General features: G+C 71.0%; 98 protein-coding genes and 2 pseudogenes (1 of these 100 cut by a window edge). 45 read left to right on the top strand and 55 right to left on the bottom strand.

The window, feature by feature from the left end; all coding sequences use genetic code 11:
- From PSH03_RS14150 to PSH03_RS14100, 11 genes are all read left to right on the top strand, one after another.
- On the top strand, positions 1 to 196 hold the end of the coding sequence (locus tag PSH03_RS14150; RefSeq protein ID WP_238689398.1) for a cytochrome P450. The gene continues 1097 nt to the left of window position 1, outside the view; only the last 196 of its 1293 coding nucleotides appear in the window; its start codon lies beyond the left edge, outside the window; its stop codon occupies positions 194 to 196.
- A gap of 263 nt (positions 197 to 459) precedes the next feature.
- Positions 460 to 942 (top strand): helix-turn-helix transcriptional regulator, encoded by a 483-nt coding sequence (locus tag PSH03_RS14145; RefSeq protein WP_210786122.1) that lies wholly within the window; start codon positions 460 to 462, stop codon positions 940 to 942.
- A 253-nt stretch (positions 943 to 1195) separates the two neighbouring features.
- A complete protein-coding gene (locus tag PSH03_RS14140) occupies positions 1196 to 3595 on the top strand; it encodes a sensor histidine kinase (protein ID WP_238689397.1) in 2400 nt (799 codons plus the stop codon).
- Positions 3596 to 3611: 16 nt separating this feature from the next.
- Positions 3612 to 4016: a roadblock/LC7 domain-containing protein gene (locus PSH03_RS14135; RefSeq protein WP_030490280.1), complete on the top strand. Its 405-nt coding sequence runs from the start codon at positions 3612 to 3614 to the stop codon at positions 4014 to 4016.
- A gap of 52 nt (positions 4017 to 4068) precedes the next feature.
- Entirely contained in the window at positions 4069 to 5262 is a 1194-nt protein-coding gene (locus tag PSH03_RS14130; RefSeq protein ID WP_238689396.1) for an ABC transporter substrate-binding protein, read from the top strand.
- Entirely contained in the window at positions 5259 to 6155 is an 897-nt protein-coding gene (locus tag PSH03_RS14125) for a branched-chain amino acid ABC transporter permease (protein ID WP_210786119.1), read from the top strand. The genes PSH03_RS14130 and PSH03_RS14125 overlap by 4 nt, the downstream gene beginning before the upstream one ends.
- Positions 6152 to 7171, top strand: a complete 1020-nt coding sequence (locus PSH03_RS14120) for a branched-chain amino acid ABC transporter permease (protein ID WP_210786118.1) — start codon at positions 6152 to 6154, stop codon at positions 7169 to 7171. Before PSH03_RS14125 ends, PSH03_RS14120 begins: the two co-directional genes overlap by 4 nt.
- A complete protein-coding gene (locus PSH03_RS14115) occupies positions 7168 to 7911 on the top strand; it encodes an ABC transporter ATP-binding protein (protein ID WP_238689395.1) in 744 nt (247 codons plus the stop codon). The genes PSH03_RS14120 and PSH03_RS14115 overlap by 4 nt, the downstream gene beginning before the upstream one ends.
- Positions 7911 to 8681, top strand: coding sequence for an ABC transporter ATP-binding protein (locus tag PSH03_RS14110; RefSeq protein ID WP_238689394.1), 771 nt, complete (start codon positions 7911 to 7913; stop codon positions 8679 to 8681). The genes PSH03_RS14115 and PSH03_RS14110 overlap by 1 nt, the downstream gene beginning before the upstream one ends.
- Before the next feature lie 51 nt (positions 8682 to 8732).
- Positions 8733 to 9536, top strand: coding sequence for a class I SAM-dependent methyltransferase (locus tag PSH03_RS14105; RefSeq protein ID WP_238689393.1), 804 nt, complete (start codon positions 8733 to 8735; stop codon positions 9534 to 9536).
- 366 nt (positions 9537 to 9902) lie between these two features.
- Positions 9903 to 10367 (top strand): GNAT family N-acetyltransferase, encoded by a 465-nt coding sequence (locus tag PSH03_RS14100; protein ID WP_210781134.1) that lies wholly within the window; start codon positions 9903 to 9905, stop codon positions 10365 to 10367.
- A 94-nt stretch (positions 10368 to 10461) separates the two neighbouring features.
- On the opposite strand, the gene PSH03_RS14095 is transcribed toward PSH03_RS14100, so the two are convergent.
- The 3 genes from PSH03_RS14095 to PSH03_RS14085 all read right to left on the bottom strand — a co-directional run bounded on the left by PSH03_RS14095 (position 10462) and on the right by PSH03_RS14085 (position 13406).
- Entirely contained in the window at positions 10462 to 11403 is a 942-nt protein-coding gene (locus PSH03_RS14095) for a hypothetical protein (RefSeq protein ID WP_238689392.1), read from the bottom strand.
- Positions 11404 to 11938: 535 nt separating this feature from the next.
- The gene (locus tag PSH03_RS14090; RefSeq protein ID WP_210781136.1) at positions 11939 to 12544 is read right to left on the bottom strand and encodes a dihydrofolate reductase family protein; all 606 of its coding nucleotides are present in this window, start codon (positions 12542 to 12544) and stop codon (positions 11939 to 11941) included.
- Positions 12545 to 12629: 85 nt separating this feature from the next.
- Entirely contained in the window at positions 12630 to 13406 is a 777-nt protein-coding gene (locus tag PSH03_RS14085) for a class I SAM-dependent methyltransferase (RefSeq protein WP_238689391.1), read from the bottom strand.
- A 206-nt stretch (positions 13407 to 13612) separates the two neighbouring features.
- Here PSH03_RS14085 and PSH03_RS32860 point away from each other — a divergent pair, with 206 nt between their 5' ends.
- The 3 genes from PSH03_RS32860 to PSH03_RS14070 all read left to right on the top strand — a co-directional run bounded on the left by PSH03_RS32860 (position 13613) and on the right by PSH03_RS14070 (position 16416).
- Positions 13613 to 14494, top strand: coding sequence for a helix-turn-helix domain-containing protein (locus tag PSH03_RS32860; protein WP_196922560.1), 882 nt, complete (start codon positions 13613 to 13615; stop codon positions 14492 to 14494).
- Between the two features lie 117 nt (positions 14495 to 14611).
- Positions 14612 to 15592: an ATP-binding cassette domain-containing protein gene (locus PSH03_RS14075; protein ID WP_238689390.1), complete on the top strand. Its 981-nt coding sequence runs from the start codon at positions 14612 to 14614 to the stop codon at positions 15590 to 15592.
- Entirely contained in the window at positions 15589 to 16416 is an 828-nt protein-coding gene (locus tag PSH03_RS14070; RefSeq protein ID WP_210781140.1) for an ABC transporter permease, read from the top strand. Before PSH03_RS14075 ends, PSH03_RS14070 begins: the two co-directional genes overlap by 4 nt.
- A 1-nt stretch (position 16417) precedes the next feature.
- Here PSH03_RS14070 and PSH03_RS14065 read toward each other — a convergent pair whose 3' ends face one another.
- Positions 16418 to 17815: a hypothetical protein gene (locus PSH03_RS14065; RefSeq protein WP_238689389.1), complete on the bottom strand. Its 1398-nt coding sequence runs from the start codon at positions 17813 to 17815 to the stop codon at positions 16418 to 16420.
- A gap of 18 nt (positions 17816 to 17833) precedes the next feature.
- Positions 17834 to 19597, bottom strand: a complete 1764-nt coding sequence (locus tag PSH03_RS14060; protein WP_238689388.1) for an ATP-binding protein — start codon at positions 19595 to 19597, stop codon at positions 17834 to 17836.
- 113 nt (positions 19598 to 19710) lie between these two features.
- Between PSH03_RS14060 and PSH03_RS14055 the strand changes: the two genes are divergently transcribed.
- From PSH03_RS14055 to PSH03_RS14030, 6 genes are all read left to right on the top strand, one after another.
- Entirely contained in the window at positions 19711 to 20544 is an 834-nt protein-coding gene (locus PSH03_RS14055) for an ABC transporter ATP-binding protein (protein ID WP_238689387.1), read from the top strand.
- Positions 20545 to 20575: 31 nt separating this feature from the next.
- The gene (locus tag PSH03_RS14050; RefSeq protein ID WP_238689386.1) at positions 20576 to 21559 is read left to right on the top strand and encodes an ABC transporter substrate-binding protein; all 984 of its coding nucleotides are present in this window, start codon (positions 20576 to 20578) and stop codon (positions 21557 to 21559) included.
- A gap of 5 nt (positions 21560 to 21564) precedes the next feature.
- The gene (locus PSH03_RS14045; RefSeq protein WP_210781282.1) at positions 21565 to 23664 is read left to right on the top strand and encodes an iron ABC transporter permease; all 2100 of its coding nucleotides are present in this window, start codon (positions 21565 to 21567) and stop codon (positions 23662 to 23664) included.
- A 25-nt stretch (positions 23665 to 23689) separates the two neighbouring features.
- Positions 23690 to 24595: a siderophore-interacting protein gene (locus tag PSH03_RS14040; RefSeq protein WP_238689384.1), complete on the top strand. Its 906-nt coding sequence runs from the start codon at positions 23690 to 23692 to the stop codon at positions 24593 to 24595.
- A 131-nt stretch (positions 24596 to 24726) separates the two neighbouring features.
- Positions 24727 to 26187 (top strand): SDR family NAD(P)-dependent oxidoreductase, encoded by a 1461-nt coding sequence (locus PSH03_RS14035; protein ID WP_091406888.1) that lies wholly within the window; start codon positions 24727 to 24729, stop codon positions 26185 to 26187.
- A gap of 34 nt (positions 26188 to 26221) precedes the next feature.
- The gene (locus tag PSH03_RS14030; protein ID WP_210781145.1) at positions 26222 to 26698 is read left to right on the top strand and encodes a heme-degrading domain-containing protein; all 477 of its coding nucleotides are present in this window, start codon (positions 26222 to 26224) and stop codon (positions 26696 to 26698) included.
- Positions 26699 to 26744: 46 nt separating this feature from the next.
- On the opposite strand, the gene PSH03_RS14025 is transcribed toward PSH03_RS14030, so the two are convergent.
- Positions 26745 to 28121: an FAD-dependent oxidoreductase gene (locus PSH03_RS14025; RefSeq protein ID WP_210781146.1), complete on the bottom strand. Its 1377-nt coding sequence runs from the start codon at positions 28119 to 28121 to the stop codon at positions 26745 to 26747.
- A gap of 253 nt (positions 28122 to 28374) precedes the next feature.
- Here PSH03_RS14025 and PSH03_RS14020 point away from each other — a divergent pair, with 253 nt between their 5' ends.
- The gene (locus PSH03_RS14020) at positions 28375 to 29703 is read left to right on the top strand and encodes an alpha/beta hydrolase (protein ID WP_238689383.1); all 1329 of its coding nucleotides are present in this window, start codon (positions 28375 to 28377) and stop codon (positions 29701 to 29703) included.
- Positions 29704 to 29766: 63 nt separating this feature from the next.
- On the opposite strand, the gene PSH03_RS14015 is transcribed toward PSH03_RS14020, so the two are convergent.
- A complete protein-coding gene (locus tag PSH03_RS14015) occupies positions 29767 to 30978 on the bottom strand; it encodes an MFS transporter (RefSeq protein WP_255750560.1) in 1212 nt (403 codons plus the stop codon).
- Between the two features lie 50 nt (positions 30979 to 31028).
- Between PSH03_RS14015 and PSH03_RS14010 the strand changes: the two genes are divergently transcribed.
- Positions 31029 to 32123, top strand: coding sequence for an ROK family protein (locus tag PSH03_RS14010; protein WP_238689381.1), 1095 nt, complete (start codon positions 31029 to 31031; stop codon positions 32121 to 32123).
- An 88-nt stretch (positions 32124 to 32211) separates the two neighbouring features.
- On the opposite strand, the gene PSH03_RS14005 is transcribed toward PSH03_RS14010, so the two are convergent.
- Positions 32212 to 32595: a MerR family transcriptional regulator gene (locus PSH03_RS14005; protein WP_210781150.1), complete on the bottom strand. Its 384-nt coding sequence runs from the start codon at positions 32593 to 32595 to the stop codon at positions 32212 to 32214.
- A 116-nt stretch (positions 32596 to 32711) separates the two neighbouring features.
- On the bottom strand, positions 32712 to 33962 hold the full coding sequence (locus PSH03_RS14000) for a L,D-transpeptidase (protein WP_238689380.1): 1251 nt from the start codon (positions 33960 to 33962) through the stop codon (positions 32712 to 32714).
- Between the two features lie 214 nt (positions 33963 to 34176).
- Here PSH03_RS14000 and PSH03_RS13995 point away from each other — a divergent pair, with 214 nt between their 5' ends.
- Both PSH03_RS13995 and PSH03_RS13990 read left to right on the top strand, forming a co-directional pair.
- The gene (locus tag PSH03_RS13995) at positions 34177 to 34713 is read left to right on the top strand and encodes a hypothetical protein (RefSeq protein ID WP_210781152.1); all 537 of its coding nucleotides are present in this window, start codon (positions 34177 to 34179) and stop codon (positions 34711 to 34713) included.
- A gap of 231 nt (positions 34714 to 34944) precedes the next feature.
- Positions 34945 to 36072, top strand: a complete 1128-nt coding sequence (locus PSH03_RS13990; RefSeq protein ID WP_238689379.1) for a DUF1996 domain-containing protein — start codon at positions 34945 to 34947, stop codon at positions 36070 to 36072.
- 71 nt (positions 36073 to 36143) lie between these two features.
- Here the strand turns inward: PSH03_RS13990 and PSH03_RS13985 are convergent, their stop codons facing one another.
- From PSH03_RS13985 to PSH03_RS13935, 11 genes and pseudogenes are all read right to left on the bottom strand, one after another.
- Complete coding sequence (locus PSH03_RS13985) at positions 36144 to 37121, bottom strand: hypothetical protein (protein ID WP_238689378.1); 978 nt, start codon at positions 37119 to 37121, stop codon at positions 36144 to 36146.
- Positions 37122 to 37153: 32 nt separating this feature from the next.
- Positions 37154 to 38584, bottom strand: a pseudogene (locus PSH03_RS13980) (OmpL47-type beta-barrel domain-containing protein); the annotation flags it as partial.
- A 107-nt stretch (positions 38585 to 38691) separates the two neighbouring features.
- Positions 38692 to 42630 carry a ThuA domain-containing protein gene (locus PSH03_RS13975; protein WP_238689376.1) on the bottom strand — a complete coding sequence of 1313 codons (3939 nt, stop codon included), beginning with the start codon at positions 42628 to 42630 and terminating at the stop codon, positions 38692 to 38694.
- A 23-nt stretch (positions 42631 to 42653) separates the two neighbouring features.
- The gene (locus PSH03_RS13970) at positions 42654 to 43658 is read right to left on the bottom strand and encodes a multicopper oxidase domain-containing protein (protein ID WP_091406920.1); all 1005 of its coding nucleotides are present in this window, start codon (positions 43656 to 43658) and stop codon (positions 42654 to 42656) included.
- A 354-nt stretch (positions 43659 to 44012) separates the two neighbouring features.
- Complete coding sequence (locus tag PSH03_RS13965; RefSeq protein ID WP_238689375.1) at positions 44013 to 44852, bottom strand: amino acid ABC transporter ATP-binding protein; 840 nt, start codon at positions 44850 to 44852, stop codon at positions 44013 to 44015.
- Between the two features lie 5 nt (positions 44853 to 44857).
- Entirely contained in the window at positions 44858 to 45652 is a 795-nt protein-coding gene (locus PSH03_RS13960) for an amino acid ABC transporter permease (protein WP_030490316.1), read from the bottom strand.
- Between the two features lie 93 nt (positions 45653 to 45745).
- Positions 45746 to 46564, bottom strand: coding sequence for a basic amino acid ABC transporter substrate-binding protein (locus PSH03_RS13955; RefSeq protein WP_210781158.1), 819 nt, complete (start codon positions 46562 to 46564; stop codon positions 45746 to 45748).
- A 176-nt stretch (positions 46565 to 46740) separates the two neighbouring features.
- Positions 46741 to 47418 carry a hypothetical protein gene (locus PSH03_RS13950; RefSeq protein ID WP_238689374.1) on the bottom strand — a complete coding sequence of 226 codons (678 nt, stop codon included), beginning with the start codon at positions 47416 to 47418 and terminating at the stop codon, positions 46741 to 46743.
- Between the two features lie 85 nt (positions 47419 to 47503).
- Positions 47504 to 48415 (bottom strand): sulfotransferase family protein, encoded by a 912-nt coding sequence (locus tag PSH03_RS13945; RefSeq protein WP_238689373.1) that lies wholly within the window; start codon positions 48413 to 48415, stop codon positions 47504 to 47506.
- Positions 48416 to 48418: 3 nt separating this feature from the next.
- On the bottom strand, positions 48419 to 49438 hold the full coding sequence (locus PSH03_RS13940; protein WP_210781161.1) for a sulfotransferase: 1020 nt from the start codon (positions 49436 to 49438) through the stop codon (positions 48419 to 48421).
- Positions 49435 to 50718: a glycosyltransferase gene (locus tag PSH03_RS13935; RefSeq protein ID WP_238689372.1), complete on the bottom strand. Its 1284-nt coding sequence runs from the start codon at positions 50716 to 50718 to the stop codon at positions 49435 to 49437. The genes PSH03_RS13940 and PSH03_RS13935 overlap by 4 nt, the downstream gene beginning before the upstream one ends.
- 258 nt (positions 50719 to 50976) lie before the next feature.
- On the opposite strand from PSH03_RS13935, the gene PSH03_RS13930 reads away from it, so the two are divergent.
- From PSH03_RS13930 to PSH03_RS13920, 3 genes are read left to right on the top strand one after another with little or no spacing between them, the layout of a single operon-like run.
- Entirely contained in the window at positions 50977 to 51939 is a 963-nt protein-coding gene (locus tag PSH03_RS13930; RefSeq protein WP_238689371.1) for a sulfotransferase family protein, read from the top strand.
- Positions 51932 to 52711, top strand: coding sequence for a sulfotransferase family protein (locus tag PSH03_RS13925; protein WP_238689370.1), 780 nt, complete (start codon positions 51932 to 51934; stop codon positions 52709 to 52711). Before PSH03_RS13930 ends, PSH03_RS13925 begins: the two co-directional genes overlap by 8 nt.
- Positions 52708 to 54180, top strand: coding sequence for a hypothetical protein (locus PSH03_RS13920; RefSeq protein ID WP_238689369.1), 1473 nt, complete (start codon positions 52708 to 52710; stop codon positions 54178 to 54180). The genes PSH03_RS13925 and PSH03_RS13920 overlap by 4 nt, the downstream gene beginning before the upstream one ends.
- A gap of 59 nt (positions 54181 to 54239) precedes the next feature.
- Here PSH03_RS13920 and PSH03_RS13915 read toward each other — a convergent pair whose 3' ends face one another.
- Positions 54240 to 55178, bottom strand: coding sequence for a hypothetical protein (locus PSH03_RS13915; RefSeq protein WP_238689368.1), 939 nt, complete (start codon positions 55176 to 55178; stop codon positions 54240 to 54242).
- 162 nt (positions 55179 to 55340) lie between these two features.
- Between PSH03_RS13915 and PSH03_RS13910 the strand changes: the two genes are divergently transcribed.
- Positions 55341 to 56072, top strand: a complete 732-nt coding sequence (locus PSH03_RS13910; RefSeq protein ID WP_238689367.1) for a hypothetical protein — start codon at positions 55341 to 55343, stop codon at positions 56070 to 56072.
- 129 nt (positions 56073 to 56201) lie between these two features.
- Here the strand turns inward: PSH03_RS13910 and PSH03_RS13905 are convergent, their stop codons facing one another.
- The 11 genes from PSH03_RS13905 to PSH03_RS13855 form a co-directional block, all read right to left on the bottom strand.
- The gene (locus PSH03_RS13905; RefSeq protein ID WP_238689366.1) at positions 56202 to 57044 is read right to left on the bottom strand and encodes a sulfotransferase family protein; all 843 of its coding nucleotides are present in this window, start codon (positions 57042 to 57044) and stop codon (positions 56202 to 56204) included.
- On the bottom strand, positions 57041 to 58648 hold the full coding sequence (locus tag PSH03_RS13900; RefSeq protein WP_238689365.1) for an oligosaccharide flippase family protein: 1608 nt from the start codon (positions 58646 to 58648) through the stop codon (positions 57041 to 57043). The genes PSH03_RS13905 and PSH03_RS13900 overlap by 4 nt, the downstream gene beginning before the upstream one ends.
- 22 nt (positions 58649 to 58670) lie before the next feature.
- The gene (locus PSH03_RS13895) at positions 58671 to 59684 is read right to left on the bottom strand and encodes a Wzz/FepE/Etk N-terminal domain-containing protein (protein WP_238689364.1); all 1014 of its coding nucleotides are present in this window, start codon (positions 59682 to 59684) and stop codon (positions 58671 to 58673) included.
- 24 nt (positions 59685 to 59708) lie between these two features.
- Positions 59709 to 61166 (bottom strand): O-antigen ligase family protein, encoded by a 1458-nt coding sequence (locus tag PSH03_RS32855; RefSeq protein WP_238689363.1) that lies wholly within the window; start codon positions 61164 to 61166, stop codon positions 59709 to 59711.
- A gap of 178 nt (positions 61167 to 61344) precedes the next feature.
- Complete coding sequence (locus tag PSH03_RS13885) at positions 61345 to 62637, bottom strand: glycosyltransferase family 4 protein (RefSeq protein WP_238689362.1); 1293 nt, start codon at positions 62635 to 62637, stop codon at positions 61345 to 61347.
- A 176-nt stretch (positions 62638 to 62813) separates the two neighbouring features.
- Positions 62814 to 63692 carry a sulfite exporter TauE/SafE family protein gene (locus tag PSH03_RS13880; protein WP_238689361.1) on the bottom strand — a complete coding sequence of 293 codons (879 nt, stop codon included), beginning with the start codon at positions 63690 to 63692 and terminating at the stop codon, positions 62814 to 62816.
- A complete protein-coding gene (locus tag PSH03_RS13875; protein WP_210781175.1) occupies positions 63689 to 64288 on the bottom strand; it encodes a rhodanese-like domain-containing protein in 600 nt (199 codons plus the stop codon). Before PSH03_RS13875 ends, PSH03_RS13880 begins: the two co-directional genes overlap by 4 nt.
- 93 nt (positions 64289 to 64381) lie before the next feature.
- Positions 64382 to 65782 (bottom strand): MBL fold metallo-hydrolase, encoded by a 1401-nt coding sequence (locus PSH03_RS13870; protein WP_238689360.1) that lies wholly within the window; start codon positions 65780 to 65782, stop codon positions 64382 to 64384.
- 136 nt (positions 65783 to 65918) lie between these two features.
- Positions 65919 to 66188: a metal-sensitive transcriptional regulator gene (locus PSH03_RS13865; protein ID WP_091406954.1), complete on the bottom strand. Its 270-nt coding sequence runs from the start codon at positions 66186 to 66188 to the stop codon at positions 65919 to 65921.
- A 150-nt stretch (positions 66189 to 66338) separates the two neighbouring features.
- Positions 66339 to 68615 (bottom strand): catalase/peroxidase HPI, encoded by a 2277-nt coding sequence (gene katG / locus PSH03_RS13860; RefSeq protein WP_210781178.1) that lies wholly within the window; start codon positions 68613 to 68615, stop codon positions 66339 to 66341.
- A complete protein-coding gene (locus PSH03_RS13855) occupies positions 68612 to 69067 on the bottom strand; it encodes a Fur family transcriptional regulator (RefSeq protein ID WP_308194379.1) in 456 nt (151 codons plus the stop codon). Before PSH03_RS13855 ends, katG begins: the two co-directional genes overlap by 4 nt.
- Positions 69068 to 69265: 198 nt before the next feature.
- Here PSH03_RS13855 and PSH03_RS13850 point away from each other — a divergent pair, with 198 nt between their 5' ends.
- The 3 genes from PSH03_RS13850 (at position 69266) to PSH03_RS13840 (ending at position 72285) form a co-directional block, all read left to right on the top strand.
- On the top strand, positions 69266 to 69673 hold the full coding sequence (locus tag PSH03_RS13850; RefSeq protein ID WP_210781180.1) for a YciI family protein: 408 nt from the start codon (positions 69266 to 69268) through the stop codon (positions 69671 to 69673).
- A gap of 8 nt (positions 69674 to 69681) precedes the next feature.
- Positions 69682 to 70827, top strand: a complete 1146-nt coding sequence (locus tag PSH03_RS13845) for an RNA polymerase sigma factor (RefSeq protein WP_238689411.1) — start codon at positions 69682 to 69684, stop codon at positions 70825 to 70827.
- 432 nt (positions 70828 to 71259) lie between these two features.
- Entirely contained in the window at positions 71260 to 72285 is a 1026-nt protein-coding gene (locus PSH03_RS13840) for a glycoside hydrolase family 11 protein (protein ID WP_210781182.1), read from the top strand.
- A 254-nt stretch (positions 72286 to 72539) separates the two neighbouring features.
- On the opposite strand, the gene PSH03_RS13835 is transcribed toward PSH03_RS13840, so the two are convergent.
- The 11 genes and pseudogenes from PSH03_RS13835 to PSH03_RS13785 form a co-directional block, all read right to left on the bottom strand.
- A complete protein-coding gene (locus tag PSH03_RS13835; RefSeq protein ID WP_255750555.1) occupies positions 72540 to 73979 on the bottom strand; it encodes a serine/threonine-protein kinase in 1440 nt (479 codons plus the stop codon).
- Positions 73980 to 74110: 131 nt separating this feature from the next.
- Complete coding sequence (locus PSH03_RS13830; protein ID WP_210781184.1) at positions 74111 to 75004, bottom strand: SGNH/GDSL hydrolase family protein; 894 nt, start codon at positions 75002 to 75004, stop codon at positions 74111 to 74113.
- Positions 75005 to 75126: 122 nt separating this feature from the next.
- Positions 75127 to 75720, bottom strand: a complete 594-nt coding sequence (locus PSH03_RS13825; RefSeq protein ID WP_238689357.1) for a dihydrofolate reductase family protein — start codon at positions 75718 to 75720, stop codon at positions 75127 to 75129.
- A gap of 164 nt (positions 75721 to 75884) precedes the next feature.
- A complete protein-coding gene (locus PSH03_RS13820; RefSeq protein WP_238689356.1) occupies positions 75885 to 77294 on the bottom strand; it encodes a glycoside hydrolase family 62 protein in 1410 nt (469 codons plus the stop codon).
- Positions 77295 to 77480: 186 nt separating this feature from the next.
- A complete protein-coding gene (locus PSH03_RS13815) occupies positions 77481 to 77876 on the bottom strand; it encodes a hypothetical protein (protein WP_238689412.1) in 396 nt (131 codons plus the stop codon).
- 16 nt (positions 77877 to 77892) lie between these two features.
- Positions 77893 to 78138, bottom strand: a pseudogene (locus tag PSH03_RS13810) (IS701 family transposase); the annotation flags it as partial.
- A gap of 125 nt (positions 78139 to 78263) precedes the next feature.
- Complete coding sequence (locus PSH03_RS13805) at positions 78264 to 79511, bottom strand: epoxide hydrolase family protein (RefSeq protein ID WP_238689355.1); 1248 nt, start codon at positions 79509 to 79511, stop codon at positions 78264 to 78266.
- A gap of 484 nt (positions 79512 to 79995) precedes the next feature.
- A complete protein-coding gene (locus PSH03_RS13800) occupies positions 79996 to 80439 on the bottom strand; it encodes an OsmC family protein (RefSeq protein ID WP_210781189.1) in 444 nt (147 codons plus the stop codon).
- Positions 80440 to 80464: 25 nt separating this feature from the next.
- Positions 80465 to 82204, bottom strand: a complete 1740-nt coding sequence (locus PSH03_RS13795) for a multicopper oxidase family protein (protein ID WP_210781190.1) — start codon at positions 82202 to 82204, stop codon at positions 80465 to 80467.
- Positions 82201 to 82653, bottom strand: a complete 453-nt coding sequence (locus PSH03_RS13790; protein WP_238689354.1) for a DUF6220 domain-containing protein — start codon at positions 82651 to 82653, stop codon at positions 82201 to 82203. Before PSH03_RS13790 ends, PSH03_RS13795 begins: the two co-directional genes overlap by 4 nt.
- Positions 82654 to 82663: 10 nt before the next feature.
- On the bottom strand, positions 82664 to 83659 hold the full coding sequence (locus PSH03_RS13785) for a carboxymuconolactone decarboxylase family protein (RefSeq protein ID WP_238689353.1): 996 nt from the start codon (positions 83657 to 83659) through the stop codon (positions 82664 to 82666).
- A 144-nt stretch (positions 83660 to 83803) separates the two neighbouring features.
- On the opposite strand from PSH03_RS13785, the gene PSH03_RS13780 reads away from it, so the two are divergent.
- The 3 genes from PSH03_RS13780 (at position 83804) to PSH03_RS13770 (ending at position 86440) form a co-directional block, all read left to right on the top strand.
- Positions 83804 to 84931 carry a sensor histidine kinase gene (locus PSH03_RS13780; RefSeq protein ID WP_238689352.1) on the top strand — a complete coding sequence of 376 codons (1128 nt, stop codon included), beginning with the start codon at positions 83804 to 83806 and terminating at the stop codon, positions 84929 to 84931.
- A gap of 25 nt (positions 84932 to 84956) precedes the next feature.
- Positions 84957 to 85619: a response regulator gene (locus PSH03_RS13775; RefSeq protein WP_210781194.1), complete on the top strand. Its 663-nt coding sequence runs from the start codon at positions 84957 to 84959 to the stop codon at positions 85617 to 85619.
- A 107-nt stretch (positions 85620 to 85726) separates the two neighbouring features.
- Positions 85727 to 86440 (top strand): hypothetical protein, encoded by a 714-nt coding sequence (locus PSH03_RS13770; protein WP_238689351.1) that lies wholly within the window; start codon positions 85727 to 85729, stop codon positions 86438 to 86440.
- A 13-nt stretch (positions 86441 to 86453) separates the two neighbouring features.
- On the opposite strand, the gene PSH03_RS13765 is transcribed toward PSH03_RS13770, so the two are convergent.
- The gene (locus tag PSH03_RS13765; RefSeq protein WP_238689350.1) at positions 86454 to 87221 is read right to left on the bottom strand and encodes a class I SAM-dependent methyltransferase; all 768 of its coding nucleotides are present in this window, start codon (positions 87219 to 87221) and stop codon (positions 86454 to 86456) included.
- Between the two features lie 121 nt (positions 87222 to 87342).
- Between PSH03_RS13765 and PSH03_RS13760 the strand changes: the two genes are divergently transcribed.
- The gene (locus tag PSH03_RS13760; RefSeq protein WP_238689349.1) at positions 87343 to 88869 is read left to right on the top strand and encodes a gluconokinase; all 1527 of its coding nucleotides are present in this window, start codon (positions 87343 to 87345) and stop codon (positions 88867 to 88869) included.
- Here the strand turns inward: PSH03_RS13760 and PSH03_RS13755 are convergent.
- The 4 genes from PSH03_RS13755 to PSH03_RS13740 are packed head-to-tail and all read right to left on the bottom strand — an operon-like array spanning position 88847 to position 92956.
- Positions 88847 to 89737, bottom strand: coding sequence for an ABC transporter permease (locus tag PSH03_RS13755; protein ID WP_210781199.1), 891 nt, complete (start codon positions 89735 to 89737; stop codon positions 88847 to 88849). The genes PSH03_RS13760 and PSH03_RS13755 overlap by 23 nt on opposite strands.
- Positions 89737 to 90630: an ABC transporter permease gene (locus tag PSH03_RS13750; protein ID WP_238689348.1), complete on the bottom strand. Its 894-nt coding sequence runs from the start codon at positions 90628 to 90630 to the stop codon at positions 89737 to 89739. The genes PSH03_RS13755 and PSH03_RS13750 overlap by 1 nt, the downstream gene beginning before the upstream one ends.
- Positions 90627 to 91739, bottom strand: coding sequence for an ABC transporter ATP-binding protein (locus PSH03_RS13745; RefSeq protein ID WP_238689347.1), 1113 nt, complete (start codon positions 91737 to 91739; stop codon positions 90627 to 90629). Before PSH03_RS13745 ends, PSH03_RS13750 begins: the two co-directional genes overlap by 4 nt.
- Entirely contained in the window at positions 91736 to 92956 is a 1221-nt protein-coding gene (locus PSH03_RS13740) for an ABC transporter substrate-binding protein (RefSeq protein WP_238689346.1), read from the bottom strand. Before PSH03_RS13740 ends, PSH03_RS13745 begins: the two co-directional genes overlap by 4 nt.
- 185 nt (positions 92957 to 93141) lie before the next feature.
- On the opposite strand from PSH03_RS13740, the gene PSH03_RS13735 reads away from it, so the two are divergent.
- Both PSH03_RS13735 and PSH03_RS13730 read left to right on the top strand, forming a co-directional pair.
- Positions 93142 to 94224: a LacI family DNA-binding transcriptional regulator gene (locus tag PSH03_RS13735; RefSeq protein ID WP_210781202.1), complete on the top strand. Its 1083-nt coding sequence runs from the start codon at positions 93142 to 93144 to the stop codon at positions 94222 to 94224.
- A 148-nt stretch (positions 94225 to 94372) separates the two neighbouring features.
- Complete coding sequence (locus PSH03_RS13730; RefSeq protein WP_238689345.1) at positions 94373 to 97834, top strand: alpha-glucuronidase family glycosyl hydrolase; 3462 nt, start codon at positions 94373 to 94375, stop codon at positions 97832 to 97834.
- A gap of 220 nt (positions 97835 to 98054) precedes the next feature.
- Here the strand turns inward: PSH03_RS13730 and PSH03_RS13725 are convergent, their stop codons facing one another.
- Complete coding sequence (locus PSH03_RS13725) at positions 98055 to 101054, bottom strand: glycoside hydrolase family 95 protein (protein ID WP_210781205.1); 3000 nt, start codon at positions 101052 to 101054, stop codon at positions 98055 to 98057.
- A gap of 429 nt (positions 101055 to 101483) precedes the next feature.
- On the opposite strand from PSH03_RS13725, the gene PSH03_RS13720 reads away from it, so the two are divergent.
- The gene (locus PSH03_RS13720; RefSeq protein WP_238689344.1) at positions 101484 to 102491 is read left to right on the top strand and encodes a hypothetical protein; all 1008 of its coding nucleotides are present in this window, start codon (positions 101484 to 101486) and stop codon (positions 102489 to 102491) included.
- Positions 102492 to 102506: 15 nt separating this feature from the next.
- On the opposite strand, the gene PSH03_RS13715 is transcribed toward PSH03_RS13720, so the two are convergent.
- Positions 102507 to 103310 (bottom strand): helix-turn-helix domain-containing protein, encoded by an 804-nt coding sequence (locus PSH03_RS13715; RefSeq protein ID WP_210781206.1) that lies wholly within the window; start codon positions 103308 to 103310, stop codon positions 102507 to 102509.
- Positions 103311 to 103489: 179 nt separating this feature from the next.
- Here PSH03_RS13715 and PSH03_RS13710 point away from each other — a divergent pair, with 179 nt between their 5' ends.
- The 3 genes from PSH03_RS13710 (at position 103490) to PSH03_RS13700 (ending at position 105373) form a co-directional block, all read left to right on the top strand.
- A complete protein-coding gene (locus PSH03_RS13710) occupies positions 103490 to 103834 on the top strand; it encodes a DUF1330 domain-containing protein (protein ID WP_210781207.1) in 345 nt (114 codons plus the stop codon).
- Between the two features lie 107 nt (positions 103835 to 103941).
- Entirely contained in the window at positions 103942 to 104817 is an 876-nt protein-coding gene (locus tag PSH03_RS13705) for an alpha/beta fold hydrolase (protein ID WP_210781209.1), read from the top strand.
- Between the two features lie 160 nt (positions 104818 to 104977).
- Positions 104978 to 105373 (top strand): hypothetical protein, encoded by a 396-nt coding sequence (locus PSH03_RS13700; protein WP_238689343.1) that lies wholly within the window; start codon positions 104978 to 104980, stop codon positions 105371 to 105373.
- A gap of 15 nt (positions 105374 to 105388) precedes the next feature.
- Here PSH03_RS13700 and PSH03_RS13695 read toward each other — a convergent pair whose 3' ends face one another.
- From PSH03_RS13695 to PSH03_RS13685, 3 genes are all read right to left on the bottom strand, one after another.
- A complete protein-coding gene (locus tag PSH03_RS13695) occupies positions 105389 to 105772 on the bottom strand; it encodes a hypothetical protein (protein WP_238689410.1) in 384 nt (127 codons plus the stop codon).
- 123 nt (positions 105773 to 105895) lie between these two features.
- Positions 105896 to 107065, bottom strand: coding sequence for a hypothetical protein (locus PSH03_RS13690; RefSeq protein WP_238689342.1), 1170 nt, complete (start codon positions 107063 to 107065; stop codon positions 105896 to 105898).
- A complete protein-coding gene (locus PSH03_RS13685; protein ID WP_238689341.1) occupies positions 107062 to 107577 on the bottom strand; it encodes a SigE family RNA polymerase sigma factor in 516 nt (171 codons plus the stop codon). The genes PSH03_RS13690 and PSH03_RS13685 overlap by 4 nt, the downstream gene beginning before the upstream one ends.
- 390 nt (positions 107578 to 107967) lie before the next feature.
- On the opposite strand from PSH03_RS13685, the gene PSH03_RS13680 reads away from it, so the two are divergent.
- Positions 107968 to 109014 (top strand): SMP-30/gluconolactonase/LRE family protein, encoded by a 1047-nt coding sequence (locus tag PSH03_RS13680; RefSeq protein WP_238689340.1) that lies wholly within the window; start codon positions 107968 to 107970, stop codon positions 109012 to 109014.
- Positions 109015 to 109065: 51 nt separating this feature from the next.
- Here PSH03_RS13680 and PSH03_RS13675 read toward each other — a convergent pair whose 3' ends face one another.
- Positions 109066 to 109704, bottom strand: coding sequence for a hypothetical protein (locus PSH03_RS13675; protein WP_238689339.1), 639 nt, complete (start codon positions 109702 to 109704; stop codon positions 109066 to 109068).
- The gene (locus PSH03_RS13670; RefSeq protein WP_238689338.1) at positions 109701 to 109862 is read right to left on the bottom strand and encodes a hypothetical protein; all 162 of its coding nucleotides are present in this window, start codon (positions 109860 to 109862) and stop codon (positions 109701 to 109703) included. The genes PSH03_RS13675 and PSH03_RS13670 overlap by 4 nt, the downstream gene beginning before the upstream one ends.
- Here PSH03_RS13670 and PSH03_RS13665 point away from each other — a divergent pair.
- The 3 genes from PSH03_RS13665 to PSH03_RS13655 all read left to right on the top strand — a co-directional run bounded on the left by PSH03_RS13665 (position 109861) and on the right by PSH03_RS13655 (position 115217).
- Entirely contained in the window at positions 109861 to 114018 is a 4158-nt protein-coding gene (locus tag PSH03_RS13665) for a tetratricopeptide repeat protein (protein WP_238689337.1), read from the top strand. The genes PSH03_RS13670 and PSH03_RS13665 overlap by 2 nt on opposite strands.
- An 81-nt stretch (positions 114019 to 114099) precedes the next feature.
- Positions 114100 to 114360 (top strand): hypothetical protein, encoded by a 261-nt coding sequence (locus PSH03_RS13660; protein ID WP_238689336.1) that lies wholly within the window; start codon positions 114100 to 114102, stop codon positions 114358 to 114360.
- The gene (locus PSH03_RS13655; protein WP_238689335.1) at positions 114357 to 115217 is read left to right on the top strand and encodes an oxygenase MpaB family protein; all 861 of its coding nucleotides are present in this window, start codon (positions 114357 to 114359) and stop codon (positions 115215 to 115217) included. Before PSH03_RS13660 ends, PSH03_RS13655 begins: the two co-directional genes overlap by 4 nt.
- Positions 115218 to 115343 lie beyond the last annotated feature (126 nt).

Below are 115343 nucleotides of genomic sequence, written 5' to 3'. Positions count from 1 at the left end.
TGAAGCCGGAATCGCCCTCAGCCGGCTCGCCGAAGCCATTCCCGGGCTGAGACTGTCACCGGAGCAACATCGCTCGTACAAACCCAATATCGCGTTTCGTGCACACCGCACGCTGCTCGCGATAATCGACGTTCCGGCATCTGCGGGCGTGTCGGCGACACCGGATGGCGCGACGGCCGAAGTGCACGCCGCCTGAGCGGGCGCGGGCGCCAGCGGTGCTGACCTGCGGACGGGTCGACGGTGGGGTGGGGCCGGCGTCGAGCCGTTCCACCCGGCGCACGTCGGCGCCGGCACCGGTCCGGCGCGCACCTTTCCCGCTTTCCCCGACGATCCATACCGGTGAACGTCTTCACACCCATCGCTTCCTGGGTTAAGAATTGCCCTCTGTGAATGTTCAGCTCATCGGTCAATCTCGATCTGGCGTCCGCCGCTGAATGTCCGTTCCACGAAGGTGAGCGCATGGAGCACACGTCCCCGTCGAGCTCGGCGCACTCTGCGGCCAGTCAGCGGTTCCGACGGGAGTTGCGCGACTGCCGCGTCCAACGGGGCCTGACCCAACGAGCCCTGGCAGATCTGGTGCGGTTCAGCCGGGAGACCGTCGCGGCGGTCGAGTCAGGTCGCCGGTTCGGCAGCCACGAGTTCGCACAGCGCTGCGACGACGTGCTCGACACCGGTGGCCGGCTGGCCACGCTCTGGCCGCAGGTCGCGGCCGAGCAGTTGGCGGCCGACGGTCGCCGAGGCCCCCGCGCTCCGGAGCCGGCTCGACTGGATCGGCAGGTGCCGCGTCAACGTGGACGCCGTGACGCGCGCGACCCGGGCGCCGTGGTGGACGCGATCGACGAGCTGCGGGAGCTGATCGGCCAGGTGCTCAACGGTCAACCCGAACCGGATGGACCGGAGCGGCGGCAGCCGTCGGCCGAACCCCTCGACAACCAGCGCTGACCCGACGGATCCAGTCCGACCTCGCGGCGTCACCGGTTGCTGACGTTGGGTACAGATACTGGTACGGGCAGTTTGTACCACGGCCAGGTCTGGTCTACGAGCGCGGCTTCCGGCCGAATGGGACTTGCATTCGGCAACGTGCGGATAGACCGTCATCGACGAGTCGTGGGAGTCAATCTTGGCGTCGAGCACCCGGTCCCACGCGGCCAGACCCTACCCGACCCGCCGACGCGGTTGGAAGATAGCCGGCCGGATGCGCCTCATCGTCGCGGCCCCGCTCGTCGCCGTGATCGGCTTCGCCGGTCTCGCACTGACCGAGAGCGCACGCCAGACGGCCCGCGCCGGCGACCTGCAGATCCTGGCGCAGGTCGGTGCCGAGGCCGGCGACCTGGCCTACCGCCTGCAACGCGAACGCATCGCCGCCGCCGACCTGCTCACCCATGCCCGGCCGGAGCAGCAGGACGCCTTCGGCGTGGAGATGGCCGCCACCGATGACGCCGTCGCCCGCTACCGCGGGCAGCGTGACCGACTGTCCGGCGACAACGGCACCAACTCGGCTCTCCTGCGGCGTATCGACGCTGCCCTGGACGGCCTCGCCCCGCTGCGCACCCAGGTGCGCACCGCCACGCACGCGTCGGTGTCGGCGATGACCTTCAGCTACCGCATCGCCATCGCCGACCTCATCAACTTCCGGGAGAACGTCTCACACGGCGTGGTGGACGCCCCACTCGCCGACGGGATCCGGGCATCGGCGGCGCTGTCGAAGACGGCCGAGGCCATCGGTCAGCAGCAGGTGGCCGTGCTGCGCGCCGTCGCGGGCGGGGAACTGACCCCGGCCACGCAGCAGGACATCACGGCGGCCCGCACCAGCTACACCGAGTCGAGCCTGTCGTTCCTGGCCCTGGCCCCACCCGAGTGGAGCATCTGGTGGGAGCAGGCCGGCACCGGCAAGGAGGCGCTCACCCTGCAACGGATGCAGGACGAGGTGTCCCGGGCCCAGCCGGGGTCGCAACTGAAACTGGAGACCGACGCGTGGGTGTCCACCACCCAGACCCGCGCCGCCCGGCTGGCCGACCTGCGCGCCCGGGTCGACGACGCGGTCCGCGACGACGTTCGCGCCGCGCACGCCGACCAGCGCCGCCGGGCCGTGGCCGAGGCGGCCAGCGTCCTCCTGGCCCTGATCCTGACCGCGTTGGTGACCTGGGCCGTCGCACGGCAGATCACCCGACGGCTGCGCCGGCTACGGGACGCGGCCAACGCGGTCGCCTTCGAACAGCTACCCGCCGTGGTGGCCCAGCTCCAACAGCCCGGCAGCGCCGCCGTCGACCCACAGAAGCTGGCCCACCAGCAGTCCAGTGCCGCCCTCGAACCGTCCAGCGACGACGAGATCGGCGAACTGGGTCAGGCGTTCAGCGCCGTGCACCAGGCCGCCGTGCGGACCGCCGCCGAACAGGCAGTCATGCGCGCCAACACCGCCGACATCTTCATCCACCTGAGCCGCCGCGAACAGCGACTGGTCGACGCCGTCCTGGCCCAGGTCGACCTGGTCGAGCGGGACGAAACCGACCCCGACCGGCTCGACCAGCTGTACACACTGGACAACCTGGCGACCCGGATGGGCCGGATCAACGCCAGCCTGCTGGTGCTCGGCGGTGTCGGCGTGGGTCGCGTGCGCCAGCGCGACGTTCCGCTGCAACAGGTGCTCCAGGCGGCGCTGTCCCAGATCGAGCACTACGCGCGGGTCCGACTCGGCATGATCGACGGGGACGTCGCGGTGGCCGCCAAGACCGTCGACGAGGTCGTGCACCTGCTCGCCGAACTCATGGACAACGCCACGACGTACTCGCCGCCGGGCAGCGAGACCTGGGTGAGCGGCCGGAGCCTGGGAGACCGCGTCATCGTCCAGATCAGCGACGAGGGTGTGGGGCTGTCCACGCAGAGGATGCAGCAGCTCAACGAGCTGCTGGCCCACCCACCGGCCATCGACGTGGCCGCCGTACGGGCGATGGGGCTGGTCGTCGTGGGCCAGCTCGCGGCCCGGCTGGGCGCCACCGTCCAACTGCGACGCGGCCCCCGACGCGGCATCCTCGCCGAGGCGACACTGCCCGCGGCGATCATCCGGTCGCTGCCACCGGAGGAGTACCTGCTCGCACCCGGTCGGCTGTCGCGGCGGGCAGCGCGGACGCCCAGCCCGCCGCCGCCGTACCAGCCGCGCCCCGAACCCACCGCCGGACGCCCGCCGACCGAACGGACCCTGCCGGCCGCGCCGGTTTTCCGACCGGCTCCCCCACCCCCGAACCGGGGTGACGCGCCCACCGAGGAGCTGCTCATCTTCGAACAGGTCAACCACTGGTTCCAGAACGACGTCGTCGACGGTCAGAACGGCCAGAACGGCCAGCAGTGGTCCAGCCCCGCCGACGACGCCTGGCGTACGGCCGCCCAGGCGCACACCCCCGAGGTCGCCACGACCACCAACTCCGGCCTGCCCAAGCGGCAGCCGCAACGGCACCTCGTGCCCGGCGGTGTGACGGTGCCCCAACAGCAGCAACGGTCCGAGTACCGCGACCCCGCTCAGGTGGCCACGGCGATGGCCGCGTACGCGCGCGGCGTGGCGAACCGACGGCGCACCCCGATCAACCTCGGTAACAAATGACGCGACAGGAGAGCACGTGACCGACCAACAGGATCTCGGCTGGCTGCTGGACAACTTCGCGGCGCGCGCGACCGAGGTCAGCCACGCGATCGCCATTTCCAGCGACGGCCTGATGGTGGCCGCCACCCGCGACCTGCCACCGGACCGGGCCGACCAGCTGGCCGCCACGGGTAGCGGGCTGGTCAGCCTGTTGCGGGGGGCGGCGGCCTTCTTCGACGCCGGCGCGGTGATCTCCAACGTCACCCAGCTGGAGGGCGGGTTCATGTTCTCCATGGCCTTCAACGACGGCGCCTCGCTGCTGGTGCTCGCCGCGCCCGAGTGCGACGTGGGCAAGGTCTCCTACGAGATGACCGAGCTGGCCAACCGCATCGGGGACGCGCTGACCCCCGCTGCCCGAGCGGCGCTCGCCCGCAGCCGCTGACCACCCCGGCGCCCCACGCCGGAGACCCCTTCCCCTTCCTCTGGAGTTAGACATGCCTCTCACCACGCCTTGGCGCAGCCGTGCCCTCACCGCCGCGCTGCTCGCCGCCGTGCTGACCACCGGCACGGCCTGCGGCGACGACGCTCCGGGCACGGGCGCCGGCGGCTCGATAAAGATCGGCCTGCTCGCATCGCTGTCCGGGACGTACCAGGCGGTCGGTACGGAGATCCGCGACGGCTTCCAGCTCTACCTGGACACCCACGACGGCAAGTTGGGCGGCCGGCAGGTCGACCTCATCGTCGCGGACGAGGGCAACGGCGCCCAGACCGCCGTCCCGGCGGCGACCAAGCTGCTCAAGCAGGACCGGGTGGCCGCGCTGACCGGCATCGTCGGTGGCGGCTCGGTCGCCGGGGTCACCCCCGTGCTCAACGAGACCAAGGTGCCACTGGTCGGCTCCAACGGCCGACCGGAGCTCAAGGACGTCTCCCGGGTCTGGCACACCTCGTACCTCTCCGACGAGCCCGGGGCGGCGATCGCCCAGCACGTCCGCGACAACGTGAAGGGCTCCGTGTACGCGATCGGCCCGGACTACCAGGGCGGTTGGGACGAGCTGCGCGGCTTCACCGACGCGTTCGGCAAGATCGGCGGGAAGCTCGCGAACGCCGACGGAAAGACGACCTTCACGCCGTTCCCGGCCACCACCAACTTCCTCCCGTACTTCGCCCGCATCAAGGCATCCGGCGCGGCGGCCGTCTACACCTTCTACGCCGGCAGCGCCGCCGTCGACTTCGTGAAGCAGTACGCGCAGTCCGAGATCAAGGACGTCCCGTTGTACGCGGCCGGGTTCCTCACCGAGGGCGGCGTGCTCAACGCGCAGGGCGAGGCCGCCCGGGACATCTACTCGGTGCTCAACTACTCGCCCGACCTCGACAACGCGGAGAACCGCGCCTTCGTGGCCGCGTGGAAGGCGAAGCACGACGGTTCGCCGACGACCTACGCGCTCGCCTCGTACGACGCGGCGGCGGTGCTGGACCGGGCGATCGGCGCCGCCGGAAGCAACCCGACCCCCGAGGCCATCAACACGGCCATCGGTCAACTCGGCCAGATCGCCAGCCCGCGCGGTACCTGGCAGTTCTCCACCACCACGCACTCGCCCGTGCAGAAGTGGTACCTGCGGCAGGTCCGCCAGGACGGCCGGGCGCTGTCCAACACCGTCGTGGGCGACCTCGCGACCGTCGGCCGGTGATCGCGGTGGCGGCCGGCACGAACCGGATCGACCCGTACCTGATCCCGGCGTTGGACGGAGTCGCCTACGGGCTGCTCGTGTTCGTCGCCGCGTCGGGCCTGGTCTTCTGTTTCGGCGTCGCCAACATCCTCAACCTGGCGCACGGCCTGCTCTACGCGATCGGCGGGTACACCGCCGCGGCGCTGCTCGACGGCGGCTGGGTGAGCCTGGCGTTGGCCCTCGCCGTCGGTGTGCTGGCCGCCGCGGCGACGGGGGTGCTGCTGGCCGGCCTGCTCACACCGGTCGCCACCGGCAATCACCTGAGTCAGGCGCTGCTGACGTTCGGGGTGGCGCTGGCCGGCGGCAGCCTGCTCGTCGCCGGCTTCGGGCCCGACAACCCGCAGGTCCAGGTGCCCGCAGCCCTGGAGGGGTCGGTGATGGTCGCCGGTCACCGCTACGCCGCGTACCGGTTGGTGTTCATCGTCGTCGCGGCGGTGCTCGCCGCCGCCCTCTACCTGGTGGTGCGACGCACCAGGGCCGGGATGCTGGTCCGGGCGGCCGTCGACGACCCGGAGATGGTCGCCTGTCTGGGCGTGAGTCCGGCACGGATCCGGGCCGGTGTGCTCGCCGCCGCGGGTGCGCTGGCCGGCGCGGCCGGTGTCCTGGGCGCGCCCATCATCGGCCCCGGCACAGGCACCGCCGACACGGTGCTGCTGCTCTCCCTGGTGGTGGTCGTCCTCGGTGGTCTCGGGTCGATGGCGGGCACCCTGCTGGCCGCGCTCGCGATCGGCGAGATCCAGACGCTGGGGGTGGCGCTGCTGCCGTCCGCCGCGCCGTTTCTGCTGTTCGCCGCCATGGCGGCCGTGCTGGCCGTGCGGGCCCGTGGCCTGGCCGGCAGGTGGAGGGCGGCATGAGGGGTGAGGTGATCCGGCGGGTTCGGGGCGGCATCGCGGCGCTCGTCCTGGTCGGTCTGGTCGTGGCGCCCTGGGTTGTCGACGACTACACCACGGCGATCCTGGCCCGGACGCTGGCGCTGGCCCTGGTCGGGGTGAGCGTGGCGCTGCTCACCGGCGTCGCCGGCATGCCCACCCTCGGCCAGACCGCACCGTACGCGGCCGGCGCCTACGCCTGCGCCGTGGTCGGCAGCCGAGTCTCCGACGTTGGCGTCGTGCAGCTCGTCGTCGCGGCGGCCGCCGGGGCGCTGCTGGCCGCGCTCACCGTGCCGCTCGTCGTGCACGCCCGAGGGGTGATCGTCCTGATGATCACCCTGGCCATCGGTGAACTCGTCGTCATCGTCCTCGGGCGGTGGCGATCGGTGACCGGTGGCACCGACGGGCTGGCCGGCATCCCCGCGGTCCGCCCGTTCTGGGGGCTTCCGGCCCTGGCCAACGATCAGGCCCGTTACCTGTACGCCCTGGTCGTCGTGGCCACGCTGGTCGGCGCGGTGCTGGTGCTGCTGCGTACCCGGGCCGGGCTGGTGCTGCGTGCCGGCCGCGACGACGAGACGCGGTTGCGGGCCAGCGGTCACCGGGTGGCGCTGCACCTGTCCGGCGCGCACATCGCCGCCGGGGCGATCGCCGGTGCCGCCGGCTCGCTCCTGGTCGTCGCCCAGCAGTACATCTCCCCCGCCGACTTCGGCTTCGACACCTCCGCGCTGCTGCTGCTCGGTGTCGTCATCGGTGGCACCGCCTCGGTGGGTGGCGCCCTGGTGGGTGCGGCGTTGGTCATCGCCGTCCGGGACTGGCTGTTCGGGGTGCTGCCCGGCCACGCGCCACTGGTGCTGGGCGCGCTGTTCGTGGCGACTGTCTACCTGCTGCCCACCGGCGTCAACCGGGCCCGGGGACGGCTCCGCCCGCCGGGCGCCCCGGCGCTACAGCCGGAGCAGCCAGCCGCCCATGACCAGGCCACCGTTGCGGAGCTGCACCGATGACCGGCCTGCTGGAAGCCCAGGGGATCAGCGTGCGGTACGGCTCGCTCGCCGCACTCGACGGCGTGGACCTGCGCATCCACGACGGCCAGCGGCACGCGTTGATCGGCCCGAACGGGGCCGGCAAGACGACCCTGCTCAACGTGCTCGGCGGGTCCACCAGGCCGCAACGCGGCACGGTGCGGTTCGACGGACGGGACGTCGGTCGGCTCGGTCCGGCGGCCCGGGCCCGGCGGGGCATCAACCGCATCCACCAACGTCCCGCGGTCTTTCCGACGCTCACCGCGACGGAGAACGTCGTGGTGGCCGCGCTGCCCCGGGTCATCCCGAGCCGCCGGTGGTGGCCGGGCGGCCGCCGACGCGCCGCGCAGCGCCTGACCGGCCCACTGCTGGACCAGATGGGGCTCACCGCCGTCGCGGCGGTGCCCGCCGGGCACCTCGCGCACGGGCAACGACGCCAGTTGGAGATCGCGATGGCGCTGGCCGGTCGCCCCCGCCTGCTGCTCCTCGACGAACCGGCGGCCGGGCTGTCCGCCATCGAGGTCGGCCGGCTGGTCGAGTTGCTTCAGGCGCTGCCCCGGGCGGTCGCCGTGTTGCTTGTCGAACACCGACTGGACCTGGTGTACGCCCTCTCCGACACGGTCACGGTGCTGCGCGACGGTCAGACGTTGGCCGCCGGCACACCTGACGAGATCCGTACCTCGCCGCTGGTGCGGCAGGCCTACGCCGACGGGGTGGCCTGATGCTCACTGTGGATCGCCTCTGCGCCGGCTACGGCGGGGGAATCGTCCTGCACGAGGTCAGCCTGCGGGTACGCCCGGGCAGCATCCAGGCCGTGGTGGGCCGCAACGGGGCGGGCAAGAGCACACTCGTGCACACCATCGCCGGGTTGGTGCGGGCGTCCAGCGGTCGCGTCGAGATCGGCGGCGTGCACGTCGCCGGCCGACAACCTCATCGCATCGCCCAGTCCGGCGTCGGTCTCGTCCCGCAGGGCCGACGGGTCTTCTCCCGCTTGACGGTGGCCGAGCACCTGCACCTGGCGGCCGCGCCGTGGCGGGCCCCCGCCTCCGGCGGCGAGGGCTGGACGGTCGCCCGGACCCTGGAACTGCTGCCGAGGTTGGCGGTGCGGCTGCGACACCGCGGCTGCGAACTCTCCGGTGGTGAGCAGCAGATGCTGGCGATTGCCCGTGCGCTGCTCGGCCAACCCCGGGTGCTGCTGCTCGACGAACCATGTGAGGGGCTCTCGCCCGATCTGGCGGCGCGGGTCCGCGAACTCGTCAACGGTCTCGCCGCCGACGGCCTGACCGTGCTGCTGGTGGAGCAGCAACTCCAGCACGCCATCGAACTCGCGGACCGGGTGGCGGTGCTGGAGTACGGCCGGGTGGTCTACGACCGGCCGACCGCGGAGGCCCGCCGCGACCCGGCCCCACTGGCGTCGATGTTGAGCGTCGCCGCCGTTGCGCCGCCCCCGGCCAACCGACCGACCCCTCGGCTCTGGGCCGACACCCCGTAGTCACCCGGCCCTTCTCGAGTCACCCGACCCTTCACGGAGAGGTAGACACCGATGACAACCGCTACGAGCGATGACACGTACACGTTCGACAACGGCGCACCGGACGCCGTTCCCCAGATGCACGCGCTGGAGTCCTTCCTGGATCCGATCACGACGCGTCGGCTGGCCCGCCCGGTGCTGGAACCGGGCGCGACCTGCTGGGAGGTCGGGGCCGGTGGCGGCTCGATGGCCCGGCGGATGGCCCGCGCGGTCGGCGACGACGGGCACGTGCTGGCCACCGACATCGACCCCACACACCTGGTGGCCGAGGGCAACCTGCACGTACGCCAGCACGACGTGCGCACCGAAGCGCCACCCGGGGACGCGTTCGACCTGATCCACGCCCGGCTGGTGCTGCTGCACCTCCCCGATCGACGACGGGTCCTGCGCACCCTCACCGGCGCGCTGGCACCCGGCGGCTGGCTGGTGGTAGAGGAGTTCGACTGCACCGCGCCGCAGCGGGTGCTGACCGCGCCCAGCGACGACGCCGCGAAGCTCTTCGCGCAGGTCATGGACGCCATGATGGGTGTCCTGCAGGACCACGGCGCCGACCTGGGCTGGGCCCAGGACGTACACACCGAGATGGCTCTCGCCGGTCTGACCGACCTGGACACCATCACCCACTCGCAGAGCTGGGCCGGCGGGTCGACCGGAACGTCGCTCTACGAGACCAACTCCCGCCAGTTGGAACCGGACCTGCTGGCGGCCGGGCTGTCGCCCCAGCAACTGCACGCCTTCCGGCGGCTGCTCCGTGACCCCGGGTTCGCCGTCATGTCGTACCACTTCGTCTCCACGCGGGGCCGCCTACCGAGCTGAGCAGGTGGACCGCCGCGCGGAGCGCGGTCACGCCGTCCGTACCTCTCCCGCCGCAGCACCTCCCCCTCCCCCGCTGCGCTCCGGACAGCTCTACGACGGCGTCGACCGCACCGGCCGGGCTCCCCGCGAGGGAGCCCGGCCGGCCCGCGCCCCGCGCCCCGCGCCCCGCGCCCCGCGCCCCGCCGATCTTGCAGTTTCGGTTGCCTATACGAGTGGAATGGTCCCTATGTCGGGGCAGAAAGTGCAAGATCGCGGCACGCGGGCGGGCTTTTATCGCCCACCACAACTCCATGATCGACGAGGTGACGCGGGGTTGATGGACAACTACTCCACCTGACGCGATGGTGTTGCTGTCAGAATGCCCGGGTGATCGTCAGACTTGCCGAAGAGCGGGACTTCAACGGCTTCCTTGGTCTGGCGGCCGAGGTCGAGTGCTGGTTCGGCCCGATGGTCGAGGATCGTGGCTTCCATGACGCGGTGCGCAAGCACATTCGTCGGACCACAGCGATCGTTGCTTTCTCCTCCGGGTCCGATCTCCTGGGTGGGTTGTTGTTCACGGCGAAGGTTCCGACCCACCACGTCCACTGGCTTGTCGTTGCTGAGCAGTCACGGGGAAAGGGTGTTGGTCGTGCACTGATGACAGCAGCGATGCGCAGGTTTGTACCGGGCTCAGGTTCCGTCGAAGTGGTCACCTTTGGTGCCGATCACCCGGGCGCCTGCGTCAGCGGTGCGCGTGCCTTCTACGAACGCCTTGGTTTCACCCCTGCCGAGGCCGTCGATCCCGGTCCGGAGGGCGGTTCCCGGCAGGTCTTTCGCCTGGCCGTCGCCTGATCCATCCGACGGCGGTCTAGACAACGAAGCTGTTCAGGAGGATCTGACCGGGGCCCGGAGGAGACGATGCGGGCACACCGAGGCGGGCCCTGGCTCAGCGCGGAGTGGTCTCCTGGTCGGCCAGGACAATCAGATCGTCGGGGCGGGCCGACAGCGGCGCCGTCGCCCCGTCGAGCCACACGAGATAGCCCACCGGCGGACCTGACCGACCCCACCGGGCACCGATGATCGTGGCCGACCCCGCGTGGTGCGGCTGCCTGAGCAGGCGTACCCGGGTGCCCGGCGCGTGTCCGTCGTCGGCGACGATGAGCAGCGCGTCAAGGATCTGCCGGGCACCGCCAACGGGCAGCCCCGGAACGTACGGCTCGCCCGCGGACCCGAGACGCGGCGTCATCATCGTGCTCAACAGCGCGGTCTGCCGGATCGCCTCCTGGCGGACCTGCCCGTCCACGCTACGTTCGACAGTGGTCAGCGCCTGCTGGATGCGCGACCAGAGGGCCATCGGCTCCTGGTCGAGCAGCCGGCGGGCCTCGCGGTCGATGTCGGCGCAGGCCGTGTCGAGCGCGGTGTCCTCGCCGAGTTCCGCGATCCAGGCGAGGTCCCCGACCTCGGGCAGCAACCCTGGCGACTCGGCCACGATCACGATGTACAGCATCGCGAGCAGTTCCTCGCGGCCCTCGCCGTGATAGAGCGAGTCCACCCCGCTGCCGGTACGCCCACGGCTGGGCGGGAACCGCCCGACGAGGTGCTGCGCGCGACCATGCGGCAGGACCGCGGCCCGCCTGGTGTCCGCCACCCGCTCCTCGAACGACCGCCGCTCACGGCGTTCGACGAGCAGTTGGCGGTGCGGGTCGAACCCGATCGGATAGATCGTTCGCCCGTACCTGGAGAGGGTTTCGCCGGGCCGAAGGCCGACCGACTCGAGCTGCCGGGCGGCCTCCGAGTAGGCGACGCCAGCCCGGGCTGCATGTTCACGGATGGCGCGCTTGCGGGCGCGTCCCGAAGCTGGGGTCCGTCGGGGGGTGGAATCAGACATGACGCCTCCGGTGCAGCCCCACGCACTCCACCGAACAGGCGGCGTGACCGGCACGCCGGGAGTCGACGGATCGGCGCGGAGTCGGAGACTCTTGGCCCCAGGCATGTGGTCGGGCGTGGGCCACCACATCGGGCGCTGGCAGGCGCTCTGCCGTGGCCAGCATATCGTGACGCCGACCGTTGGAACCCGTGCCCTATACAGCTCGTCAGTCAAGGTACTCTTCGGACCAATTGGTGATCACTCACGCTTTCCATCCGTTGAAAGGTCAGCGCTTGACCGTGCTGTTTTCGCAGCGCAAGCGCACTGGGCTGTTCTTCATGTGCGAGGTCGAGGGGGGTGGCGGGACACCGTGGCTCAGGAGTGGACCGACCGCGGCGTGCCCGCCTCAGCTGGTCGCCTAGCGGTGGATGGCTTGACGGCGGCGCGGTCACTCGTCGACGCCATCGACCCCAGCGGAGCGCGGCCCAGCGGTCGATGCAGCAGCCGGGCCCACGAATAGTCAGCTCTGACGGACTGCGGCACCCCTTGTCGTGTTTCAGGTGGTGGCGTACTGCGGGCGCCCGGCGGGTCGGTAGACCTGGAGCGTTATGCCCTTCGGGAAGACTTGCGAGTCGACCAGGTCCAGTGCGATGTCTGGGCCGGTGTCGGGGAACATGCGCATGCCTTGGCCGACGACCACCGGGACGATGAGCAGGTTCATCTCATCGACGAGGTCGTTTTCGAGCAGCCACCGGGTCAGGATGGCGCTGCCGTGCACCTGCAGCTCACCCGCCGGCTTGGCTTTCAGCTCGCGGATGGCCGCCGCGGGGTCACCGGAGAGGGTGATCGTGTTCGCCCATTGCGGGTCGGTGAGCGTGGTCGATGCGACGTATTTGGGCTTGGTGTTCAAGGCACCGACGATGGGGTTTTCCAGGTCTTCTCTCACGCCCCAGTAGCCGGCGAACAGTTCGTAGGTCCGCCGACCGAACAGGAACGCGTCAGCGCGCTGGTAGGTCTGGTCGACGAACGTCATGGCCTCGTTGTCGAAAAGCGGCCGGGCCCATCCGCCGCGCTCCATTCCAGGGTCGAGGATCGGATGCCGCCCGCCGTTTGCCTGCATCACGCCGTCGACAGACACCTGCGTGGTGGTCGTCAGTTTCATGATCGTGGTTCCCTTCTCGTTGGTTGGTCGTCCTTCGTGGGGTCGTCATTCGGCAGGGCCGGACCGCCCACGCCGAAGCCGCGGGTCATCGCGCCCGCTGCGCGAGATAGCAGCGGAAGACGAGGCCCAGGCGGATGGTCCCGTCGGCTCGTGATCGCGGCGCGAAGAAGGACCCCAGCGCCGCTTCCACGGCCGCGCGGCCGGAGTGGCGGACCGCCGCGCTGACTGGGCCGGCCGGCATCTGGGCGGCGATCGCCTCGTTCTGGTCGTTGAATTCGATGTCGAACGCGATGTCGGTCGACGTGACGGATGCGAACCCGGCGTCGAGCAGGGCGCTGCGAGCCGCGTCCGCGTCGGCGAGGTCGAGGGTGCTGCGGTCGGGCACTTCGTCGTGCGGAGCCAGTGGATTGATCAGTGCTGCGCTTTCGGCCTGTTCGGGACCGACGCCTACGGTTACGACGGCACAGCCTGCGGGGGCGGTCACGCGCGTGATCTCGGCGAGCGCGTGGCGGGGGTCGGCGGCGTAGAGCACCGAGTTGAACGCGGTGACGATATCGAAGCCGCTGTCGCTGAACGGTATGTGCTCCATGTCGTCGACGACGTAGCGGGCCGCCGGGCGTCGGCAGCGTGCGTACTCGACGAGTCCCGGGGCCGCGTCCAGCCCGACGACGTCAGCGCCGCGCTGGGCGGCAAGCTCCGCGAACAGGCCCGAGCCGCAGCCAACGTCGAGGAGCCGCGTGCCGGGGCGAAGGTGAAGGCGTTCGAGCACACGCATGTACAGCGGCCGGATGCGGCCCTCCGCGGTCTGCGCCCAGCCCTGCGGATCGCTGCTCCAGAGCCGGCCTTGGATGGTCGCGTTCACCGTGCGCTCGCACGGGCCGGACCCTGGCGTCGATCTTGGGGTGGTTGAGCGGGGCCCGGTCGGCGGTCGGGTGTCGGCGGCCCCGTCAAACAGAAGGTCATGAAGTCGAACATGGCCAAACCGTACGGCCGGATTCGCTCCGCGCTCTTGAACAAACCGGGCGTCCTTCTCGCGGCCGACCAACCCGCGCGCGACATACTGGTCACGTGACCAGCGACCCGTTCTCCGCCCCCGCCGCGGGCGGGCAGAGCTACGTCGAGCGCTCGCCCGCTCCGGCGTTGCGCGAGCTCGTCTCGTCGGTCTGGGTGCAGCAGGTCGGGCGCGACGCCGCGCCGTACGTCCACCGGCGCATCCCCAGCGGCGCTGTCGAACTCGTATGCAGGGTTGGCGCGGCCCCGCAGGTGATCGGCCCGCTTACCGAGCCGCTGGTCGAGGTACTTCAGCCGGGCACCACGATTCTCGGCGTGCGCTTCGTGCCAGGCGCCTTCCCGATGGTCGCGGGACAGCCCACGTCCGAGGTCGTCGGACTCACACTGGACGCCGAACAGCTGTGGGGCCGCTCTGCCGCCGCACTCGGCGACGTGGTCGGCACGGCGGCCTCGCTCCAGGAAGCGCTCGCCGCCGTGCAGCTCTACGTGCAGGAGCGCGCCAGCGCCGGCCAGCCCGCAGACTCGCTCGTGTCCGAGGCGGTGCGCGGTCTCATGCCGTGGCGCACGGTCGACGTGACGTCGCTGAGGGCGTCTCTGCACATCTCCGAGACGCAGCTGCGGCGCCGCTGCCGGACGGCGATCGGGCTCGCGCCGAAGTCGCTGCACCGGATACTGCGCTTTCAGGGCTTCCTCGCGCTCGTCCAGCAGGCGATCGCCCAGGGCCTCGCGGCGACGGACGACGGGCTCGGGCTGCTCGCCCTCCGCGCCGGCTACGCCGACCAGCCTCACCTCACACGCGAGTGCGTCCGGCTCACCGGCGTCTCGCCGCACGTGTTCATCGCCGAGACACAACAGACCTGCGCCTCCGGGCACGATCACTCGGCGTCGTTCGCGCCCGTGCTGCGCGCCGAGACTGAAACACGACCCACCCGGGCATAGCGCAGCGCCCGTCGGTGTGGATGTGCATGCCTCCTCGGCGGCTCCGATGTCAGCCCGTGTCGGCCCGTGTCGGTGCCGTGTCGGGGCGGTGTCAGCGGGCCCGCACAGACTGGGCGCATGACAGCTGACCTGGTGATCGAGGCTGAGGGCCTCGTGAAGACGTTTGGGAAGACGAGGGCGCTTCAAGGCGTGGACCTCGCCGTGCCCCGCGGGACGGTGCTCGGGGTGCTCGGCCCCAACGGCGCCGGCAAGACCACCGCCGTGCGCATCCTCTCCACACTGCTCACCCCGGACGGCGGGACCGCCCGGATCAGCGGTTTCGACGTGGTACGGGACGCCGAACGCGTTCGGCAGAGTATCGGCCTCACCGGCCAGTACGCCTCGGTCGACGAGGATCTGACCGGGCGGCAGAACCTGGAGCTGTTCGGCACCCTGCTGGAACTGGGGCGCGCCGGCGCCCGGCGACGGGCCGCCGAGCTGCTCGACTGGTTCGACCTGACCGATGCGGCGAACCGTCAGGCCAAGACCTACTCCGGGGGCATGCGGCGACGGCTGGACCTGGCCGCCAGCCTGGTCGGCTCCCCCGACGTGATCTTCCTGGACGAGCCGACGACCGGGCTCGACCCGGCCAAGCGCGAGGACATGTGGGACGTGGTCCGAACGCTTGTCAACAACGGTTCGACGGTGCTGCTGACCACCCAGTACCTGGAGGAGGCCGACGCGCTCGCCGACGCGATCACGGTGATCGACCACGGCCGGGTCATCGCGCACGACACCCCCGAAGGGCTCAAGCGGGTGGTCGGCGGGCAGACCCTGGAGGTCCGGCCGTCCGATCCGGCTCAGCTGCCCCGCACCGCGGACATCCTGACCCAGGTCGGCTCCGGCGCGCAGGCCGACGAGATCCGCAAGGGCGTGCTCGCGGTGCCGGTCACCGACGACGCGGCCCTGACCGAGAGCGTCGCGCGGTTCGCCACGGCCGGCATCGCGGTCACCGAACTCTCCCTGCACCTGCCGAGCCTCGACGAGGTGTTCTTCACCCTCACCGGGCGTACGGCATCAGAAGACGACACCACCCGCCCCACGGAGGTCGCGGCATGAGCACTCTGACCGACACCGCGCCCACGAGAAGCCGGGCGCTCTCGACAACCGCGCCGAATCCTCGGCCGTTCCGGCTGGTGCGGCACTCGTTGGCGCTCGCCAAGCGCAGCCTCATCAAGACCTGGCGTACGCCCGAGGCGCTCATCGACGTCACCCTGCAACCGGTGCTGTTCCTCATCATCTTCGTGTACGTCTTCGGCGGCGCCGTCGCCGGATCGACCCACGACTACCTTCAGTTCCTGCTCCCCGGCATTCTGGCGCAGACGATCGCGACCGGTGCCATCGCGATCGGCGTCAACCTCAACACCGACATCGCCAAGGGCATCTTCGACAGGTTCCGGTCATTGCCGATCCCCCGCTCCGCACCTCTGGTCGGCGCGGTCCTCGGCGATGTCGTCCGGTACGTCATCGTCACCGTGTCGACCCTCGCGATCGGCTACGTGATGGGTTTCCGGATCGACACCGACCTGTTCCGGGCGATCGCCGGGTGTCTGCTCGCTGTGCTGTTCGCGCTCTGCCTGAGCTGGCTGCCGGTGCTGGTGTCGATGAAGGTGCGGACCGCGGGCGCCGTGCAGGGGGTGATGTTCGCGTTGATCATGCCGCTGAGCTTCGCGTCCAACGTGTTCGTCGGCGCCGACACCCTGCCGGGCTGGATGCAGGCGTTCGTGGACGTCAACCCGATGACCCACCTGGTGGCGTCGGTACGCGGGCTGTTCCTCGGCACCCCGCTGGGCAACCACGTGTGGTGGACGCTCGCCTGGTGCGCCGGCTTCGTTGCGGTGTTCATGCCACTGGCGCTGCGGGCGTACCGCAAGAAGATCTGACCTACGCGAGCAGGTCGTCCATCAGCTCGCGGATCCGGCTGACGGCCGCGGCGGGTGGCCGCTCGCGCCACGCGGCCAGCAACGGCTCACGCTGCTCCTCGTTCCCGAGGATGGCGTTGAGCCGTTCGCCGTTTTCAAAGGGGAAGAACATCTCGATCTGGGTGCCGATCCGCTTCGCGAGTACGGCCAGTTCGCGGGCAGCCTCGACGTCACCCCGGTACGCCGCGAACTCCGCGCCGCCCGACGCCCACGCCCCGATCACCGGCAGGTCCCGTGAGGTCAGCGCGTCCTCGCGGGCGAGCGACAGCATCGCGGCCGCCTGGATGGTGGCGTCGGTGCCCGACACCCGCCCAACCTGGGCCACCCGCAGGTAGATGATCGCCGCCGTGGCTCGGAGCATCACGCGCGGCTGTGGCTGCGGCCCGACCCAGCCGGCGAGGACGCGCGTCACCTCGTCGGCGTGGGCGAGCGCCTCGTCGTACCGCTCACGCTGCCAGGCGAGGTGCGCCAGGCCGAGCAGCGCCTGCGCGGCGTCGATCTGCTCGGCCTGGCCCAGGGCGGCCGTCTCGCCCAGTCGCCGCTCCGCCTCCGCGTCGCCGGTCAGGGCCAGTTGCACGTCCAGCCGTACCCGGATCGACCGGGCGTCCTGCGTGGCGCCGACCAACTCCATGTGCCGGACACTGCGGGTCAGCCACTCGGCCGACCGGGCGTCCCCGCCCGGGACCAGGAACTGCCCGACCGCACCCGCCGCCATCGCCATGCCCCAGTGGTCGCCGGCGGCCTCGAAGCGGTGGTAAGCCTGCTCGGCGTCGCTGATCGACGCTTCCGGCAGGCCGCCGTTCTCCCGTACCGCCGCGCGCGCGAAGAGCCCCAGCCCCTGCACGTACGGGTCTGGGTGCGCGACCATCTCGGTCGCGCTCTTCAGGCTCTGCTCCACGTCGGCGGCGTCGAAGCCGGGCAGTGCCGACGCGATAGCGGTCAGCCGGGACGACACCTCGGCGGGACGTTCGGTCAGGAGCGTCCGCAGCGCCCGCCGGGCGAGCACGGCGGGCCGCAGGTCGGCGCTGACGCCGGCGTTCACGCTGATCACCACGCACGTCCAGGCCAGCCGTTCGGCGTTGGGAAGTGGCCGGCCGCTGGCCGCGCCGCGCAGGATCGTCGACCGCAGCCGCCGCTGCGGGTCGTCGATGTGCAGCAGCCCGCGCGCCCAGGCGAGGACCTCCAGGTGCAGGCCCCGCACCGACCAGAGGTGGAACAGGGCGGTGGCGACGTCGACGGCGGCGGGCTCGTCGTCCGCTGCCATTGCCCATCGCAATCCCGCGACCAGGTTGTCCTGCTCGGCGGCGCAACGGTGCAGCGCCTCGACCTGGCCGGGGCCGATGAAGTGGGCGGCCAGCACGACGGCCTGCTTCCGCGCTCACCTGACCAGGCCGGCCATGGCCTGGTCCCGGGCGCCGGCCGCGTCCAGCCGGGCCTCGCCGTACTCACGGACCGTCTCGAGCATGCGGTAGCGCGGCGGGCCGTCCCCCTCGACCAGGGACAACAGGGATTGTTCGACGAGGGTCGCCAGGCCGCGACGCACGTCCGGGGCCTGCGCGACGGCGGCGGCGAGGTCCGCTGTGAACGGCGCGGGAATGACCGCGACCCGCTGGAGCAGGTCCCGGTCGGCCTCGGCGAGCAGTTCCCTGCTCCAGTCGACAAGCGCCCACAGGCTCGCGTGCCGCTCGGGCAGGCCGCGCAGGGCGTCGTCGAGCAGCGCGAACCGGTCGGTCAGCCCGGCGAGTACGTCGTCGATCGGCATGTGCCGCAGTCGCGCGGCGGCCAGTTCGAGCGCCAACGGCAGGTTGTCGAGTCGGTGGCACAGGGCGAGCGCCCGCTCGGTGTCCCAGGTCGGCACGGCGCCACCGGCTTGTGCCCGGGACTCGACCAGCGCGAGCGCGTCGGCGTCCGGCAACGCGGTCAGCCGGTGCACCAGCTCGCCGACCAGGCCCAGTGGGGCGCGGCTCGTCGCGAGCACCGCGACCTCCGGCGAGGCCGCCGCGACCAGGTCCGCGACGACGACGGCCACCGCGTCGAGCACGTGCTCGCAGTTGTCCAGCACCACCAGACCGTCGAGGTCTGGCGCCACGGCCCGCAGCCGCTCCTCGGGGCTGAGGACCCGCCGTTCCAGACCCAGGTTGCCTCCGGTCGCCGTGGTGTCCGCGCCGCCGAGCGCCCCGAGCACAGTGGGCAGCACCTCGTCGGGCGAGCGCAGGCCAGCGAGTTCGATCACGCGTACCGCCCGCCCACCCGCTGCCGTACGCCTGGCCACCTCGGCGGCGAGCCGGGTCTTGCCCGCCCCGCCGGTCGCCACGATCGTCACGACGGGTGTCTCGGCGAGCGCGTCGGTGACGGCCTTGACGTCCCGCTCCCGCCCGACGAGGGCGGCCATGGGGCGGCGCCACGCGGCGGGCAGCGTGATCCGCGCCTGTTGCCGGGGCGGCGCCGCGACGGGCGGTGCGGTGAGTTCACCGCGCAGCAACGCCAGGTGGACGCTCGTGATCACGGGCGACGGGTCGGTGCCGTAGCGCTCGGCCAGCTCGGCGCGCAGCCGCTCGACCACCTCCAGCGCCTCCGCCTCCCGTCCCTGCGCGGCGAGCACCCGGACGAGCAGGGCGGCGGACGGCTCGTCCGGCGGTGTCTTCGCGACGAGTCGGCCCAGGTCGACCTCGTCGAACGGGCCCACGCCGGCGAGTGCCGCCTGCGCGCGCAGCGCGGCGACCTCCGCGAACAGGCGGCTGTCCTCGGCGCTGACCAGCTCCGGCACCTCGGGGAACAGGGCCCGCGCCTGATCGGCCAGGCCGCGGGCGGCATTGACGTCACCGCATCGGAGCGTGGCGCCTGCCTGGTCGACGAGCGCGCGCGCCTCGACCGCGTCGACGGTGATCTCCTCGGCGGGCAGCCGGTATCCGCCCGGCACCGCGACCACGGGCAGCCCGAGACGGCGTACCCGGGACACGAGGGCCTGGACGGCGCCGGTCGCGTCGTCGGGTGGCGCGCCGTCCCAGACGGCGTCCACGAGCAGGCTCACGGAGACCGCCCGGCCCCGCGCGTCGACGAGCGCGCGGAGCACCGCCGCGAGCCGTTCACCCCGAACGGGCTGGCCGTCGACGGCGAGTGGGCCGAGGGTCGCGATCTGCACGGACCCAGCATCCCCCACGCGCGCACGGGCCCGACGACCACCGGTCCGCTAGGCCGGTCGCCGCCCCGCGACCGGCTTGACAGGCCGTCATCTGGTTAGGTTAGCCTAACCTCATGCAGAGCGAGTTGGCGTCGGTCAACGGGGAGCGCAGCCTGTCCGGCGTCGACCTCCGTCTGGGCTATCACGGTGTGCCGGTGGTGCACGGTGCCGAGATCAACCTCCGCGCGGGTGCCGTCACCGCACTGGTGGGGCCCAACGGCAGCGGCAAGTCCACACTGCTGCGGGCCCTGGCCCGGCTGCATCCGATCGAGGCCGGAATCGTGCACCTCGCCGACGGCGTCACGGCCGCCAGCCTCGCGGCCCGGGATTTCGCCCGGCGGGTCACCCTGCTCGCCCAGAGCCGGCCGGTGCCCAGCGGCGTCACCGTCCGCGACGTCGTCGGCTACGGCCGCCACCCCTACCGGGGGCGCTGGCGCACCGAGGACCCGGACGGTCCCGCCGCCATCGCACGCGCCATGGACGTCACCGGCGTCGCCGCGATGGCCGACCGTCCCGTCGACGAACTCTCCGGAGGCGAGTTGCAGCGGGTCTGGTTGGCCACCTGCCTCGCCCAGGACACCCCGGTTCTACTCCTCGACGAACCCACCACATTCCTCGACCTGCGCTACCAGGTGGAGATCCTCGACCTGGTCCGTGACCTCGCGGACGAGCACGGCGTCGCCGTCGGCGTCGTGCTGCACGACCTCAACCAGGCAGCCGCCGTGGCGGACGAGGTGGTCCTGTTGCAGCAGGGCCGGGTCCGCGCCACCGGCACCCCGGCAACGGTGTTCACCGAGAACGCCCTCACCGAGACCTACGGGATCCGCATCGAGGTGACCACCGATCCGGTCAGCGGACTGGTCACCACCCGCCCGGTCGGGCGGCACCAGATCCGCGCCCTGGTCTGAGCACCCCCATCCACAGCAGAGAAAGACCGTCATGACCCGTACCCGTTTCACCGCCCTCATCGCCGTCGTGGCCGCGCTGACGCTCGGCGCCTGCGGCACCACCGAGAACGCCGCAGCCCCCGACACCTCCGCCTCGGCGTCCGGCGGCCCGGTCACCGTCACCGACAGCAGGGGCAAGGAGATCACCCTCAAGGCGCCGGCGACCAAGGTCGTCGGGCTTGAGTGGGGCGAGGTCGAGCTGCTGGTCAGCCTGGGCGTCATGCCCGTCGGTGTCGCCGACCCCAAGGGCTACGGCACCTGGGTCACCTCCGCGAAGCTCGACCCGGGCGTCAAGGACGTCGGGGTCCGCGGGGAGCCCAGCGTCGACGCGATCGTCGCCCTCCAGCCCGACCTCGTCGTGATGGAGGACGACCGGGGCGCCACCATCGTCAGTCAGCTGGAGAAGTTCGTACCAGTGGTGGTCGCCAAGGGCAGTGACGCCACCGACAACCTCGGCCGGATGCGCACCGACCTCAACATGATCGCGAAGGCGGTCGGCAAGACCACCGAGGCGGAGAAGCTGCTCGCCGACTTCGACGCGGCCATCGCCGACGCCAAGAAGAAGATCGCCGACGCGGGTGCCGCCGGCCGACCGTTCGCCATCGCCGACGGCTGGAAGGAGGGCAGCACCGTCAGCATCCGGATGTTCGGCACTGGCGCGCTGGTCTCCCAGATCGGCATCCAACTCGGCCTCACCAACGCCTGGACCGGCAAGACCGACGAGGTGTGGGGCCTGGGCCAGACCGACGTCGAGGGCATGACGGTCCTCAAGGACCCGAACACGCACCTCTTCTACAACGCCTCCGACGGCGACGACGTGTTCGCCGACGGTCTCGCCGGCAACGCCATCTGGAAGTCGCTGCCCTTCGTGCAGAAGGGCAACCTGCACAAGATGCCCAACGGCATCTGGACCTTCGGCGGTCCGCTCTCCGGTAAGCAGTACATCGACGAACTCGTCAAGACGTACACGGTGTGAGCGTGCTGAACGCACCCCCGCGCCCGGAGCCGGCCACCCGGCCGGCTCCGGGCGGAAGCCCGGCCGTGCCCCGCATCGCCGTCGTCTTCGTCGCCGCGATCCTGCTGCTGCTCGTGGTCGGCGCGGTGCACCTCACCCAGGGCACCTCGAACGTCGGCGCCCTCGACCTGCTGCGGCTCGCGACCGGCGCCGACGACGAGGCAGCCCGCGTCCTGATCGCGTCCCGGCTGCCCCGGCTGCTCGCCGGGCTCGCCATCGGCGTGGCGCTCGGGTTCGCCGGGGCGGCGTTGCAGTCGATCGCCCGCAACCCGCTCGCCTCCCCCGACACCCTCGCTGTCAACGCGGGCGCCCACCTGGCGATCGTCGCCGTCGCCGCGTTCGGCGTGTCGCTGCCCGCGCTGCCGGCCGGCGGCCTCGCCTTCTGCGGCGGACTGGCCGCCGCCGGCCTGGTGATGGCGATGTCCTCCGGTGGGCAGGCCGGCACCACCCGGCTGATCCTCGCCGGCTCGGCGACCGCGCTGGCGCTCGGGTCGGTGACCACACTGCTGCTGCTCCTGTTCGAGCAGGCCACCATCGGGCTGTTCGCCTGGGGGAACGGCTCGCTGGTGCAGAGCGACCTGACCGCGCTGACCCAACTCGCTCCGGTGATCGTCGGCGCCGCCATCGTGCTCGTGCTGCTCGGGCACCGCCTCGACATCCTCGCCCTCGGCGACGACACCGCCACGGTGCTCGGCCTCGACGTGCGGCGCACCCGGCTCACCGTCATGGTGCTGGCCGTGCTGCTCTCCGCCGCGGCCGTCACCCTCACCGGCCCGGTCGGCTTCGTCGGCCTGTGCGCACCGGTGATCGTTCGGCTGCTCGCCCCGGTGGTGCCGGGGGTGCACCGGCACCGCGTCCTGCTGCCGTTGTCCGGCATCGCCGGGGTCATCATCGTGCTCGGCTCCGACGTGCTGCTGCGGGCCGTGATGGGCGGGCAGGCCGGTGTCGACATCCCCACCGGAGTGGTCACCACCCTGTTCGGCGCGGCGATCCTCATCTGGCTGGCCCGCCGGCACCGCGACGCCGGCCCCACCCGTCGTCCGCCCGGCGGGCACGCCGCCGTCCGCTCCGCCGCCTTCCACCGCGGCGTCGTCGCCGTCACCGCCGTCCTGACCGTCTGCGCCGTGGCGGTCGGCATGCTCGCCGGTGACACCTGGGTGCTGCTGGGCGACGTCGTCAACTGGGTCAACGGCACCACCGGGCCCGCGTACACCTTTGTGCTGGACCAGCGGTGGCCGCGCGTCGCCGCGGCGGTCCTGGCCGGCGCGGCGCTCGCGGTCGCCGGCACCACAGTGCAGGCGGTCTGCCGCAATCCGCTGGCCGAACCCGGCATCCTCGGCATCACCGCCGGCGCCGGGCTCGGCGCGGTCTCCCTGCTCACCTTCGTGCCGCTGGCCGGGGTGTGGGCCGTCTCCGGCGTCGCCGGGCTCGGCGCGATGCTGGCGTTCGCCCTGGTCTACGGCCTGGCCTGGCGCGGCGGACTGAGCTCCGACCGACTGGTGCTGATCGGTTTCGGCGCCTGGCAGGGCGGCATGGCGGTCATCACCTACCTGGTCGTGGCCTTCGACCCGTGGAACACCGGGAAGGCGTTGACCTGGCTGTCCGGCTCCACCTACGGTCGGATGCCCACCCAGGTGCTGCCGGTGCTGATCGCCCTGCTGGTGCTCACTCCGGCCGTGGTCGCCGCCCGCCGGGAGCTCGACCTGATGGCGCTGGACGACGACACCCCCCGGGTGCTGGGCGTCCGGCTGGAACGCACCCGGTTGATCGCGCTCGGCGCGGCGGCGCTGCTCACCTCCACCGCCGTCTCGGCCGTCGGGGTCATCGGTTTCGTCGGTCTGGTCGCCCCGCACGCCGCGCGGGCGCTCGTCGGCGGCCGGCACTCCCGGGTACTTCCGGTGGCCGCCCTGCTCGGCGCTGCGCTGGTCAGCATCGCCGACACCTTCGGTCGGACGGTCATCGCGCCGGCCCAGATCCCCGCCGGCCTGGTCACCGCCATGATCGGCACCCCGTACTTCGTCTGGCTGCTGTGGCGCTCCCGCGCCGTGGCGAGCACCACCCGGTAGCGCCGCCCGAGTCGAGAGAGGCACCATGACCGAGACCCTGCCCATCGCCCCGTGGCGCGTGTTCGCCGTCACCGTCCGGGCGGTACGCCGCCTGAGCCCTTCCTTCACCCGGGTGACCTTCACCGGGGCGAACCTGGACCGCTTCGCCGACAACGGCTACGACCAGCGGATCAAGCTGGCGCTGCCGCTGCCCGGTCAGGACCGGGCGACCCTGCCGGACGGCGCGGACTGGTACGCGACGTGGCGGGCCCTGCCCGAGCACCTGCGCAACCCGATACGCACCTACACGGTGCGGGCGGTCCGCCCCCACCTGGCCGAGGTGGACGTCGACCTGGTGCTGCACGGCGACAGTGGCCCGGCGACGCGCTGGGCTCGGCGGGCCAGCGTCGGCGACGAGATCGCCCTGGTCGGGCCGGATGCCGGCTTCGACGGCAACCACGGCGGAGTCGAGTTTCGACAGCCCACCGGCGGCACGCTGTTACTGGCCGGGGACGAGACCGCCGTGCCGGCGATCAGCAGCATCTGCGAGCGGCTCCCCCTCGACGCCCGGGGCACTGTCGTGCTGGAGGTGCCCGACGCCGCCGACGTGCTGCCGCTGCTCGCGCCGCCTGGCGTCGAGGTTCGCTGGCTGGCCCGGGGCGCCGACGGGTACGGCAGCCGGCTGGTGCCCGCCGTCGTCGCGGCGGCCGGAGAGCTGCTGGCCCCCGGCGTGTCGACGGCCGCCCAGCCCGTGCCGGACGTCGACGTGGACACCGAGATCCTGTGGGAGGTGCCCGAGCAGGTGGCCTCGGCGCCGCTCTACGCGTGGCTGGCCGGGGAGGCCGGTGTCATCCGTAACCTGCGCCGGCACCTGGTCGCCGAGCGGGGTCTGGACCGGCGGGCGGTGGCCTTCATGGGCTACTGGCGTCTCGGCCACGCCGACGCCGACTGACAGCGCCGCGAGGCGCACCACGCCGGGAGGCCGCGAGGTGCGTCGGAGGCCGTGAGGCGCGTACCGTTTCGGGTCGGACTTGGGGCGGGTCGGCTGGAGCCGGCACGGGATACGGGACGAGACAACGACGCATGACGGTGGACAACATTACCGAAAACGGTCAAGAGGGTATTGACCGAAGCCGGCTGGAGGCCTGCCTCAGCGTCTTCGAGGCGTTGGAGGCGCTGCCCTCCGACCACCCCGACGTGGTGCAGGTGCAGCGGGCCACCGCCCGGCTCTACAAGGTGATCAAGCAGCGGCGGCGGGAGGAGCGGCGGGACGCCATCCTCGCCGCCGACCGCGCGGTGACGGAGGCCACCGCCACCGGCGCTCCGGGGCGGATCGACGACGAGACGCAGGGCATTCCGCTCGCGTCCTCCGTCGCGGGCGAGACGGCGGGCTTCCTGCACAATCCGCGCGGCTGCTACGTCTGCAAGCAGCGCTACCGCGAGGTGGACGCCTTCTACCACCAGCTCTGCCCGTCCTGCGCCGCGCTGAACCGGGAGCGCCGCGACGCCCGCACCGACCTGACCGGCCGGCGTGCGCTGCTCACCGGCGGCCGGGCCAAGATCGGCATGTACATCGCGCTGCGCCTGCTGCGCGACGGCGCGCACACGACGGTGACGACGCGGTTCCCGCACGACGCGGTTCGCCGCTTCGCCGCGATGCCCGACAGCGCGGACTGGCTGCACCGGCTGCGGATCGTCGGGATCGACCTGCGCGATCCCGCCCAGGTGATCGCCCTCGCCGACGACGTCAGCAGCCAGGGCCCCCTCGACATTCTGATCAACAACGCGGCGCAGACCGTCCGCCGGTCCCCCGGGGCGTACGCGCAGCTCATCGCCGCCGAGGCCGCGGCCCTGCCGGACGGCCCGCTGCCGGAGCTGATCACCTTCGCCAAGCCGGACGGCCAGGGCGGCCCGGTGGGCAGCCTGACTGCCGGGCCGCAGTCGACGGCGCTCACCCCGCACGCGCTCACCGCGCTGGCACTGACCAGCGGCTCGGCCTCGCCGGAACGGATCGCGGCGTCCACGGCCATCGACGCCGGCGGTCTCGTGCCCGACCTCGACTCGGTAAACAGCTGGGTCCAGCGGGTGCAGGAGGTGGACCCGGTCGAGCTGCTCGAAGTGCAGCTGTGCAACGTCACCGCGCCGTTCGTGCTGGTCAGCCGACTGCGGCCGGTGATGGCCGCCGCGTCGGCCCGCCGCAAGTACGTGGTGAACGTGTCGGCGATGGAGGGCCAGTTCGGCCGCGGTTACAAGGGGCCGGGGCACCCGCACACCAACATGGCCAAGGCGGCGCTGAACATGCTGACCCGCACCAGCGCCGAGGAGATGTTGACCGACGGCATCCTGATGACCAGCGTCGACACCGGCTGGATCACCGACGAACGCCCCCACCCGACGAAGATGCGGCTGGCCGACGAGGGCTTCCACGCCCCACTGGACCTGGTCGACGGGGCGGCCCGGGTGTACGACCCGATCGTCCGCGGCGAGCAGGGCGAGGACCTGTACGGCTGTTTCCTGAAGGACTACGCGCCCTGCGCCTGGTGATCGCCCCGCACGACGCACCATAGAGGAGAAGAACATGTCAGCTGACCGTGAACAGTGGCCGACGCTGGACGAGCTGCTGCGCGAGGAGAACGAGCTGGAGCTCGCGGGCCTGTCCGAGACCGACGCGTACGAGCTGGGGATGCTCGCCGTCACCGCCGCGACCGAGCAGCGGCTGCCGGTCTCGGTGGGCGTGTGGCGGGCCGGACGGCAGCTGTTCCACTGTGGCCTGCCGGGGTCGACGGCGGACAACGACGCGTGGCTGCGCCGCAAGGGGCGGGTGGTGATGCGCTTCGAGCACTCCTCGCTCTACATGGCCCGGCTGTGCCAGGACAAGCAGGTGACGCTGGCCGAGCGGTTCGGCCTGCCGGCCTCGCGGTACGCGGCGGCCGGGGGCGCGGTGCCGTTGCGCGTGCGCGGCACCGGTGTGGTGGGCTGGGTCGGTGTCTCCGGGCTGCCGCAGCTGGACGACCACCGTTTCGTGGTCGACATCCTCCGCAAGCTCCCCCGCTAGGGCGCGTTCCTGGCGGCCTCGCAGGCGAGGCCGCCAGGTCACTCGCTCAGCGTTCGCGCCGGTTGGCGCGTAGGGCGCCCAGGAGCACGCCGGGCCGGGCCAGCGAGTGCGGATGCTCGCGCATGGAGACCACGTCGTTGAACCGCCGCGCGGTCGCCACGTCCGTGACGGTCGCGGCGATGATCTGCCCACTGGCCCACTTGGAGAGCCGGTAGCCGCGCGGGTAGGGCCCGTCGACGTGCGGCAACGCCAGGTCCGCCGAGGTGGAGAGCGACCAGGCGGCGTCGACCACTACCTTCTGGAGCGCGAGGTAGTGGCGCGCGGGCTCCCGCAGATCCGGGCCGGACCGGAGGTACGTCGACAGGCAGGCCGCGTGCAGGGCCGCCGCCGTCATGCCCTGCCCGTACACCGGGTTGAACGACGCGACGGCGTCACCGATGCTGATCAGCCCGGCCGGGAACCGCTTGAGCGCGTGGAAGTCCCGTCGCCGGCTGTCGGCGTGGTGGTAGGTCTGGACGTCGCCGATCATCTCCTGGTCGGCGACCTCGGCGAACTCCGGTGGGAACTGCTCGCGCAGGCGGCGGACGAAGTCGTCAGCGGTGCGCCCCGGGCGGTCGTTGCCGTAACCGGCCATCATGGCCATCCACCGACCGTCCTCGATGGCGAAGAACGCGGCCCCGGCCACGTCCATCGCCGTCCTCGGCGTGTTCAGGGCCAGGACGACGGTCGAGGCCGGGGTGACCTCCGGGCGGCGGAACAGGGCTGTCGCGTAGTTGAGGTGCACTGTCATCCGCCGGGTGACCGGCCGGTCCCAGTCGGCCTGCTCCAGCCAGTCCGACAGTCGGCTCGACCGCCCCATGGCGTCCACCACGAGGTCAGCGCGTTCGACACCGAGCACCCCACCGACCTCGCAGTGGACCCCGGTGACCGCGGTGCCGTCGAACACGAGGCCGGTGGCGCGGGCGGTGATCGTCTTGACGTTGGGCAGTCGGAGCACCTGCTGGCGGATCAGGCCCTCCAGCAGCGGCCGACTGCCCGCCAGACTGTCGGCGTCGTCGGGGACGACGACCTTCGGACGCCCGTCGAGGTAGTTGCGCCGGGCCGCGGGCGGCGCCTCGACCGCTCCGCGCGCCAGTGCCTCGTCGCGGAATCCGGGAAACAGCCGCTCCAGCTGGAAGAGGCCGCCGGGCAGCAGCGCGTGCAGCTGCGTCCCCTGGGGTACGCCGGGCCGCGCGCCGGTCACCTGCGGGTCGTCCCGGTCGATGATGACGACGGTGTCGGCGTGGTCGGACAGCACCCGGGCGGCCAGTAGACCGGCGACACTGCCGCCGACCACGACGGCCGTGCCCATCGTCGGGGACGGCTGGTCAGGGGGTCGAGCCGCATTCAGCTCTGCGAAGACCCGGGACGGGGAGAGGGACATCGTGCTCTCCAAGGGGGTAACGGGGTGTGTGCCCTCCCCGGTCACTGTCCGCGGCCGTGCGCGGACAGACCGGTGGACGGTCGTTCGACGTTTTGCCCGCCGATCGTCGCACAACCACCTGAAGGGCAACCGGCTGTGTCCGCCAGATGACCGTGTGTGATCCGACGGGCCGGGTGTGGACCATCGTGCCACGCCCTGACACGATACTTGCGCTAGCAGTGCAAATACTTCGTCCGTCCCAGGTGGAGGATCGATGCACACATCTCGCCGGAGCCTGCTCTCCGTGGTGGCCGGGATCGCCCTCGCGGCCAGCCTGTCCGCCGTCGTCGTTCCACGCGCCGCCGAAGCCGCCGCCACGCCGACGTACCGTCCAGTGGTCTTCGTACACGGCAGCGCGGGATCGGCGGCGCAGTTCGAGACCCAGGCCAAACGGCTGGCCAGCAACGGGTACCCGATCGACATCATCGAAGCCCACGAGTACGACTCCCCGAACGTCGCGACGATCCTGCCCCAGGTGTACGCGGGACTCGACGCACGGATCTCCCGCCTGCTGGCGGCCACCGGCGCGGACCGGGTCGACCTCGTCGCGCACTCACTGGGCACCTTCGTCTCGCAGGGCTACCTCACCAGCTCGCCGGAGCGTGCCGTCCGGGTCGCGCACTACGTCAACCTGGACGGGCGCACCGCCACCTCGCCGCCGGGTGGTGTGCCCACGCTCGCCATCTGGGGCGAGGGTGACCCGGCCCGCGCCGTCGTCGGCGCGACAAACGTGCACCTGCCGGACCAGTCGCACACCCAGACCGTGTCGTCGGTGGAATCGTTCACCGAGATCTTCGGCTTCCTCCGGAGCCGCGCGCCCCACACGACGCGGATCGTGCCGCAACTCTTCGGCGCCGCCCGGGTCTCCGGCCGCGCCGTGCTCTTCCCGAGCAACGTCGGTGTCACCGGTGCCACCCTCGAGGTCTACCCGGTCAGCCCGCTGACCGGCGGCCGACTGTCACACCGGCCCACGCATCGGCTGTCGCTCGGCGGCGACGGCTCGTTCGGCCCTCTCCCGGTGCTCGCCACGGCCCGCTACGAGTTCGCCATCGTGCGCCCGGGCGCCGCGACGCACCACTTCTACTTCCAGCCGTTCCTCCGCTCGGATTCGTTGGTGCGCCTGGCGACCAGCGAGCCGGGCGAGGGCCTCAGCGGCCTGGTCGAGACCAGCGACCGGCACACGGCGCTCACCATCCAACGGCAGAAGGAGTGGTGGGGCGACCAGGGCGACGCCGGCGACCACCTCTGGATCAACGGCAGGGATGTCCTGAACGCGGCGAACGCACCCCGCGTCAAGCGGACGATCGGCATCTTCGCCTTCGACGACGGCAGCGACGGCGTCACCGACCTGACGGCCCCGTTGCCGGAGTTCTTCAGCCAGACCTTCATCACCGGCATGGACGTCTTCATCCCGGCGACGCCGGCACACCTCGGCCTGGTCCGGATCACCGTGGGCCAACGCGGCGGCGGCCACGAGGTAATCAACGTACCCAACTGGAGATCGAGCACCGACCGGGTGACGGTCAGCGTCGACGACTTCTGACCGCGCCTCGCGGCCGGCCCGGCCACCTCAGGTCGAGACGGTGGCCGGGACCGCTCGCACTCGTCAGACGGTGGCCGGGACCCGCTCGCGCACCCGTCGCCCGACGGCGAAGCTGACCAGCCCCAGGATCAACCCGACGACCGCCAGAACGACGCCCACCCGGGCCGGCGCGAGGTAGCCGAATCCGGCGGCGATGGCGACGCTGCCCAGCGCGGCGCCCAGGCTGTTCGCGATGTTCATGGCCGACTGGTTGACCGCCGCGCCCATCAGTTGCGCTCCCGGGGCGACGGTGATCAGGCGCGCCTGCAGGACCGGACCGAGATACAGGCTGGTCGCACCGACCAGGAACGCACCCACGAACAGACCGACACGGGTCGACGCCACGAGGCTGAACACGGCGATGCTCACGATCATCGCCACGAAGCCGACGACCATGCTCCGCTGCAGGTCGCGGTCCGCCAGCCAACCGCCCAGGGCGTTGCCGACTGTCATCCCGAGACCCACAGCGACCAACGTCCACGGCACCGTCGCGGCGGAGAGGCCGGTGACGTCGGTGGTGACCGGTGCGATGTAGGTGTTCACCGCGAAGAAGCCGGCGAACCCGACAGCGCCGGTCGCGGCGACCAACCAGACCTGCGAGGTCCGCAGCGCCCGCAACTCGGCGGCCGGCGAGCCGTCGACCGCCGCGGCGACCTCCGGAACGACCGCCAGCACCGCCAGCAGGGTGAGCAGGAAGAAGCCGGCGATCACCAGGTACGCGACCCGCCAGTCGACCGTCTGCCCGAGCCGCGTGATGAGGGGTACGCCGACCAGGTTGCTCACTGTCAGACCGCCGAGCACCGTGGCGAAGCCACGGGCCTCGTTACCGGGGCCCATCAGGGTCGCCGCGAGCAGACCGGCCGCGCCGAAGTACGCGCCGTGCGGCAGCGCCGCCAGGAACCGGGCCACCAGAACCAGGTCGAAGGTGGGGGCGAGCGCGGACGCGACAGTGCCGACAGCGAACAGCACGAGCAGCCCGAGGACGAGCTTCTTGCGGGGCAGGCGCGCGCTCAACGCGGCGATCAGCGGCGCGCCGACGACCACGCCGAGCGCGTACGCGGTGATCATCCAGCCCGCCCGGGCGACGGCGTCCGACGACGACCGCGCGTACTCGTGCGGGAGCAGACCGCGGGCGATGTCGGGCAGCAGCCCCATCGCCACGAACTCGGTCAGGCCGACCGCGACGCCGCCCAGTGCGAGGGCGGCAAGCGCCGCCAGCCGTCGGCCTCTACTCATCTCGATCACCGAAAAAATTTAGCAACAGCGTTGCGTAATAGGGTGGTGAGATGACTCGTGTCACTGCCGACGTCACCTTCCTACGCGGCTACAACGAGGCCATGGTCATGGCGGTGGGACGCACGGCCCGCACGTTCGAGCGCTCGACAGTGGTCGAGGCCACCGGCCTGACACCGCAGGGGGTCTCCAAGGTCATCGCCCGGCTGACCGCCGACGGCCTGATCCGCCCCGCCGGCGTGCGACGTCCCGGCATCGGCAAGCCCGCTGTCGTCTACGAACTCGTCCCGGACAGCCGGTACGCGATCGGCGCCCACGTGGCCCGCCGCACGCTGCGGCTCGTCCTGGTCGACCTGGCCGGCACCGTGCACCCCTCTGCGGTCAGCCCGCTGCCCCGCGACTTCACCCCGGAGCAGCTCCTCGGCGCCCTGAGCGCCGGCATCGACACGCTGGCCGGCATCGGCGACCTGCGGGGCCGGCTCACCGGGCTGGGCATCGGCATGATCGGTCCACTCGACCACGCCAACGGCCTGGTCCGCGACGCCCACGGCCTGCGGCACTGGCACGACGTACCGCTGCGCGAGATCGCCGAGAAACACCTCGGCCTCCCCGTCCACCTGGACAAGGACGTCACCGCGGGGATCACGGCCGAGGCCTGGCGGCACGGCGCGACGTTCGGCGACGCCGCCCTCATCATGGTCGAGTCCGGCATCGGCGGCGGCTTCTGGCTGGGCGGTGCGGCCCACCGGGGGGCGCACACCAACGCGGGCGAGTTCGGCCACACGGTCGTCGACCTGACCGGGCCCCGCTGCGTCTGCGGTCGGCACGGGTGCCTGGAGATCGTGCACCACCGGGCCGCCGAGGCCGGAGACATCGCACACGCCGCCCGCGTTCTGGCCGTCGGCGTCGTCAACCTGCTCCAGACCCTCGACCTCGCCCACGTGGTGCTGGCGGGCGCGGACCTCCTCCGGCACCCGCAGACCTATCTCGCTGCGGTCACCGAGGCCGTCGGGGCGGACGCCCGGCGGGCGGACTGGCTCAGCACCAGGGTGGCCCTGTCCAGCCTCGGCGCGGACGTGATCGCCGCGGGCGCCGCCATGCAGGTCCTCGACCAGCACTACGGCATCCCGGAGCTGGCCCATTCTTGATCGTTGGCAGCTGAGCAGCTCCACACACCGAACGACGCCCTGCTGGGCTGCCACCGATCGCCACGAGGTCGGGGGACTCGCCGCGTCGCTACGCCCTCGCGGCGTCGGTGTCCGAACGGGTGCAACCGTTGGCCGGGCTCTCGCTGAGCGCGATGACCTCGTCGAGCCGCTCGCGCGCCTGCCGGAGTTGGGTGATCTGCCGATCGATGCGGTCGCGTTCGGCGCGGAGCATGGCCCGCGACTGCGGTGTGTTGACCTTCGCGTCGACGCAGGGCAGCAGGTCGAGGATGGTTCGGCTGGACAGGCCGGCGGCGTACAGCATCTGGATCAGATACACCCGGTCGACCGCGTCGTCGAGGTAGTGGCGCTGACCGCCGCTGCTCCGTGTGGCAGCCAGGAGGCCCTGTTCCTCGTAGTAGCGCAGGGCTCGTACCGACACCCCGGTCTTCGTGGCGAGTTCCCCGATCCGCATGGACCCCTCCCCCAGCCGGTGACGCCAGCCACACAGCCTCGCCTCTCACGTCAACGTCAGGTTTTACCGTAGCTCGCATTTGTTGACGTTCACGTGGTGGGCCTCGGGCCGGTGGTTCAGCCTGCGGAGGCGGACGGCCCCGGCGTCGGCACGCCACCGGCGACCGCACGGGCGGGCGGCGGCGACGCCGGGGCCGGTCGCAGATCCGCGGGTACGGGCAGCGCGCTGCCCTTGACGAACTGGCCCCAACTGGCGTTCCAGGCCGTCCAGCCGTTGCCCGACTGGAGCCGGACCTCGGTGCCGGTGAAGGTGACCAGGTCACCGACCCGGGTGACGCCCATCAACCAGTCGGCGTTGGCCGGCGAGATGTTCGTGCAGCCGTGCGAGACGTTGCGGTGTCCCTGATCCGCCACCGACCAGGGTGCCCCGTGGATGAACTCGCCGCCCCAGGTGAGCCGTTGCGCGTCCTCGACCTTCACCACGTAGCCGCCGTTCGGCTCGCCGCGCGTGTCGAACGTGGTGTACTGGTGCTTCTCCATGATCACCATCTTGCCGCTGGACGTGGGGGTGCTGCGCTTGCCCAGACTGACCGGGATCCTGCGGATCAGCTTGCCGTCCCGCAGCACGCGCATCTGCTTGGTGGCGTTGTCGACTTCGAGCGCCACCTGGCGTCCGATCTGGGACGTCGCGGTGCGGTCGGCGTCACCGACGTGGTTCTTGCCGATCGGCAGACCCGCCAGGCCAGCCCGGACACTGATTGTCGTCCCGGGCCGCCAGAAGTCGGGAGCCCGGTAGTAGACCTGACTGCCGTCGTCCACCCAGGACCAGGCACCCGGCTGCGGTGGGTTCGTGGTGACGAACAAACGACGCTGCACGTCGGCGCGGGCGGCCCTGGCGATGGGCGGATCGAAGCCGATGGTCACCGGCATCGCGGTGCCGTACGTCTGCTTGTCGGCGAAGTACAGGGTGCTGCTCACCTGCGGCTTCGTCGACGCCGCCGCGGTGGTGAAGGTGGTGGTGCGGGTGGTGGTCCGCCCGGAGTCGCCGGTGGCGGTCACCGCCAGGGTGTAGGTGTGCTGCGGGCGCAACGGGACGCTCGGCACCCAGGCCGAGCCGTCCTCGCGTGGCTCCGCCCGGACCAGCGTGCCCGCGTCGTCGACGATGCGCACCGCGGTGATCTTTCCGCCCGTGACGAGCGGAACCACCTCGGCGCTGAGCGGCACGTCCCGGGAGAGATCGGCGGGCGTGACGGTCAGTTCGGGCGACGGCACCACCTGCTCGGCGGGACGCACGGCGGCCTTCCGCGCGGTGGTGCACCCACCGAGGACCAGCGGTGTCGCCGCGACGGTCACCGCAACGAGCGCCATACGCCTTCGTAAACCCATCGAACGTCCCCCGGCTTCCGCGTGCTCCGTGGCGGCAATTCTCTCCGCGTCGGCGGCGCCCTGCGCTGTTTCCGGAAATCACGCAACGAAGGTGGGAACGGTCGGCAGGGCAGCCGGTCCGGGCCCCTCGGTTGCGCTTCCCTTTCGTGATCCTCGGGGCATCGAAGTGTGATGCTGCCGTGGAATGCTGGCCGACATGCGCAGAAGACGACGTCCATGGATTCTGCTCCCGCTTCCCCTCCTGCTCCTGACCGCCTGCTCGCCGGTGGATGAGCCGATCGTCGCCCTCGCCGTCCAGGATGGTCAGCCGGTCGGCGTACTGGTCACCTGCGAGGACAGGGACGCGCGCCTCGCCGTGTTCGAGAACGACCATCAGGGTGATCCGGGCAAACGAACCCTGATCAGGTGGAGCATCAACGGCCCGCCCGCGAGTGAGATCGTGGAAGTAACCCTGCTGGGTCAGCCGCCGGAGGGCTGGGAGGTCGCCGACGCTGTCGACACCCCAGCGGCCGAGGCGGACATCGATCCGGACGTCGAGCCGCTCACCGAATTTCGGCCCGGGGTCACCTACACCGTCACCGGGTCGAGCCGCCGTAACGCCATCTCGGTGGACTTCACCCTCGCGGACCTCCCACGGATCGGCCCGGACCAGGTGCTGGCGCCGCGCGGACACGACTCGACGAGGGTCGTGTCCCGGGAGACCTTCCTGCGCAAGGCACGCGACAAGTGCTGAGCAGGACGGCGGCCGGGGAGACCGGTAGAAAAGCAGAGTGCCGCCACAGTCGCCGATTACAGTTTTTGGAGAAAAATCAGGGAATTGAGATCGAGCCGACATCACGGCGACTCCACAAACCTGACCAGGCAATCGCAGAGCGATATTTAAGGGAGAATTAATCGTTTCAGTTGGAAACGAGCAGGGGGCCGACTCGTATTCTTCGTGCTCGGAAGAAAGGTGCGTCCCCCGTTGATAAATCTCCGATCCACCCCTCGACACCGTCGTTCCGTCACCGCCCTGCTGCTGGTGAGCGTGGCGCTCGCCGGCGGATGCAAGGAGGCGCCGGGTACCCCCGCCGGGGCCGGCCCGTCCAGCGACGCCGGCATCGGCTCGCCCGGCCCGGATGCGCCGACGGCCACCGTCCCGGGCGACCCGTCGCCCACGCCGAGCGCCCTGGGCACCCCGTCCGCGCCGGGCAAGCCGGGAACGCCGGCGACCAGCGCCGCCCCGCCCACCGCATCCGGCGGCTGGATCACCATCGACGCCGCCTCGCAGGCCGCCGCGACGAAGGCGTTCTTCGTGCGCAAGCCCAAGCCGGTGACCGGCAACCCCGTCAAGGTGCCCGAATTCAACGTCGGCTGTACGACCAGCCACCACAACAGCGACGACCCGATCGTGCTGCCGAAGCTGGTGGGCGGCTCGCACAACCACACGTTCTGGGGCAACAAGTCGACCGACGCCAACTCGACAGCCGACTCGCTGCGGGCGTCCAAGGCGACCACCTGCAACTCGCCGGACGACCAGTCCGCCTACTGGGTGCCGACGATGTACCAGAACGGCAAGGTCGTGGACCCGAAGGAGGTGACCGTCTACTACGGTTCCCGCCTGAAGGACCCGAGCAAGACCCAGCCCTTCCCGTTCGGCCTTCGAATGATCACCGGTGACGCCAAGAACCAGGTCGACACCCCGGACAAGCAGGGCAACCACTTCTGGTGCGCCGGCATCGGCGGCGAGATCGGCCGCAGCGCCGACAAGACGTTCCCGGTCTGTGCCAAGACCGCGAACATCGTCCGGCAGATCACCTTCCCGGACTGCTGGGACGGCAAGCACCTGGACAGCCCTGATCACAAGGCGCACATGGCGAACGGGGACCACACCGGGGCCTGCCCCAAGAGTCACCCGGTGCCCGTACCGTCGGTGTCCTTCGTGATCTCGTACCCGTTGAGCGCGAACACGGACGGCATCACCCTCGCGTCCGGCACGTCGTTCTCCATGCACGCGGACTTCTTCAACGCCTGGAAGGACGAGGCGCTCGCCGCACGGGTGCGCAACTGCCTCGACCAGGGCGTCAAGTGCAACTCGGCCGGTAACTTCTAGTCGACGCGGCCCGACGGCGGCGGCCGGTCACCCCGAACGCGGGGGTGGCCGGCCGCCGTCGCGTCGATCAGCTAGAGCCGGGCGGCGCCCGCCTCGGTGGCCTCCTGCACCGCCGAGGTACGGCGGACCTCGGCCCGCTGGTCACCGGCGTCCTCCCGGTCCGGGCCGGCCACCCGGGCCGACCGGTTGGTGGTCGTGGCCGCCTGGTCACCGGTCACCCCTCCACGGATCCGGTTGTTCGCGGCCACCTGGGCGGCCGGGTCGTTGGACGTCACCGCCAACTGGCCGTTGATGATGTTGTCATCGACGGTGACGCCGCCGGTGGTGCTGGTGACGCTCACGTCCCCGCCCCAGTAACCGCCGGAGGCGCAGCTGTCGAGGGCGCCGTTCGGGCCGAGCTGCACACCGCCCAGGTTGCCGGCGAAGGTGGCCCGGCCCTGGACCGCACTGCCACACACCACGCTGCCGGTGGCGCTGTTGAGCACCGACAGCGTGCCGTCGACGAACGAGTCGTGCAGGTCGGTGTAGTAGGTGCCGGTGCTGCTGAGGTTGCGCTGCACCTGGGTGCCCCGGTCGAGCCGGACCTCGCCGGCACCGACGTTGACGTGCCCGGTGACCGTCGACGCCTCGGCGAACAGGAAGCTGTCGATGGTGGTGGAGCCCTTCGGCCGTACGGTGACGGTGCCGGTGCGGGCGTCCTTCAGGAAGATGCCGTACCCCCCGGCCGCGAGCACCACCTGGCCGTCGACTGTCGTCTCGGTCGCGTCGAGGTACCCGTCGGCGGCGACGCGTACCTCGCCGCTGACCCGACCACCGGTCACCACCAGGTTGCCGCCGGCCGCGACGGTGACGTTGCCGGTGATAGTGGTGCCGGTCAGCGCGCAGGACTCGCCGGCGGGCACGAGCAGGTCGTTGGGCACGGTCACCGCGCCGCCGGTGCCGATGCAGTGGGTGACCAGGTCGGCGTGTGCGGTGGGCGCCACGGCCAGCACCGAGGCCGCGATGACGGCGCTCACGGTGGCGAGCTTGGCGACGGTACGTCCGGGCATCGTGGTACTCCCTGTCGGTGAGGTTCGAGGACTCATGCGCCGACGTCCGATCGGGCCGCGGCCCGGACGATGGCGCCCTGCTGCCGCCGGTCGAGCGTGCCGCCGGTCACGAGCGCGGCGGTGACCGCTTCGACGTGGCGGACGAATTCGGCGTGCCCGGGGTAGTCGGCGTGTTCGTCGATCAGGTCGTTGATGGTGCAGCCGTCGCCGGTGTCCACGTTGGCCACACCGGTGTCGCCCCCGTCGATGACCACGGTGGCCCGGGTGTCCGAGTCGGGGCAGCGGTCGGTGTCGTCGACCACCACTGTGAACGACGTCGACTGCTCGGTGGAGGAGTTCCCCGCCGTGTCGGTCGCCCGATACCGCACTGTGTGCGCGCCGGGTGCGCGGACGGCGACCGGAGCGGTGTACGCCGTCCAGCCTCCGGTGTCGAGCGCGTACTCGATCTTCGCCACGCCGGACTCGGCGTCGGTGGCCGTGACGGTGACGGTCGCGCCGCCGACGTACCCGCCGTCGTCGTTGCGATCACCGGCCACAGTGGCGGCGACAGTGGGTGGGGTGGTGTCCTCGGCCTGCGGCTCGACGACTGTGAAGTGGGACATCTGCTCCGCCGACGTGTTGCCGGCGACGTCGGTGGCCCGGTAGTGCAGCATGTGCATCCCGGCCGCGCTCACCGCGATCGGGTTCGTGTACCCGGTGAAGGCCGCCCCGTCCAGGGCGTACTCGATGGTGGCGACACCGGATCCGCTGTCGGTGGCGGTCAACGTGGCGGTGGCCGTACCGATGAAGTTGCCGTCGTCGTCGCGGTCGCCGGCCAGCGCGACAGCGACCACCGGCGCCGTGGTGTCGTCCTCCCCCGGCTCGACGATCCGGAACGCCACCGAGCCGACGGCGCTGGTGTTGCCGGCCTGGTCGGTGGCGCGGAACTGCACCGCGTGGTCGCCGATCGCGGTCACCCGCACCGGCTCGGCGTACGGCAGGAAACTGGTGTCGTCGACCTGGTACTCGACGGTCTGCACCCCCGAGTCGGCGTCGGTGGCCGTCACTGTCACAGTGGCCGCGCCGAGGTAGTTGCCGTCCTGGTCCTGGTCGCCGGAGACCGCGGCGGTCACTGTCGGCGCTGTGGTGTCGCCACCGCCACCGCCGTCGGTGACCACCAGCTCACCGACCATCGAGCTGTGGCCGGGGATCGAGCAGAAGTACCGGTACCGGCCCGGGGTCAGCGTCACTGTCGCCTGGTGGCGGCCGTCGTTGGCGTCGAACGGGCTGGCCAGGATGTTGAGTGTGACGTCGTGGTTGTAGCCCTCGGTGCTGGTGTCGAAGGTCAGGGTGTGCGGCATCCCGGTGGTGTTTCCGGTGGCCGCGCTGTTCTCCCAGATGATCGTTGTCGCTCCGGCCACCGCCGTGGTGGGCGCGGACTTGTACTGGGTGATGCTGTCGTCGGCGGTCCAGGTCAACACCTGGTCGGCGGCGACACGCGGGGCGGCGGAGGCGGGCGCCACTGCCAACGGGATCACCGTGAGCAGGAGCGCCGCCAGCGCGGCCGTCAGTCGTCGGGTCATCGTCACTCCTAGAGTTCCCGCGCACGGATGTTGCGGAACTCGGTCAGGTCGTTGTCACCGTGGTTCTGCAGGCCGATGAAGCCGCGCAGGAACTGACGCAGGTCGGTTGGCGGGTCGCCGGCGCGCGAGGACTGCTTGCCGGGCGTGTTGTCGAACTCGTTGATCACCACGCCGTTGCGGATCATCGTGTAGTGCTGCCCGACGGCGCGGATCTCGTAGTCGTTCCACTCGTTCTTCGGCGTCACGCCGGCCTGGGCCAGCGGCACCGGGTCGAAGTTGTAGACCGAGCCGGTCTTCTGCGGCTCGCCGGTGTCACCGTCGTAGATCTGGATCTCGTGTCCGCAGTAGATCGCCATCCAGGCCGCCGAGGTCCGCGCCGACCCGACAGTGCCGCAGCTGTCCGGTGGCCGCTGGTCGAGGGGCGTTCGCAGGTCCGGGAACCGGATGAAGACTCCGGTGTTGGCCCGGCCGGTGCCCGGCGCGATGTCCCGGAACTGCAACTTCAGCGAGAAGTCGCCCAGCTCCTTGGTGTGCCAGAGCATGCCCAGGCCACCGCTGGAGCGCAGCGACCCGTCCGGCTGGATGCCGAACTGTCCCGACGGCGCCTGCTGCCAACCGCGCAGCGACTCGGCGGTGCCGTCGAAGAGCGGCTCGTACCCGGTGTGCCCGTCCCGGCCGATCTCCGACGCGGCGGCCAGGCGGGTGAGGGTGCCCGCTTCGCGGGTGCTGAGCAGGTCGTCGTCCTGCAACGCGCGGGCCACCGCGGTGACGTGCCGGACGAAACCGTTGTGGTCGGCCCAGGTGCTCTCGTCGTCGATCAGGTCGTTGGCCGTGCAGCCCTGCCCGACGGTGCGACTGGGCACCCCGGTGTCCGTGTCGCCGAGCCACACCGTCGACCGGTCGTCGGGCACCGCGCAGCCCACGGTCACAGTGGTCTGCACTGTCGCCGTCTGACCGTCGGCGTACGTGACGGTGAGCTTCGCGGTGTAGGTGCCGACAGTGGCGTACGTGTGCCGGGGGTCCGCCTCGGTCGACGTGGCGCCGTCGCCGAAGTCCCAGCGGTGGCTGACGCCGCCGGAGCGGGAACCGGTGAAGGCGATGGTCAGCGGCTTGTTCTGCACGGCGACCGAGGTCGCCGCCGGTGCCGGAGTGGGCGCCCCGCCGGTGTAGGTGACCCGGATCAGCTTCTGGTTCGCGTGCAGGCTGAAGAAGCCGCCGCCGTAGTCGAGCAGGTAGAGCGCGCCGTCCGGGCCGAACTTCGCGTCCATCCAGCTCTGCAACCGGGTGTCGCCGTTGCCACCGGGGATGATGGCCCGCAGCGACTCGGCGTACACCGGTGGGGCGGCCTGCGGCACGCCGGCCGGGTCGACGGTGACCGCGACCCGGTTGGCGGAGTTCGACTGGTCACCGATGAACCACTTGCCGTCCCAGTGCTCCGGCCAGGCCACGCCGCTGGTGGTGTCGACGAGGCTCCGGTGGTACGTCGGGCCGGACATGATGGCCTGCCCGCCGCCGCGCAGGTACGGCTGCGTGTAGGTGGCGTCGGCCGCCACGTAGGTCGGCAGGCCGCTGCCGTCGGTCCGCTTCGGGAACACCGGGCCGCCGCCGTCGGGCGAGTACCAGATCATGTTGTCCCGGGCCGCCGGGATGTCCTCCAGTCCGTTGTTGCGCGGCGAGGTGTTCTTCAGGTTGTCGCAGTCGTACCAGCCGGTCAGCACTGTCGCGTCGGTGTTGCTGCGGTCGCGGTACGGCTGCCGGTTGCCCATGCAGTACGGCCAGCCCTGGTTGCCGGCCGAGGTGATGATGGTGGCCGTCTCGTACTTCGCCGGGCCAAGGGTGGGGCTGGGCGACGAGGCGTCCGGGCCGACCCAGCCGGCGGTCAGCCACTGGTGCACAGGGTCGATCTGGAGGCGGGCGATGTTGCGTACGCCCATCACGTAGATCTCCGGCCGGGTCTTCTCGGTGCCCGGTGGGAACAGGTTGCCCTCCGGGATGGTGTACGTGCCGTCCGGCTCCGGGTGAATCCGGATGATCTTGCCGGCGAGGTCGTTGGTGTTACCCGACGTGCGGCGGGCGTCCTGGAACGAGATCCCCTGGTACTCCTCGGTCCAGTTGTTGCCGGCGTAACCCTGCGACCCCTCCGAGGAGTTGTTGTCGCCGGAGCCGACGTAGAGGTTGCCCTTCGCGTCGAACGCCATGCCGCCGCCGGCGTGGCAGCAGCTGTGGATCTGCACCGGGAACTGCAACAGGTCCTTGCGGGTGGCCTGGTCGACGGTCTGCGCCTGCCGGTCGTAGGTGAACCGCGAGACGGTTCGCTGACCGACGCGCTTCGCCCGGTCGACCGAGTCGTGCGGCATCCAGTAGACGTAGAGCCAGCCGTTCTCGGCGAACGCGGGGTCGGGCACGATGCCGAGCAGACCCTCCTCGTTCTTGACCAACTCGGAGCCGCTGCCCCGGTTGCCCATCACCTCCAGGGTGGTGAGCAGCTTGACCTGCTTGGTGCGCGGGTCCCAGGAGTGGATGGTGCCGCAGCCCAGGCCGACCTTCGGGTTGTTCCAGTCCGCGATCGGGCCGCTCGGGCAGGCCGCCTTGCCGACGTAGAAGACAGTGCCGTCGGGGGCGATGGTGAGCCCGTGCGGCTCGCCGATCTGGTCCAGCTGCCCGGTCTGGTTGGCCGCGGTGAGTCGCTCCACCTTGTAGTTCGCGGCGATGGTGGCCTGGCAGTCGCCGCGTACCCGACCGGTGGTCCAGTTGAGAGCGCCGGCGAGGTGCGTGCGGAACGCCTCCTCGCCGTAGCTGCCCTCGGTGTGGCCCATGCCGGTGTAGAACGACCGGCCGCCGTCGTAGTCCCGGCACCAGGACACCGGGTGGAAGGGGCCGTTGGCGGCCGCCCCCGGGTTGTAGTGCCGCTCCTCGACCTGGGCGAGCGTGTGCACGGTGCCGATCGGGTTCGGGTCCCAGTTCTCCCAGCGGTCGGACCGGGTGAGGGTCAGCGGCAGCGACGCGGTGGCCGGGTGCTTGCGGTCCAGGATGTTCACCACCGCGCGGTTCACCGCGGGCGGCTCCGGGGCGGTGGTGCTGCCGGTGAACAGGCGCAGGTCGGCGAGTTGGACCAGCGGTTCACCGCTGTTCGCTGTGACGTTCAGCCGGTAGCGCGTGAACTCCTGCGGCGCGGCGATGTCGAACCGCCGGGTCTGGTAGCGGTCCGGGAAGGTCTGCCCGGTGCGGCGGTCCAGGTCGGTCCAGCTCTGGCCGTCCGTGGAGCCCTGCAGGGTCCAGTCCTTCGGGTCCCGACCGGAGGAGTCGTTTGCCGACGTGAGCGCGTACCCGGTGATCTTCTTCGGTGCGCCCAACTCGTACGCCACCCAGGCGGTCGGGGTGCGGACCAGCCACTTCGTGTTGGCGTCGCCGTCGGTCAGCTTCTCCTTGGTCTCGTTGGGTGGGTTCTCACCGCTGGCGGTCACCCGGGTCACCGGCTCGGCGACCGGGATGGCGCCGGCCGGGCGGGTGCCGATCAGCCCGGTGAACCAGGTGGAGTCGACCTGGGCGCGGGCGGCGTCGGCGATGCCGACGAAACCGCCGCCGGCCTTGACGTAGTTCTGCAGCGCCGACTCCTGGTCGCGGTTCAGCGCGGCGCCCGTCGCGGAGAGAAAGACCACGCTGCGGTACGCGGACAGCCCGGCCGCGGTGAAGGCACCCGGGTCCGTGCTGGCCGTGACATCGATGTCATGAACGGCACCAAGCTGTTTGATGGTGTCCACCGCCCGCGACACCGGGTCCTGTTGCTCGGCCACCGGGCCGTGGAACACCAGGACCGCGGTCTGCTGCGGCTGCGCCGCCTGCGGGGCGGCCTCCGTTCGTGGTGCGGCTGCGGCCGCCGTCGTCGCCGGGAGCAGTGTCGATAGGGCCGCTACCGCGGCAAGGGTTCGTCGTAGTTTTCTGGTCATGCCCGTCCCCACTTTCGGTTCGGTCAGCTTCCGTGCGTGTGGGTGTGGCCCTGGAACCGGTGGATCGCCTCCTCGGCGCCCGGCGGCATGCTGCCGTCGGCGTTGCGCACCAGGAAGATCCCGGCCATGCCGCCGTCGGAGTGCGTCTGCACGTGGCAGTGGTACATCCACGCGCCGGGTCCGACGCCCTCCCCGGCCAGCACCTGGAATCCGAACGAGCTGCCGGGGTTGAGGTCCTTGTTGTCGACCACCAGGCTCGGGTCGCTCGGCCCCTCCAACATGCCGGTGCGGTTGTCCGCCCAGCGGTGCGCGTGCAGGTGGAAGGTGTGGAACAGGTTGCCGTGGCCGATGGCGATCCACTCGACGCGCTCGCCCAGGTTCGCCTCGAACATCGGGGTCGCCGGAGCCATCTTGTTGTTGATCATCATGTCGTGGAACACCGCTGTGAACTGCTTCGACGGCAGGATGTCGCCACGACGCCGGACGATCAGCGCGCCGTACAGTCCCTTCGCGACACCGCCGGTGCCGTGGTCGGTACCCATCGCGTGATCGTGGTAGTGCCAGTAGCCGGCGCTGCCCGGCATGTACCGCCGACCCGCAGCGGCCACCATCTCGTGGGAGCGCCAGACGTACGTCCGCGTCTCACCCGGGTTGTTGAACGAGGCGTTGAACGGGCTGCCATCGGACTCGGTGCTGTAGTCCACCCCGTGCGGATGGATGGACAGCCGCTGGTTGGTGGTGTTGACCAGGGTGATCTCCAGGGTGTCACCCTCGTACATCTCCAGGATCGGGCCCGGAACGGTGGCCTGACCTGGTGCCAGGCCGTACCCGAACAGGTTGCCGGGCAACTGCTCGGCGTAGATGGTGATCTTCTTGGTGACACCGGCGGCGGCCCGGGCGGGGCTGCCGCCGAACGCGGTGCCGATCGTTGGGGCGGACGCGCCCAGCGCCCCGGCGGCGAGCGCGCCGGTGGCGATCAGCGATCTGCGGGACAGGTGGCGGTGAGGGCCACCAGCGTGATCGTCCATGGGTCTCCGTTCCCGACCGGGCGAAGACGCGACGAGGGCAGGGTGCATCGACCGCCGAGCACGAGGGCGGTGGCACGACTGAGGGTGAGGCTCGTCGCGAACTTTGCTCGGAAGACTCAGAACTTTCGATGGATGACAGCAACTTATGTAATCCATCGACGAAAGTACAGGTCTGATTGCAAAAAGATTACCTTGACATCACGACGTCAGTCGATTGACATGAAGCTGACACGTAGGCCGTCGACCTGCCCGGTAGCGGGCGGACACCGCCGCCCGCTACCGGGCAGCGCACAGATGAACGCCGGGCTGCCATCGATGAGGCAACCCGGCGGGAAGGACGTACGGGAGCTGTCGTCAGGGGTGGTGGCGATCGTCCGTCGGCAGGCTGGGGATCTGCGGCGGTGCGGGCGACTGGTCGGGCTGACCGAGGTGTGCGACGTGGGTCGGGTCGAGGACCCGGGAGAGGAACGCGCGGGTCCGTTCGTGCTTCGGCGCGCCCAGCACCTCCTGCGGCGGCCCCTGCTCGACCACCACGCCACCGTCCATGAAGACGACCCGGTCGGCGACGTCGCGGGCGAACGCCATCTCGTGGGTGACCACCATCATCGTCATGCCGTCCTCGGCCAGCTTGCGCATGACGGTGAGCACGTCGCCGACGAGTTCCGGGTCGAGCGCGGAGGTCGGCTCGTCGAAGAGCATCAGCTTCGGCTCCATCGACAGCGACCGGGCGATCGCCGCCCGCTGCTGCTGCCCACCGGAGAGCTGCGCCGGGAAGGCGTCGGCCTTGTCGGTCAGCCCGACGCGCTCCAGGTTGGCCCGGGCGATCCGCTCGGCCTCGGCCCGACCTCGCCGGAGCACCCGGCGCTGGGCGATGGTGAGGTTGTTCAGGACGGTCAGGTGCGGAAACAGGTTGAACGACTGGAACACCATGCCGATGCCGCGGCGGACCGCGTCGATCTCGACGTCCGGGTCGGTCATCTCGACCCCGTTCACCCAGATCTTGCCGGCGGTCGGCTCCTCCAGCAGATCGACGCAGCGCAGCAGGGTCGACTTGCCGGAGCCGGACGGCCCGATGACGCAGACCACCTCGCCCTGGCCGACCTCGAAGTCGATGCCCTTGAGCACCTTGAGCGGCCCGAAGGACTTGTGCAGGTCGCGGATCTCCACGGCGGGGCGGGATGGGGTGGTCGTCATCGGGGTCACCGGGCCTTGGCGTAGCGGAGTTCGAGGCGTCGTACCACCTGCGACAGCGGCAGGGTGATCACCAGGTAGGCGAGGCCGGCCACCAGCAGCGGCGTCGCGTTCACCCGGTCGTTGAGCATGTCCCGACCGAACTTGGTGATCTCGATCGTCTGCGCCGTCACCCCGAGCACGTACGCCAGCGACGAGTCCTTGGTGAGCAGGATGAGCTCGTTCGTCAGTGGCGGGATCACGATCCGGAACGCCTGCGGGATGACGATCGTGCGCATGGCGGTGAAGTGCGACATGCCGAGGGTTCGCGCCGCCTCCATCTGCCCCTTCGGCACGGCCTGGATGCCGGCTCGGATCGTCTCCGCCATGTACGCCGCGGCGGTCAACCCGAGGCCGATCGCGATCGAACCGAACACCCCGCCCGGAATCTCGCGCTCCGGGAAGGCGATCGGGATGCCGTACCCGACGAGGAAGAGCACCAGCAGCGCGGGCAGACCCCGGAACAGCTCGATGTACGCCGTCGCCACCCAGCGGTACGGCGCCACCCGGGACAGGCGCATCAGCGCCAGGATGGTGCCGAACACGAGGCCGAAGGCGAACGCGCCCAGCGTGTAGAGGACGGTGTTGCGCAGCGCGACGGTGATGATCGTCGGGAACATCGACTTGATGATGTCGACGCGGAAGAACGCGTCGGCCAACCTGTCCCAGTCCGCGGCGACGAGCACCGTGGCGATGATGGCGATGAAGACCAGGTACTGGAGCCCGAGGGACAGCCGCTCCCGCTGGCGGCGTCGCAGCTTCACGTTCGCTCGTTGCCTTCCCGGAGGTTACCGACGTCGGAGGGCGCGCGGGACGCGCGCCCTCCGGTACTGCGCGGCGCTCGGCCGCTGTGCGGCTCAGGCGCTCGGCTGCTTGCCGATCCACTTCTCGTAGATCGTGTTGTACGTGCCGTCCTGCTTGGCCTTGGCCAGCACCTCGTTGATCTTCTTGAGCAACTCCGGGTTGGCGGCCTTCTTCACGGGGAAGCCGTACTGCTCGCCGGTGTCGAACTCGGCGGCCACCTCGAACCCGCCCGGGTTCTTCTTCAGGTACTCGGTCCAGACCGGCAGGTCGTTGATGGCGGCCTCGACCTGGCCGTTGGAGACAGCCTGCTGGAGGGCGGCGAGGTCCTCGAACTCGACGAGCTTCAGGCCCTTCTCCGCCTCGAACTTCTTGGCGTAGTCACGACCCGTGGTGGCCGCCTGGATGCCGAGGTTCTTGCCCTTGAGGTCGTCGAGCGACTTGTAGGTCTTGCCAGTCTTCACCAGCATCGCCTGCGTGGCGTCGAAGTAGGGATCGGAGAAGTCGACGACCTTCCGCCGCTCCTCGGTGATGGTCATACCGGCGGCGGCCGCGTCGCACTTGCCGGTGTTGAGGTCCTGGCCGGACTTGATCCCCTCGAACGGGGTGTCGATGATCGTCTGCTCGACGCCGAGTTCCTTGGCGACCAGGTCCATGATCTCGACGTCGAAGCCGGTCACCTTGCCGCTGGCGTCCTTGGACTGGAACGGCGGGTACGGCAGGTGGGTGCAGACGGTCAGCTTGCCCGCCGCGACCAGCTTGACGCCGCTCGCCTGGACCTCGCTGTCGTCCTTCTTCGCGCAACCCGCGGTCAGCGCGAGGGCGGCGACGGCCACGACGAGGCCGGCCTGACGGACGGCGCTTGGGAACCTCACGGCTGTGTCCCTCCGATTCGGCTTCCATTGCACAGAAAGCCAATCTGGTTCATAGACTTTGCGATAAGCGACCGTACCCGATCCGGCGCGTCGCCCCCAGATCACGCCGTGACCGCTCGGCCGACCCGGCCCGGCGACCTCCGCCGGCAAACCCGACACTTGCCCCGCAACGTGCCTCAGCCACCGGTTCCCTCGGCCGCCCCGTCCGGGGTGAGGGCCCCTTCGTGCGGGTCTGTGTCCAGGAACACGTGCTGGTGGCCCTGGCCGGAGTCGACGCTGATCTGGTCGAGCTGGGTCGCCGCGACCGACCAGATCGTCGCGGCCTCGGCCGCCTGCCGCGCGGTGACGTCCAGCAGGGCCGCCCGTTGCGCGGCCGGAACGCCGGCCGCCAGAGCGTAGGCGTCGACGGCCAGCGACGCCTGCTTGACCGCTCCGCGCAACCCTCCGCGCGCCACGTTGGTGGCGGTGGTCCCCGACGGCGGGTCGGCGAACGGCTCCGCCGCCTGGCGCATGACCTCCTGCCACTGGCGTGCCTTCGCCGGATCCGGCACACGTCCGCCGGTCGTCTCCGTCTTGATGGCGGTCAGCACCGGGGCGACCTGGTCGCGGACGCGTCGGGCCGTCTCGATCAGCTCCACGATCTGCTGAGCGTCCCGCTTCGCCTCGTCCTGCTTGATGCTCGCGATGGTCGCCTCGGTCGCGTCCGGACGGCCCAACTGGTAGCCGATCAACCCACCCAGCAACGCGGTGACCAGTGCGATCACGCCCGCGACGGCCACGAAGCGCACTGTGCGCTGGCGGCGCACGTCGGCCTTGTCCAGCTGGTAGGAGGGTCGGCCGGTACGGCGCGCCATCGCATCTCCTCACATCGATGGTGTGGGGCCAAAGATTAGCCGCCCCGCGTGACCTCCGTCGATAGCGAGGACGGCGACAGAGCCCCTAGACCGGGTAGCCCCACTCGGCCAGCGGCTTCTCCAGCACCCGTTCGATCGCGGCGAGCTGCGCCGGGCTGAGTTCGTCCCGGTACGCCTCCGCCCGGCCCACTGTGAAGTCGTACCGGGAGAAGCCCTTCTCGAAGGCTGTCGACCAGCTCAGGCCGAGGAAGTCGAGCATCCGGCCGACCTGCTCGCGCGGCCGCTCGACCAGGTCCTCGTAGCGCACGTCCAGCCACTGGTCGGCCGGGTGACGCAGCCGGGCCTGCGCGAAGGCGTCCATCAGCATCTTCCAGCCCAGCGCGGCGAGCACCTGGAAGGAGCGACCGGACTCGGCCCACTCCTCGCGCAGGTCGGACGGGAGCGGGCCGTAGATCCAGTTGTCCGGTCCGCGCCAGCCGTCCCACCAGCCCATCTGGAGCCACGAGTTGGCCACCGCCCGGCCGTCGCGCACCACGTTGACCACCCGCAGCTCCGGGTACGCGGCGTGCAGCAGGCCGGTCCGCGGCCACCCGGTGAGGTGCTGCACCAACTGCTGACAGCCCTGCCGTGCGATCCGCTCGTCGAAGAAGGCCCGCAGCCGCCGGGCCACGAACGGCGTCAGGTCCTCGGCCACCAGGTCCCGACACGGTCGGGAGAAGCCGGCCAGCACCTGCCGGTCGAGCAGGTGGTACGCCTCCGACGGCGCCACCCGGAACCGGCCCCGCTCCAGCAACCGTCGACTGTACCGCAGCGAGGTCATCCCCGCCGGGCGCGGCGCCGAACGCCGGTAGAGCGCGCCGTTGAACCTGCCCTTGGGGTTGAGCCGGGCCAGTTTGTCGTCCAGACCGGAGACGAAGCCGACAGCGGGATGCCGGGAGAGCACCTCCTGGACCAGTGTCGAACCGCAACGACCGGTGCCCACCACCAGTGAGAGCATCGTTCAGCCTTCCTGCCGGGTGGCGGGTGACGGGGAGACGGTCGGGTCCGCGTTGAAGCGGGCGGCGGGAGAGGTGGCCGCCGGGCGGCGCAACGGGTAGCCGAACCGGGTCAGCGCCACGGCCGTCAGCCCGGTCACCACGGCGTACGCGCGGGTGGGCAGCCCGGTCAGCCACTCGGTGTCGGCGACCACGTCGACCAGCCCGGTGCGGTGCCGCGACGGGTTGCCGGCCACCGAGTGGGTGGGGGCGAGTCGCACCGTGGCCGGTGTCGGAAACGGAAGCTCGTCGGGGCTCGCGCCGACGAAGCCGGCGATCCGGGCGGTGACGCCGGCCGGATCGGCCACGAAGTCCTCGTACCGCACCCGCAGGTAGCGGCCCGGCGCACCACGGCGGTCGCCCCACAGTCGTACCGTCGCGGTGTTCCAGACCAGCCAGAGCAGCGCGGCCTTGCCGACCGGTGGCCGGCTCATCAGCTCGTCGTCCGCGCGTCCGTCCAGCGGGCGTCGGCGACGCCAGGAGTAGGCGGTGGCGCGCGGGTCGCGCACCACGTGCAGGACGAACAGGTCGATGCCGGGCAGGCTGCCGAGCAGGGCCCCGTACGGCGGCAGCTTGGACGAGTCGACGATGACACCGTCCGACCGGCCGGCCAGGGCGTGCTCGGCGATCGAGGCGTAGAGCCGGGCCAACTGCGTGTCGTCGGGGTGGCCCACGACCGGCGGCTGCCCCCGACGCTGGCGGCGCAGCAGTGCGGGCAGCCCGCGCAGCCGCAGCCGCCGGGCCAACCGGGCGGCGATCCCGGCCGGGTCGGCGTCGGTCAGGTCGGCGCGCACCCGGGCCCAGAGCGGGCAGTCAGCCACCGGGGAGCCGCAGCCGCACTGCCGGTTCTCCAGGATGCCGCGCCGCCACAGGTACCGCAGCTCGCCCGCCGCGAAGAAGCCCGGCAACTGTCCCAAAACCGTGGTGACCAGCGTGCTGCCACTGCGACCGCTGCCGGCGAGGTAGAGCACCCGTACCGGGCTCACCGGGCCGCTCCCCCACCGGCGGGCGCCCGGCCGGCCCGCCGCCGCGACGGCAGCGCCTCGGCGGCCTCCGCGTACAGCCCACGGATGCGGTCCAGGTGCTGGTCCGGGGCGAACTGGGCGGCGATCTTCGCCCGGCCGGCCCGGCCCATCCGGTACGCCCGCTCCGGGTCGGCCAGCAGGTCGTTGAGCGCGTCGCCGAGGGCCGTCGGCGCGTCGGCGGCGACGACGTGGCCATCCACCTCGGGCTGGACCAGCTCGGGAAGCCCGCCCAGGTCGGTGGTGACCACGGGCACACCGCAGGCGAACGCCTCCAGCACCGCCATCGGCTGGTTCTCGTGCCATCGGGACGGAACGGCGACCACCGCCGCCGACCGGATCAGCTCGTGCAGGCGCGGCTTGTCGAGGCGGCCGTGGAACCGGACCCGGCCGGGCACCCGCCGCGCGGCGAGCGCCTCCAACTCCGGCCGGGCCGGGCCGTCTCCGGCGACGTCCACGCTGACCCCGTCCGGGAGCGCGCCGGCCGCCTCGATCAGCACGTCGACACCCTTCTCCGGAGCCAGCCGCCCGGCGAAGACGACACCACCGCCGGGCGTCTGCTTGGCCGCGACGCCGGTCAGGTCGACGAAGTGGTTGACCACCCGCAACCGGTCCGGGTAGACGCCGGCGCGGCGCATCACGTCGGCCAGGAACCCGCTCGGGCTCACGAAGAGCTGCACCGGGTCGTACGCGTCGAACTGCCTGTGCAACCAGGACTCGACGGCGAGCAGGCCACTGCGTGACAGCGATCCGTCCTTGCAGCGGCGACGGGCCGCCTGCAACGGGCCACCGGTGACGCATGCCTGGCAGGGGCGGCCCCGGTCCAGCAGTTGGTAGCTCGGGCAGGCGAGCTTGTAGTCGTGCATGGTCAGCACGCACGGCACACCGGCGGCGCGGGCCGCGGCGAGCACCGACGGGGAGAGCTGGTGGTAGATGTTGTGCAGGTGCAGCACGTCCGGCCGAAAGTCGTCGATCACCCGGGTCAGCCCGCGGCGGCTCGTCGGTGACCACAGCATCCGCCCGACGGCCACCGCGCGGGGCCGCACTCCGCTCGGCGCCGGCTCCAACTCCACTTCGGACGGGAACCGCGCGGCGTACGGCAGCGGCGACTCGTTCTCCGGGTGGCTCATCCCGAAGTAGGCGACAGTGTCGCCGGCAGCCCGTTGCAGGTCGGCGAGATCGAGCAGATACCCCTCCGCGCCGCCACGGCGGTAGAGGAACTTGTTCACATGCAGCACGCGCATCGACTCGCCCTGCTCACATCGATCGGGCGAACCGGGCCCGGAGGTGATGACCGGGGTCTGCCCGCCCCGGCCAGGCCCCACGGTATGCAGGGCGGGTCGACGAGTCCAGCTCACGTTTGGCATGTGGCTGAACGGGTGATCTTCGTCTGCCCGTGCGGTCCGCGGCCTGGCCTCCCGCCATGATCTCCCGATAGCCTGGCTGCCGCCGGTCGCACCCGCTCTGGTGCAGGGCCGGGCCGGTGTCCGACGAGGAGGACCGTGGCAGCCGACGACGAGGTCTCCGCGCTCGCGTACACCGCGCGGCGGATCCGGCGGCATCTGCGCTGGGCGCGTACCGAGGGGATCGGACGGCTGATCGAGGAGGACCGCCTCAACCCGGTCGACCGGATCGGCACCGCCCTGGCGAAGCGACGCTGGCGGCGGCGGGCCGGCCGAAGCCCTGGCTCGGCGATGCCGGTCTACCTGGTCGGTCTGCAACGCTCCGGCACGAACATGCTGGTCCGGGGCCTGGACGCCGCCCCCGAGGTCGAGGTCCGCAACGAGAACGACAGCACTGTCTTCCACCGCTTCCAACTGCGCCCGGACCCGGTGCTGACCGCCACCCTCCACCGCAGCCGGCACGCGTACGTCCTGGTCAAGCCGCTCTGCGAGAGCCACCGCGTGGACGAACTGCTGGCCCTGCCGGGGCTGACACCCGGCCGGGCGCTCTGGGTCTACCGCGACGTCGACGACCGGGCCCGCTCCGAGGTCGCCAAGTTCGGTGACGCGAACCTGCGGGCCCTGCGCGCAATCGCCGACGGAAGCATCGGCCGCCGGTGGCAGGGGCAGCGCCTCGACGCCGACACCATCGAGCTGATCCGGGCCCACGACCCGCAGCGGTTGGATCCGCACAGCGGCGCGGCGCTGTTCTGGTACGTCCGCAACTCGCTGTTCTTCCAGCTCGGCCTGGACCGGCGGGCCGACGTGCTGCTCTGCCGCTACGACAGCCTCGTCGCGGAGCCCGCCGCACAGCTGCGACGGCTCTGCGCCTTCCTCGACTTTCCCTACCATCCCCGGCTGCACGCGCACATCGCCCCACGCGCGTCGCACGGCGCGGCAGGTCACCGACGGTTACCGATCGACACGGGCGTCCGGGCCCGCTGCGACCAGCTGACCGACCGGCTCGACAGCGCCGCGGCCGACGCCCGATCCGAGACGACGAAGGCGGTCGACAGTGGCTGAGACCGGAACCCGTACCGCGCCGATCTTCCTGGTCGGCTGCCAGCGGTCGGGCACCACCATGGTGCGCCTCGTCCTGGACTCGCACTCGCGGATCAGCTGCGGCCCGGAGACCCGGTTCCTGCCGGACCTGCGACGGATCGTCGGCCGGGACTGGGAACGACTGGCCCGCTTCGGTTTTCCGCGCGAGGACTGGCTGCGCCGGATCCGGGACTTCTTCGGCGGTGTGCACGCCGACTACGCCGCCGCGCGGGGCAAGACCCGGTGGGCCGACAAGACCCCGCTGTACGCGATGTCGCTCGACTTCGTCACCGAGGTCTTCCCGGACGCCCAGATCGTGCACCTCATCCGGGACGGACGCGACGTGGTGGTCTCGCACCGCAAACGCTTCGGCTACTGGTCCGCTGTGAAGTGCGTGGTGAAGTGGCCGCGCTACATCCGCGCCGCGCGGGCCGTCGGCGCCACCCTGCCGGCGGACCGCTACTACGAGCTGCGGTACGAGCAGGCGGTCAGCGAGCCGGAGAAGGCGATGCGGGGTCTCTTCGAGTTCCTCGGCGAGCCGTGGGAGGACGGCATCCTCGACTACGACAGCAAGCAGCACGACGTGGCCCAGAAGTACACCACCGAGGCGGAGCGACGACGCGCGGCGGTGGGCGACACCGCGCCGATCTACGGTTCCCGGGTGGGCAGCTACCGCCGCGAACTCGACCCGTTTCTCCGCCTGCTGGTCCGGATCTTCTCCGGTCCGACCCTGCGCGCGCTGGGCTACCGGTGACCCGCCCGGGCCGGCTGCGCGCGGTCGCCACCGCCGTCGCCGTCACGCTCCTGCTCACCGCCGGCTGCACCGCCGGCGGCGACGATCCGCCGCCGGCCGCCACCCCCTCCACGACGGCGGCACCCGGCACCACCAGCACCGTCGACGGGGTGAGCAACCCGTTCGGCGCGCACTGGGACTGGTCGCGGTACCAGCAGTTCGAGCCGTACCTGCGCCGGCTCGCCGGTTCGGCGACGTACGAGGAGATTTCCTGGTGCGAGATCGAACGGACCTCGGGGCAGGCCGACTGGGCCGGGCTGGACGAGATCGCCTCGCGCAGCCGAGAGCTGGGCATCACGCTGCACCTCAAGATCCGCACCGGCGTGTGCTGGGCGACCGGTGGCACCGCCCGCTACACCCGGGGCGCGGCGAACAAGACCGAGTCGGCGATGCCCACCGACCTCGGCGCATACCAGCGGTTCGTCCGCTCGGTGGTGCAACGCTACGGCCCGTACGGGGTGCGGGAGTACGCCATCGAGAACGAGGTCAACGCGCCGAGCTACTGGGCCGGCAGCCCCGAGGAGTACGCGCGGCTGGTCCGGGCCGCCGCCGAGACGATCCGCGCGACCGACCCGAAGGCGCGGGTGGTCGACTCCGGCATCAGCAGCGTCGCGTACGGCATGGGTGTCGCCGACCGGCTGGTGCGCGCCGGGCGGATGCCCGAGGCCATCGCCGCCTACCAGGCGTACTTCCAGCGTCGGGTCGGCACCCGGGGGCAGCAGATCCCGGCGGTGACCGGGGAGGCGCAACTACGCCGGGCGCTCGGCACCGAGACCAACACCCGCAGCCTGCGCTTCCTGGCGGTGACCGAGTCGCTGCTGACCGACCGCACCGTCGACGTCCGTCAGGTGCACTTCTACGAGCACTTCAACGGGGTGCCCCCGCTGCTGGACTACCTGCGCGCCACCACACCGCAGGGTGTGCCGATCCAGGCGTGGGAGGTCGGGCAGTTCTGGCGCGACGGCGACGGTGACCCGGCCAGCCGGGCGGCGGAGATGGTCAAGACGGTCACCCTGCTGGTCGCCGGCGGGATCGGCGAGATCAGTTGGCTGCCGTTGGCGTACAACCCGAACAACGCCGCCGGCAGCGAAGTCCGCTACGGCCTGCTCGACCCGGACGGCGCCGAACGGGACGCCGGCCGGATGCTGGCCGCCCTGGCCGACGCGGCCCGGGACGCCACAGTCACCCCGCTGCCCGCCCCGGTGGCCGGCAGACTGCACGGGGTCGCGTTCGTCCGGGGCGGGTCGAGCACGCTGGTGCTCTGGTCGGCGTCGAACACGCCGGTGACAGTGCCGGCCACACCGGGCGGACGGACCGGGGCGGTGGGTTCCCCGCTGGACGCGGCCGGTGGCGGCACGACGGTGACCGACGTCCCCGTCCTGCTCCGCGCCGACCAGCCGGTGGACCGGATCCTCGCCGCCGTGCGCTAGCCAGGTCTGGATGATCTGCTGGCGCGATTCGCGCACCGGTTCAGGCGTCCCCGGCCAGGTCAGTCGCCGACGTCGCTGGTGATCTTGATGGTGGCACCGAGGGTCGGTGCCGCCGTCCTGGCGAGTTCGCCGGCACGGTCCAGATCCGCGCTGTCCGCCACGACGATGCTCACCGCCGGTCCTGTCGCCTGACCACGTCGCAGAGTCGCGCCGACGACGCGGTACCGAGCGACCACCGCGTCGTACGCGGCGATCGCCTCGGCGGGAAAACCGTCGTTGAAATCGGTCTCGACGCGGAGCGAGGGCCGCACGCCGCGCTCCGTGCTGACCTCCAGCGAGGTCACTCTCGAGAGTGGCTGGTGCTGGTCGCCGTCTGCCATCATGTCCTTGAACACCGCCATCGCGCCGGCCTGATTGACCGCGGTGACCTTGATCTCCCAGCGGTCGGTCTTTTCTTTCCAGGGCGCATCCTTGATGTCGCCGTTCACTACCCGATCGTCGTCCGTCAGTGAGTGCCACAGCGCCAGTACCTTGCCGGCGCGGGTCTTGTCCGCGACAACGGTGAAGGTGATGCCGTCCGCCGTGATCCGGCCGGTGGTGTTGTCGTGACCGGCGACGTACTTCCCCAGCTCGGTCACGCGGTCGGCCGAGGTGCCGTCCTTGAGGATCAGCACGCCACTCGCCGTTCCGAGGAAGGGCAGCGTGTTGTTGTCGGTGGTGTCGATTTTGACGACGTCCGGGGTGCCGGCCCACTCTTCCTCGAAGTCCGCGGCGAGTGCCGAGCCCTTGTCGATGGCGCAGCCCGTCAACGAGGTCAGGGCCAGTACGAACGCGATGATCGGTATCGACCACCGCAGGCCGCTTCTTCCCAACGTCGTCTCCTTCAAGGGGGTGACCGGCCAGCGCCGATCAGGCCCAGACCTGGGTTTAGGGGTCGCGACCATTCGAAGGCTGCGGAGCTGTCCGTCGACAGTAAGCAACTTAACCCCCTTGATCAATGCGAGGGCGCACTGGGGCCTCGCGGTGTGCTGCCGAGTGGGTCCTCTCCGTTCACCTCGTGGCGTCCACCACCTGATCGCGCCTGCTCGCCGATCACGGGACTCAACGACGCTCCTCCGCACGTTCAGGTTGGGGTGTCAGCCCTTGTTACGATCTTGGCCGTGCCTACCGAACCCACACCACCGGGGCGGATCCAGCCCGCCCCCGGGTGGCCAGGCGACCAGCGATTCACCGGAAAGGCTCCCGCCGGATTCGGCCCGGCCGGGGCGCCGCCGACCGGTTCCGTCCCGTGGGCGGGAGCCTGGACGGCGGGCAAGTCGGTCAGAAGGACGGCGCTGGTGGTGCTGCTCGGCCTGGCTTTCATCGGGCTGAACACCGCCATCGCGTACGCCACGGTCGGGTCGAAGGCCATTTCAATCGTGACGGGACTCGCCTTCTGCCTGGTCTTCATGGTCGTCGTACGTGTGCTGCACCGAGCGATGTGGCTGTCCCTGCTCGCGTTCCTTCCCGCCCTGTTCGTACTCGTGGGATCGGTGGGACTCGCCCCCGACCTGGCGCTGGAGCAGCGCGGCGTCCGCCAGGAGGTAACCATCGTCGACGCCGAGGTCGCCGGTAAGCGGCACACTTTCGCGCTCCGGGGCGACGATGGTCGGCTCGACGAGCCACTGACCTATCAGGGCAGCAACCCCGGCTACCAAATCGGCGACACCTTGACCGTACTCACCGACCCAGACGGGGTGATCGCGCTCGAGGCGGCCGATCGGGTCGACTCCAGCGGCAACCTGGGGTCGCTGGCCCTCGGTGGCATCGGCTGGACTTTCATCGCACTGCTCGCGGGATGGCGTGGGCACATCCGCCGTCGGGAAGGCCGGTTCGACACCCTGGTGTTATAGCGCGCTGATCCGGCACGAGCAAATGAGCCGCTCTGCACGTTCCGGAAAGGGCAACTTAATTGCCAGGAAGGAGCGCACCGCGATTCCTAGCTGTCGCAGCAGATCGGGTCGGGCACCATGCGGGAGCTGCTAGGGGTCGGGCCAGCCGAGCAGCGTGGCCAAGCGCTCGTTGTGCGGCGCGAAGTGCTCGCTCAGCCGGTCCCGCAGCTCCGGCGTGAGCTGCGAGGGGCCGTGGTCGACGCGACGGGTGTGCCGGGTGAACGCCTCGGGAAGGAAGGCCGGCAGGCCGAGGAAGCGCAGGATGTCGGCGTACGTGCCGGCCGGGTCGGCGTGCAGGTCCTCGGTGCGGGCCAGGTGGATCCGCTCCCGGGGGACATGCGCGAACCACAGTTCCAGCTGCTCGGCGTAACGACCCCGGGCGGCGTACGAGTAATTACGCAACGCCCGGTGCGCAGCGGGGCTGTCCGGGCCGCCCCGCGTCGCCCGGGCCAGCCGCTCCTCCTCCGCGTCGAGGGCGTCGGCGAAGGAGAGCGGCTCGGCGCCGTACGAGCGGGTGTGCAGGTAGTGCGAGTACGCCCGCTGCACCGGGTCACGCAACAGTGCGACGAAGCGGGCCTGCGGCAGGGTCGCCGCGACCCGGGCCGGCACGCTCGGGTGGAAAAGGTAGTAGGGGCTCGCCTCGAACGTACGCTCGCCCGGGGCGAGGCGCGGGAAGTGCCCCCGGTACCACCGCTCCCCCCGACCATGGTGGACGCTGAAGTACTGCAACTCCTTGCCGCTGGCCACCCGGACCTGGGGATGCGTGGCGAGGTGGTGGTACAGCGACGTGGTGCCACAGCGCTGCCCACCGATCACCAGGAAGTCGGGCAACGGGCCGGGCTCTCCCGGCCGGGCCGCGCGCCCCCAGGCCCGCGCCCCGCGTAGCCCCCGGCGCAGCCGGTCGGTGACCTGGCGCCGCACGACGCCGGTCACGAGCGGACCACGGGACGGCCGGCGCCCACGTCGGCACCGTCGGCGGGGTCGGCGGGGCCGGCGGGGCCGGCCGGGGCGCGTCGACCACCTCGGCGGGTCACCGAGCGCAACACCATGACGTCCTCCCGACTGAGCCCGAGGGCGAACACCACGGCGACGTACGCCACCCCGATCGCGGCCAGACCGGCCGCGAGTTGCGCGGTCCCGCCCCCGACCAACCACCGCACACCGAACCCGACTCCCATCGCGACCAACGCCGCGACCAGGCCCTTGACCATGCCCGCCGTCACCGGCACGGTGTGCACCTGCGCGCGCACCTGCCAGACCCGGGCGACGTTCACCGCCGCCAACGACACCGCCCAGGCCACCGCCGCGCCGAGGATGCCGTACGCCGGGATGAGCCAGAGGTTGAGCAGGACGTTGAGCAGCAGGGCGGCGAGGTTGTCCACCATGTTGACCGAGACCCGGCCGGACATGTTCAGCAGCGTGCCGCAGGGCCCGGTGGCGGCGTTCACGAGTTGGCCGAGCGCCAGCACCACTGTCACCGCCGCACCGCCGGCCAGACCGGGCCCGCCGACCAGGCGCAGCAACTGCTCCGGGAAGACCAGCAACGCCACGAAGGCCGGCAGCGACAGCCGGAGCACCCAGCCGGTGGCGACCCGGTAGATCCGGCGTACCTCGTCCAGCCGACCCTGGTGGTAGAGGTGCGCCAGGTGCGGACCGAACGAGGCGTTCACCGGTGCCAGCACGAACACCGCGATCGTGACCAGCCGGGTCGCCACGTGGTAGACGCCGATCGCCTCGGGACCGTAGTCGAAGAAGCCGAGCAGCAGCGCGTCCACCCAGATCAGCCCGGTGGACGACAGCGAGGAGACCCAGCTGACCGTGGAGAACCGGAACAGCTCGCCCGGCCGGTACGCGGGCCGGGCGGCGGGCACCCGGCGCACCATCCGGGCGAGCGCCACGAGGGCGAGCCCGGCCGCGCTCCAGCTCGCCGCCACCAACGCCCAGAACGCGCCGGTCAGGCCCGCCCCGAGGGCGAGCGCCAACGCGGTGAGCGCCAGCCGGGCGGCCGGCTCGTAGACCTGGCCGATGAGCGCATAGGCCCGTTGCGTGCGCCACCCCCGGGTGGCCGCGAGCGCGGCCTCGCAGACGGTGGCGGCGGGCAGGCAGAGCGCCGCCAGCCGCAGCCCGGTGGTGAGCTGCGGGTCGTGCAGGGCGTCGGCGAGCCACGGCGCGCCGACCGCCAGACCGAGGGCGATCACTGTGGACGCCACGGCCGAGATGCCGAGCCCGAGCCGGATCGCGCCCCGGAGGGCGGCCGGGTCGTCGTCGGCGAGGTGCACCGCCACGAACCGGGTCAGCCCGGCCCGGAAACCGGAGAGCGAGAGCAGCCCCAGCAGCGACAGCACGGCGTAGACCTGGGCGTACCGGCCGAGTTCGCGGACACCCAGGACCCGGGCCAGCAACAGCATGACCAGGAAGAGCGCCACCTGGCTGAGCACGGCGCCGCCCAGGTTCAGCACACCGCCGCGGGCCATGCCCCGTACCTGCTGGTCGCCGGCCTCCGGCGCGGCCGGCGACCGGCCGGTCACCTCGCGCACCCGGCGGCCCGTTCTCCGACGGTCACGGCCGTGCCGCGGTCACGGTCTCCGCCGGCACCGAGGGGGCCGCGGTGGTCACCGCCGGGGCCACCGGCCGGGCGGCGGCACGACCCCGGGAGAGCAGTTCGAGTACGCCCACCAGCAGCACCCCGAGCAGCAGACCCGCACCGCCCACCGGCAGGGCGGTGCGCACCAGCTCCGTCATCCGGCTCACCTCGTGCGCCTCGCCGATGCTGGTCACCTGCGCGGGGTCGGCGGCCTGGGCCTGCGCCCGTGCCGCCTGCAACCCCTCCCGCGCCTGGGACAGGGCGTTGGTCGCCGCGTCCCGCTGGGCGAGCAGGGCCTGGTAGTCGGGGAGCTTCGGCCCCAGCTCGTCGAGCTTCTTCTGGGCGGCGGTGATCGCGGCGGTCGCCGCGTCGACACCCCGGCCGTTGCCGACCGCCTGCATGGAGAGCTGCTGCTGGCGAAGGCTGGTCAGCTCGCCCAGCGTGGCCTGGTAGATCCGGTCCGGCTGGGAGACCTTGTTCGCCTTCTCCCACTCACCGATCGCCTTGGTCGCCGCTGTGACGTCGGCGTTGGCCGCCTCGACCTCACCGGTGGCGATGCCGACCTGGGAGGAGAAGAGGAAGGCCAACGCCCGGGTGGTGGTCGCGGTCAGCACCGGCGCGACAGTCGCCCGGTCGCCGGCGGTGTACGTCACCTCCAGTTGGCTGCTCGCGCCGACCTGGGTGATGGCGAGCCCGTCACGCAACCGCTCCGGCGGCACCCCGGTGTCAGTGGCCACGTCGGCGAGGACGCGGGGCGAGGTGACCGCCGCGCCGAACGCCGCGACGAACTGGTTCGCCGCCTGCGTACCGGTGTACTGCGTCCCGGCCGCGCCGCCCACCAGGGCCGGCGCCGCCACGTACGCGGTCCCGCTGAACTGCTGCGGCGCGAACAGGACGATGGCGGCCGCGGCGCCGGTGGCGAGCACCGGCACCCCCACGAGTACCCAGAGGCGCCGCCGGGCGACCCGCAGGTAGTCGACGATCTCCACTTTTTCCCCAATGCTGTCGTTCAGTCAAACCGGGACGGACGTGCCTCGTGGCTGCTCGCCGGTCAGGTTCGGAGCCGGTTGGCGGGCGATCACGCTGGCCGCCGCGGCGAACGCGACGAAGTACCAGAGGGTGACCACGTTGGAAATGACGTTGGAGGCGGCGCTGACCGCCACGAACGCGGCGGCGCAGCCGGTGAACCCAACGGCGACGCCGCGCTCGAAGCTGCCCGGAGGCGCGCGCCGCAGCGCGGTCCGGGCGGTGTGCAGGAAGGCGAACAGCATCAGCAGGTACGCCCCGAGACCGAGCAGTCCGGTCTCCACGTACGCCCGCAGGAAGTCGTTGTGCGGCTTCTTCGCCTCGTCGGTCTCACGCTGGGTCATGTTCGGCCCGATGCCGGTCACCGGGTTCCGCTCGGCAAGCGTGACGATCTCGGTCCAGTAGCCGATCCGCCAGGCCAGGGTGTTTCCGGTCGGGTCTCCGCCGACAGCGCGGGACGTACCGAGTTGGGCGAAGCGTTCGCCGACGGCGGGCACCAGTGCCACCCCGGCGACCGCCACCAGGCAGAGGGTGACCAGCATCCGCCTGCTGCGGTGCAGCGCCGCGACCACCACCAGGCCGATCGCCGCGCCGAGCAGGGCGCTGCGGGTGTTGGTGAGCAGCAGGAACAGCAGCGAGAGCGCGAGCAGCACCCCGAGGGACACCCGCAGTCGACGATCCAGGAAGCGGTACACCGCGAACCCGAAGATCACCATGAACATCAGGTAGCGGCCGAACGTGGTCGACTGGCTGAACGTGCCGCTGATCCGGGTGAAGTCGCCCTTCACCTCGGCCGGCGGGTTGCCGAGCAGCGACAGCACCACGGTGTAGCCCAGCGCCAGCACCAGCGAGGCGTAGCAGGCGAGCAGGACCCGACGGATCGCCGCGGTGTCCGGCATGAGCTGTTCCAGCACCACGAACATCACCACCACGGTGAGGATCCGCAGCGCCTCCAACAGGCTGTTCGCCGGCCGGCTGGCACCGAGGGCGCTGACCACGCTGCTGGCCCCGACGAGCAGCATGGCCCAGCTCAGCGGGGAGCCGCGCAGCCGCCCGTGCCGGCTGAGCTGTGCGGCCAGCCAGAGCCCGGCGGCGAGGAGGAACAGCACGGCGAGCAGGGTGGAGGGGTCCACCGCCCGGGCCGTTCCGGCGGAGTCGGCCTGGCCGGCGCTCGGGCCGGTCAGCTTGAACAGGTCGACGCACGAGCGCACCGCGAGCATCAGCAGCACGTACCCGGCGAACCGGGTCAGCGCGAGGACGGCCACCGCGATCCCCGCGGCAGCCGCGAGTGGTAGCACCAGGCCCCTGCGGTCACCGGCCGCCATGGAGACACCCGCGACCACCGCCACCACCGCGGCGGCCAGCGCCGCGCCGCCGGTGAGCAGGCGGGTCGGGTCGAGCCGCCTGGTCATGAGCGGAGTGACCTGCTGCGTGTGTTGTTCCACTGATCCCACTGAACTGAATCGGCGCTGCCCGGCCGCTGCCGGGCGCGGCCAACCGATGTTCTCCCGGCACAAGATCGGTTCAATCTAGTCCTGTCACCTCGACGGCAGAAGTGGCCGTTGCGCCGACTGCTCCGTCCCCCGCGGGGCTGATCCGACTCCCCCGGCCAACGCCGTCCGGTCAGTCGGCGGCCCGCGCGGGTCGTGCCCGGGCCCGGCGGCCCGGCTCCGGAGCCAGCCGGAGATAGAGCTGCTCCAACTCGCGGGCGGCGGTGTCCCAGCTGTACCTGCTGGTGATCCGTTCGCCCAGTGCCACCGCACCGGCCCGTTCGGCCGGCAGGTCGGCGAGCAGCGACGTCAACACCCGGACCAGGTCGTCCTCGTCGCCGTCGCGGAACAACCGCCCGCCGGCGGCGTCGGACTTGAGCACCTCGACGTGCGGCGCGATGTCGCTGGCGACCACCGGCAGCCCGTACGCGGCCGCCTCCAGCAACGTCAACGGCAGGCCCTCCAACCGGGACGGTTGGACGAAGCCTGCGGCACCGGCGTACAGCTCGGCGAGCAGGTCACCGTAGGCGAACCCGGTGAAGACGATCCGGTCGTCCGCCCCGGCTTCCCGGCGCAGCCGGTCCACGAAGTCGTCGGTGAACGACGACCCGCCGACGATCGCCAGGCGCATCGGGGTCTCGGTCCGGCGGAAGGCCCGGATCAGCAGGTCGGCCGCCTTCTCCGGCACCAGCCGACCGACCAGCAGCAGGTAGCCACCGGGGGTCAGCCCGAACCGGTCCTGGAGCTGACGGGTCCGCACCGGTCGGGCCGGGTTCACGCCGTTCGGGATGTAGGTCGTCGGGCGGCCGAACCGGGCGCCGTAGTGGGCGGCGAGCCCCTGGGAGACCGCCACCCGCTGGTGCGGGACGTACCCGCTGAACCAGTGGGCGCTGCCCAGCACCGCCCGCGCGGCGAGCCCCCACTTGCCCCGCTGGTTGTCCAGCCCGTGCACGGTCAGCACCACGCGCGCCCGGGACAGGGCACGCGGGAGTGGGGCGACCAGGGCCGGCCCGAGCCCGTGGTAGTGCACGATGTCTGGCCGCGCGGCCATCGCCGCCATGGTCGAGGTCGCCGCGTGCACGATGGCGTCGAGGTGCTTGCTCGCGATGGTGTGGGTCTGGCGCAGCCGTACGCCCCGGTAGCCGTCGGCGGGTGTCTCCCCGTAGCTCCGTCGGCAGTAGACGGTGACCTCGTGGCCGTAGCTGGCGAGGCGGCTGGCCATCTCCTCCACGTGCCGTTCGATGCCGCCGTAGGTCGCCGGTATCCCCTTCTGGCCGATCATCGCGATCCGCAGCGGTCGCCAGGCGGTGCCGGTGTCGGCGGGGCCCGCTCCGGGCGCCCGGGTGGGGACCCCCCGCTGCCGGGGTATCGCACGGCTTCCGGCGTGCTGGTCCACGTCCTCGGCCTGCAGGTTGGGATGGCCCACGTTGACTCCCGCGTGACTAGGTCCGCGCCCGCCGCCCGGGCAGATCAACACCTTGCCATGAACGGGCCCGTTCGCCAGCTGATCAAGTGGATAAAAAATTCATCTATGGGATTCGCTAGACAGGAAATGTCATCCAGGTGACATCGAGGTGGACCGTGATGGCGCCGGGCGAGACCTCAGCGGCTGCCCGGCTCACCCTGCGTCAGCACCTTGCTCCGGCCCTTCCGCACGGTCAGCGCGACGGAGATCGCTGCGAGGACACCGATGCCGGTCCACAGCAGCGGGTCGGTCCGCAGTTCCGTGGGCAGTTGCTGGACGAGGACGAGGACGCCCATCACCACGACGAACCAGCCGAACGACTTGCGCAGGACGTCGGCGGGGATCCGACCGGCGAGCCGCCCGCCGGCAACGCTGCCGACGACGGCGGCGACGGTGACCGCTGCCGCGAGGTTCCAGTCAATGCTTACGCTGGACAGGTAGCCGGCGAGGCCGGCGAACGACTTCATCGCGATGACCACCAGCGAGGTTCCGACCGCGACCGGCATCGGCAGGCCACCGAGCAGGGCCAGGGCGGGCACCACCAGGAAGCCGCCGCCGGCACCGACCAGGCCGGTCACCAGTCCGACCACCAGACCGTCGAGGATCACCCGCAGCATCGGCAGTTCGTGCGGCACTGCCCTGCCCTTGGTGTCGCGCCGACCGCGAATCATCGTGACCGCGGTGGCCAGCATCATCACGGCGAATCCGCTGAGCAGAAACGCCGCCGGGATGAACCCGGCCAGGCGTCCGCCGATGTAGGCACCGATCATGCCGGCGAAACCGAAGATCAGGCCGGTACGCCAGCGCACCCGGTTGGCCCGAGCATGCGGCAGGACGCCCACCACGCTGGTGGCGCCGACAACGAGCAGCGAGGTCGCGATGGCCTCTTTCGTGGGCAGGTCGGCGACGTAGACCAGCAGCGGCACGGCGAGGATCGATCCGCCGCCGCCGAGTAGCCCGAGGCTGACGCCGATCAGCACGGCCAGCCCGACGGTCAGCGCCAGGGTCGGTGTCATGCGCGTTCACCGATGCTGCCACGCAACTGGCCGACGATGGTGTCCAGGTCACAGTTGGCGCCCCGGTTGTACGGCAGTCTGCCGAGCACCATGCCCATGGCGCAGGTGTTGGTGACAGCGGCGAAGGTGAGGCCGGCACCGATGAATCCGGCCACCCACTTCAGCTGCGGCACGAACACCGAGCCGAGGACGCTGACCAGCACGATCGAGCCGGCGACGAGGCGGACCTGGCGTTCGAGGTCCCACCGGGGGGCACCTTGCCTGATCGGCGCGTTGGCCGCCTGCCAGGCCATGATGCCGCCGTCGAGGACCTTCAGGTTCGGCAGACCGACCCCGGCCAGGGTCTGCTCGGCCTGAGTGGCGCGGGCACCGGATCGACAGACCAGCACGACGTCCTCGTCCAGGTGGCGGCGCAGCTCTTCGCGATGCTCCTTGAGCAGGTCGAGCGGCACGTTGTAGGAGCCGGGGATGTGCGACGTCTCGAACTCCGCCGGGGTACGCACGTCCAGCAGGCGCGGCGCGTGGCCGGAGTCGATCAGTTCCCGCAGCCCGGTGGCATCGATGGTGGCGGGGCGGGCGGTCTCGGAAGGGCTCATTTCTCCTCTTTCACGGGCAGGTCGCAACACACATGGCAGGGGGTATCCGACCGACACCTGCACGGCGCCGGCCGGTGGTCGGTCCTGTTCGGATCAGGCGTCGGTGGCCATCGCCACGCCGTCGCGCTCGGCCCGGCCGAACGTGTCGTCGATGACGACCACCTCGCGGCCGGCGTTCGCCAGCAGCGACGCCGCCGCGGTGGCCCGGTAGCCGGAGCCGCAGTGCACCCAGACGGCGCCGACCGGCACCTCGCCCAGCCGCATGGGCAGTTCAGGCAGCGGGATGTGCAGGGCACCGTCGATGTGGCTGCTCCGCCACTCGTTGGTCATGCGCACGTCGAGGACCACGTCCGCGGCGGGAAGGCCGGCAGGGACGTGCCCCGCGCGGGCTGCCGCGAGGGCCTTGAAGTCAGTCATCCGCAGTTCTCGCAGCTGGCCGGGCTCGGCTGCCCACCGCTCCACCTCACCGGTCAGCTGCGCGGCCGGACGGTCGATGCCGATCCGGACCAGCTCACGCTGGGCGTCGGCGACCTGTCCCGGGGTCTCGGCGAGCAGGGTGATCGGCACCCCCCAGTCGATCAGCCAACCGAGCCAGGTGGACATCGGGCCGTCCAGGCCGAGGCTGACCGTGCCGGCCAGGTGCAAGGCGGCATATGCCTTACGGTGCCTCAGGTCCACCACCCACTGCCCGTCAGCCATCCGCTCGCGCAGTTCGGCCGCATCGGCGCGGCTCACCGGGGTGAGGTCGACCGGGGCCGGTCCGGCGAAGTTCTCCACGCCCATGTGGGCGTAGTACGCCGGGTAGGCGTCCAGACCGGCGAGGGTCTCCGTGACGAAGTCGTCCGCGGCAAGCCGCAGGACCTGATTCTTCGCCTTCTCCCGGCCGATCGTCGACTCCGGGGCGTCCGATTGACTGGCTGAGCAGAAGCTGCCGAACCCGTGCGTCGGCCACACCTCGGCCCCGTCGGGCAGCAGATCCGCCAGCCGCCTCGCCGAGGCGTGCTGGTGGTGGGCCAACTCGTGAGCGTACTGCTTGCCCAGCAGGTCGGTGCGGCCCGTCGTGCCGAAGAGCAGTGATCCGCCGGTGAAGACACCGACCGGCCGCCAATCGCCGTCGCTGGCCTCATCCAGCACGTACGACAGGTGGTGGAAGGTGTGACCGGGCGTACCGATCACCCGCAGTCGTAGCGAGTCGGAGACAGTCACCTGGTCGCCGTCGGAGATCGGCGTCCGCTCGAATCGGACCTCGTCGGCAGCGGCCACCAGATAGTGGGCGCCGGTGATCCGGGCAAGGTCCAGCCCTCCGGAGACGTAGTCGTTGTGGACGTGCGTTTCCAGGACGTGGGTGATGCGGACGCCCAATGCCCCCGCGAGGTACATCACGCGGTCGATGTCGCGCTGGGGGTCGACCACGATCGCCACCCGCCCGTCGGAGGCGAGGTAGCTGCGATCGCCGAGGGATGACGTCTCAACGACGGAAACCTCAACTGGCATGTCCACTCCTTCAAGTTTGACAAACTTCTCATACCCGGGGGGGTATGCAAATGGCACAATGGTGCGGTCTTTCCACTTACGTTGCCACCAACACCCACCCACGCCGCGGCTACGGCGTGGGTGGCCTGGCGCCGCCTCAGGCGAGGGCCAGGAAGAGCTTCTCCAGCTCCTCCTCGGTCATCTCCGGCTCCTCGCCACGTTCGCGCGCGGCCCCACAGTGCCGCATCCCCGAAGCAATGATCTTGAAACCCGCTCGGTCGATCGCCTTGGACACCGCGGCGAGTTGGGTCAGCGCCTCACGGCAGTCCTGACCGCTCTCCATCATCTCGATAACCGCGTTGAGCTGACCGCGGGCCCGCTTGAGCCTGGTCAGCGCATCCGACGTCATCTCCGGTCGAAGCTTCATCGACACCTCCTGCGTTCGACTATACCCCCGGGGGTATCAAGTCACCAGCGATGCCCCGATCGGCCAGCGTGCAACTGGCCACAGCCGTGCAAGGCCGACGAGCCCCGGCCAATCCCTGAAGGATCGGCCGGGGCTCGTCGGTGGTACCTGTCAGGCGAGATCGAACCGGTCGAGCTCCATGACCTTGGTCCAGGCGGCCACGAAGTCGGCCACGAACTTGTCGCGGGCGTCCTGGCTGGCGTAGACCTCGGCGAGGGCACGCAGCTGCGAGTTGGACCCGAAGATGAGGTCGACCGCGGTGGCGGTCCACTTCACCTCGTCGGTGGCCAGGTCGCGGATCTCGTACACGTGCTCGTCGGACTTCGACGCGCTCCACCGGGTGCCCGGGGAGAGCAGGTTGGCGAAGAAGTCGTTGGTGAGCACGCCCGGCCGGTCGGTGAGCACGCCGTGCTGGCTGCCGCCGACGTTGGCGCCGAGGGAGCGCAGACCGCCGATGAGGACGGTCATCTCGGGCGCGGTCAGGTTGAGCATGTAGGCACGGTCGACGAGCAGCACCTCCGGCTGGGTCTTCTCGCCGGCGCGAAGGTAGTTGCGGAAACCGTCGGCGCGCGGCTCGAGGACCCGGAAGGAGTCGGTGTCGGTCTGCTCCTGGGTCGCGTCGGTGCGGCCCGGCCGGAACGGCACTGTCACCTCGACGCCGGCGTCCCGCGCCGCCTTCTCGACGGCGGCCGAACCGGCCAGCACGATCAGGTCGGCCAGCGAGATGCTCGCCCCGCCGGCGGCGTTGAACTCCTGCTGGATGCCTTCAAGGGCGCTCAGCACGGCCGCCAGCTGCTCGGGCTGGTTGACCTCCCAGCTGCGCTGCGGCTCGAGACGGATGCGCGCCCCGTTGGCGCCACCGCGCTTGTCGGTGTGCCGGAAGCTCGCGGCGGAGGCCCAGGCGGTGGAGACCAGCTGGTCGATCGTGAGACCGGACTCCAGGACCTTCGCCTTGAGCGCGGTGATGTCGGCGTCGCCCACCAGCTCGTGGTCGACGGCCGGCACCGGGTCCTGCCAGAGCTGCGGCTCGGCCACCCACGGCCCGAGGAAGCGCTCGATCGGGCCCATGTCGCGGTGCAGCAGCTTGTACCACGCCTTGGCGAAGGCCAGCGCGAACTGGTCGGGGTTCTCCAGGAAACGGCGGGAGATCTTCTCGTACGCCGGGTCGACGCGCAGCGACAGGTCGGTCGTGAGCATCGTCGGCCGGTGCTTCTTCGCCGGGTCGAAGGGATCCGGGATGATCGCCTCGGCGTCCTTGGCGACCCACTGCTTCGCGCCGCCGGGGCTGGTGGTGAGTTCCCACTCGTAGCCGAAGAGGATCTCGAAGAAGCGGTTGCTCCACTGCGTCGGCACGTCGGTCCACGTCACCTCGAGACCACTGGTGATCGTGTCGGCGCCCTTGCCGCTGCCGTGGGTGCTCAGCCAACCCAGGCCCTGCGCCTCCAGCGGAGCGCCCTCGGGCTCCGGGCCCACGTGGTTGTCGGCGACGCCGGCACCGTGGGTCTTACCGAAGGTGTGACCACCGGCGATGAGGGCGACGGTCTCCTCGTCGTTCATCGCCATCCGGCCGAAGGTCTCGCGGATGAAGTGCGCCGCCGCGGCCGGGTCCGCGTTACCGCGCGGGCCCTCCGGGTTGACGTAGATCAGCCCCATCTCGGTCGAGCCGACGCCGGCCGCCATCTCCTTCTCGGAGGCGTACCGCTCGTCGCCCAGCCAGGTGTCCTCCGGGCCCCAGAAGATCTCCTCGGGCTCCCAGACGTCCTCGCGACCGAAGCCGAAGCCGAAGGTCTTGAAGCCCATCGACTCCAGGGCGACATTGCCGGCGAGCACGAGCAGGTCGGCCCAGGAGATCTGCTGGCCGTACTTCTGCTTGACCGGCCAGAGCAGCCGGCGGGCCTTGTCCAGGTTGGCGTTGTCCGGCCAGCTGTTGAGCGGCGCGAACCGCTGCCCACCGTCGCCGGCGCCGCCGCGGCCGTCCTCGATGCGGTACGTGCCGGCGGCGTGCCAGCTCATCCGGATCATCAGGCCGCCGTAGTGGCCGAAGTCGGCCGGCCACCAGTCCTGCGAGGTGGTGAGCACCTCGACGATGTCGCGCTTGAGGGCCTCGACGTCGAGCTTCGCGAACTCCTTGGCGTAGCTGAAGTCCTCGCCCAGCGGGTTGCCCTTGGACGAGTGGGCGTGCAGCACCGACAGGTCGAGCTGGTTGGGCCACCAGTCCCGGTTGGTGCGCGGACGACCGCCGGTCTTCGGGGTCGGCGAGTCGATCGCCGGGTTCTCACTCTCGCTGCCGTGCGCGGTCACCGAGTCGTGCGCGACCGGGCAGCCGGCCGCTGCCTTCTGGTCCACGCCCTGCGCACTGACGGGGCCGTTGTCCTGGGTGTCGCTCATGTACTTCCTTCCGAGCTTGCGGATCTCTGGGGCGTGCGGTCGGTCGCGCAGTCGGGGCAGGTGCCCCAGTAGACGACCTCCGCCTCGTCGACCGTGAAACCGTGGTCGCCGGAGGCGGTGAGACAGGGGGCGTGACCGACGGCGCAGTCGACGTCGGCGATGGCGCCGCAGGAGCGGCACACGACATGGTGGTGGTTGTCAGCGATCCGGGACTCGTAGCGGGCGGTCGCCCCGGCCGGCTGGATGCGCCGCACCAGGCCGGCGTCGGTGAGCACGCGCAGCACGTCGTACACCGCCTGGTGCGAGACAGTGGGTTGATTCGCGCGGACCAGCGCGATCACCGCGTCGGTGCCGACGTGCGGGTGGTCGCGCAGCGCCGCGAGCACCGCCAACCGGGGCCGGGTCACGCGCAACGAGACGGCCCGCAGCTGCGCCTCGAAGTCGGACATCACGGGTACGAACATTAGCTCACTATTTTGGAACGAATCAAGTTTTGCGCCCCCCGAGGTACCCCAACGGCGGACGATTCACCCGAGGTTAACCTGCGGGAGGAAAAAAATCGGACAGCGATGTCGAGAAGTGCCGACCGGCTTCGTCCCCGCAGTGAACGTGACCACGATGGGTCGCAGCCAGCACCAAGGAGCATCACGATGGCCAAGTACCTGCTGCTCAAGCACTACCGGGGCACCCCGGCCACGGTGAACGACGTGCCGATGGACCAGTGGACGCCGGCGGAGATCTCGGCCCACATGCAGTACATGCGCGACTTCGCGGCCCGACTCGAGGGCACCGGCGAGTTCGTTGACGCCCAGGCACTCGCCCCGGAGGGGACGTTCGTCCGGTACGACGGCGAGGGCCGCCCGCCGGTCACCGACGGCCCGTTCGCCGAGACCAAGGATCTCATCGCCGGCTGGATGGTGATCGACGTCGACAGCCACGACCGGGCCGTCGAGCTGGCCGGGGAGCTGTCGGCCGCTCCCGGGGCGGGCGGGAAGCCGATCCACGAGTGGCTGGAGCTGCGCCCGTTCCTGAGCGAGCCCCCCACCATCACTGAGTGACGGTTCTGATGGACGAGACGCTGCTGCGCAGCCTCACGCCGAGCGTCCTCGGGATCCTCGTCCGCCGCGGAATCGACTTCGCGGCGGCCGAGGACGCCGTGCAGGACGCCCTGGTCGAGGCGGTCCGGGTCTGGCCGGCCGACCCACCGCGCGACCCGTTGGGCTGGCTGACCACTGTGGCGTGGCGACGGTTCCTCGACGCGGCCCGAGCCGACACCGCTCGCCGTCGGCGTGAGGATCTCGTCGACGAGGAACCGGCGCCAGGGCCCGCTCCCACGGTGGACGACACACTCCAGCTCTACTTCCTGTGCGCCCACCCGTCGCTGACGCCGTCGTCCGCTGTCGCGCTCACGCTGCGCGCCGTCGGTGGGCTGACCACCCGGCAGATCGCGAACGCCTACCTGGTGCCCGAGGCGACCATGGCGCAGCGCATCAGCCGGGCCAAGCGCACCGTCTCCGGGCTGCGATTCGACCGACCCGGCGACGTCGCCACCGTGCTGCGCGTCCTCTACCTGGTGTTCAACGAGGGCTACTCCGGCGACGTGGACCTCGCCGCCGAGGCCATCCGGCTCACCCGGCAGCTCGCGGCCGCGATCGACCACCCCGAGGTGGCGGGGCTGCTCGCCCTCATGCTGTTGCACCACGCCCGGCGCGCCGCCCGGACCGCGCCCGACGGCAGCCTGGTGCCGCTCGCCGAGCAGGACCGCAGCCGCTGGGACACCCGGTCGATCGCCGAGGGCGTCGAGATTCTGCAGGCCGCCCTGGCCCGCGACCAGCTCGGTGAGTTCCAGGCCCAGGCCGCCATCGCGGCGCTGCACGCGGACGCGCCGGCCGCCGCCGAGACCGACTGGGTGCAGATCGTGGAGTGGTACGACGAACTGGCGCGCCTGACCGGGAGCCCGGTCGTCCGACTCAACCGCGCGGTGGCGGTCGGTGAGGCCGACGGCCCCCGGGCCGGCCTGAAGGCGCTCGCGGCGGTGGACGACGCGCTTCCCCGGTACACGGCGGTGGCGGCGTACCTGCACGAGCGCGACGGCGACCTGGCAACGGCGGCGCGGCTGTACGCCGAGGCTGCCCAGCAGGCCCCCAACCTCGCCGAACGCGACCACCTGACCCGCCAGGCCGCCCGACTCAACGCCCTGCTGCGTCGCTGACCCCTCGGGCAACGGGGGCGTCTACCCGCGCCGCTGGCCATGGCCGGGGCACCTGGTCCGGAAATACTCCGGAACTTTCGGCAACCCCCACCCCGACCGGTGTGCAGGTGTTGCGACGCCGCGGTGACCGCCCCGGACTCTGATCGACTACTGACCTGGACGGATGCCGCTCCGGTGACGACAGCGGTGTTGCCACCCTGTTTCCGAAAATTGTTGACAAGTAGACGGCTGGGTTAATACGGTCGCCATCGACGGCACTCGATTGTCGTCAGCACCAGCCACCACTACCCCCTTCTCCGATCGTCGTGCAGGACGACCGGCCCCACCACCACCGAGCGGTACGACGCCGTGGCCCTTACCCGACCACCGGCAGCCTGTCGAGGCGTACCGCGCCGCTGGCCCCCGCCAGCCGTCAGAGGAGGCAACAGTTCCATGACCGACACCAGCCACACCAAACCGAGAGGCCGCGGCCGCATGCGGCTGCTCCTGGGCGCCGCATGCGCCGCCGTCGTGGCCGTCGCCGGCACGATGACGGCCACCAACGCGTACGCCGAGGCCGACCGCACCCTCACGTCGAACCTCACCGGCACGCACAACGGGTACTACTTCTCGTTCTGGAAGGACAGCGGCAACGCCAGCATGACGCTGCGCGCCGACGGCCGATACACCAGCAGTTGGGACAGGAGCACCAACAACTGGGTCGGCGGCAAGGGTTGGGCCACCGGCAACCGACGGACGGTCACCTACTCGGGCAGCTACAACCCGGGCAACAACAACACCTACCTCGCCCTGTACGGATGGACGCGCAACCCGCTCATCGAGTACTACGTGGTGGAGAACTTCGGCACCTACAACCCGAGCAGCGGCGCGCAGCGGATGGGCACGGTCACCACCGACGGCGGCACCTACGACATCCTCCGCAGCCAGCGGGTCAACGCCCCGTCGATCGACGGCAACCAGACGTTCTACCAGTTCTGGAGCGTCCGCCAGCAGAAGCGCTCGAGTGGCACCATCACCACCGCCAACCACTTCGACGCTTGGGCCCGGGCCGGCCTGAACCTCGGCACCAACCACAGCTACCAGGTCATGGCCACCGAGGGTTACCAGAGCAGCGGAAGCTCCGACATCACCGTCCGGGAGGGCAGCGGCGGCGGTAACCCGACCACCCCGCCCCCCACCGGCAACCCGGGGACCGGAAACTGCAACGCGACGATCTCCGCCGGCCAGCAGTGGGGTGACCGTTTCAACCTCAATGTCGCGGTCAGCGGCACCAACAACTGGGTCGTCAGCCTCGGCCTCGGTGGCGGCCAGAGCATTCAGAACAGCTGGAACGCCGCCGTCAACGGCAACAGCGGCACCGTCACCGCGACGCCGAACGGCAACGGCAACAACTTCGGCGTAACGATCATGGCCAACGGCAACTGGAACTGGCCGACGATATCCTGTCGCACCAGTTGACCCCGATAGGTTCCTGACACATCGCACCTCTGGCGTGGCGGCCTCGGTCGCCACGCCAGACTGCGTCGCAGGCAACCCCCGTCCGCCTCGGCGTCCATGACGGCCTCGGGCCGACCCCGCTCGACGTGCCCTTTGCTCTGCACCCGCCGAGGCACCACCGGCCTACAACTGCATGGCGCATCCGCGGGTGCAGAGCAAAGGGCGGACCTTGCGGCACGGCCCAGTTGCGAGAGCATGGCCGCTGCCGCCGTCCGCTACACCTGCGGCACCGCGGTCTCTGCTCCGGCCGTCGATTCCTCCGCCGACGGTTGCGAGGTTGGGTCCGCCGCTGGGTTCTCCGTCGTCCCCGAGGTCGGCGGCGCTGTCGTTCCGCCTGTCGGGGCTGCCGTCGGGGCTTTCGTCGGCTCCGCAGGAGCGCTCTCGGACGCGGTGGGACCGGGCGCATCCGTAGTGCTCCCACCGGACGGCGTCGACGGATCCACCGTCCCCTCGCCCGGGGTGGGCGTCGGGGTCGGAGAGCCGGGCGCCCGGACCGGCATGCCGGCAGAACTGCGGGTGGCTGGTTCACCGCCGCCGACGCCGGGGCCCGGTTCCCGCTGGGGCGGCACCGTTGGCGACACCGCGGGCGGCACCACGGGAGGCGTCGACGGTCGCCCGGTCGGGCCGGGCATGATCCCGATGGGATCGGCGAGCACCAGGACGGCAGCCGCGGCGGCAAACGATCCGAGAAGCACCGCGAGCGCTCTGGGCCCGGAAGTGACGGCCCGGCCCACCGTGCCGCCGAGGGCAGACCGCCGGGCGGCCGTTACCTCGGTTCGCACCCCGACCTCGGTCGCCCCGGTCGCGGTGGACGGCAGGTGGTCAGACGGGGCCGCGAGCGTCTGCGCCGCCCTGGCCATGGCCGCTGCCGTCGGAAAGCGATGGGCGGGCTCCTTGGCCATCGCGGTGGCGACCACACGCCGGACCTCCGGCGGAACGTCCTCGGGCAGCGGCGACGGTTCCTCTTCGAGATGCCGCAGCGCCACCGCGACGGCATTCTCGCCCTCGTGCGGTGGCCGACCGGCGAGGCAGTGGTAGACGACAGCCCCCAGCGCGTAAATGTCGATCGCCGGTGTGGTCTCGTTCTTCGCGACCTGCTCGGGCGCCATGTACAGGGCGGTGCCGACGATCTGGTTCGTTCCGGTCAGGCTCGTCGCCTCCCGCGTCACCGCAACACCGAAATCGACGAGTACGACGTGCCCGTCCGGCTCGATGATCAGATTGCTGGGTTTGACGTCCCGGTGCACGACACCGGCGTCATGCGCGGCCTGCAACGCACGGGCGGACTGCGCGGCGATGGACATCGTCTCGGCCACGTCCAGCCGGCCGACCTCGGCGATCCGCTCCGACAGGGGCTGCCCCTGCACGCATTCCATCACGATGTAGGCGAGGTCCAGCGCTCCGGACTGGGACACCTCACCGTAGTCGTAAACCTGGGCGACACCTGGGTGACGCAGGGCTGCCATGGCCCGCGCCTCGCGCCGGAACCGCTCGCCGAAGCCGCCGTCGGTAACCAACCGAGGTTGCAGCATCTTGATCGCCACGCAGCGGTCGAGGGTTTCGTCGACCGCCCGCCACACGTCACCCATTCCGCCGCTGGCGATGCTTTCGACCAGGCGGTAACGGTCTCCGACGACTTGCCCCACATTCGGCATAGCTTTCGGTACCCCGGACTCCTCGATCTCAAGCACAGCGAGGCTGGGCACCGCGCCGCGTCGGCGCACCGCACGAGAAACCCGCCCCGCCACTGCCGGCGGGGCGGGCTCGTCGGCCGTCTACGACCCGGTCAGCTGTTCAGCCTGGCAATCAGGGCGGTGGCCATGCCCTGCTCACCTCGGGCGTTGGGGTGGAACGGCGCGGCCGAGTTCTGCGGCACCAGACCCTCGACCCACCGGGTGCCGCTGCCCTTGCACGCGTCGCGGCCGATCGACGGGGTGTAGACGTCGGCGTAGGTGGCGCCATTGGCGCTCGCGACGCTGGCCAGCATCGCGTTGAGCGACTTCTCGACGCCACGCAGGTACGGCACGTCCTGGTAGGCGATCGGAACGACCGGCCAGCAGCCGTAACCGCTGTCCGGCAGGATCGCCGGATAGCCGAGCACCACGACCCGCGCGCCCGGTGCGGCCTGCCGGACCGCCTGGAGCACGGCGGTGATCTTCGGCGTGGCGGCGACGATCCGCGCCTGCAACTGGTCGACACCTCCGGCGGTGTACCGGTTCTTGCACGGAGATCCGAGCGGGCTGCTGACGCTCGCCTCCGCGCAGTCGCCGATGATGCCGGAGAAGCCGATGTCGTTGCCGCCGATCTGCACCGTCACCAGCGACGTGTTCGACGTGACCGCGTTGAGCTGCGGCGGCAACGTGATGCCCAGTTGACCGCTACCGCCATAGAGGATGTCGTCAGTGGTGGCGCCGGAGCAGCTCACGTCGGCGAACGACGACGAGCCGGCGGACGCCGCCACCAGGGACGGGTAGTTGCGGTTGGACCGCAGGCAGTTGAGGTCGACCTGGGTGGGGATCAGCGGACCTGCGGTGTACGAGTCGCCCAACGCGACGTAACGGCCGGTGGGCACGGCGGCGCTGGCGGGGGTGGCGACGGTGAGCAGCACGCCGGCGGTGGCGACGGCGAGTGCGGCCAACCGGGTGGCTGCCCGCAGGCGGGGCAGGCGGGGACGGGTCATGGCGCCTCCCAGGAGGGGATCAGGGTGGTGGTGCCCGAGATCCTGTCGCCGCCGACGTCAACCGTCAATATCGATAGACCTCACTAAATGCCCGTCCGGAGTGTGGGATACATCAGTGGTGATCAATCAAGCGGTGCGTAACCGACCGAAGTCGGTGCCGTGCCCGGCGCGTAGATCACGCGAAGGACGCCGGTCGGGAACGCCTCCGACGCCACCAGTCGCAGGTGGTACGCCGCGTCGCCCTCGTCGAACAGCTTGCGACCCTTGCGCGCGGCCACCGGATGCACCAGCAGACGCAGCTCGTCGACCAGGCCGGCGGCCAGCAGTTGCTGCACCACGGAGATCGACCCGGGGATGAGGATTCCCCGGACGCCGGCATCGGCCTTGAGCGCGCTGACGGCGTCGATGAGGTCCCCGTCGATCAGCTCGGAGTTACGCCAGGAGAACTCCAGCGGCTGGCGCGAGGCGACGACCTTGCGCATGTCGCCGAGTTGCTTGGCGAACGGTGCGTCGTCGCCACCGGCGGCCTCCCGGTCGGGCCAGGCCCCGGCGAAGCTGTCGTACGTCTCGCGGCCGATGAGCAGCACGTTGGCGGCGTCATAGTCCTCGGTGACGGCGCGGCCCATGTTCTCGTCGAAGTACGGGAAGTGCCAGTCAGGGTCGATCTCGGCCACACCGTCGGCCGAGATGAACAGCGTGGAGATGACCTTTGCCATCGCGGGGGCCCCTTCGAGTCGGGTGATGTCGGTAGGTCGACCGGCGCATCGTCCCAAACTCGTCAGCCACAGGCCGCCCCGCTGCTGCGTGTCGTATCCCGTCTTTGTCCGGGGCGGGCTCGGCGTGACGCCGAGCCCGCCCGTTACGGATCAGTCGAGCGTGATCAAACCGGGCGCTGCAGGGTCAGCAGACCCGGCCGGTACGGCAGGAGGCCGTAGTCGCCGCCGGAGTTGGGGGAACGACCTTGGTAGAGCAGTTGCAGGTTGCAGGGGTTGACGGTCATGGTCTGGTCGGCGTTGGTGCGCAGCAGCTCACCGTGGCTGATGTCGTTGGTCCAGGTGGCACCGCTGTTGGCCTTGCCGGCGAACGGGTTGCTCTCGCTGGTGGCCTGCGGCGTCCACGAGCCGCCCAGGCTGGTGGCCGTGAACGAGCGGAAGTAGCGTCCCTGCGAGCCGATCGCCTCGACGATCATGAGGTAACGGTTCTGGCCCTGGAGCTTGTAGACCTGGACGGCCTCGAACAGGTTGTTGGTGGTGTCGCTCATGATGGTCGTGTAGTTGGAGCCGAAGCTGCCGGGGAAGTTGCCGATCGGCATGCTGGCCCGGTAGATCTTGCCGTTGTCCCCGGCGAAGAACAGGTACATGTTCTGGTCGTCACCGATGAGAGCCTGGTCGATCGGGCCGGTGCCAGAACCGGTGATGCTTCCGCTGAACAGGGTCTGTGCCGCGGACCAGCCGTTCGGGTTGGTCGGGTTGGTCGAGGTCCGGTAGGAGAACGCAGGCCCACCCCACTGGTAGGCGAGCACCCAGATGTTCTTCGGCGCGAAGAAGAACAGCGACGGCGCGACTGTCGCGTTGTTCATCGCGTTCTGGCTGGCGGAGGCCATCTGCGAGTAGTTGGTGAAGAGGCCGAAGTTCATCGAGCCCCACCGGGTGCCGTTGTCGTGGGTGGTGGCGTAGACGAGTTGCTGGCCGTTGTAGGGGGCGACGGTGAAGTCCTTGAGCGACACCCAGCCGGACCTCGGGGTCGCCAACACCCCGGTGGAGGACCACCGGTACGTCGAGGGAAGGTTGCACGTCGGCGGCGGGTCGGTCGGCGGTGGGGTGGTCGGTGGCGGGGTGGTCGGTGGCGGGTCGGTCGGCGGCGGAGTCGTCGTGCCACCGGTGCAGGTGACACCGTTCAGGGCGAAGCTCGTCGGGTCGGGGTTGCTGCCCGTCCAGGACCCGTTGAACCCGAACGACACAGTGCCGTTGGCTGGGATCGCAGCGTTGTAGCTCACGTTCTTCGCGGTCACCGCCGACCCGCTCTGCGTCAGCGACGTGTTCCAGGCCTGCGTCACCGTCTGTCCGGCGCCGTACGACCAGGTCAACGTCCAACTGCTCAACGGGTCACCCAGGTTCGTGATCGCCACGTTGGCGCCGAAGCCGCCCTGCCACTGCGACGACACGGCGTAGTTCACCGAACAACCCTCGGCCGCGGCACCGGCCGGCAGCGCCGCGACAACTGTCGACGACACCAGTAAGCCGACGCCGGCCGCAACCAGACCGACATTGGTGGCTCTGGATCTGGTCATATAGCACCCTCCTCGCGGGACGGCGGCCTATACATTGGTGGTGGTCGCTGAGCGGTGACCGATTGTGAGCGTTAACAGGCCGCGTCAGGTATGTTACGGGAGCGCTCCCATGCACTCAACAGCATCTATCTCCCGTTCTCAGCTACGTCGACTTCGCCGGCGCGGCTGGCCCGCCAGCGACCTTCCTCAGACGACAGTGAGGGTGAGAACACCGAACTGGTTGCCCCGCTGCACGTAGTGCGGCAGATAGAGCTTCCACGTCACGCTCAGCTCGCGCCCGGCCCGCATCGAGGCCGGCACCTCGGCGACCATTTCGAACACGGCACTGCCGCCGGCGGGGATCTGCGGGAGCGCGCGGCAGTTCAGCCGGTACAGCTGGGCCGAGTTCACCGCGTCGTTTGTCGCGTCGCCGAGAGAGAACCGTTCCATCAGGAAGCCCGGGCAGGGGTCCAGCACGAGGGTGCCGTCGGTCGGGTTGCCCAGCCTCACCCGGAAGGTGAGCCGCGACCCGGCGACGGCGGTCGTCGGCCCCTGAACAGCGACGGTGAGCTTTTCGAGCGGCGACGACGGGGGCTTCGACACCGTCACCGGCTCGGTGAACCCGCTGGCGGACCGCGTCGACGTCCCAGTCCGCCCACCGCAGCAACCGCTGCATCCCGCCCGGCGACACATCACCGGCCTGCTCCGCGAGGGTCCAGCCGTTCTTCCGGCCCAGGCCCGACACCAGGCCGCACAGGTACTGGCGCACCCGCCGCCGCGGTTCCGACCGGCGAAATCGAGGCCCGATCCGGGCATGCAGGCTGTCCAACTCCCCGTGCCAACGATCAACATCAACGTCCGTCACAGGCACACCAACGAACCTGACCCGAAGGCGGTTAGCTACTGCCGTTGCCGCGCTAGCCAACTACGGGGCAGGCAGGTAGTCCTGCCTGCCCCGGCATGGCCCAGCCGTGCTGGCCGGGTTGCGGGCTAGCGCAGCGATCGGAACGTCTCGCGGACGTCTTCCGAAAGCAGCTGCGGCTGTTCCCACGCCGCGAAGTGGCCGCCCCTGTCGTGCTGGGCGTAGTGGACGAGGTTGGGGTACGCCTGCTCCGCCCAGCTCCGGGGCACCCGGTAGATCTCGTCGGCGAAGGTGCTCACGCCGACCGGGACCGTCACTCCCTTGACGGCGAAGAAAGGGAGTTTGCTCTCCCAGTACAGCCGCCCCGAGGACACCCCCGTGTTGGTGAGCCAGAAGAGCGTGATGTTGTCCAGGATGTCGTCGCGCGTGAGGTCGCTCGGATTTTTCAGACGCTTCTCCAGAACCTGCTGAACGATGCCGGGCTGACCGGCCCCGTCGCCGTGGTCGATCATGAAGGCGGCGAGGTCGATCGGTGAGTCGGCCAGCCCGTAGAGCGTCTGCGGGCGCGTCCCCATGATCAGCCCGTACGCCACGTGCGACCCAAAGAACTTGAGCAACTGCTCGTACGTGCTCGACTCCTCGTCGGAGAGACCGGACGGCGTCGGAGTGCCGACGAAGGACGCCACGAAGAGGTCCGGCGGAATCGCGCCGGCCATGTTGGTGTGGATGCCGATCAGCTCCGGCGGCGCCGGCTCGGCGGCCGCCGGGTCAGCGCGGCCGCCGGCCATCGCGTCAACGACGATCGCGCCCCAGTCACCGCCCTGCGCCACGAAGCGCGTGTACCCGAGCCGCTTCATGATCTCGACGTAGGCCTTCCCGATGTGCACGGGATCCCAGCCGGTCGTGGTCGGTTTGCCGGAGAACCCGTATCCGGGCATGGACGGGATCACGACGTGGAAGGCATCTGACGCGCTCGCGCCATGCGCCGTCGGATCTGTGAGCCGGCCGATGAGTTTCAGTTGCTCGATGATCGATCCTGGCCAGCCGTGGCAGACGACGATTGGTAGCGCGTCCTCGTGCTGCGAGCGAACGTGGATGAAGTGGATGTCCAGACCGTCGATCTCGGTGACGAAGTGGGGGAACTCCTTCAGCCGCGCCTCGCACTTGCGCCAGTCGTAATCATTCGCCCAGTAACGAGCGAGGTCCTGCATGAGCGCGAGCGGCACGCCCTGCGAATCATCATCAACGGTCTCCTTCTCAGGCCAGCGCGTGGCCTTGATGCGCGCGCGTAGGTCCTCAAGGTCCGCCTCGGAAACCTCTATCTTGAACGGCCGCACTTCTGCGCCGCCTGTTCGCGCTTGCGTCTTGCCAGCCACGCAGGCTCCCTCCCGCCTAGAATGCCCTTGAAGTCGCCGCCCGACCTTGTGTCAGGCCAGCGCCCCCATTTGCTCAGAGCGTAAGACGCGATCTCCTTGTCCGGAGCCATACGAGCAATCCGCCCGGCCTCGCGGGGAGTCCGGGCATCTCATAACGCAACGGCAGTAGGCGAATCGTCTTCGGGTCGGTCCGTTGGTTGCCTGTGACGGGCGCTGATGATGATCGTTGGCACGAGGAGTTGGACCGGTCGCATGCCCGGATCGGGCCTCGGGTTCGCCGGCCGCGCCGCCTGGTCGCGATGGCGCCGACGACACCAACACCATGCCCGAAACTGCCACTACCGACGACATGGCTACCCCTGACCAACTGCCGCGCAGTACTAGGGCACGCTCGGACCTCGACGGCCCTCCCGCGCAGGCTTTCACCACCGCCCTCAAGGGCAGTACAGCTAGCCCGCATATCGGCAGCCGTGCTCAGCGCCGGTCAGTCTCCGGTGGGCCCGGGGCCCTCGGCGATCGCGACGGGAGTGCCGAGCTCGACGGTACGGGAAACGGTGCACAACCGATCGTGCGACTGCTGCAACGACCGGGGCAGCGCCGCACGGGCCGCGTCGCCCTCCGCGCCCTCGGGGAACGTCACTGTGAACTCGACCCGCAGGTTGCGCATCCGGTTTCCGCCGGCCTCGTCGCGGATCTTGTCGCCGGTGACGGCGACGGCGAACCCGGTCGGCTCGGCACGACGACTGGTGATGTGGTCCACATCGACAGCGGTACAGCCACCGATGGCGGCCAGCAGCAACTCCACCGGCGTGAAACTGCCGTCCTCGCCCGTGCCCAACGACACCGAGCCGCCACGGGAGTTCCGCACGACGTAGTTGCCCAGGCTGGTGCGCTCGATCGCCACCGAACGGAAGGTGTCCTCAGTCATGACAGAAAACTACAGGCCGCCGCGATCACGAGTACATGAGATGCAGCGTCATCCCGGCGTCGGCGTGCGCCAGGTTGTGGCAGTGATTGGCCCACATTCCCGGGTTGTCGGCCCGGAACGCCACCTCCCACACCTCGCCCGGACGGACGTCGAACGAGTCCAGCCACAACGGGCTTCCGGCCGCCGGTTCTCCGTCGCGGGTCAGCACCAGGACGTGGTGGCCGTGCAGGTGCCACGGGTGCACGACCTGCGACCGGTTGACGATCGTGAACCGTACGACGTTGCCCAGGCGTACGACCTGCGGTGGGATGTCCGGGTCGGCCGCGCCGTTGACGGTGTGGGCGTACCGCGGTAGCAGTCTGCGCAGGTCGAGGCCACGATCGAGGACGAGGGTGAACGTCTTGTCGAACCGGGACCAGGGCACCGGAGCGGTCGCGCCGTAGCCGAGCGGATCGAGCACCGGCCAGGCGCCGGTCGCCGTCGACACCGGGCCGGTCGAGTAGACCGCCCGCCCGTCGACGAACAGCGCCACCGGGGTCGCCGGCGCGTCGAAGACCAGGTCGTAGCGGCCCCCGGCCGGGATCAGCACGGCGGTGTCCACCAGTGGCGTCGGGCCGCGCAGGTCGACGCCGTCGATCGCGGCCACCCGGAACGCGGTCCCGGCCAGGGCGTACCGGTGCGTCGTGCTGTCGGTGTTGATCAGCCGCAACCGCACCGGCAGGCCGGCGTCGACCTGCTCCACTCTCGGCGCGGGCAACGGACGGCCCGCCAGGGTGTGCACCGGCACTGTGACGTCGAGGCCGGTCACCGGGCCCGGTCGCACCACCAGCACACCGTAGAGACCCATCCGCACGCCGACATCGGAGGCCGAATGCGTGTGGTACCAGTACGTTCCGGCCTGGTCGGCGCGGAACCGGTAGACGAACTCCTGCCCGGGCCGCACCGCCGCCTGCGTCACCCCGGGTACCCCGTCCTGATCGTTCGGCACGTCGTACCCGTGCCAGTGCAGTGTGACCCCGCGCCCGATGTCGCGGTTGCGTAGCGTCACCTCCAGGACGTCGCCGACGGTGGCGGTCAGCTCCGGTCCGGGGACCTGCCCGTTGAACGCCCACGCCGCGACGTTCCGGCCGCCCGCGTCCACGGTGGCGGTTGCGGCGGTCAGGGTGAACCGCCGGGTGGGTTCGTCGGCGATCCGGGCCGCCGGGAAACCATGATCATGCGGTACGGCGGGTGCGGCGCCCGGGGCGACGGTCAGCCCGGTTCCGGTCAGCAGCGCCGCGACCGCCACCACGAGGGCCACCCGGGACACCGTTCGGGACGGGCGCGCACCGAGCGCACGCGCCGAGATCACCGTGGCCGCCACGACCCCGGCGACCGCGAGCAGCCCCGCCCCGGCCGACGCCGGGTAGCCGTGCAGGATCGTCACGAGCAGGGCGCTGCTCGTGGCGTACCCGGCGAAGAGCAGCGGAACCGCGACGGCCCGGATGTCGCCCGGGGCCCGCAGCAACCGCGGACCGGCGACGCCCACCGCCGCGAGCGACAGTGGGGCCGCGATGAGGACCTTCTCCGCGGCGAACCACCAGCCGGCGCGGGCGAGGGCGGTGATCGTGATCGCGCGGGCGAGCGTGGCGAGCAGCGCGACGGCCGCCAGTCCCAGTGCGAGCGGGCGGCGACGGGCGGCGGACGCGGCGCCACCGCCCAGCCAGGCGGCGGACGCGAGGACCGCGATCACGAGGTCGGCCACGAGCAGCGACCCGGTGGTCACGCCGGCTCTTCTTCCCGGGTGACCAGCCGAGCCGCGCCGGCGGGAGCCGGGACGGCCAGCTGTCGCGCCGCGCGATGGACGCCGACCACGACGTGCACCGCGATGATTCCGTTGAGCGCGTGCAACCCACCGATGGTCAGGCCGAGCGGGGTGCTGACACCCGACGCGTCGGTGGACGCCTCGGCCAGCATGGCGATGATCGGCTGGAGGAGGACGAGGCCGATCGGCACGATCGCCAGTCCGATGACCTTTCCTGGCGCCTTCGCCAGCGCGGCGAACACTGCGGTGAGCACTGTGAGAATCGGGATGACCGCCATGCCGTTGACGCTGTGCAGCGCGTACGCGTCGTCACCGGCGGGTCTGGTGAACCCGCCCACGGCGGCGAGGACGAACTGCACTGCGAACGCGACGAGCAGCACGGCGCTGACGATGACGAGAGCCTTGCGCATGGGTTACCTCCTAGAGGCGCGCCGAGGCGAGGGCCCGGGCGACGTGATCGGTGGCCGTGATCGCCCCGTACGCGACCAACCGCACGAGGTCGGCATCGGCGGGGTGGGAGAGCCGCCAGAGAGCGACGTCGCCCGGGCTGATCGCGCTGGGCGCGAACGCCGCCAGCAACGCGATCCGGGTCCCGATGCGGTCCCTGCCGGGCACGTCCCGGACCAGGTCGACGGCCCAGTCCGCGGGCCGGGCCGGGAACCGCCCGTCCTCCCAGCGCACGGTGGCCGTGACGGTCCGGCGCGCCACGTCGCCCAGCAGCAGGTCCCCACCCAGGTTGGCGGCGTTCCGCAGCGACGCGTAGGCGACGCCCACCGGGCTGTCCCCCGCCCAGGCGGGAGGTGATGCCGCCGGGTCGGCGTCGAGAAGCGGAAGGCTCCGGCCGGGCTCCTTCGACTCCCGGGCCGCCTTGGCGTAGAGCCGGCCGCCGACCGAGCGCACCAGCGGGGAGCGTTGCAGGCCGCCGGGGAGCAGATCGGGGTCGAGCAACGCGGAGACGACCCGGTTGATGAAGTGGAAGGCGAGCAGGGTGCCGGTGATCTCCGGGCCGTGGGTGCTGGTCCAGTCGGCGGCTCTGGGGCTGCGGCTCGCCTGCGCCCAGCCGACGAGCGCGGCGTGCCTCGGCTCGGCGGGCGTCTCGCCCCGGGCGACGGCCTCGGCCAGCCTCGGTGCGCCCAGCGCATGCAGCAGCAGCACGTGAGCGTCGACGCAGAACTGACAGCGGTTGGCCCGGGACACCGCAGCCGCGACGAGTTCGCGGTCGACCCGGGGAGCGTCCCCGGCGAGCAGCGCCTCCCGCATCAGCGCCCAGGTCGCCGCCAGCACCTCCGGCACGGCCGAGAGCGCCTGGAAGGTCGGCAACGGCCCGAGAAAGTCGTCGCGCAACTGTTGGTAGACGGCCCCGGTGCGGCCGGTGACCGCCCTCGTCGGCGTGGGGGTGAAGAAGCGGTATGTCATGGGCTCGATGCTTGTTCCGGCGGGCCGGGAAAACGTCGTGCCACCGCAGACACTTGCGCTGCCGCTCATACCGCATCCGTGGTACGCCGCGGGTACCACGCGCGCGGGATGCTCCACCGACGACGGCCGTTCTACAGTGCGACCATGCGCCGTGACCTCCCGTACGCCCTCGGCGGTCTCGCCCTCGGCGTCCTTCTGCTCGGCAACGCCGTGCTCACCCCGGACGCCGGGCCGGTCGAGGTGCTCGACGTCGCCCTGGTCCTGGCCACTGTGGTGGCCCTGGCGGTGTGCCGGCGCTACCCGGTGGTGGCGCTCGGCGTCGTCACCGTCGCCATGCTGGCCGTTCACGTCCGGGTGCACCCCGGGGTGTCCGCCGCGTTCCCCGTCCTCTGCGCGGTCTACGTCAGCGCCTGGCAGGGACACCGGGCGGCCGCCGTGGCCAGCCTCGCCTTCCTCGGCAGTTTCCTGGCCCGCGACATCTCGATGGCGCCGGCCGGCCGGCCAGGTCAACTGGTCGCCGAGCGGACGGCCCTGCTGCTCGGCTGGTTCGTGGCGGCCAACGTCGCCGGGCTTGTCGCCCGGCAGCGTCGGGCGTACCTGGAGCAGGTCGAGCAGCGGGCCATCGAGGCCGAACGCACCCGCGAGGAGATGGCGTTGCGGCGCGCCGGGGAGGAGCGCCTGCGCATCGCCCGAGACCTGCACGACTCCCTGACCCACAGCATCTCGGTGATCAAGGTGCAGGCGGGGATCGCCGTGCACCTGGCCCGCAAACACGGGGAGGAGCCGTCGGCAACGCTGCTGGCGATCCAGGAGGCCAGCGGCGCCGCGATGCGGGAACTCCGCACGACCCTCGACGTCCTCCGCGCACCGACCGACGGCGATCGGGTCGGGCTGGCCCGGGTGGACGAGCTGGCCGAGCGGACCCGGGCGGTCGGCGTACCGGTGCAGGTGACCGTCACCGGCCAGCGCGGGGACCTGCCCGACGAGGTCGACCAGGCCGGGTACCGGGTCATCCAGGAGGCGCTCACCAACGTGGCCCGCCACGCAGGGCCCGCGACCGCGCACATCCAGGTGGAGTACGCCCCGGCGGGGCTGACCGTCGCGGTCAGCGACGACGGTCAGGCGTCGCCGGCTGAGCCGCTGACCCCGGGCGTGGGCCTGCGCGGCATGCGGGAGCGGGTCAGCGCCCTGGGCGGCACGCTGCGGACCGCCGCGCGCGACGACCACGGGTTCACCGTACGGGCCACCTTCCCGCTGGACGGCCCGCGATGACCGTCCGCCTCCCGGAGGAGCCGGGATGATCCGGGTGCTGATCGCCGACGACCAGGCGCTGATGCGAGCCGGCTTCCGGGCACTGCTCGACGCCGAGGACCATCTGGAGGTCGTCGGTGAGGCGACCGACGGCACCTCGGCCGTCCACCTGTCCCGGTGTCTGCGCCCGGACGTCGTCCTGATGGACGTGCAGATGCCGGGCCTCGACGGTATCGAGGCCACCCGGCGCATCGCCGCCGATCCCGACCTCGCCGCGATCCGCGTTCTCATCCTCACCAACTACGGGCTCGACTCCTATGTGTTCGCCGCCCTTCGCGCGGGCGCCAGCGGCTTTCTTCTCAAGGACGCCGACCCCGCCGACCTGCTGCACGCCGTCACCGTCGTCGCGCGCGGTGACGCGCTGCTCGCGCCGACCGTCACCCGCACCCTGATCAGTGAGTTCGTGGCCGGCCCACCGCCGGCCGTGCCGACGGCCGGACGCGACGTGCTGACCGCCCGGGAGCAGGAGATCGTCGAACTGGTCGCCCGAGGGCTCACCAACGACGAGATCGCCGCGCGCATGGTGATCAGCCCGCTGACCGCCAAGACACACGTCAACCGGGCGATGACGAAGCTGCACTGCCGCGACCGGGCCCAGCTCGTCGTGTGGGCGTACGAGTCGGGGCTGATCACGCCGCGTCGACGGTGATCGCCGTCTCCGAGACAGGAGTCGACCAACCCCCCGTGGGAACATGAGGGAGGGTCGACGCACTAGCATTGCCGCCGTCCGCGACGGCTCTGCTGAATCGAGGCGACATGCGTTGGCTCCGTCGATTGCTGGGCGGTAGGCGAGTCCAGCTCGACCCGGGACGACAGCAGGCGCTGCTGCACGACGTCCAGTCCCGGTACGGCCCCCACGCGCGGATCCGGTTCAACGAGCAGGTCGACGCGCTCACCGGTTCACTCGACAGTGACGACGGCCTGGTGGTGGCGACCCGGATCGTGAGTCAGGTCGCCGACGAGGCCCACGTGGACCTTCAGGCCCAGGCCCAGGACATCCACCGACGGACCGGCCGGCGACTGCTGGTGCACCGCCGTAACTACCGGCCGCTGTGGAAGGAGGCGGGCCCGGCCCTGCGCTGGCCGCTGTTCGCACTGCCGTGCGGCTTCCACCCGTACGCGCAGGTGGCCGCCGCCGTCACCGTGGTCGGCAACCGGGCGCCCCGGCTCGACCGGGTGACCGACCCGAACCCGCTGGTGACCCGCGTGTTCGAGGTGCTCGACCTGACCACCTCCGGCTGGGAGTACGGCCGGGTGCGGGTGGACACCGATGCCGCCACCCTGGCCAATCGACTGATCGTCAGTGCCGGGCAGGTCCTCGCGGCCATGGACGATCCGCCGCGACTGCCGCCCGCGGTCCGTGAGCTGATGCGTCGTAACAACACCGTCGCCGTGCACGATCCGGCCGGCCCTCGGGCGGTCGGCGGGATCAACCTGGGCGCGCGGATGCGGGAAGAGTTCCTGGTCTGAGCGCCAGCGGGCGCTACTGCTCGGGGCGCCGGCGGGCGAGATGCACGAGGATGTCGGCGGCAAGCTCGACCGTCTCGGGCAGGATCCGCTCGATCCGGCTGAAGACCTGCTCCTGCTTCGAGGCCGGCAGCTCAAGATACGCCGAGATCGTCGACAGGTGCCCGACGTAGTCGCGCGCACTCATCGTCAGTCGACGCTCGATCACGGTCTGCCGCACATCGGTGAACCATTCGGAGCGTTGGAGTTCGGTGCCGGGCCACTGCATGGCCTGCCCCGGGGGCGTGCCGTCGGGAGAGGGAATCTCGTCGCTCTCCAGGAAGGGTGCCCGGGCGGCGCGGACAGCGTCCGCCACTGCCGGGTCGACCAGCTGGGTTGGTCCACCGAACGAGGCGAACACGCCGCCGGGTTCCAGCAGCGCGGCCACCCGCGACCATCGCCCCTCCGGTGTCGTCCAGTGCAGAGCCGCCGCCGCGTAGACCAGGTCGTACCTCGCGCCCGGCCGCAGGTCCTCGAACGCGGCCCGCACGGTCTCGACGCCTGCTGGCACGTGCTTGCGCAGCTCGGCGAGCATTGCCCCGTCCGGCTCGGTGGCGGTGACAGTGACGCCCGCTGCGGCGAACAGTCGGGTCGCCTTGCCCGTTCCGGCCCCGATCTCCAGCGCCGTTCGAATCGGCCGACCCGCGTAGCTCAGGACCAGGTCGACAAGCTCGGCGGGGTAGCCCGGTCGGTACCGTTCGTACTGCTCCGCCACCATCCCGAAGCTCAGTGCGCGAGCAGGCATGCCGCCAATCCTGTCACCACTCGCGTCGGTGATACCCGATCTTCCAAGCAAACGCACCGCCGTGACGACAACTGCCCGCAACCGCTTGCCGGTCCGTCGAACACCGCTCGACCATGTGCGGATGGGGCCGGAGCGTCGGGTGATCGTCGGTGTCGACGTGGGCCCCACTGCCGTGCGGGCTGTCGCGTTCGCCCTGGACGGCACCGCACGACACGTCGCGACGCGGGAGTACCCACTGCTCGAGCCGATGCCCGGCTGGCAGGTACAGGAGCCCGACGTGCTGATGGCGGCCACCATCACGGCGATGTCCGCGTGTGTGGCCGGCACCGCCGGAGCGGAGGTGGTAGCCGTCGCGCTGAGCTCCGCCAGGTACGGCCTGATCGGGCTGGACGCGGCCATGACGCCGGTGACGCCACTGCTGACCCGGCGCGACACGCGGTCGTCGGAGGCGGCCCGTGAGTTGCGGTCGTCCGGCCAGAGCCGGGAGCTGCACCGGTTGACTGGCACACCCGTGCACCCGATGAACCCGCTCTGCAAGCTCCTGTGGTTCGCCCGCCACGAGCCGTACCTCTGCATGGCGACGCGGTGGTGGATCGGCCTCAAGGACTACGTGGTCCATCGGCTCACCGGGATGTTGGTGACCGAGTTGTCCTCGGCATCCGGCACCGGGATGTTCGACGTGCACCGTCGGCTGTGGAGTACCGCCGTACTCGATCTTGCTGGGGTGTCCGAGAGCCAGTTGCCCCCGGTGCTGCCGACGACGGCGGTGTTGCGGTTGTCGCCGACGGCCGGGCGAGCGGTCGGCCTGCCGTCGGGCACACCGGTGGTCGTCGGCGCGGGAGACGGCCCGTTGCGCAGTCTGGGCGCGGCGGCGATCGACCCCACCGTGGGTGGCCTGACGCTCGGGGCCACCGGGGCCCTGCGGACGGTCGTCGAGGCTCCCCTCACCGACCCGGCAGAGTCGTTCGCCTGCGGTGCGTTGACCGACGACGCGTGGGTTGTCGGCGGTGCGCTCAGCAACGGCGGCAACGTCGTACGGTGGGCGGGGCGTGTCCTCGGTGACGACAGTGCCGCGCCCGCGCTCCTGGATCTCGCCGAGCGGATCGCACCGGGCAGCGATGGTCTCGTGATGCTGCCCTACCTGCGGGCCGATGAGGCGACGCCGCAGGGCTGCGCCCCGCCGGGCGCGTTCCTCGGGCTGCGCAGCGAGCACTCGCGCGGCCACCTGGTCCGGGCCGCCGTGGAAGGCGTCTGCCTGCAACTCGGTGGTGTCCGGGACCGGCTGGCCGAGCTGACACCGATCGGCAGCGTCCGCCTGACCGGTGGCGCCTTCCGGTCTCCGCTGTGGCGCGCGGTGATGGCGGCGGTGCTGGACTGTCCGGTCCGCGTCGCGGGGGTGGCCGACCACGTCACCCTCGGCGCGGCGGCGCTCGGGCTCTTCGCGATCGGCCACACCTCCGATCTTCAGGAGGCGGTCACCCAGCTCGATCCCGGGGTCGCCGCCGGCGAGCCCGTCGCGGTGGACCCGGCTCTCGCCGCGGCGTATCGCGGTCTGCGGGCGAGGCTGCCCGCGCTCCTCACCGTCGCGAGTCGCCTGGGCGAGATCCTCGACGCCGGCGCCGACCTCAGTGCTCCGGCTCGTCCTTGACCCGCGCCACCAGTTGGGTCGGGTTGACGTAGCGCAGCGCGACGATGAGGAGGACCAGCATCATCGAGGTGTAGATGACCGCCATGGCGTCGACCGACTGCTGGGCCCTGATCCCGGACGCGGACATCGAGTAGTAGAGCGCCACCACCAGGGTCTGCGAGTCCGGTCCCGCGGTCAGGAAGGTGAGCTCGAACATGCCCACGGTGCGGACCAGCACGAGGATCGCGGAGGCGAGGATGCCCGGCACGAGCAGCGGCGTGAGGATCCGGAGGAACACCGTCCGCAGGCCCGCGCCGCACATGCGCGCGGCGCTCTCGATCCTCGGGTCGATCTGCTCGATGAACGGGGTCATGGTCAGGATGACGAAGGGCACCGACGGCACGAGGTTGGCGAGCACTACCCCGGACATGTGCCCGGCCAGGCCGAACTTGTAGAGGACTGTCGCCAGCGGGATGCCGTAGGTGATCGGGGGCATCAGGATGGGCAGCAGGAACACCAGGAAGATCAGCCGTTTGCCCGGGAACGAGCGCCGCGCGAGGGCGTAGGCGGCCGGCACGCCGATCACCAGCGAGAGGCCCACGACGAGTACGGAGACCTCCAGCGTCACGACGATGACCTGGAGGAGCGCGAATTCGTCCCAGGCTCGGGCGTACCAGCTGGTGGTGTAGCCGTCCGGGAGCCAGGTGTCGAACCAGCGCTGGCCGAACGAACTGACCAGCACGGACGCCACGACGCCCAGCAGGTTGAGGAAGAAGAAGATGACGACGCCCCAGACGATCCAGGCGGCCGGGCGCGCGACGATGCGCCGCCGCCGGTCGGTGCTGGTGGCGGGGGGCCGCGCTGGTGGGGCCTGGGTGGTCGTTGCCATCAGCCCTTGCCTCCGGTGGAGCCGGTGTAGAAGCGGCTGCGAGCGGCCAGCACCACAGCGATGATGACCAGCTCGACGAAGCCCATGATCATGGCGATCGCCGACGCGTACGGGTAGTCGTACTGCTCGTAGGCCGCCTGGTAGGCGGCGAGGGAGATGACCCGGGTCTCCCCGGCCGGGTTGCCGACCAGAACGGCAGACGGGAACACGCTGAACGCCAGGACGAACGTCAGGCAGAAGGTCGTGGCGAGGCCGGGCATCAGCAGCGGCAGGGTGATCCGGGTGAACCGGCGACGCCAGTCCGCCCCCAGCGTCGCGGCCGCGCGTTCCAGGGTCGGGTCGATGCCGGACAGGTACGACAGCACCAGCAGGAACGCGAACGGAAAGCCGGTGATCACCAGCGAGAAGAACACGCCCCAGTAGTTGTGGGTCAGCCGCACCGGCTCGTCGACGAGGTTGCTGGCCAACAGGATCCGGTTGAACCAGCCGGTCGGGCCGAGGAAGTTCAGCAACCCCTGTGCGGTGAGGACCGTGCCGAGCGTGATCGGCACTACCAGCAGCGTGGTGACCAGCCGCTTGCCCCGGAACCGGCCACGCATCCGGTAGGCGATCGGCACGGCGGCGAGGACGTTCAGGAGCGCGGCGGGCAACGCGATCCGCAGCGTGATCCAGATCGTGCCGCGCTCGTAGGAGTCGGAGAAGAACCTTGCGTAGTCGCTGAACGGCCCGCCCCGGGTCGGCTGGAACGAGAGCGTCAGCCCGTAGAAGAACGGGTAGAGGAACAGGGCGATGACGAAGATCAGGGCCGGGACCAGTAACCAGAGCTGACGGTCGATGCCCCGCTCGGCGAGACGGTGCTGCCAGTGCGCCAGCGGCCTCCCGGGCCCGCTCACCGGGTCGTCCCCGCAGCCTCCGGGAGGCGGTCGGGCTGCGGCGACGCGTCGGCGGGATAGACGAGCAGCCGCTGCGGGTCGACGGCGAGCTTGACCTGGTCGCCCGGCGCGATCCGCTGCTCGGTCCGTAGGTGCAGCAGCAGCCCGGTGTCGGTTCGGGCCTCGGCCGCCAACTCGCGGCCCTGGTACTCCACCACCTCGACCGTCGCCGACATGGCGTTGCGGGTCTCGCCGGGCTGGTCGACGCGGATGTCCTCGGGGCGTACCGCGACCACGGCGTCCGCCCGGGGCTGAAGATCCCCCACCACCTCGCCGAGCAGGCGATGGCCGGACGACTCGACGGTGGCCCGGTCGCCGTCGGACTGCTGAACCCGCCCGCGCCACAGGTTGCGGTAGCCCATGAAGTCGGCGACGTGCCAGTTCGCCGGTCGGGTGTGCAGGTCGCGGGGGGAGCCGATCTGCTGCACGCGGCCCTCGCGCAGCACCACCAGCCGGTCGGCCAGGGAGAGCGCCTCCTCCTGGTCGTGGGTCACGTAGACGGTGGTGAGCCCCAGCGACTGGTGCAGCCGGCGGATCTCGGTCCGCATCTCGAGGCGCAGTTTGGCGTCGAGGTTGCTCAACGGTTCGTCCATCAGCACCAGCGACGGTTCGAACACCACGGCGCGGGCGATGGCGACGCGTTGCTGCTGACCACCCGAGAGCTGACCGGGCAGCTTGTCGACGTGGTCCTCCAGCCGCACCAGCCGCACCGCCTCCTCCGTACGGCGGCGCGTCTCCTCCTTGGGCAGCCGCCGCATCCGCAGCCCGAAGGCGATGTTCGCCCGGACCGTCAGGTGCGGAAAGAGGGCGTAGCTCTGGAACACCATCCCGAAGCCGCGCCGCTCCGGTGGGAGCGTGTCGATACGGCGCTCGTCCTGCCAGATGCTCCCCTCCGTCAACGGCAGCAGCCCGGCCAGGCAGTTCAACGCCGTCGACTTGCCGCAGCCGGACGGGCCGAGCAGGGCGATGAACTCCCCCGCCTCGATCGTCAGGTCCAGCTCGGTGAGCGCGGCCTGGCCACCGAAGCGGCGGGACACGCCGTCCAGCCGCAGCTGGGTGAAGGCGGTCATCCCTGCTTGACCTTGCCGCCGCCGATCTCGCGGTCCCAGCGGCTGAACGCCGCCACCAGGCTCTTCGCGTCGAGCGGGACCTCGGTCGGGTTTCCGGCGATCAGCGCGTCGTACTCGGGACGACCGAACTCCCGGATCGCGTCCTGGCTCTTCTGCGGCGCCGACGAGAGCTGGACCTCCTTGATCGCCGGGCCCGGGTAGAAGTAGCCCTCGTCGTACGCCTTCGCCTGCTGTTCAGGGGTGAGCATGAACGCCAGCAGGGCCAGCACGGCGGCCTGGGTGTCGGTCGACACGCCCTTGGGCAGGACGGCGTAGTGCGCGTCGGTGACCCAGTGGAAGCCGTCGATCGGGGTGATTTTGGCCTCCTTGGGCACCGTGCCGAGCACCCGCGGGTTGATGTCCCAACCGGTTGTGCTGACGATCAGGTGCGCGGTGCCGTTGGCGAGGTTCTTCATCGTCTCGGTGGTGCCGGACGGGTAGTAGTCGACGTACTGGCCCAGCTCCTTGAGGAAGGCCCACGTCTTGTCCCAGCCCGCTGTGGGGTCCTTGGGGTTCGAGTCGCCCAGGATGTAGGGCAGACCCATCAGGAACGTCCGCCCCGGGCCGGAGTTGGCCGGCCGGGCGTACTGGAATTTGCGGGGGTTGGCTCTGGCCCAGGCGAGCAGCGCCTCCGCGCTGGTGGGTGGCGTCGCCAGTCGGGACGGCAGATATTCGAGCAGCGGACCTGACGGGTAGTAGGTGACGGTGACGCCCGCGTTGCCGGCGAGCTTCTGCATCGCGGCGGCCGGCTCCAGGTAGTTGCTCATGCCGCCGAGACGGTCCTGGAAGGTCGGCAACACGTCGATCCAGAGCCCCTGCTCGATCCCGGCGGCCAGGCCGTCGACGCCGGTCAGCACGAGGCCGATGTCCACCCGGTCCGCCCCCTGCTGGGCCTTGATTTTTCCGGCCAGCTCGGGCGCCGGAGCCTTCGAGTAGGTCACCCGGGAGATCACGTCGGGGTTCTTCGAGACGAACTCGTCGATCATCCCCTGGGTCAGCTGGAGGTTGCCCGCCACGTCGAGGACGTTGAGCGTGACGGCCTTACCGGGCCGCTGTGGCACCTCACCGGTGCTGTCGCCAGTGCTGTCGCCGGGGGCCTCGGGTGCCCCGCACCCGACAGTGCCCACCAGGAGCGACGATGCAGTGACCAGGAGAGCGCCGCGCCGCGAGATACCCATGAGCCGTTCCCTCCGCCAGGTGTCATCAGTGCTGATTGAGGCAGCCGGCGCGCCGGGGCGGCAACGGGTTGCCATGTATTGCCTCGCGCGAATGTGATCGGAGCGCCGGATTGTTGCGGGGGCATTGCCGAGTATTCACGGCCGCCATACCATGATCACGGCGCGTAGCCGGGAGGAGCATGCAGATGCCCGACCACACCAGGCCGCCGGGAAAGCGAGTCACGATCTACGACGTCGCCCTCGAGGCGGACGTCTCGCCGTCCACTGTGTCCCGCGCCTTCTCCCGACCGAGTCGCGTCAACTCCGAGACCGCCGAACGGATCCGGCGGGTCGCCGAGCGGTTGGGCTACCGGACCAACCCCCTCGCTCGCGCCCTCACCACGTCCCGCACGCAGATGATCGCGCTGGTCATCGCCGACATCACCAACCCGGTGTACGCCGAGATCGTGCGCGGCGCGCAGGAGGTGGCGGCCGACGGCGAATACACCACCGTGCTGATCGACGCCCAGGAGTCCGACCGCCTGGAACGGGCGGCGGTCGAACGCACCATGTCGACAGTCGACGGCATCGTGCTGGCCAGCAGCCGGATGTCCGACTCGGCCATCCGGATGGTCGCCAAGCAGCGGCCGGTGGTGGTTCTCAACCGCGCTCTCGCCGACGTGCCGTGCGTCGTCACGGACGACCCTCGCGGCGTGCGGCGGGCCGCCGAGCACCTCGGTGAGCTGGGGCACGACCACATCACCTACGTCGCGGGGCCGCAGGCGTCCTGGCCCAATGGTGTGCGCTGGCGCTCGCTGCTCGAGGCGGGGATGGAGCTGGAGATCAAGGTTCGCCAGATCGGGCCGTTCAGCCCCACCCTGGCCGGCGGTGAGCGGGCCGCGCAGGAGCTGTGCACGCGTCCCGCGACGGCGGTCCTGGCCTTCAACGACCAGATGGCCATCGGGATCATCCGCGGCCTCAGCCGGATGGGCGTCAACGTTCCGGGCGACGTCAGCGTCGTCGGCTTCGACAACATCCTCGCCGCCGACATCGTCACCCCCGGGCTCACCACCGTCGCGGCACCGCTCTACGCGGAGGGCTCGGCCGCTACCCGGCACCTGCTCACGATGATCGAGGGGGCACCCGGGCACACCGGCCGGCCGATGGTCCTGCCGGTACGCCTCGTGGTCCGCGACTCGACGGCCGTACGCAACCCGAGCCCCGGTCGGACCCGACCAGCCTGGGTACGACAGCGACCCGTTCCCGGCCCGGCGGCCCAGCTGCCGTGAGGGCCGCGCGGCCCCGCGACAAGAAACGACAACTCGTTGCCGAGGCGGAGCCACGCCGGGAAGGATCGACGCGCATCCATCCAGCAACGTCGTTGCGCTCGCGGGACGGGCCGAACGGCGTCCCCAGCGAACGAACGAGGAGATGGCGATGAACCCAGCTTCGGTACCCCGGCTACGGCGAACCCTCATCGTGCTGGGCACGGCACTGGCCACCGTCGCTGCCACCCTCACGGTCGCCACCACCACGCCGGTCGCCGCGGCCCCGTCGCCGGACGACTACAACGGCTCCGACCTGTGGCTGCGGTACGTGCCGGTCGACGACGCGAAGCTGCTGCGTGACTACCGCCGCGCGGCCACGGCGATCGTGGTCGAGAACGCCGACGCCACGAAGGTCCACCGGCACACGACGGACCTCGCCATGGCCCCCGACTCGCGCGAGAAGCTCGTCGAGACCACGCTGGACGCCGCCCGGGACGAACTGGTCCGCGGTCTGGGCGGGCTGCTCGGTCGACCGACGCCCGTGGCGACTGTCGACGGCGGCACGGTCCCCGACGGCGCGGTCGTGGTGGGCACGCCGACGAGTTCCCCGCTGGTGGCCCGCACCATCGCGACCCGCGACCTGGCAACTGTGGGCGACGAGGGCTACCTCGTCCGGTCGGTGTCGAAGGGCAGGGCACGCTTCACCGTCATCGCCGGCAACAGCGACCTCGGCGCGCTGTACGGCACCTTCGCCTTCCTCCGGCTGCTGCAGACCCAGAAACCCATCGACCACCTCCGCGTCGCGGAGTCACCGAAGATCAAGCATCGGCTGCTGAACAACTGGGAGACCGAGCGTCTCTACGCGGGCAACAACGCCTCCGGGCTGGGCGGGCTGAACGGGGAGAGCGGGGCGATCTTCAACTTCGCCGCCACCGGCGCCAGCGCCGGCCGGAACCTGCCCGTCATTCTCGACCGTTACCTCGTCATGGCCCGCGCGTTGGCGTCCCTGGGCATCAACGGCATCACCATCAACAACGTCAACGCCGACAACGCGTACCTGACGAGCACCCGCATCGCGCAGGAGGCTGCCCTCGCCGACGCGCTGCGTCCGTACGGGATCAGGCTGGGCCTGTCCATCCGCTACACCGCGCCCACCGACAGCCGGTTCGCCCCCGACACGCTGACCAACAGCCAGCTCGATCCGTACGGCGCGGATTTCCGGGGCTGGTGGCACCGCCGGGCCCAGCAGATCCAGGCCGCGATCCCGGACTTCATGGGCCTCACCGTCAAGGCCAACTCCGAGGGCCAGCCGGGGCCACAGGACTTCGGGTACGACCACGGTGACGGCGCCAACGCCATCGCCGCCGCGGTGGCACCACTCGGGATGACGGTGCACTGGCGGACGTTCGTCTACAACGCCGAGGTCGACAACGACCGGCTCAAGCGGGCCTACCTGGAGTTCGGGCCGATCGACGACGAGGTGCAGCCGGACGGCAGCCGGGGGCGCTTCGCCGACAACGTGTTCCTCCAGACCAAGAACGGGCCACTGGACTTCCAGGCCCGGGAGCCCATCCACCCGATGTTCGGCCGGATGGAGAACACCAACCAGGCCCTGGAACTCCAGATCACGCAGGAGTACACCGGCCAGAACTGGATGCTGGCCTACCTCGGCCCGATGTACGAGGAGATCCTCAAGACCGACACGTACGCGACCGACGCGAACGGAAAACCGCTCAAGAAGCGCCTGGTCGGCAACGTCGTCGACGGGAGCGCCCAGCACCACTCGGACACCGCCATCGTGGGTGTCGCCAACCTCGGCAACGCGGACAACCTGACCGGGCACCACTTCGCCCAGGCGAACCTCTTCGCATTCGGACGTCAGGCGTGGGACTGGACGCTCGACTCGGCGGACATCGCGACCGACTGGACGCGGATGACCTGGAGCAACGACCGGCGCGTCGTCGACACCATCCACAGGATGATGATGGGCTCCTGGGAGTCGCTGGTCAGCTACCAGACGCCGCTGGGCATCGGCCACCAGTTCGCCGAGGGCGCCCACTACCGCCCCGACCCCGCCGACTGGGCGGGCCGCGACGACTGGAGCCCGATCTACTACAACAAGGCCGACAGCGTCGGTCTGGGCTTCGACCGCTCCCCCACCGGCAGCAACCTGGCCGCCCAGTACTTCCCCCGGTTGCAGCAGCGCTACGGGAACATCAACTCGGTCCCGGAGAACCTGCTGATGTGGTTCCACCACGTGCCGTGGGGCCATCGGATGGACAACGGCCGGACGTTCTGGGACGAGTTGGTCTACCGCTACCAGATGGGCGTGCAGTACGTGACCTGGATGCGGGAGACCTGGGACGCGCTGCAACCCGACATCGACGCACGCCGGTTCGCGGAGGTACGCGCCAAGCTGGCGGTGCACGAGGCGGACGCCGCCGACTGGCGGGACACCTCGGTGAACTACTGGAAGGAGTTCAGCGGGCGGGACGTCCCGGTCGACGACGCCCCGCTGTCGGCGACGATCGTGGTGAACGGGAAGAGGTTCGGCGGCTTCAACCTGTCGGACACCGCGTACACGATCCCGCTGCCGGCCGGGGCGTCGCCGACCATCACGAAGGTGCGGACGGCCGACCGGAAGGCCCGCTACGAGATCGTCTCCCAGGCGGCCGGCGTACCCGGTCAGGCGGTCGTCAAGGTCACGACGGAGAGCTTCTTCGGCCCCCTGGTGAAGAACTACGTCTTCAACCTGGTGCCCGACACGACGCTGACGGCAGTGCGCGTCGACGGTAAGCGTCTGGAGTCCTTCGCGCCGACGGTGCTGCGCTACAACGCCCTCACGCCGGCCGGCACCACGACCGTGCCGACGGTCACCGCCAGCGCCGCCGATCCCGCCGCCACTGTCGCGGTCGAGCAGGCGACCAGCCCCACCGGGCAGGCTCGGGTCACCGTCACCAACGGTGGAGCCTCGTCGGTCTACACGGTGGACCTGAACACCACCATCACCGGCAGCGACGAGTTCGACTCGGCCCAACTCGGCCCGCAGTGGCAGTGGGTCCGGCCGGACGAGAGCAGCCGGCGTCTGGCCGACGGGTCCCTGGTCATCACCGCGCAGCAGGGCGACCTCCAGGGCAACGCCAACACCGCGAGGAACCTGGCCCTGCAGGACGTCGACGGCGACTGGACGGCCGAGTCCCGGGTCGTCTTCTCCCGCCCACTGGCCACCAACAACGAGCAGGGCGGTGTGCTCGGGTACGCGGACGACAACAACTACGTGAAGCTCGCCTGGGAGATGGGCAACGCCACCGCAGCGGTCAACAAGACCCGGATCGTCTTCCTGCGCGAGCAGAACGGCACGGCGTCCACCCTGGAGATCACCGGAGCCGACGCCCAGCGCATCGTCGGGGCCGACGGCGCCATCTGGCTGCGACTGACCAAGATCGGAAACAGCTACCGCGCCTACTACTCCACCGACGGAAGCGTCTACCGCTACATCGGCTCCCAGACGCTGAACGCCGAGGCGACGGAGGCCGGGCTGCTGGCCTTCAACCGGGCCGGCACCTCCACCGACCTCGACGTCGCCTTCGACTACTTCCGGATCGAGAGCCGCGGCGAGCGCATCCGCTGAACCGGTATGTCGATGTGCTGCTGAGCGGTATACCTCAGAGTCATATTCATACCTCTGAGGTATACCGCTCAATACCGCGTCCGCCGCGACGGCCTGACGCCGCGACTTTCGTACCGGTGCGATCTGCCCGGGAGCCACGCCAGCACCGCAAGCCGCGACCGGGCCCGTCCCCGGTTGGGGACGGGCCCGGTCGTGCTCCCCCGAGCAGGATTCGTTGCCGTCAGCCCCCGATCGCGATGGCGAAGATGTGCATGGTCGGCACGTTCGTGGCCGGCCGGGCGCTGATGTTGGGCAACACGACCGAGGCCACCGCCTTGCTCTGCAAGGCGACACCCACGTAGTAGATGCAGGCGGCGGTGGCTTGGCGGCCGTTGTTGGGCCGGTTCTGGTACGCGGACACGATGGCCGCGGTGCCCCCGGAGTGCGGCCCGCCGTACCAGTCGGGCGTGCTCAACGTGAACGTCTGGCGGGTGCCGTCGGCGTAGACCACAGTGCCGGTCCCCGACACCGCGCCGTAGGTGCCGGTCAGCAGGAAGCCGAGCGTGCTGCCGGTGCCGGTCACGCCGATGGTCTGGCCCGAGGCGATGGCGTTGTCGGCGGCCCCGGAGCTGACGTTGGGCCAGCGGAAGTTGACCCCGTTGCGGCTCACCGTGCCGCCCGGGCTGGCACCGGCCTGCGCCAGGGCCTGCGCGGAGAGCGTGGCCCCGCCGCCGTCGAAGTTCCCGACGTTGGTGTTGCTGTCGCTGGTGATGCCGACGTTGCTGAAGCTCTGCTCCAGCGTCGGCGTGGTGGCACCGGAACTGGTGACCCGGTAGGTGCGTCCGGCCTGCACGGTGACCTCGATCAGGTCGGACTCGATCCGGGTGGTCCGGGCCGCCGTACCGTCTGCGGTGTCGACCACCGTGACGGTGCCGGTCAGGATCCGGGAGCGCAGGCGGACGGTGCCGGCGCGGTCCGGTCGGATGAGGATCTCGGTGGCCAGACCGCTCGCCCAGGTGATGCCGACCGTGTGCCCACCCCGACCGCGCAGGCCGGTCACCCGCCCGCTCGGCCAGGCCGGCGGCAGCGCGGGCAGCACGTGCAGCTCGCCGGTGTGGCTCTGCAACAGCATTTCGGCGATGCCGGCGGTGGCGCCGAAGTTGCCGTCGATCTGGAACGGCGGGTGCAGGTCGAACATGTTCGGCGCGAGCCGCGCGGTGGTGGCGAGGTAGCGGATCAGGTCGTGGGCCCGCTTGCCCTCCTCCATCCGAGCCCAGAAGTTGATTTTCCAGGCCAGCGACCAGCCCGTGCCGTCGTCGCCGCGCAGCGCCAGGGTCCGCCGGGCCGCCTCGAACAGCTGCGGAGTGCCGCGCTTGGTGATCTGGTTGCTGGGAGCCAGCCCGTAGAGGTGCGAGATGTGCCGGTGGTTGGGTTCGGTCTCCACCCAGTCGTAGAGCCACTCCATGATGTTGCCGCGCGAGCCGATCTTCATGGGCGGGAGCCGGTCCCGGGTGGCGCGAACCTGCGCCCGGAAGGTGCTGTCCACGTTGAGGATCTCGCTGGCCCGGGCGCAGGCGTCGAACAGGTCCCGCAGGATCTGGTTGTCCATTGTCGGACCGGCGCACACGCTGGCGTTCGCGTGGTGGCTCAGCTCCGGCGAGTTCGACGGGTTGGTCACCAGGTAGCCGAGGGTCGGCTCGGTCACCAGGGTGTTGAGGAAGAACTGCGCCGCGCCCTTCATGGCCGGGTAGTTCGTCCGCAGGAACTCGATGTCACCGTTGAACAGGTAGTGGTCCCAGATCAACGTGGACAGCCAGGCGCCGCCGGTCTGCCACATGCCCCAGAACGCGCCGTCCACCACAGCGGTGGCCCGCCACGCGTCGGTGTTGTGGTGGGTGACCCAGCCACCGGCGGCGCCGTACTGCACCTGGGCGGTCCGCGCTCCGGCGACGGCGAGATCCCTGACCATGTCGAAGACCGGGTTGTGGCACTCGGCCAGGTTCGTGGTGTTGGCCGGCCAGTAGTTCATCGGCAGGTTGGCGTTGATCGTGTATTTCGAGTCCCACGCCGGGGCCAGCGAGTCGTTCCAGATGCCCTGGAGGTTGGCCGGCTGGGTGCCGGGCCGCGACGACGAGATCAGCAGGTAGCGCCCGTACTGGAACAGCAGCGTGGAGAACTGCGGGTCGTTGACGCTGTTGTGCTGGGCGATGCGGACATCCGTCGTCTGGTCGGCCGCGGACGTGCGGCCCAGATCGAGGGTGACCCGGCCGAACAGCGCCTGGTAGTCGGCCACGTGCCGGCTGCGCAGTTGGTCGTAGCTGCTGGCCCGCGCGGCGGTGAGGCGCTGTCGGGCGATGCCCTGGTAGTCGCCGCCGACGTTGCGGTAGTTGACGTAGCTGGAGCCGATGGAGATCAGTAGGGTCACGCTGTTGGCGTTGGTCACCCGCAGGGTGCCGCCGGAGCTGGACACGCTGCCGCCGCTGACTGTCGCGTTGGCCAGGGCCAGGAAGCGGACCGCGCCAGTGACGCCCTCCATGTTTCCGGAGACACCGTCGAGGCCGATCGTGGTGCCGTCCGGGCTGGACACCGTGGTGCGCTGCGGGCTGTCGAAGGTGGCGGTAAAGCTGATCGAGCCGGTGCGGTCGGCGGTCAGTCGCATCGCGATGACCTGGTCGGGCGCGCTGGCGAACACCTCCCGCTGGTGACGAACGCCGTTCAGCACGTACGACGTCGTCACGGTGGCGGTGGTGAGGTCGAGCGTCCGGTCGTACTGTGACGCTCCGCTGGCGGAACCGAAGGCGAGCCGCAGGTTGCCGACGGTCTGGTAGGCCAACTGGCCGCCGGGGTTGCCCATCATGGTCTGGTTGATCAGATCCTGGGCCTGGGTCCACTGGTTCGCGTTGACCAGCCGCCGGATCTCCGCGAGGGCTCCCGCGCCTCTGGGGTTGCTGGGATCGTGCGGCCCGCCGGCCCAGACGGTGTCCTCGTTGAGCTGAAGTCGCTCGGCGTCGACGTTGCCGAAGACCATGGCGCCGAGCCGGCCGTTGCCGATCGGCAGCGCCCGCAGCCAGTCGGTCCCGGCCCCTTCGTCGTACCAGAGGGCGAGGTCCCCGGCGGCCAACACCTGCGGCGGCGCCACCGAGTCCGCTCGCGCCGCGGCGGTCCAGGGCACCGGCAGGAGAGCACCGCCCGCGCCGGCTGCGCCGACCTTGAGGGCCTGCCGTCGGGTCAGGTCTGACATCGATCCTCCAAACGGTGACCAGTCCGGCCACCCCGAAGCGTGACAACTATGGGACTCGACATGGGGATCCGCTTGGTGGCGCCAACCGGGACCCTGCCTGAGCAGGCCGACGCCGGGCCTTGGCGAGCCAGACATCTGATGTGTTTCGGGAAGGTTACTCCGAGGCCACAGAATAGGCAACGGTCGATCGATGGGTGGACACCCCGCCCCTCTGGCCGGTCAGCGAGACGAATGGACGGGTGCGCAGCGGCGGACCGACGCGGCACAGCACACCAATCCGCCAGAATCACGCCGACGACCACCAACCCCGATGGACATACATCAGATGTACGTGAGCAGGTGGGATCGACGCGCCCGGCGCCCGTACGCAATCGGGTTGTTCTCTGCCGGCGCACGGGTGACCATGGGCGGCATGGCGGGAGTTCGGGGGTGAGATCGCCTCTTCAAGGTGGACTACCGCCCGGCGGCGCGGTGGTGGTCGGGGCCGTCGTGGAGATCGCCTGCGACGAGTCGGGATTCTCGGGTACGAACCTGCTGCACTCGACAGCCCCGGTGATCACGCACGCGAGCGTCGACCTGGCCGGCCACGAGGCGGTCGCGCTCATCACCGCCCTGCGGTCCGGGTTCCGGTTCGCACCGCACGAGCTCAAGTCCGGTCGGTTCCTGCGCGGCTCGGGTGCGCAGGAGGCACTGGAGTGGTTCCTGGCGGCGCTGGCCGGCCGCGCGCACGTCCACCTCATCGACAAGGAGTTCTTCCTCGTCACCCGGATCGTGGACTTCCTGCTGACCGAGCCGTCGTACGCGGCGGGCACCCGCCTGGCTCGCGAGCACCATCCGGCGGCTCTCGCCCTGCACGAGGCCGGACGCTCGGCCGGAGGCGACTGGGGCGTCTTCCTGTCGGCGTTCGTCGATCTGGTCCGGATGAAACGGCGACTTCCGGTCGACCAGACCGTGCAGCGGTTCTTCCAGGCCCGCGACGCGCTGCGGCGACACGGCCTCGGCACGGTGGCCGACGCCGTCCTCGACGGGCTCCGCCCGAGCCACGTGCGGGCCGTGGTAGCCAGGCTCGACGTCGACGACCGCACGGTCCCTCCCCCACTGGAACCGCTGCTGCCGGCGCTGGCGGAGACGGTCCTGTCCTGGAGCGGCGGCCAGCGGCAGGTGCTGGTGACCCACGACGAGCAGAGCGCCCTGACGGCCGACCGACTGACCCGCCTCCAGCGGGTGTTGGCCGACGACGGCCACCCACCGCCGGCCGGCGTCAACCGGGCCGGGGCCTTGCCGAACGGGGTGTCACCCCTGGCCGGGCTGGTGATGGTCGACTCCCGCGACGATCCGCGCGTGCAGGTAGCGGATCTCCTCGCGGGAGTGGCCCGGCGGATGCCCGGCAGCATCGACGACGCGCTCCGTCAGCCGCCGCCCGCGCCCCCGAGGTGACGGGCAGCGGCCGAGTCACGACGCGGCACGGGCCCGGAGGGTTTGCGTGGTGGCCGAGTCAGCGGGAAAGAACGCCTCGACGGCCAACCCGGCGACTGTGACATCCCGCGGCGTACCGAAGAGGGTCGTGGTGCTGACGAAGGACAGCTCCTGGTCACCGTGCCGGTAGCGAAGCGGAACGAGAACACGTGAGAGGGCATCGTCTGGCGGTGTCGTGTCGACGTCGCGACCGGGATAGCCGCGAAGCTCCTCGTGCAGGTCGTACAGGATCGGGTCGTTGGTCGTCGCCGCCTGCTGGTGCAGCCGTTTCAGCAGGTGGGCGCGCCACTCGGGCAGGTTGACGATGCGCGGTGCCAGACCGTCGGGGTGCAGGCTGAGGCGCAGCACGTTGATCGGTGGGGTGAGCAGGTGGGGCTGTGCGTCCATGGTGAACAGGGCGACGGCAGGGTTGGCGTCGACGAGGTGCCAGTGCTGGTCCACGAGCAGCGCGGGGTACGGGCTGTGACCGTCGAGGATCTGCCGTACGGCGGCCCGTACCGGTGCCAGCTCGGGGTCGCTCAGTTCGTGGCGGGCGTAGGCGGGCGCGTAACCGCCGGCCAGCAACATCGTGTTGCGCTCGGCCAGCGGCATCTCCAGGTGTTCGGCCAGCCGCAGGATGAGGTCGGGGCTCGGCCGGGATCGCCCGGTCTCGACGAAGCTCAGGTGCCGGGCCGACACTCCAGCCTCGATCGACAGGTCGAGCTGGCTCATTCCGCGAGTCCGGCGCCAGTCGCGCAGCAGCTCCCCCACTGGTCGCCCGTGCCGGGTCGAGATCGTCACTCACCGACCCTAATTCCGCACCGACAGCCGGGCCATTACCTGCGAGGTAATCGACAGCCCACCACGACAGCGGACATAGTTCTTCCGGCACGACCGGTCCGGTGCCGCGACGCGGCGGCCCACGCCGCCCGCCACCACCGCGACCGACGTCAGAAGACCAAACGCAAAGGCAGGCAATCATGACCGCGTACGCGCTCGCACACCTCCGGAAGGCGCCCGTCCACGCCGAGGTACTGACGTACCTGGAGCGAATCGACGCCACCCTCGCGCCTTTCGCGGGCCGGTTCATCGTCCACGGCGGCACCATCGACGTCCTGGAGGGCGACTGGCCCGGCGACGTGATCGTCATTGAGTTTCCCGACCTGAACCGGGCCCGCTCCTGGTACCAGTCCAGCGCCTATCAGGAGATCAAGCCCCTGCGGACGAGGCACCTCACCGGCGAGGTGATTCTCGTCGACGGAGTCGAGCCGGGCCACGACTCGTCGCAGATGGCCGCGACCATTCGCCGCGGCACCGATCGGTAGCACCTGACCTTCGCCCCCGCCGGGGCACGAGCGCCGTCCCGAAGAACCGGATGGCTCGCCGCCCGCAAGGCACCACGACTCAGGCCAGCCGCCCGTAGTCTCATCGGATGCAGGACATCCAGACGCACACCCTGGTCATTCCCGGCGTCGACCTGGTCTACGACGTCCGCGGCCCGCTACCTCCCACTGGCGCCCATCGTGCGCTGCTCATGATCGGCCAGCCGATGGCGGCGGAGGGATTCGTCCAGCTCGCCCCGCACTTCACGGACCGCACGGTCCTCACCTACGACCCGCGTGGTCTGGGCCGTAGCGTCCGCAAGGACGGTCGGTCCGACCACACGCCGCAGCAGCAGGCCGCCGACCTGCACGCGCTCCTTCAGGCGCTCGACGTCGGTCCGGTCGACGTGTTCGCCAGTAGCGGCGGCGCGGTGACCGCACTCGAACTGGTCGCCACCCACCCCGACGACGTCGCCACCCTGGTGGCGCACGAAGCGCCGATCAACGCCGTGCTCCCCGACGCCACGGCCGCCGAGCGCGCCCGAGCCGGCTTCTACGAGGCGTACCAGGCGAAGGGCTCGGGGGCGGGGATGGCCGCGTTCATCGCCATGACGTCCTGGCAGGGCGAGTTCACCGATGCCTACTTCGCCCAGCCCGCTCCCGACCCGGCGATGTTCGGCATGGCCGCCGACGACGACGGCAGCCGAGACGACCCGCTGCTGTCGCAAAGCTCGTGGGCGATCACCGACTACCGTCCCGACGCGAGCGTGCTCACCGCCGCGCCCACCCGGATCGTGGTCGCTGTCGGCGAGGAGTCGGCCGGCACGTACACCGCTCGCACCGCCCTGGGCCTTGCGGCGCTGCTCGGCCAGGAGGCCGTGGTGTTCCCGAGCCACCACGGCGGATTCCTCGGCGGCGAGTTCGGCTACGCGGGCAAGCCCGAGGAGTTCGCCGCGCGGCTGCGAGAGGTGCTGGACGCCGGCTGACGTCGGTGCCGGCCTCGCACCCGCGCTTCGGCATCGCTCACGGACGGACGGACCTGGCCACGATCGGTCTCAAGTGGCCGACCGGCCGTATGGTGGGACACGGAGACGACGATCCGCCGTCTTCGATCAAACGCCACCTGCGGCGGTCGAGGAGAACGAGATGACTGGTCTGGCGACCGTCGGCGCAGTCGTGGGTGTCCTGCTCGTCGGGCTTGTGGTCCTGGTCCGTAAGCCGACCAACACCCGGTCGGTGCTCAGATGGTCGGCCCTGGCGATCACCGCGCTGGTGGCCGCCGTGCTGGCTCCCTTCACCGTGGACGACTCGGGCGCCGCGGCCAGCTATCTGCTCGGCGTTCCCGTCGTCGCGGCGCTGCTGCCCGTTCTCGCGCAACGGGCCGGTCGGCTGGCCCTGGTCGTCGATCTGGTGGCCGCGCTCGTCCTCACCGGATGGGGTCTGCTGCTCGGGCTGGGCATCGGTGTCGCGTTCCTGCCAGCGGTGATACTCCTGATAGCGAGCGCCGCAGGCACCTGGGCGCCGCGACCGTCCACCACGTGACCCGGTGACTCGCTGTCAGCCGTCCGGGGTGAACAGCCCCTGAACGCCGACGGCGATCGCGATGAGGCCAAAAATCGCGAGCAAGAGCCGGACGCCGGTGGCACCGTCCGACTGCTCGTCGCGGGGCGTCGACCGTCCGGTCAACCGGCCCCACAGCAGGGCGAGCCCCACACCGATCCCCACCACCTCGAAGTGGAACACCCGGGGCCCGGACACCAGGTGGACGATGAGGTAATAACCGCCGGTCACCAGGGCCACGAGGCCGACCACCCACGCGATCGGGGCGGCCCGACCGGCGAGGCGGCCCAGGTCGTCGCCGACCCGCGGCAGCAGCCGCAGCACCGCAACGGCGAGCAGGAAGCCACCGACGATGTTGGCGAGGTCGAGCAGCAGAGCCATAATCACGGGAGTCTCCGTCGATCGGGTGATCAGCCGGTGGGAGCGTACCCACGGACCCGGTCGGTTGAAACGGTCCGGACGACACGCCCCCACGACGGAGTTCGGGCTGGATCGCTCACCCCCTCAGCGTGCGCAGCGCCACACCAGCGGCCGATACGCCTGGTTCTCGTAGACGGCCCCGACCACCGTCAGACCGTCGTCGCTGATCCCCTCGGCCGTGTACGTGCCCGCCTCTGTCGCCCGGACCTCCGGTCGGCCCGGCAACCGGCGGGAGGTGCCGTCCGGGGCCACGACCAGCGGCGCGCCGTCGGCGACCAGCACGTCACCATTGCCGGCGATGCCGCTCGCCCCCGGGAAGGGCAACAGGCTCACCGCCCCGGTGGCGAGATTCCACCGCACCGGCAGCATCTGCACGGCGCCACTTCGTTGGTCGCCGGGAACGGTGCCGATCGCCCATTCGCCACGCGCCGAGTCGACCGACGCCCGCGGGTAGCCGTCGGGCACTGCCAGCGCCGCCCCGACGCCCTGCGGCGTCCACCGGTAGGGCCGTTCGCCCACGGTGCCGACGATCGTGCCGTCCTCGGTGATCCCGGTCGCGGACGACCCCCGCTGGCCGACCAGCCGGTGCTTCTCGGGGTGGTCCGTCGACCACCGCACGGCCTGGTGCGAGTCGTCGGACCTGCGGGCGGTGCCGACGATGTCGCCCCGGGCGTTGACGGCGTGCACGAGCACCGCGTCGTAGCCGGGCGGGGTGGCCAGGAAACGCAGCTTCCCGTCCCGGTACAGCCAACCGGTGCCGTCGCCGTTGGTGCCGACCACATAGCCACGGGTGTTGACAGCGGCCGCGTGCCGCGCGGCCGCCGGCAGGACGACCGGCCGGCCGTCGGTCCACAGCACCACCCGTCCGTCCTCCTGCCCGGTGCCGATGTCGCCGACGATGTGCCGTCCGGTGGGATCGACTCTGTTGGCCACCGCGACCGGACCGCCGACCGGCTGCGGCAACCACGACGCCTGGCAGGTGACCGGCGGGCGGGGGGCGGCCGACCCGGTCTCCGCCGGTGACACCGCGAGCGCCGGCGTGGTGGGAGCCGGCGGGCTGGTGGTCCCGCCAACCTGGACGGCGCCCACAACACCGACCCCGGCCAGCACCGTCAGCGCGGCGATCCCGCCTACTCGGCGACGCTGGCGGCTCCGCCGGCCGTCGCGGACCGCCCGGCTCAGGTCGACCCGCGGCTCCGGTACCGGCGCCGACCGCAGCAGCTCGGCGATCCGCTGCTCGTCCACCGTGGTCATCTCGGACTCCTCACTGACATCTCGGTGACGTCGAGCACCTGGCGGACGGCCGCCAACGCCCGAGCCGTCTGCGACTTCACGTTGCCTTCGGAGCAGCCCATCGCGGCGGCCGTGTCGGTCAACGACAGGTCGCACAGGAACCGCAGGACCAGCACGGTGCGCTGGCCACGCGGGAGGCGGGCGAGCGCGGCGAGCAGGCTGTCCCGCTCGGCCAGGTCGTCGTGCGGCGTGACCGGCGATCGCTCCGGCGCCGGCGCCGACCCCAGCAGGCGAACCTTCGCCCAGCTCAACCGCTTCTCATCGACGAGCTTGTGCACCAGCATCCGATGTACGTACGCGTCGACGTTGTCGGCCCGGCTGACCCGGCGCCAGTTCACGTAGAGCGCCGTGACCGTCTGCTGCACCACGTCGTCGGCCAGATGGGCGTCGCCGCACATCAGGAACGCGGTCCGATGCAGGCTCGGCAGTCGCGCGGAGACGTACTCCACGAACTCACCCTCGGCATCCACCATCGAGGCTCCCTCCTCCGCAAGCTCGACGGGACCGGACGACCATCAGGTTGCGTCCCCGTCGAAGAACGCTCGAAAGCCCTGCCGCTCGGCCGGGCCGGGGGGGTGTCCCGCCCGGCCCCGGCGGCGGCGGACAGATCAGCCTCGAGTCACCACTGATGTGTCCACTGTGGTCGTACCGGAAGGATTCTCGGAGACCGTTATAGCATTGACCAGCGTCGTTGCGTTTGGTGTCCTCGTCCCGCTCGGAATAAACGGCGAAAGGTTGCTGCGGGTGGCCCGCTCATAACCTAGGCTCCCGAATACCCACCTCGACGGCCCGCCCTCATGCCGTGCCAGCCACCGACCTCGCACGCCGGCCATCGCAACCCTCGACGCCGATTGGAGTATTCGATGACCTGGCGTCCAACCATTGCCGTACTGGCCGGCCTGTGCCTTGCGGTCAGCGCCACCCCACTGCCCGCCGGTGCCGCCGCCGACGCTGCGCATGTCAGCGCTCACGTCGCGCTCGCCGGTCCGCCCGGCGCACCGCCCGGGGCCTGCCCGACGGGGGCCAGTTACGGCCCACCGCTGCCGGCCAGCACCGTGACGGCCCCGCGAATCCAGGGCGGGTTCACGTTCCTCGAAGGGCCGGTCTGGGTCGCCGACGGCGGCTACCTGCTGATGTCCGACATGACCGCCGGCACCGGGCCGTACAACGTCCAGCCGTCGACGATCCGCCGGTTCACCCCGACGGGAAGCTTCGACACGTTCATCGCCGACGCCGGCAGCAACGGCCTGGCACTCAGCGCCGACGGCCAGCAGCTCGTCGCCGCCACCCACGACCAGCGGAACGTGTCCGCGTACCGGTTGAGCGACCGGGCCCGCAGCACCGTCGCGCCGAACCACCAGGGCCGGGCGTTCAACTCGCCGAACGACGTCGCGGTCCGTTCCGACGGCGTCGTCTACTTCACCGACCCCAACTTCCAGCGCGGCAACCGCCCGGACCAGATGAGCGGGCGTACCAGTGTCTTCCGCGTCTCCAACGGGCAGGTGTCGCTGGTCGACGACCGGTTGCGCCAACCCAACGGCATCTCGCTCTCGCCGGACGGGACCGCACTGTACGTGGGCGCCTACTCCGAGAACAAGATTTACAAGTACGCGGTCCAGCCCGACGGCAGCATCGGCGCCCGCAGCGTCTTCGTGAACTACATCGGCGGCCCGGACGGCGGCACGATCGACTGCGCCGGCAACGTGTACTGGACCTCGGGCGGGGACTCCCTGGTCCACGTCTACTCCCCCGCGGGCACCCAGCTCGGCACGATCCGGTCCGGCAACTCCGGCACGACCAACGTGGCATTCGGCGGCCCCGACCGGCAGACCCTCTTCGTCACGTCGGGCCGGTGGGGCGACTCCGGGCTGTACAGCGTGCGACTCAACATCCCCGGATATCCGTACTGACCGACTGTTTGATGGCGCGCCGCTTTCGTCGTAGCCCGACGAGGCGGCGCGCTATCCGGCGGTCGCGGCGATGAACACCACTGCCCCGACCACCACCAGCGCGGCGCCCAGGAAGGTCTGCCGGCGGGCCCGGCGCAACGCCTCCCTGACCTGCCAGGCGTGCGCCGTGGCGAGCAGCCAGCGCAGGTACGGGTCGGTCCGGGCGATGTTGCGGCGCGCGGTGGCGAGCCCTGCCCGGAGGGCGGCCCGCTCCTGCGGCGGGGCCGTCGACAGGCGGCAGGTGATCTCCGCAGCGATCCGGCGATGACGCAGCAGACCGTCGACGTCACCGGCGTACCCGCCGAAGTGGTACCAGGGCTCGGCCTCCAGCCGCTCGCGCAGGCCGCGCAGCTGCGGCCCGGTGAGCGTCGCCGGCGTGGTCATCGGCGGGACGAGCACCTCGCTGGTCCGCCAGATCGCCCAGGCCACGCCGAGCAGCGTCACCAGCAGACCGCCGCCCGCCCACGCCGCGTGAGCCCAGTCGGTGACCTTGCCGGCGGCGATCAGCGGGCCGCCGCCGAGCAGCAGCGCGCCCACGGCGCCGGCCGAGGAGATGATCCATCGTGCCGCCGCCCGACTGTCCGCGACCGAGTCCAACGGGGACGGCAACGCGTCCAACCCCGCGCCGCCCGTCGGCGATTCCCCGGTCATCGGCTGTCGTCGCGGAAGACGACACCCAGCGGGCCGTTCTCGTCGTCGGGCAGATCGGTGTACGGCACCCAGCGCTGGCCGTCGTAGAACTCCAGCTCGCCGCTGTCGTTGATCCGCACGGCATTGACTTGCACAAGCTCCTCAGGATCGTCAGCCATGGATACAGTATCGGTCAGCCCGGCAATCCATCCCGGCGTCGGGTCGTCCGCCGGGCGACCGCAGGGGGCCTTCGTGATCCGGTTGACAGTCAGCGCGACCGACGTGGTCCTGGCCGTCCGCGGCGACCGGCGCCGACACCCGGTGGGCCCCGCCGATCAACGCACCGCCGACCTGCTCTGGCGACTGCGCGGCGGCCCCTCGGTGGAGCTGTCGTACCAGGTCGGCGTCGCGCTCGGCCGCCGCTTCCTCGACGCCCCCGGTCCGGCCCTGCGCACCGAACTGGCCCGCCCCGGCCGGCACCGGCTCGGCATCGAGGTCGTCGACCCGGCCCTGGCCGACCTGCCCTGGGAGACCCTGGTACTGCCCGGCGAGGAACTGCCGCTGGCGCTGCACCCCGACGTCGACGTCTGCCGGACCGGCCCCGACACACCGGCACCCACGGTCCGGGTGGACGGCCCACTGCGGATGCTCGCGGCGATCGCGAGCCCGGACGACTCGACCCAGCCGCTGCTGGACCACGAGCGGGAACTCGGTCGGATCCTCGGCGCTGTGGAACCCGGGCATCGGCACGGGGTGCGGGTGCGCGTCCTGGAGTGGGGCAGCGCCGCCGCGATCAGGGCCGCCCTCGCCGAGGAGCCGTTCCACGTCCTGCACGTCTCCAGTCACGCGCGCCCAGGCGCGCTGCTGCTGGAGACCCCCACCGGCGCGGAGGACCGCGTGGACGCCGCGCGGTTCCTGGCCGAGGTGCTGCCGCCGGGCCGGACCGTACCGTTGATCGTGCTGGCCGGCTGCTCCACCGCTCGGCAGGATCAACGGGAGCTGCCCGGGTTGGCCGGCGCTCTGCTGACCCACGGCGCGCCGGCGGTGCTGGCGATGAACGGGACGGTCAGCGACGGGTACGCCATCGAGTTCTGCGCTCGGCTCTACGAGCGGTTGGCCGCCCGCAGCGAGCCGGAGCTGTTGGCGGAGGTCTCCGCCGTACGCCGCGAGCTGGCCCCGACCTCCGCCGAGTGGTGGATGCCGACGCTGTTCCTGGCCGACCCCGGGCTGCGGCTGGCCGGTGGACGAGGCGGCGCTGCCGTCGCCGTGCCGCCCGGCCAGTCGATCGTCGGGGACGGCGTGGTGCGCGCACCCACGGACTTCGTTGGCCGCCGGGAGATCCTGCGTCGGCTGTCGCGAGGAAAGCTTCGGGTGCTCGTCCACGGCATCGGCGGGATCGGCAAGACGAGTCTCGCCGCCGAACTCGCGCGGCGGTTCCGCGACGCGTGTGGCATCGTCGTGGCGACCCACGGGGACGCCACAGTCGACGGGATCCTCGACGAGCTGCGCCGCCAGGTGGAGAGCCGGTGCGCGGCAGCGGCCCCGGACGACCCGCTGCGGCGATGGCTCGTCGCTCTCGCCGCGCCGGGCCAGGACTGGCGGCGACGGTTGGACGCGATCGGCGCCGGCGGCCCGCCGCTGCTGCTCGTCCTCGACAACGCCGAGGACGCCCTGGACACCGAGCACCGGTTGGCCGACACGGACCTGGCCGCGTTCCTCGCCGCCTGGGCGTCCCACCACGAGCTGGTCGTGACAAGCCGGCACCCGTTCCCGGTCGCCGGTCTGGAAACCTGTCACCTCGGTCCGCTCACCTGGCAGGAGACCCGCAAGCTGCTCTGGCGGCTGCCAGGGGTGGGCCAACTGGCGCCGGCGGAACAGCAACGGATGTGGCACCGGCTGGGTGGTCACCCACGCGCGCTGGAATACCTCGACGGCCTGCTGCGCGGCGGCAACGCCCGATCCGACGAGGTGGCCGGCCGACTGGCCGCGGTCGGTGGCGGCCGGGACGCCGGGCCGGCGGCGGTCGGCACGCCGCTGGCCGAGGCCGGCGCGCTGGCCGCCGAGGATGTGCTGCTGCCCCGGCTGCTCGCCGGTCTGGTGGCCGTCCCGGCGGCCCGTCGGTTGCTGCTCGGCGCGGCGGTGTACCGCACCCCGGTCGACCGGACCGGCCTCGCCTGGCAGCTCGCCGACCCGACGGACGGCGACGCCCCACCACCGGAACCGGCGGGGCTGGACGAGTCGGTCCAGACGCTGTCGCAGCTGGGGCTGCTCGCCCCGGTGACCGGGGGTCACCTGGTGCACCGGTGGACGGCGGCGAGCCTGCTGCGGATCGCCGGCAGCGACGCGGTGGTCGACGCGCACCGCCGGGCGGGCCGTTACTGGGGCTGGCGGGCCCGGTCCAGCACCGACCAGCACGACTTCATCCGCCGGGTCGTCGAGGCGCGGTACCACCACCTGGCCGCAGGTGACACCGACGAGGTCGTCACCTACTCCGAACTGGCCTGTCAGGAGTTGCACGCGGCCGGGCACTGGGCCTGGGAGGAGAAGATCTGGCGGGAGCTGCTGCCGATGGCGTCGCCGGGCTCGGCGCGCGGGGCGAGCTTCCTCAAGGGACTCGGCGACGTGCACCTGAGCCGGGGCGAATACCCGCAGGCGACGCAGCGCTACGAGGCGGCGCTGGCCGTCTACCGGGATCTCGGCGACGACAGCGGGGTCGGCAAACTCCTGCACCAGTTGGGCCTGGTCGCCGACAACCGGGGTGACCGGGTGACCGCGGACCGGTTGTTCCAGGATGCCTTGACGATCCTGAGCCGGCTCGACGACCGCTCGGCGGTCTCCCGGACCCTGCACCAGCTCGCCGGCATCGCCCGCGGCAACGGCGACGCCGAGCTGGCCATGTCGCGGTACCTGGAGGAGCTGGCGATCGCCCGGGACCTCGACGACCTGGAGGGGATCGCGGCGAGCCACCACCAGATCGGCGTACTCGCCTTCGAGGCCCGCGACCTCGTGAAGGCGGAGCAGTGCATCCAGGTGGCGATCAGCACCTACGGACGGTTGGGCGTCCGGGTCCAGCAGGGCAGCGGGCTGGTGATGCTCGGGCGGATCGCCCTCGCCCAGTTCGCGTACGAGACCGCCGAGGAGCGGGTCCGCGCCGCCCTGAAGATCTTCGAGGAGGTCGGCAGCAACGGTCACATCGCGGAGTGCTCGCTGCTGCTCGGTCACCTCTCCCGCGACCTCGACGACCTCGAATTCGCCGAGAGCTGCTTCGCCCGCGCGCGGACGATCGTCGCGGCCCTCGACGAGGACCCGCTCCTGCGCCGCTGCGACGAACTGCTCGGCGGCGTCCGAACCGTCCTCGGCCGGGCTGCCGAGGCGGTGCCGCACACCCTGAACGCGATCGGCGGGGACGACCAGCCGCCGTTCCAGGCAGCCCTGGAATGGCTGGCCGTGCAGCGCCTGGAACTGGGCGCGCGAGCCTTCTCCGCCCTGCTGGCCCGACACCTCGACCGGCGGCAGGCGGCGCAGCGGGCCGAGTGGGTCGAGGCGTACCTGCGGTTCCGGTTCGACGTTTCCCACCCGACGCCGCTCGGCAGTGGGTACGTCCTGCTCGCCATCGCCGCCGCCCAGGCGGGTGAGTTCGGCACCGCCCGGATGTGCCTGCTGCGAGCGTTGCCGATCTGCGCCGCCGCCGGCCACCAGGCGGGGGTCGCCAAGTGCCACGAGGACCTTGGCCGGGTGGGCCTGGAGACCCGCCGGCTGGCCGAGGCCCGGTCCCGCTACGAGCAGGCGTTGGAGGTCTACCGCGTGCTGCGCCACGAGCCCAACCAGGCCATCGTCCTGCACCAGCTCGGCCGGGTCTGTGAGGAGCAGGAGGACCTCGCCGGTGCGGATGGGTTCTACCGCCGCTCCATCGCGATCAAGAAGCGGCTCGGGAACCTGTCGGGCGTCTCCAACAGCACCTTCCACCTCGGCCGGGTGGCTGGGCTGCGCGGCGACCAGGCGCTGGCCGAGCGGTGCTACCGGACCTGCCTGCGGATCGACCGCGAGCAGGGCAACTGGGAGGAGGTGGCACTGGACCAGGTGGCGATCGGGCAGCTGCGCGTCGAGCAGGGCCACCCGGCGGAGGGCATCCCGCTGATCGTCGAGGCACTGAGCATCGACCGGCAGATCGGGTCGACGAACGCGGCGCTCGACCTCAACGCGCTGCGCGAACTGCGGGCCGGGCTCGGCGCGGAGGCGTTCACGGCCATCCTCACCGACACCGTCGGCCCGGCCCACGCCGTCGAGGTGCTCGACCTGATCGCGGTGCTACCGACCACGGCCGAGCCGACCTGACCCACCCGTACACTCGGTTGATGGCGAACCGCCCGCGGCACCGGGGTCGATAGACCGATGAGGGCGTCGACCGCAGACACCGTGATCTTCGATTTCGACGGTGTACTGCTGCGCGGGGACGCATCCGGGCTGTTCCTGCGACGCACTGCCTTCGCGGGTGCTCGGCTGCCGCTCGCCGTCGCCGCGCTCGTTCTCCTCGCGCCCATCGCCACCGTTCCCGCCCTGGCACGAGCGGTGCTCGACGCGAACGCGCGTCAGGTCACCCGGGCGCGCCGGTTACTCGGCGCCCGGCTGACCACCGTCACCTGGTTTGGTGGCCAGGGCCCGGGGGTCCCCCGATGAGAGGCCGCTACGACAACCTGACCCGCACCGGTGCTCTCGACCCGGAGCACGACTACCTGGTCATCTACCAGACCATGCTGCGCTACGAGTTTCCGTGGGACATGAAACTCGGGCTCAACCTCGCCTTCAACCGGTCCTTCTCCATCCCCGCCATCGCCGCCGTGCACACCGCCACTGGCGAGCTGACCGAACGCACCCAGAAGCGGATCGACGAGACCGGCCTGCTGATGTACGAGATGGTGCTCAACGGCTTCGACCAGCCTCGGGGCCGCGAGGCGTTGCGGCGCGTCAACCAGATCCACCGCCGGTACGACATCAGCAACGACGACTTCCGCTACGTCCTCGGCTGCCTGGTCGTGATCCCCACCCGGTGGTTGCAGGAGTACGGCTGGCGCCCGCCCTGCTGCCACGAACGTCACGCCACGTACCTCTTCTACCGGGAACTCGGCCGACGGATGGGCATCACCGACATCCCCGGGTCGTACGACGAGTTCGAGACCTGGTTCGACGCGCACGACGCAGCTCACCTGCAACCCAACGACGACGCGGCGGCCATCGAACGCGCCACCCGCATGCTGATGCTCACCCGGATCCCCAGGACGCTCACCCCACTGGGAAACGCGCTGGTCAGCGCCCTTTACGACGCACCGCTGCGGCGCGCAACGCGGGTCGACACGCCGGTCTGGCCGGTCCGGGCGGGGTTGCACCTGGCCTTGCGGACGCGCTCGCGGTTGCAGCGATGGTTCGGGGCACCACGGACGACCGCGTTGTTCGCCGACGGGATCAAGGCCAAGAGCTACCCCGACGGGTACGAGATCAGCCAGCTCGGCCCGCACCAGGACCGCGTGCGGGAGTAGCACGTCGTCGTGCTGGCGTCGCCGGCCCAGCTGGGTGCCGGACCCGGTGCTGCCGTGCGAGGTCACCGCGGAGAACCGGCGCGCGAGTGGGGCCGGTCCGCCGACTGTCCGTTGGGGGCAATCGGC

The sequence above is a fragment of the Micromonospora salmantinae genome (assembly GCF_022230905.1).
Classification (GTDB): Bacteria; Actinomycetota; Actinomycetes; order Mycobacteriales; family Micromonosporaceae; genus Micromonospora; species Micromonospora salmantinae.
The sequence above is the reverse complement of the archived record's forward strand: the minus strand, read 5'-3'. Positions and strand labels throughout refer to the sequence as shown.

What these genes read in the sequence shown, in the direction of transcription:
- PSH03_RS14145 (WP_210786122.1), top strand. Translation starts at nt 460, where the DNA reads ATGGAGCACACGTCCCCGTCGAGCTCGGCGCACTCTGCGGCCAGTCAG.
- PSH03_RS14140 (WP_238689397.1), top strand. Translation starts at nt 1,196, where the DNA reads ATGCGCCTCATCGTCGCGGCCCCGCTCGTCGCCGTGATCGGCTTCGCC.
- PSH03_RS14130 (WP_238689396.1), top strand. Translation starts at nt 4,069, where the DNA reads ATGCCTCTCACCACGCCTTGGCGCAGCCGTGCCCTCACCGCCGCGCTG.
- PSH03_RS14120 (WP_210786118.1), top strand. Translation starts at nt 6,152, where the DNA reads ATGAGGGGTGAGGTGATCCGGCGGGTTCGGGGCGGCATCGCGGCGCTC.
- PSH03_RS14115 (WP_238689395.1), top strand. Translation starts at nt 7,168, where the DNA reads ATGACCGGCCTGCTGGAAGCCCAGGGGATCAGCGTGCGGTACGGCTCG.
- PSH03_RS14110 (WP_238689394.1), top strand. Translation starts at nt 7,911, where the DNA reads ATGCTCACTGTGGATCGCCTCTGCGCCGGCTACGGCGGGGGAATCGTC.
- PSH03_RS14105 (WP_238689393.1), top strand. Translation starts at nt 8,733, where the DNA reads ATGACAACCGCTACGAGCGATGACACGTACACGTTCGACAACGGCGCA.
- PSH03_RS14095 (WP_238689392.1), bottom strand. Translation starts at nt 11,403, where the DNA reads ATGTCTGATTCCACCCCCCGACGGACCCCAGCTTCGGGACGCGCCCGC.
- PSH03_RS14090 (WP_210781136.1), bottom strand. Translation starts at nt 12,544, where the DNA reads ATGAAACTGACGACCACCACGCAGGTGTCTGTCGACGGCGTGATGCAG.
- PSH03_RS14075 (WP_238689390.1), top strand. Translation starts at nt 14,612, where the DNA reads ATGACAGCTGACCTGGTGATCGAGGCTGAGGGCCTCGTGAAGACGTTT.
- PSH03_RS14070 (WP_210781140.1), top strand. Translation starts at nt 15,589, where the DNA reads ATGAGCACTCTGACCGACACCGCGCCCACGAGAAGCCGGGCGCTCTCG.
- PSH03_RS14055 (WP_238689387.1), top strand. Translation starts at nt 19,711, where the DNA reads ATGCAGAGCGAGTTGGCGTCGGTCAACGGGGAGCGCAGCCTGTCCGGC.
- PSH03_RS14050 (WP_238689386.1), top strand. Translation starts at nt 20,576, where the DNA reads ATGACCCGTACCCGTTTCACCGCCCTCATCGCCGTCGTGGCCGCGCTG.
- PSH03_RS14040 (WP_238689384.1), top strand. Translation starts at nt 23,690, where the DNA reads ATGACCGAGACCCTGCCCATCGCCCCGTGGCGCGTGTTCGCCGTCACC.
- PSH03_RS14035 (WP_091406888.1), top strand. Translation starts at nt 24,727, where the DNA reads ATGACGGTGGACAACATTACCGAAAACGGTCAAGAGGGTATTGACCGA.
- PSH03_RS14030 (WP_210781145.1), top strand. Translation starts at nt 26,222, where the DNA reads ATGTCAGCTGACCGTGAACAGTGGCCGACGCTGGACGAGCTGCTGCGC.
- PSH03_RS14025 (WP_210781146.1), bottom strand. Translation starts at nt 28,121, where the DNA reads ATGTCCCTCTCCCCGTCCCGGGTCTTCGCAGAGCTGAATGCGGCTCGA.
- PSH03_RS14020 (WP_238689383.1), top strand. Translation starts at nt 28,375, where the DNA reads ATGCACACATCTCGCCGGAGCCTGCTCTCCGTGGTGGCCGGGATCGCC.
- PSH03_RS14015 (WP_255750560.1), bottom strand. Translation starts at nt 30,978, where the DNA reads ATGAGTAGAGGCCGACGGCTGGCGGCGCTTGCCGCCCTCGCACTGGGC.
- PSH03_RS14010 (WP_238689381.1), top strand. Translation starts at nt 31,029, where the DNA reads ATGACTCGTGTCACTGCCGACGTCACCTTCCTACGCGGCTACAACGAG.
- PSH03_RS14005 (WP_210781150.1), bottom strand. Translation starts at nt 32,595, where the DNA reads ATGCGGATCGGGGAACTCGCCACGAAGACCGGGGTGTCGGTACGAGCC.
- PSH03_RS14000 (WP_238689380.1), bottom strand. Translation starts at nt 33,962, where the DNA reads ATGGCGCTCGTTGCGGTGACCGTCGCGGCGACACCGCTGGTCCTCGGT.
- PSH03_RS13995 (WP_210781152.1), top strand. Translation starts at nt 34,177, where the DNA reads ATGCGCAGAAGACGACGTCCATGGATTCTGCTCCCGCTTCCCCTCCTG.
- PSH03_RS13985 (WP_238689378.1), bottom strand. Translation starts at nt 37,121, where the DNA reads ATGCCCGGACGTACCGTCGCCAAGCTCGCCACCGTGAGCGCCGTCATC.
- PSH03_RS13975 (WP_238689376.1), bottom strand. Translation starts at nt 42,630, where the DNA reads ATGACCAGAAAACTACGACGAACCCTTGCCGCGGTAGCGGCCCTATCG.
- PSH03_RS13970 (WP_091406920.1), bottom strand. Translation starts at nt 43,658, where the DNA reads ATGGACGATCACGCTGGTGGCCCTCACCGCCACCTGTCCCGCAGATCG.
- PSH03_RS13965 (WP_238689375.1), bottom strand. Translation starts at nt 44,852, where the DNA reads ATGACGACCACCCCATCCCGCCCCGCCGTGGAGATCCGCGACCTGCAC.
- PSH03_RS13950 (WP_238689374.1), bottom strand. Translation starts at nt 47,418, where the DNA reads ATGGCGCGCCGTACCGGCCGACCCTCCTACCAGCTGGACAAGGCCGAC.
- PSH03_RS13945 (WP_238689373.1), bottom strand. Translation starts at nt 48,415, where the DNA reads ATGCTCTCACTGGTGGTGGGCACCGGTCGTTGCGGTTCGACACTGGTC.
- PSH03_RS13935 (WP_238689372.1), bottom strand. Translation starts at nt 50,718, where the DNA reads ATGCGCGTGCTGCATGTGAACAAGTTCCTCTACCGCCGTGGCGGCGCG.
- PSH03_RS13880 (WP_238689361.1), bottom strand. Translation starts at nt 63,692, where the DNA reads ATGACACCGACCCTGGCGCTGACCGTCGGGCTGGCCGTGCTGATCGGC.
- PSH03_RS13875 (WP_210781175.1), bottom strand. Translation starts at nt 64,288, where the DNA reads ATGAGCCCTTCCGAGACCGCCCGCCCCGCCACCATCGATGCCACCGGG.
- PSH03_RS13870 (WP_238689360.1), bottom strand. Translation starts at nt 65,782, where the DNA reads ATGCCAGTTGAGGTTTCCGTCGTTGAGACGTCATCCCTCGGCGATCGC.
- PSH03_RS13865 (WP_091406954.1), bottom strand. Translation starts at nt 66,188, where the DNA reads ATGAAGCTTCGACCGGAGATGACGTCGGATGCGCTGACCAGGCTCAAG.
- katG (WP_210781178.1), bottom strand. Translation starts at nt 68,615, where the DNA reads ATGAGCGACACCCAGGACAACGGCCCCGTCAGTGCGCAGGGCGTGGAC.
- PSH03_RS13850 (WP_210781180.1), top strand. Translation starts at nt 69,266, where the DNA reads ATGGCCAAGTACCTGCTGCTCAAGCACTACCGGGGCACCCCGGCCACG.
- PSH03_RS13845 (WP_238689411.1), top strand. Translation starts at nt 69,682, where the DNA reads ATGGACGAGACGCTGCTGCGCAGCCTCACGCCGAGCGTCCTCGGGATC.
- PSH03_RS13840 (WP_210781182.1), top strand. Translation starts at nt 71,260, where the DNA reads ATGACCGACACCAGCCACACCAAACCGAGAGGCCGCGGCCGCATGCGG.
- PSH03_RS13835 (WP_255750555.1), bottom strand. Translation starts at nt 73,979, where the DNA reads ATGCCGAATGTGGGGCAAGTCGTCGGAGACCGTTACCGCCTGGTCGAA.
- PSH03_RS13830 (WP_210781184.1), bottom strand. Translation starts at nt 75,004, where the DNA reads ATGACCCGTCCCCGCCTGCCCCGCCTGCGGGCAGCCACCCGGTTGGCC.
- PSH03_RS13825 (WP_238689357.1), bottom strand. Translation starts at nt 75,720, where the DNA reads ATGGCAAAGGTCATCTCCACGCTGTTCATCTCGGCCGACGGTGTGGCC.
- PSH03_RS13820 (WP_238689356.1), bottom strand. Translation starts at nt 77,294, where the DNA reads ATGACCAGATCCAGAGCCACCAATGTCGGTCTGGTTGCGGCCGGCGTC.
- PSH03_RS13800 (WP_210781189.1), bottom strand. Translation starts at nt 80,439, where the DNA reads ATGACTGAGGACACCTTCCGTTCGGTGGCGATCGAGCGCACCAGCCTG.
- PSH03_RS13790 (WP_238689354.1), bottom strand. Translation starts at nt 82,653, where the DNA reads ATGCGCAAGGCTCTCGTCATCGTCAGCGCCGTGCTGCTCGTCGCGTTC.
- PSH03_RS13785 (WP_238689353.1), bottom strand. Translation starts at nt 83,659, where the DNA reads ATGACATACCGCTTCTTCACCCCCACGCCGACGAGGGCGGTCACCGGC.
- PSH03_RS13780 (WP_238689352.1), top strand. Translation starts at nt 83,804, where the DNA reads ATGCGCCGTGACCTCCCGTACGCCCTCGGCGGTCTCGCCCTCGGCGTC.
- PSH03_RS13775 (WP_210781194.1), top strand. Translation starts at nt 84,957, where the DNA reads ATGATCCGGGTGCTGATCGCCGACGACCAGGCGCTGATGCGAGCCGGC.
- PSH03_RS13770 (WP_238689351.1), top strand. Translation starts at nt 85,727, where the DNA reads ATGCGTTGGCTCCGTCGATTGCTGGGCGGTAGGCGAGTCCAGCTCGAC.
- PSH03_RS13765 (WP_238689350.1), bottom strand. Translation starts at nt 87,221, where the DNA reads ATGCCTGCTCGCGCACTGAGCTTCGGGATGGTGGCGGAGCAGTACGAA.
- PSH03_RS13760 (WP_238689349.1), top strand. Translation starts at nt 87,343, where the DNA reads ATGGGGCCGGAGCGTCGGGTGATCGTCGGTGTCGACGTGGGCCCCACT.
- PSH03_RS13755 (WP_210781199.1), bottom strand. Translation starts at nt 89,737, where the DNA reads ATGGCAACGACCACCCAGGCCCCACCAGCGCGGCCCCCCGCCACCAGC.
- PSH03_RS13745 (WP_238689347.1), bottom strand. Translation starts at nt 91,739, where the DNA reads ATGACCGCCTTCACCCAGCTGCGGCTGGACGGCGTGTCCCGCCGCTTC.
- PSH03_RS13740 (WP_238689346.1), bottom strand. Translation starts at nt 92,956, where the DNA reads ATGGGTATCTCGCGGCGCGGCGCTCTCCTGGTCACTGCATCGTCGCTC.
- PSH03_RS13735 (WP_210781202.1), top strand. Translation starts at nt 93,142, where the DNA reads ATGCCCGACCACACCAGGCCGCCGGGAAAGCGAGTCACGATCTACGAC.
- PSH03_RS13730 (WP_238689345.1), top strand. Translation starts at nt 94,373, where the DNA reads ATGAACCCAGCTTCGGTACCCCGGCTACGGCGAACCCTCATCGTGCTG.
- PSH03_RS13725 (WP_210781205.1), bottom strand. Translation starts at nt 101,054, where the DNA reads ATGTCAGACCTGACCCGACGGCAGGCCCTCAAGGTCGGCGCAGCCGGC.
- PSH03_RS13710 (WP_210781207.1), top strand. Translation starts at nt 103,490, where the DNA reads ATGACCGCGTACGCGCTCGCACACCTCCGGAAGGCGCCCGTCCACGCC.
- PSH03_RS13705 (WP_210781209.1), top strand. Translation starts at nt 103,942, where the DNA reads ATGCAGGACATCCAGACGCACACCCTGGTCATTCCCGGCGTCGACCTG.
- PSH03_RS13700 (WP_238689343.1), top strand. Translation starts at nt 104,978, where the DNA reads ATGACTGGTCTGGCGACCGTCGGCGCAGTCGTGGGTGTCCTGCTCGTC.
- PSH03_RS13695 (WP_238689410.1), bottom strand. Translation starts at nt 105,772, where the DNA reads ATGGCTCTGCTGCTCGACCTCGCCAACATCGTCGGTGGCTTCCTGCTC.
- PSH03_RS13690 (WP_238689342.1), bottom strand. Translation starts at nt 107,065, where the DNA reads ATGACCACGGTGGACGAGCAGCGGATCGCCGAGCTGCTGCGGTCGGCG.
- PSH03_RS13685 (WP_238689341.1), bottom strand. Translation starts at nt 107,577, where the DNA reads ATGGTGGATGCCGAGGGTGAGTTCGTGGAGTACGTCTCCGCGCGACTG.
- PSH03_RS13680 (WP_238689340.1), top strand. Translation starts at nt 107,968, where the DNA reads ATGACCTGGCGTCCAACCATTGCCGTACTGGCCGGCCTGTGCCTTGCG.
- PSH03_RS13675 (WP_238689339.1), bottom strand. Translation starts at nt 109,704, where the DNA reads ATGACCGGGGAATCGCCGACGGGCGGCGCGGGGTTGGACGCGTTGCCG.
- PSH03_RS13665 (WP_238689337.1), top strand. Translation starts at nt 109,861, where the DNA reads ATGGATACAGTATCGGTCAGCCCGGCAATCCATCCCGGCGTCGGGTCG.
- PSH03_RS13670 (WP_238689338.1), bottom strand. Translation starts at nt 109,862, where the DNA reads ATGGCTGACGATCCTGAGGAGCTTGTGCAAGTCAATGCCGTGCGGATC.
- PSH03_RS13655 (WP_238689335.1), top strand. Translation starts at nt 114,357, where the DNA reads ATGAGAGGCCGCTACGACAACCTGACCCGCACCGGTGCTCTCGACCCG.